Origin of the sequence: Segatella intestinalis (genome assembly GCF_029348455.1) — a bacterium.
GTDB lineage: Bacteria > Bacteroidota > Bacteroidia > Bacteroidales > Bacteroidaceae > Prevotella.
Genome location: NZ_JARJVV010000002.1, coordinates 1 through 115,343 on the forward strand (window position 1 = coordinate 1; position 115,343 = coordinate 115,343).

At 47.1% G+C, this 115,343-nt stretch carries 80 protein-coding genes, 3 tRNA genes and 2 pseudogenes (1 of these 85 running past the window's edge); 42 read left to right on the plus strand and 43 right to left on the minus strand.

All coding sequences use genetic code 11. The annotated features are described in order from the left end of the window. Positions 1-437: 437 nt before the first annotated feature. Positions 438-1,676, minus strand: coding sequence for a M16 family metallopeptidase (locus P3T48_RS01155; RefSeq protein ID WP_276505304.1), 1,239 nt, complete (start codon positions 1,674-1,676; stop codon positions 438-440). 100 nt (positions 1,677-1,776) lie between these two features. Here P3T48_RS01155 and P3T48_RS01160 point away from each other — a divergent pair, with 100 nt between their 5' ends. Continuing rightward, complete coding sequence (locus tag P3T48_RS01160) at positions 1,777-2,970, plus strand: FprA family A-type flavoprotein (RefSeq protein WP_276505305.1); 1,194 nt, start codon at positions 1,777-1,779, stop codon at positions 2,968-2,970. A gap of 179 nt (positions 2,971-3,149) precedes the next feature. Here P3T48_RS01160 and P3T48_RS01165 read toward each other — a convergent pair whose 3' ends face one another. Genes P3T48_RS01165 through dapB form a run of 4 tightly spaced genes read right to left on the minus strand, consistent with a single transcriptional unit; the run spans position 3,150 to position 6,453 of the window. Next, positions 3,150-3,761 carry a WbqC family protein gene (locus P3T48_RS01165; RefSeq protein WP_276505306.1) on the minus strand — a complete coding sequence of 204 codons (612 nt, stop codon included), beginning with the start codon at positions 3,759-3,761 and terminating at the stop codon, positions 3,150-3,152. Positions 3,762-3,768: 7 nt separating this feature from the next. Beyond that, entirely contained in the window at positions 3,769-4,197 is a 429-nt protein-coding gene (locus P3T48_RS01170; RefSeq protein WP_022253069.1) for a S26 family signal peptidase, read from the minus strand. Between the two features lie 14 nt (positions 4,198-4,211). Then, entirely contained in the window at positions 4,212-5,663 is a 1,452-nt protein-coding gene (gene lepB / locus P3T48_RS01175; RefSeq protein WP_276505307.1) for a signal peptidase I, read from the minus strand. 28 nt (positions 5,664-5,691) lie between these two features. Further along, the gene (gene dapB, locus P3T48_RS01180) at positions 5,692-6,453 is read right to left on the minus strand and encodes a 4-hydroxy-tetrahydrodipicolinate reductase (protein WP_276505308.1); all 762 of its coding nucleotides are present in this window, start codon (positions 6,451-6,453) and stop codon (positions 5,692-5,694) included. Positions 6,454-6,654: 201 nt separating this feature from the next. Between dapB and P3T48_RS01185 the strand changes: the two genes are divergently transcribed. From P3T48_RS01185 to dusB, 4 genes are all read left to right on the plus strand, one after another. After that, positions 6,655-7,059, plus strand: coding sequence for an acyl-CoA thioesterase (locus P3T48_RS01185; RefSeq protein WP_276505455.1), 405 nt, complete (start codon positions 6,655-6,657; stop codon positions 7,057-7,059). A 57-nt stretch (positions 7,060-7,116) separates the two neighbouring features. Beyond that, positions 7,117-8,409 carry a DUF2851 family protein gene (locus tag P3T48_RS01190; protein ID WP_276505309.1) on the plus strand — a complete coding sequence of 431 codons (1,293 nt, stop codon included), beginning with the start codon at positions 7,117-7,119 and terminating at the stop codon, positions 8,407-8,409. A gap of 74 nt (positions 8,410-8,483) precedes the next feature. Then, positions 8,484-9,611 (plus strand): DNA-processing protein DprA, encoded by a 1,128-nt coding sequence (gene dprA, locus P3T48_RS01195; RefSeq protein WP_276505310.1) that lies wholly within the window; start codon positions 8,484-8,486, stop codon positions 9,609-9,611. A 130-nt stretch (positions 9,612-9,741) separates the two neighbouring features. Continuing rightward, positions 9,742-10,740: a tRNA dihydrouridine synthase DusB gene (gene dusB, locus P3T48_RS01200; protein WP_276505311.1), complete on the plus strand. Its 999-nt coding sequence runs from the start codon at positions 9,742-9,744 to the stop codon at positions 10,738-10,740. Positions 10,741-11,088: 348 nt separating this feature from the next. Here dusB and P3T48_RS01205 read toward each other — a convergent pair whose 3' ends face one another. From P3T48_RS01205 to P3T48_RS01230, 6 genes are all read right to left on the minus strand, one after another. Beyond that, entirely contained in the window at positions 11,089-13,230 is a 2,142-nt protein-coding gene (locus tag P3T48_RS01205) for a S46 family peptidase (protein WP_217759014.1), read from the minus strand. 74 nt (positions 13,231-13,304) lie between these two features. After that, a complete protein-coding gene (locus P3T48_RS01210; RefSeq protein WP_276505312.1) occupies positions 13,305-13,838 on the minus strand; it encodes a HEAT-like fold family protein in 534 nt (177 codons plus the stop codon). Positions 13,839-13,849: 11 nt separating this feature from the next. Next, positions 13,850-15,181 carry an ATP-binding protein gene (locus P3T48_RS01215; RefSeq protein WP_276505313.1) on the minus strand — a complete coding sequence of 444 codons (1,332 nt, stop codon included), beginning with the start codon at positions 15,179-15,181 and terminating at the stop codon, positions 13,850-13,852. 233 nt (positions 15,182-15,414) lie between these two features. Further along, positions 15,415-16,878, minus strand: a complete 1,464-nt coding sequence (locus P3T48_RS01220) for an oligosaccharide flippase family protein (protein WP_276505314.1) — start codon at positions 16,876-16,878, stop codon at positions 15,415-15,417. Positions 16,879-16,957: 79 nt separating this feature from the next. Then, on the minus strand, positions 16,958-17,317 hold the full coding sequence (locus P3T48_RS01225) for a four helix bundle protein (protein ID WP_276505315.1): 360 nt from the start codon (positions 17,315-17,317) through the stop codon (positions 16,958-16,960). Between the two features lie 62 nt (positions 17,318-17,379). Beyond that, positions 17,380-18,606 carry a spore maturation protein gene (locus P3T48_RS01230; protein ID WP_276505316.1) on the minus strand — a complete coding sequence of 409 codons (1,227 nt, stop codon included), beginning with the start codon at positions 18,604-18,606 and terminating at the stop codon, positions 17,380-17,382. A 757-nt stretch (positions 18,607-19,363) separates the two neighbouring features. On the opposite strand from P3T48_RS01230, the gene P3T48_RS01235 reads away from it, so the two are divergent. From P3T48_RS01235 to P3T48_RS01250, 4 genes are read left to right on the plus strand one after another with little or no spacing between them, the layout of a single operon-like run. After that, positions 19,364-19,969 carry a hypothetical protein gene (locus P3T48_RS01235; protein ID WP_276505317.1) on the plus strand — a complete coding sequence of 202 codons (606 nt, stop codon included), beginning with the start codon at positions 19,364-19,366 and terminating at the stop codon, positions 19,967-19,969. 14 nt (positions 19,970-19,983) lie between these two features. Beyond that, a complete protein-coding gene (locus tag P3T48_RS01240) occupies positions 19,984-21,573 on the plus strand; it encodes a hypothetical protein (protein ID WP_276505318.1) in 1,590 nt (529 codons plus the stop codon). A 30-nt stretch (positions 21,574-21,603) separates the two neighbouring features. Next, positions 21,604-22,113: an exonuclease domain-containing protein gene (locus P3T48_RS01245; RefSeq protein ID WP_264911037.1), complete on the plus strand. Its 510-nt coding sequence runs from the start codon at positions 21,604-21,606 to the stop codon at positions 22,111-22,113. 55 nt (positions 22,114-22,168) lie between these two features. Then, positions 22,169-22,390 (plus strand): DUF6140 family protein, encoded by a 222-nt coding sequence (locus P3T48_RS01250; RefSeq protein WP_119230313.1) that lies wholly within the window; start codon positions 22,169-22,171, stop codon positions 22,388-22,390. Positions 22,391-23,388: 998 nt separating this feature from the next. Here P3T48_RS01250 and P3T48_RS01255 read toward each other — a convergent pair. Beyond that, positions 23,389-23,925: a methylated-DNA--[protein]-cysteine S-methyltransferase gene (locus tag P3T48_RS01255; RefSeq protein WP_276505319.1), complete on the minus strand. Its 537-nt coding sequence runs from the start codon at positions 23,923-23,925 to the stop codon at positions 23,389-23,391. Positions 23,926-23,992: 67 nt separating this feature from the next. After that, positions 23,993-24,066: transfer RNA gene (locus tag P3T48_RS01260), tRNA-Ile, on the minus strand. 138 nt (positions 24,067-24,204) lie between these two features. Between P3T48_RS01260 and P3T48_RS01265 the strand changes: the two genes are divergently transcribed. From P3T48_RS01265 to P3T48_RS01280, 4 genes are read left to right on the plus strand one after another with little or no spacing between them, the layout of a single operon-like run. Beyond that, positions 24,205-26,790, plus strand: a complete 2,586-nt coding sequence (locus P3T48_RS01265; RefSeq protein WP_276505320.1) for a calcium-translocating P-type ATPase, PMCA-type — start codon at positions 24,205-24,207, stop codon at positions 26,788-26,790. 15 nt (positions 26,791-26,805) lie between these two features. Next, positions 26,806-27,783, plus strand: coding sequence for a bifunctional riboflavin kinase/FAD synthetase (locus tag P3T48_RS01270; protein ID WP_276505321.1), 978 nt, complete (start codon positions 26,806-26,808; stop codon positions 27,781-27,783). A gap of 29 nt (positions 27,784-27,812) precedes the next feature. Further along, positions 27,813-28,634: a CPBP family intramembrane glutamic endopeptidase gene (locus P3T48_RS01275; protein ID WP_276505322.1), complete on the plus strand. Its 822-nt coding sequence runs from the start codon at positions 27,813-27,815 to the stop codon at positions 28,632-28,634. Between the two features lie 7 nt (positions 28,635-28,641). Then, positions 28,642-29,445: a hypothetical protein gene (locus tag P3T48_RS01280; protein ID WP_276505323.1), complete on the plus strand. Its 804-nt coding sequence runs from the start codon at positions 28,642-28,644 to the stop codon at positions 29,443-29,445. A gap of 169 nt (positions 29,446-29,614) precedes the next feature. On the opposite strand, the gene P3T48_RS01285 is transcribed toward P3T48_RS01280, so the two are convergent. The 3 genes from P3T48_RS01285 to argB form a co-directional block, all read right to left on the minus strand. Next, entirely contained in the window at positions 29,615-30,112 is a 498-nt protein-coding gene (locus tag P3T48_RS01285) for a PG0215 family putative anti-sigma factor (RefSeq protein ID WP_276505324.1), read from the minus strand. After that, a complete protein-coding gene (locus tag P3T48_RS01290; protein WP_276505325.1) occupies positions 30,102-30,614 on the minus strand; it encodes a GFO_1088 family ECF-type sigma factor in 513 nt (170 codons plus the stop codon). The genes P3T48_RS01285 and P3T48_RS01290 overlap by 11 nt, the downstream gene beginning before the upstream one ends. A gap of 122 nt (positions 30,615-30,736) precedes the next feature. Further along, the gene (gene argB, locus P3T48_RS01295) at positions 30,737-31,507 is read right to left on the minus strand and encodes an acetylglutamate kinase (RefSeq protein WP_276505326.1); all 771 of its coding nucleotides are present in this window, start codon (positions 31,505-31,507) and stop codon (positions 30,737-30,739) included. 177 nt (positions 31,508-31,684) lie between these two features. On the opposite strand from argB, the gene P3T48_RS01300 reads away from it, so the two are divergent. Both P3T48_RS01300 and P3T48_RS01305 read left to right on the plus strand, forming a co-directional pair. Continuing rightward, the gene (locus P3T48_RS01300) at positions 31,685-32,851 is read left to right on the plus strand and encodes an FAD synthase family protein (protein ID WP_276505327.1); all 1,167 of its coding nucleotides are present in this window, start codon (positions 31,685-31,687) and stop codon (positions 32,849-32,851) included. A gap of 7 nt (positions 32,852-32,858) precedes the next feature. Then, on the plus strand, positions 32,859-34,058 hold the full coding sequence (locus tag P3T48_RS01305) for a sugar MFS transporter (protein WP_276505328.1): 1,200 nt from the start codon (positions 32,859-32,861) through the stop codon (positions 34,056-34,058). A 317-nt stretch (positions 34,059-34,375) separates the two neighbouring features. Here the strand turns inward: P3T48_RS01305 and P3T48_RS01310 are convergent. The 9 genes and pseudogenes from P3T48_RS01310 to P3T48_RS01350 form a co-directional block, all read right to left on the minus strand. Then, a pseudogene (locus tag P3T48_RS01310) lies at positions 34,376-34,666 on the minus strand (heavy-metal-associated domain-containing protein); the annotation flags it as partial. A 102-nt stretch (positions 34,667-34,768) separates the two neighbouring features. Further along, the gene (locus tag P3T48_RS01315) at positions 34,769-36,823 is read right to left on the minus strand and encodes a TonB-dependent receptor plug domain-containing protein (RefSeq protein ID WP_276505329.1); all 2,055 of its coding nucleotides are present in this window, start codon (positions 36,821-36,823) and stop codon (positions 34,769-34,771) included. 124 nt (positions 36,824-36,947) lie between these two features. Then, on the minus strand, positions 36,948-37,331 hold the full coding sequence (locus P3T48_RS01320) for a hypothetical protein (RefSeq protein WP_276505330.1): 384 nt from the start codon (positions 37,329-37,331) through the stop codon (positions 36,948-36,950). Between the two features lie 737 nt (positions 37,332-38,068). Next, positions 38,069-39,961 (minus strand): biosynthetic arginine decarboxylase, encoded by a 1,893-nt coding sequence (gene speA, locus P3T48_RS01325; protein WP_022251251.1) that lies wholly within the window; start codon positions 39,959-39,961, stop codon positions 38,069-38,071. Between the two features lie 114 nt (positions 39,962-40,075). Next, positions 40,076-40,603 carry a shikimate kinase gene (locus P3T48_RS01330; protein ID WP_022251252.1) on the minus strand — a complete coding sequence of 176 codons (528 nt, stop codon included), beginning with the start codon at positions 40,601-40,603 and terminating at the stop codon, positions 40,076-40,078. A 4-nt stretch (positions 40,604-40,607) separates the two neighbouring features. Then, a complete protein-coding gene (gene topA, locus P3T48_RS01335) occupies positions 40,608-42,932 on the minus strand; it encodes a type I DNA topoisomerase (RefSeq protein ID WP_276505331.1) in 2,325 nt (774 codons plus the stop codon). A 259-nt stretch (positions 42,933-43,191) separates the two neighbouring features. Continuing rightward, a complete protein-coding gene (locus tag P3T48_RS01340; RefSeq protein WP_276505332.1) occupies positions 43,192-43,713 on the minus strand; it encodes an NUDIX domain-containing protein in 522 nt (173 codons plus the stop codon). Positions 43,714-43,744: 31 nt separating this feature from the next. After that, on the minus strand, positions 43,745-43,936 hold the full coding sequence (locus P3T48_RS01345) for a hypothetical protein (protein ID WP_276505333.1): 192 nt from the start codon (positions 43,934-43,936) through the stop codon (positions 43,745-43,747). 217 nt (positions 43,937-44,153) lie between these two features. Then, complete coding sequence (locus P3T48_RS01350) at positions 44,154-45,332, minus strand: thioredoxin-like domain-containing protein (RefSeq protein ID WP_158462287.1); 1,179 nt, start codon at positions 45,330-45,332, stop codon at positions 44,154-44,156. A gap of 195 nt (positions 45,333-45,527) precedes the next feature. Between P3T48_RS01350 and pnp the strand changes: the two genes are divergently transcribed. The 4 genes from pnp to P3T48_RS01370 all read left to right on the plus strand — a co-directional run bounded on the left by pnp (position 45,528) and on the right by P3T48_RS01370 (position 53,914). Next, positions 45,528-47,846 (plus strand): polyribonucleotide nucleotidyltransferase, encoded by a 2,319-nt coding sequence (gene pnp / locus P3T48_RS01355; protein WP_276505334.1) that lies wholly within the window; start codon positions 45,528-45,530, stop codon positions 47,844-47,846. Between the two features lie 359 nt (positions 47,847-48,205). Beyond that, entirely contained in the window at positions 48,206-51,232 is a 3,027-nt protein-coding gene (locus P3T48_RS01360; RefSeq protein ID WP_276505456.1) for a SusC/RagA family TonB-linked outer membrane protein, read from the plus strand. A 12-nt stretch (positions 51,233-51,244) separates the two neighbouring features. Continuing rightward, a complete protein-coding gene (locus P3T48_RS01365; protein ID WP_276505335.1) occupies positions 51,245-52,753 on the plus strand; it encodes a RagB/SusD family nutrient uptake outer membrane protein in 1,509 nt (502 codons plus the stop codon). Positions 52,754-52,783: 30 nt separating this feature from the next. After that, the gene (locus P3T48_RS01370) at positions 52,784-53,914 is read left to right on the plus strand and encodes a metallophosphoesterase (protein ID WP_443217152.1); all 1,131 of its coding nucleotides are present in this window, start codon (positions 52,784-52,786) and stop codon (positions 53,912-53,914) included. Positions 53,915-54,130: 216 nt separating this feature from the next. Here the strand turns inward: P3T48_RS01370 and P3T48_RS01375 are convergent. Continuing rightward, positions 54,131-54,204, minus strand: a tRNA-Asn gene (locus tag P3T48_RS01375). A 229-nt stretch (positions 54,205-54,433) separates the two neighbouring features. Between P3T48_RS01375 and P3T48_RS01380 the strand changes: the two genes are divergently transcribed. The 8 genes from P3T48_RS01380 to P3T48_RS01415 all read left to right on the plus strand — a co-directional run bounded on the left by P3T48_RS01380 (position 54,434) and on the right by P3T48_RS01415 (position 66,141). Next, on the plus strand, positions 54,434-56,101 hold the full coding sequence (locus P3T48_RS01380; protein WP_158462249.1) for a S41 family peptidase: 1,668 nt from the start codon (positions 54,434-54,436) through the stop codon (positions 56,099-56,101). A 133-nt stretch (positions 56,102-56,234) separates the two neighbouring features. Continuing rightward, positions 56,235-56,702, plus strand: coding sequence for a ribosome assembly cofactor RimP (gene rimP / locus P3T48_RS01385; protein WP_158462248.1), 468 nt, complete (start codon positions 56,235-56,237; stop codon positions 56,700-56,702). Between the two features lie 3 nt (positions 56,703-56,705). Then, entirely contained in the window at positions 56,706-57,971 is a 1,266-nt protein-coding gene (gene nusA / locus P3T48_RS01390) for a transcription termination factor NusA (protein ID WP_276505336.1), read from the plus strand. 33 nt (positions 57,972-58,004) lie between these two features. Further along, positions 58,005-60,929 carry a translation initiation factor IF-2 gene (gene infB, locus P3T48_RS01395; RefSeq protein WP_276505337.1) on the plus strand — a complete coding sequence of 975 codons (2,925 nt, stop codon included), beginning with the start codon at positions 58,005-58,007 and terminating at the stop codon, positions 60,927-60,929. A 176-nt stretch (positions 60,930-61,105) separates the two neighbouring features. Then, on the plus strand, positions 61,106-62,557 hold the full coding sequence (gene sufB, locus P3T48_RS01400; protein WP_022253184.1) for a Fe-S cluster assembly protein SufB: 1,452 nt from the start codon (positions 61,106-61,108) through the stop codon (positions 62,555-62,557). Between the two features lie 43 nt (positions 62,558-62,600). Further along, the gene (gene sufC, locus P3T48_RS01405; RefSeq protein ID WP_217757062.1) at positions 62,601-63,359 is read left to right on the plus strand and encodes a Fe-S cluster assembly ATPase SufC; all 759 of its coding nucleotides are present in this window, start codon (positions 62,601-62,603) and stop codon (positions 63,357-63,359) included. An 88-nt stretch (positions 63,360-63,447) separates the two neighbouring features. Then, positions 63,448-64,791: a Fe-S cluster assembly protein SufD gene (sufD, locus tag P3T48_RS01410; RefSeq protein ID WP_276505338.1), complete on the plus strand. Its 1,344-nt coding sequence runs from the start codon at positions 63,448-63,450 to the stop codon at positions 64,789-64,791. Positions 64,792-64,926: 135 nt separating this feature from the next. After that, on the plus strand, positions 64,927-66,141 hold the full coding sequence (locus tag P3T48_RS01415) for an aminotransferase class V-fold PLP-dependent enzyme (RefSeq protein WP_276505339.1): 1,215 nt from the start codon (positions 64,927-64,929) through the stop codon (positions 66,139-66,141). 126 nt (positions 66,142-66,267) lie between these two features. On the opposite strand, the gene P3T48_RS01420 is transcribed toward P3T48_RS01415, so the two are convergent. After that, positions 66,268-66,477: a hypothetical protein gene (locus P3T48_RS01420; protein WP_276505340.1), complete on the minus strand. Its 210-nt coding sequence runs from the start codon at positions 66,475-66,477 to the stop codon at positions 66,268-66,270. A gap of 137 nt (positions 66,478-66,614) precedes the next feature. Here P3T48_RS01420 and P3T48_RS01425 point away from each other — a divergent pair, with 137 nt between their 5' ends. The 3 genes and pseudogenes from P3T48_RS01425 to P3T48_RS01435 all read left to right on the plus strand — a co-directional run bounded on the left by P3T48_RS01425 (position 66,615) and on the right by P3T48_RS01435 (position 74,058). Then, on the plus strand, positions 66,615-68,708 hold the full coding sequence (locus P3T48_RS01425) for a hypothetical protein (RefSeq protein WP_276505341.1): 2,094 nt from the start codon (positions 66,615-66,617) through the stop codon (positions 68,706-68,708). Positions 68,709-68,833: 125 nt separating this feature from the next. Then, positions 68,834-72,037, plus strand: a pseudogene (locus tag P3T48_RS01430) (SusC/RagA family TonB-linked outer membrane protein). A 26-nt stretch (positions 72,038-72,063) separates the two neighbouring features. After that, a complete protein-coding gene (locus P3T48_RS01435) occupies positions 72,064-74,058 on the plus strand; it encodes a RagB/SusD family nutrient uptake outer membrane protein (RefSeq protein ID WP_276505342.1) in 1,995 nt (664 codons plus the stop codon). A gap of 108 nt (positions 74,059-74,166) precedes the next feature. Here the strand turns inward: P3T48_RS01435 and P3T48_RS01440 are convergent, their stop codons facing one another. Beyond that, positions 74,167-75,558 carry a hypothetical protein gene (locus tag P3T48_RS01440; RefSeq protein WP_276505343.1) on the minus strand — a complete coding sequence of 464 codons (1,392 nt, stop codon included), beginning with the start codon at positions 75,556-75,558 and terminating at the stop codon, positions 74,167-74,169. Positions 75,559-75,918: 360 nt separating this feature from the next. On the opposite strand from P3T48_RS01440, the gene P3T48_RS01445 reads away from it, so the two are divergent. Continuing rightward, positions 75,919-80,115, plus strand: coding sequence for a hybrid sensor histidine kinase/response regulator transcription factor (locus P3T48_RS01445; RefSeq protein WP_276505345.1), 4,197 nt, complete (start codon positions 75,919-75,921; stop codon positions 80,113-80,115). A gap of 210 nt (positions 80,116-80,325) precedes the next feature. On the opposite strand, the gene P3T48_RS01450 is transcribed toward P3T48_RS01445, so the two are convergent. Continuing rightward, positions 80,326-81,657 carry a glycoside hydrolase family 28 protein gene (locus P3T48_RS01450; RefSeq protein WP_022253196.1) on the minus strand — a complete coding sequence of 444 codons (1,332 nt, stop codon included), beginning with the start codon at positions 81,655-81,657 and terminating at the stop codon, positions 80,326-80,328. Between the two features lie 169 nt (positions 81,658-81,826). On the opposite strand from P3T48_RS01450, the gene rnhB reads away from it, so the two are divergent. Then, positions 81,827-82,435 carry a ribonuclease HII gene (rnhB, locus tag P3T48_RS01455; RefSeq protein ID WP_276505346.1) on the plus strand — a complete coding sequence of 203 codons (609 nt, stop codon included), beginning with the start codon at positions 81,827-81,829 and terminating at the stop codon, positions 82,433-82,435. A 21-nt stretch (positions 82,436-82,456) separates the two neighbouring features. On the opposite strand, the gene P3T48_RS01460 is transcribed toward rnhB, so the two are convergent. Next, positions 82,457-82,804 (minus strand): hypothetical protein, encoded by a 348-nt coding sequence (locus P3T48_RS01460; RefSeq protein ID WP_217757052.1) that lies wholly within the window; start codon positions 82,802-82,804, stop codon positions 82,457-82,459. 210 nt (positions 82,805-83,014) lie between these two features. Between P3T48_RS01460 and P3T48_RS01465 the strand changes: the two genes are divergently transcribed. Further along, positions 83,015-83,950, plus strand: coding sequence for a helix-turn-helix transcriptional regulator (locus P3T48_RS01465; protein WP_276505347.1), 936 nt, complete (start codon positions 83,015-83,017; stop codon positions 83,948-83,950). A gap of 312 nt (positions 83,951-84,262) precedes the next feature. Here P3T48_RS01465 and P3T48_RS01470 read toward each other — a convergent pair whose 3' ends face one another. Continuing rightward, positions 84,263-85,135 carry an AraC family transcriptional regulator gene (locus P3T48_RS01470; RefSeq protein ID WP_276505348.1) on the minus strand — a complete coding sequence of 291 codons (873 nt, stop codon included), beginning with the start codon at positions 85,133-85,135 and terminating at the stop codon, positions 84,263-84,265. Between the two features lie 156 nt (positions 85,136-85,291). Between P3T48_RS01470 and P3T48_RS01475 the strand changes: the two genes are divergently transcribed. Genes P3T48_RS01475 through P3T48_RS01485 form a run of 3 tightly spaced genes read left to right on the plus strand, consistent with a single transcriptional unit; the run spans position 85,292 to position 89,238 of the window. Further along, positions 85,292-86,626 carry a TolC family protein gene (locus P3T48_RS01475; protein WP_276505349.1) on the plus strand — a complete coding sequence of 445 codons (1,335 nt, stop codon included), beginning with the start codon at positions 85,292-85,294 and terminating at the stop codon, positions 86,624-86,626. Between the two features lie 33 nt (positions 86,627-86,659). Beyond that, positions 86,660-87,700 (plus strand): HlyD family secretion protein, encoded by a 1,041-nt coding sequence (locus tag P3T48_RS01480; RefSeq protein WP_276505350.1) that lies wholly within the window; start codon positions 86,660-86,662, stop codon positions 87,698-87,700. Then, entirely contained in the window at positions 87,700-89,238 is a 1,539-nt protein-coding gene (locus P3T48_RS01485) for an MFS transporter (RefSeq protein ID WP_276505351.1), read from the plus strand. The genes P3T48_RS01480 and P3T48_RS01485 overlap by 1 nt, the downstream gene beginning before the upstream one ends. Positions 89,239-89,522: 284 nt before the next feature. Here the strand turns inward: P3T48_RS01485 and P3T48_RS01490 are convergent, their stop codons facing one another. Next, positions 89,523-91,097: a glycoside hydrolase family 28 protein gene (locus P3T48_RS01490; RefSeq protein WP_276505352.1), complete on the minus strand. Its 1,575-nt coding sequence runs from the start codon at positions 91,095-91,097 to the stop codon at positions 89,523-89,525. A 396-nt stretch (positions 91,098-91,493) separates the two neighbouring features. On the opposite strand from P3T48_RS01490, the gene P3T48_RS01495 reads away from it, so the two are divergent. Then, a complete protein-coding gene (locus P3T48_RS01495) occupies positions 91,494-94,088 on the plus strand; it encodes a C10 family peptidase (protein WP_276505353.1) in 2,595 nt (864 codons plus the stop codon). 116 nt (positions 94,089-94,204) lie between these two features. Here P3T48_RS01495 and P3T48_RS01500 read toward each other — a convergent pair. Continuing rightward, a tRNA-Leu gene (locus tag P3T48_RS01500) sits at positions 94,205-94,286 on the minus strand. 211 nt (positions 94,287-94,497) lie between these two features. Here P3T48_RS01500 and P3T48_RS01505 point away from each other — a divergent pair. Continuing rightward, the gene (locus P3T48_RS01505; protein WP_276505354.1) at positions 94,498-95,589 is read left to right on the plus strand and encodes a mannose-1-phosphate guanylyltransferase; all 1,092 of its coding nucleotides are present in this window, start codon (positions 94,498-94,500) and stop codon (positions 95,587-95,589) included. Positions 95,590-95,694: 105 nt separating this feature from the next. Here P3T48_RS01505 and P3T48_RS01510 read toward each other — a convergent pair whose 3' ends face one another. Next, positions 95,695-96,096 (minus strand): HIT family protein, encoded by a 402-nt coding sequence (locus P3T48_RS01510; protein ID WP_217757048.1) that lies wholly within the window; start codon positions 96,094-96,096, stop codon positions 95,695-95,697. Between the two features lie 162 nt (positions 96,097-96,258). Then, positions 96,259-96,726: a transcription elongation factor GreA gene (gene greA, locus P3T48_RS01515; protein ID WP_158464125.1), complete on the minus strand. Its 468-nt coding sequence runs from the start codon at positions 96,724-96,726 to the stop codon at positions 96,259-96,261. Between the two features lie 378 nt (positions 96,727-97,104). Here greA and P3T48_RS01520 point away from each other — a divergent pair, with 378 nt between their 5' ends. Beyond that, positions 97,105-97,572, plus strand: a complete 468-nt coding sequence (locus P3T48_RS01520; protein WP_276505355.1) for a nucleoside deaminase — start codon at positions 97,105-97,107, stop codon at positions 97,570-97,572. Between the two features lie 168 nt (positions 97,573-97,740). On the opposite strand, the gene P3T48_RS01525 is transcribed toward P3T48_RS01520, so the two are convergent. The 6 genes from P3T48_RS01525 to P3T48_RS01550 all read right to left on the minus strand — a co-directional run bounded on the left by P3T48_RS01525 (position 97,741) and on the right by P3T48_RS01550 (position 107,856). Then, positions 97,741-98,583, minus strand: a complete 843-nt coding sequence (locus P3T48_RS01525; RefSeq protein ID WP_443217153.1) for a DUF4886 domain-containing protein — start codon at positions 98,581-98,583, stop codon at positions 97,741-97,743. A gap of 17 nt (positions 98,584-98,600) precedes the next feature. After that, positions 98,601-100,889, minus strand: coding sequence for a beta-glucosidase BglX (gene bglX, locus P3T48_RS01530; protein ID WP_276505357.1), 2,289 nt, complete (start codon positions 100,887-100,889; stop codon positions 98,601-98,603). Positions 100,890-100,903: 14 nt separating this feature from the next. Further along, complete coding sequence (locus tag P3T48_RS01535) at positions 100,904-102,337, minus strand: glucoamylase family protein (protein ID WP_276505358.1); 1,434 nt, start codon at positions 102,335-102,337, stop codon at positions 100,904-100,906. Beyond that, entirely contained in the window at positions 102,334-103,188 is an 855-nt protein-coding gene (locus tag P3T48_RS01540) for an endonuclease/exonuclease/phosphatase family protein (RefSeq protein ID WP_276505359.1), read from the minus strand. The genes P3T48_RS01535 and P3T48_RS01540 overlap by 4 nt, the downstream gene beginning before the upstream one ends. 150 nt (positions 103,189-103,338) lie before the next feature. After that, a complete protein-coding gene (locus tag P3T48_RS01545) occupies positions 103,339-104,805 on the minus strand; it encodes a RagB/SusD family nutrient uptake outer membrane protein (protein ID WP_276505360.1) in 1,467 nt (488 codons plus the stop codon). A gap of 30 nt (positions 104,806-104,835) precedes the next feature. Further along, positions 104,836-107,856 carry a SusC/RagA family TonB-linked outer membrane protein gene (locus P3T48_RS01550; RefSeq protein WP_276505361.1) on the minus strand — a complete coding sequence of 1,007 codons (3,021 nt, stop codon included), beginning with the start codon at positions 107,854-107,856 and terminating at the stop codon, positions 104,836-104,838. A 334-nt stretch (positions 107,857-108,190) separates the two neighbouring features. On the opposite strand from P3T48_RS01550, the gene P3T48_RS01555 reads away from it, so the two are divergent. Beyond that, positions 108,191-110,938: a helix-turn-helix and ligand-binding sensor domain-containing protein gene (locus tag P3T48_RS01555; RefSeq protein WP_276505362.1), complete on the plus strand. Its 2,748-nt coding sequence runs from the start codon at positions 108,191-108,193 to the stop codon at positions 110,936-110,938. An 11-nt stretch (positions 110,939-110,949) separates the two neighbouring features. Here the strand turns inward: P3T48_RS01555 and P3T48_RS01560 are convergent, their stop codons facing one another. Further along, positions 110,950-111,939 carry a YqiA/YcfP family alpha/beta fold hydrolase gene (locus P3T48_RS01560; protein WP_276505363.1) on the minus strand — a complete coding sequence of 330 codons (990 nt, stop codon included), beginning with the start codon at positions 111,937-111,939 and terminating at the stop codon, positions 110,950-110,952. A gap of 174 nt (positions 111,940-112,113) precedes the next feature. On the opposite strand from P3T48_RS01560, the gene P3T48_RS01565 reads away from it, so the two are divergent. Beyond that, positions 112,114-113,418 (plus strand): nucleobase:cation symporter-2 family protein, encoded by a 1,305-nt coding sequence (locus P3T48_RS01565; protein WP_276505364.1) that lies wholly within the window; start codon positions 112,114-112,116, stop codon positions 113,416-113,418. A 43-nt stretch (positions 113,419-113,461) separates the two neighbouring features. Then, complete coding sequence (gene xpt, locus P3T48_RS01570) at positions 113,462-114,028, plus strand: xanthine phosphoribosyltransferase (protein ID WP_022252325.1); 567 nt, start codon at positions 113,462-113,464, stop codon at positions 114,026-114,028. 197 nt (positions 114,029-114,225) lie between these two features. On the opposite strand, the gene P3T48_RS01575 is transcribed toward xpt, so the two are convergent. Next, a protein-coding gene (locus P3T48_RS01575; protein ID WP_276505365.1) for an SGNH/GDSL hydrolase family protein crosses the window boundary here: on the minus strand, positions 114,226-115,343 show its 3' portion. The gene runs 76 nt beyond the window's last position; the window shows 1,118 of its 1,194 coding nt (coding positions 77-1,194); the start codon falls outside the window, past its right edge; it ends in the stop codon at positions 114,226-114,228.

The window sequence follows — 115,343 nt, forward strand, 5'->3', positions numbered from 1 at the left end:
ACCCTCGTGGAAAAAGGTGAAGTCTATGACGTAAACTACATCAGGCAAGATCCAAGGCTCGTTAAACATAATTAACGTTAAAAATGCGCTCAAAGCTTGCTCAATTAGAGTAAAACAGGGCGACAGATTTGCGTCCAAAACAACCCAGGGCGTTGCCCTGGGCTAAGAGCTTCTGCCCTTTCAGGGCGTGCTGCGTAATTCCAACCGTACAGGTCAAAAAAGTTTTGTAAATTGTCTGGTACTTGAAAGCTTCTGCCCTTCAGGGCGTGTGGTGCTTACTTGCGAAAGTTCTGTAATTTAATTCTATGTTGTTTCGCCAACTGAGGAAGCAAAAACGCGCCAACTGAGGAAACAAAAACGCGCCAACTGAGGAAACAAAAATGCGCCAACTGAGGAAATAAAAATGCGCCAACTGAGGTAATCTCTACCTCACGGCATTATTGATAGATGAGGGTGAAGAGACGTTCATCGGCGAAATATTCCTGGGCGACTTCCTGTATCTGCTGCGAGGTGATTTCGTCTATCTGCTCGTAGAGATGCTGGATGTTCTTGAGCCAGCCATAATGTAGGTAGCTCTTGCCGAAGTCGAGGGCGAAGTTCTCACGGTTGTCGCAAGCCACTCCTATCTGTCCCTTAATCTGCTTTTTGGCAGCTCTTAGCTGCGAATGGCTGAGAGGACGGTCGATGAAATGTTGCAACTCGCGGTGTACGAGGCGGCGGCAACGTTCGATGTCGTGGACGTCGCAGCCGTAATAGATGCTCCAGTAGCCCAGGTCGCTATAGGTGGTCAGGTTGCTCTCTACGGTATAGACGAGGCCGTGATGCTCGCGAAGGGCGAGGTTGAGTTTGGCATTCATGCCAGGACCTCCAAGGATGTTGTTGAGAAGATAGAGAGGCATACGGCGTGCGTCATGGACATTGCAAGCCTGAGTGCCCGTCATGACGTGTGCCTGATGGGTGTGTTTGGGGATGATGACAGTACGTGGCTCCTGCAGAAAGTCGTGATGAGGCAATTCTGCTGACTGGGGGCGCTGGATAGCAGAGGCTGCGGGCAGTCCCACTTGGGCCTTTTCCAAGAGGCGTACAAGGCGGGAAAAGGAAATGTCACCATAGGCGAAGAAGATAGCATTGTCTGGACGATAATGACGATGGGCGAAGCGCTGAGCATCAGCTTGTGTGAAACTTCGTACGCCCTCTGCTGTTCCGAGGATGCTATGACCTAAAGGATGACCCTTGAAGAGGTGGTTCTCGAATTCGTCGTAGATGAGTTCGGAGGGGGTGTCGTTGTAGCTCTCTATCTCGTCGCAAATGACTTCTACCTCCTTGTCAAGCTCTGCCTGGGGATAGGTGGAGTGGAAGACGATGTCGGTAAGGAGGTCAACGGCCCGTGCTGTATGGTCGTGAAGGATGGCGGCATAGTAGACGGTAGACTCCTTGGTGGTGTAAGCCTGCAGGTCGCCTCCTACGCTTTCGAGGCTGTTGAGAATGTGCCATGCCCGGCGACGGCTGGTACCTTTGAAGGTGGTGTGCTCGCAGAAATGGGCAAGGCCTTCCTCGCCTGGCAGCTCGTCACGTGAGCCCGCCTGGATCTGATAGCCACAGTAGACGACGGGACTCGTAGAGGGCAGATGAATGATGCGAAGCCCGTTGGAGAGAGTATGTGTATTGTAATTCATGGCTGCAAAGGTAGTGAAAAATTGTTTAATAATAGCGAATTCGTTTTGCTTTCTTTGGGTTATTCTTTATCTTTGTGCTCAAAAATCAAAATTAACAGTTATGGTAACAGAAATTAAGAACGGGATTTATTACGTGGGTGTAAACGATAGAAACAAGCATCGTTTTGAGGGGCTGTGGCCTCTGCCCAATGGTGTGAGCTATAACTCGTATGTGATTGTAGACGAGAAAGTGACGCTTGTCGACACTGTGGAGGTGGATTTCTTCACTCAGTTTCTGGAGAATATCAAGGAAGTGATTGGTGAGAGGGAGATTGACTATCTGGTCATCAATCACATGGAGCCAGACCACAGCGGTTCGATAGCTCTCATCAAGAAGTATTATCCCAACATCAAGATAGTAGGCAACAAGAAGACCTTAGGTATGCTGGAGGGATTCTATGGCGTGACCGATGATGTGGTGGAAGTAAAGAATGGTGAGACGTTGAGCACAGGCAACCATGAGTTGAGTTTCGTGCTTATTCCGATGGTGCACTGGCCAGAGACAATGGTGACATTGGATGCTGCCAACAAGGTGCTCTTCTCGGGCGATGCTTTCGGCTGCTTCGGAGCGCTGAATGGCGGTGTGATAGACGAGGAGATCAACTGTGAGGGATTCTGGTTGGAGATGGTGCGCTACTACTCTAACATTGTGGGCAAGTATGGTGTGCCTGTACAGAATGCGCTGAAGAAGTTGGCAGGTGTGGAATTAGACTTTATCTGTTCGACCCATGGCCCTGTCTGGCACGAGCATATTGCGAAGGTGATGGATATGTACGACAAGATGTCGAAATACGAGACAGAGCCAGGACTGGTGATCTGCTATGGTACGATGTACGGCAACACAGAGCGTATGGCAGAGATTATCGCGCGTGCTGCGAGCCAGGCTGGTGTGAAGAACATCGTAATGTATAACATCTCTAAGACCCACCATAGCTACATCCTGCGTGATGTGTTCCGCTACAGAGGTCTGATAGTAGGTGCTCCTACTTATAATGCAGGCTTGTATCATGAGATGGAGGTTCTTCTCTCTGAGTTGGCCAACAAGGACATCAAAAAACATCTGCTCGGCTGGTATGGTTCGTATTGCTGGGCCAGCAAGGCTGTGGCGAAGATACAGGAGTGGAACGACACACGCTTGCATTTCGAGGCTGTAGGCGAGCCTGTAGATATGAAACAGGCCATTACTCCCGAGGTGAAGGCGCAATGCGAGGCATTGGGCAAGGCCATGGGTGAGCGATTGCTGAAAGGTGAGTAAGTCATCCAGTCGCCTTTTTAGATATTGAGTATAGAATAATCAGGAATGGTTGTTTTGTAAAATAGTAAATCCGTAATCTTGAGTACAACAGATTACGGATTTTTTTATGCAGAACTTTCATCGATGGAATTTTGGAGGAAATACTAATTCCTCTAACTTCCACATTTGTGTAAGTTCTATCATATAAGATGTAGAATAGACTCGTTTCCCTCGTTGAAGAGGAGGTCGAGAATACTCATGTTGGGCAGGAAACCCAGCTTGTGTTCATAGACCTGATAGTAGCGGTGCGGAACGAAGTCGGCATCAGGAAGGGGGTGTTTGGGTCGTATTGACTCACGATAGTCGCAGAAGTCCTTCAGTTCGTCGCCCTTCAGATAATGGTCTGTGAGCGAGAGATGGGGACGGATGTCGAGCAACTCGATCATCTTGTGGGTTATCTCCATGTTGAAATCAAAGAGAAACTCGTATTTCTTCTCAAAGAAAGGGCGCAAGTCGTCCTGGTAGTAAGGAAAGAATGGACTCTCGCCATAGGCTGAGGCAAGGGCGTTCCAGTGTACATGGCGCCAGTTGGCATGATCGGATATGCGAATGTCTTTGATTGACAGGCAAGTGCCATGAGTAGTAGGTATGGTGAGAGCTTGTGGACCATTGGCTGTGGCAATGATCATGCGGTTGCGGTAGGTCTGCTTGACGAAGTTCTCGTGCTGCTCTATGAGGCACGCCTCGCTGCGCTGTAGTTTCTGATACCACTGCACAGGACCGAAATAGGTGGAAGAAAGAATGGAAAGCATGTTGTTTTCACTTAAATATCAAGTGGGCTTTACCTATCATCTGGTGCTTATGAACGATTTGCGGGCCTCGCTGCGTGCGTACAAGGTAGAAGCGGCAGTCGGGACAGCCACAACGGCGACAGCAAATGGCAGGAATGACGTAGCGCACCGTGTCGAGGGTAATGGTGTCGCCAGGCAGTCGTTCTATGCGGCCAATGAAGTGGGCTTCGGTGACAGAGGCACCACGACGTGCTATCGTATCGGTGAAGACTACGAGGTCGCCACGCTTGAAGCTGTCGCAATATACCCTGTTCACTATCACTCGGGAACCAGACTTAAGGTAGGGCGGAAGCCCGCCTTGTGGAACCGAGAAGATAGTGAGGACGTAGGTGTGGACTGCCCATACAAGGAGCAGTGCCAGCACTAACGTGATGAGGTATTTGACGGCTACTTTCACTAAATGGTTAGGAGTTACTTGATGTTGTCGACAAATTTGAAGAGGCGACTCCAGCGTATGCCCGAGAAGCCAGGATGGTCAGGGCTGTGGCTCCACCATATAAAGATAGGTTTACCCACAATATGGTCTTCTGGCACGAAACCCCAGTAGCGGGAGTCGGCTGAGTTGTGACGGTTGTCGCCCATCATCCAGTAGTAGTCGAGACGGAATGTGTAGCTTTTGGCTACCTTGCCGTTGATAAGGATGCGGCCTGCATTGTCCACTTTCAGGTCGTTGCCCTCGTAAACCTTGATGCATCGTTCGTAGATGGGCAGGTTGTCGAGGGTCAGGGCGATGGTTTTGCCCTTCTGTGGAATCCAGATAGGACCATAGTTGTCGCGTGTCCAGCCTGTATTGGCATTGATAGGGTATAAGTCGCCGTAAGTGGCATCGGTATTGATGCTGATGCTTGCCACGAGGTTCTTGTTGGCCTTGAGAGCCAGGTAAGCCTTGCGGGTAAGCGGAATGACGCCACTCTGGTTGTAGGTGAGCAGGTCTTCGTTGGTGATGCCCAACTCGTCGGCCAGGTCGACGGGGAACTCGCCACGAAGTTTCATCTTATAAGTGTACTGCACGTTGTCGGGCTCCTTGTTGGGACGTCCGTTGAGATAAACGATACGGTTCTTGATCTGGAGTGTCTGTCCGGGCAGTCCGACGCAACGCTTCACGTAGTTCTCGCGACGGTCTGTAGGACGGCTGATGATGTCGCCATACTCGCCAGGCATACTCTCGATGTAGTGGCGTCCTGTGGCGTACACCTGCTCGAAGTAGCGATAACGTTGCAGAGGAGTGAGGTGAGCCACGTCCTTAGCCAGGCCGTTCTGCTCCAGAATCTGTTCTCCGAAAGGATAGACGAGATCGTGATAGTAGTCGCATGCCTGATAGCGCTCCTCGTTGACGAGGGTGTCGCCGGCAGGAAAGTTGAATACCACGATGTCGTTGAGTTTTACATTTCCCAAGCCCTTGACACGGCGATAGTCCCAGTGAGGCCACTCTACGTAGCTTTTTACGTTGACCAGCGGCATGGTGTGCTGGGTAAGGGGCATGGTGAGTGGGGTCTGTGGAATACGTGGACCATAGCTTACCTTGCTTACGAAGAGGTAGTCGCCCGTGAGAAGGCTCTTCTCCAACGATGAAGAAGGGATGACGTAGTTCTGGAAGAAGAAGAGATTGATGAAGTAGACGGCTACAAGGGCAAAGACGAGCGCGTCAACCCAGCTCATGATAAAGCGTACGGGGCCCTCGGAATCTTTCCACCACTGCCAGCGTATCTTTTTGGTGATATAGACATCGTAGATAAAGGGCACGACAACAAGGCCGAGCCAACTCTGTACCCAGAGCAGGAAGGCAAGATAGAGGACCAGCACAATAGCGAACTTGGTCCACTGCACCTTCATATTGAGTTTTTGTTTCTGTTTGTCGATCATTAACTTGATAGAATTGTTTGATGGGGAATTAGAACTTAAAGAGGTCGGAAGTAGTGAGCAGGCCACTGTGGGTGGCAGTGAACTCAGCTGCCAGGACTGCACCGAGAGCGAAGCCCTTGCGTGAGTGGGCGCTGTGCTCAATGGTGATCATGTCTGCCTCAGAGTCATACATCACGGCATGGATGCCTGGCACCTCGCCGTCGCGAACGCAGTTGATGACCAAGTCGTCAGAGGTAATGTTCTGGTCGCCCTTGTCCTGATGACCGTCGTTGGTCCAGTAGGTGACACCACGCTTCCAGTCTTTCTTGCGGTCCAGATTGTCAATAATCTCTTCGGCAAGGGTGATGGCTGTTCCGCTTGGGGCATCGAGCTTATGTACATGGTGGGTTTCCTGCATGCAGACATTGTACTGTGGGAACTGATTCATGATTTTGGCCAAGTAGCGGTTGACAGCCTGGAAGATGGCAACACCGATGCTGAAGTTGGAAGCCCAAAAGAGAGTCTGCTTGCCATCGGCACACAATGCCTCGACATCAGCCTTGTGGTCTTTCATCCATCCTGTGGAGCCGCTTACCACCTTGACATTGTGGGCGAAGGCCTTGAGATAGTTGCCATAGGCAGCTGTAGGGTTGGTAAACTCGATGGCGACATCTGCCGAGCAGAACTCGGGGCTGTCGATATCTTCAGGGTTATTCACGTCAATCTTACATACGATTTCGTGGCCACGCTGCAGGGCAATCTCTTCGATCATGTGACCCATCTTGCCGTAGCCAATCAAAGCTATTTTCATCGTTTATTTCTTGTTTTGTTTCTATCTGTTTTATGCTTTCACGCACGTTCGTGCGCGAACCTTTCGGCAAAAATAATCAAAAATATTGAAAATACGTCCTTAATAGTGACAATTAATAGAAAAATTTGGTTATTTTTGCAGTGATTTAGAGATAAAGCCCTCAAAAAGAGGATTTTTAGGACCAAAATAAGCAACATAAAGATTATGAAATACGTATTTGAGACCAAGATGGAAGTGCGCGACTATGAGTGCGACATAGAGGGAATCGTCAACAATGCCAACTACCTGCACTATATGGAGCACACCCGTCACCTCTTTCTGCAGAAATGTGGACTGAGCTTTGCCGAGATGCACCGCAAGGGAGTGGATGCAGTCGTGGCGAGGATGAATCTGCAATACAAGACACCGCTGCAGTGTGACGATGAGTTCTACTCGAGACTGTGGTTGGAGAAGCTGGGAGTGAGATATGTGTTCCATCAGGACATCTATCGTGCCTCCGACGAACGTCTGTGTCTGAAAGCTACCGTTGAGTTGGTGTGTCTCATACAGGGCAAGTTGGGCAACAGCGAAGACTACGACAGGGCTTTCGAGAAATACTTTGCCTGAGAAACATACCACTGCCCCCTGACTCCTTAACAATAAAAACTTAAAACCGATAACGATATGGAACAGCTACTGCACTATGTTTGGAAACATAAGCTCTTTCCGCTCACCGCTCTCTGCACGACATCGGGAAAGCCGGTAGAGGTGATTGACCCGGGACTGCACAATCGCAATGCAGGCCCCGACTTCTTCAATGCCAAGGTGAAGATAGACGGAACCCTATGGGTGGGAAACGTGGAAATACACGACAAGGCGAGCGACTGGTATGTGCATAGACACGACAAAGAAGAGCGGTACGACAATGTGGTTCTGCATGTGTGCGGATGTGTGGACACAGAGGCGAAAAACAGTAAGGGAGAGGCTTTGACGCAGATGGCATTGGATATTCCCGACAAGGTGATGAAGAACTACAGAGAACTGTTGTCGGTAGACCAGTATCCACCTTGCTATCAGATCATCCCCTCGCTGACGAGTCTTACCGTGCATGCATGGATGAATGCCCTGCAGACCGAACGCTTAGAGCAGAAAACCAATGCCATAGAGGATCGGGTAAGAAGATGCAATGGTGACTGGGAGAATGCTTATTTCGTGACCTTGGCACGCAACTTCGGCTTTGGTGTCAATGGCGAAGCCTTTGAGGAATGGGCTTTCCATATACCTTTGCAGGCCGTGGGACATCACCGTGACGACATTCTCCAGATAGAGGCCATCTTCATGGGGCAGGCAGGACTGCTGGAACTGAACACCATACCGGAAAGATACCAGAAAGATGCTCTGAACGACGGATACTTTGCCAAACTGAGGAATGAATACAAATACTTGGCTCATAAGTTCAACCTAACCCCGATGGACTACAGGCAGTGGAGGTTTCTACGACTCAGACCGCAAAACTTCCCGCATATCCGAATCTCGCAACTGGCACATCTGTACTATCAGCGCAAGGCAGGACTGAGCCAACTCGTAGAGGCCGCTTCGGTAGAGGATGCCAAGAAAGTGCTTGCCACGGCTGTGACGCCTTATTGGGAAACGCATTACACCTTTGGAAGCACCAGTGTGAGAAACGATAAAAACCTGTCTCCATTCTCGCTCAACCTGTTGTGTATCAACACCGTGGTTCCCATACTCTTTGCCTATGGCAGACATAGGGGCGAGGAGAAATATTGCGACAGAGCTTTCGACTTTCTGGAACAGTTACGACCCGAGAACAACTACATCATCCGACTCTGGCAACAGTGTGGACTCGTGGTGGATAATGCCGGCGACTCGCAGGCGCTCATCCAGCTCAAGAAGGAATACTGCGACAAGAAGGAATGTCTGCGCTGTCGTTTCGGATACGAATATCTGAAACTCTAAGCATCCTGCTTTGTCGCATCTCTCTCAACTCAACATTCAATTTCCAACAAACCAACGCTCAATACTCAATCTCCGTGGACCAGCAAGAAATACTCAATACTATCACCCTGACACGACTGAACTACTTCAGCCTGGCAGGAATACTCGAACTCTATAGAAGAACGGGTTCGGCGACAACCATATTCGAGAACAAAGACCATATCAGAGACATTCTGCCTGATGCCACGCCTAAACTCGTGGAAACACTGAAAAACTGTGACGAGGCAAGGCGCAGGGCTGAGGTGGAGCTGGAATATGACTTGAAATATGGCATTACTCCGCTCTGTATGAGCGACGAACGATACCCGCAAAGACTGCGCGACTGCGATGATGCACCGCTGATGCTCTTTTATAAAGGATCGGCAGACCTGAACCAGAAACGGGTCATCAATATCGTGGGAACACGCCATTGTACGATTTATGGCGAAGATGTCATCAGGCGATTTGTTTCAGACTTGAGGCAGCTATGCCCGCAAGTCCTTGTTGTGAGTGGCTTGGCTTATGGCGTCGACATTCATGCCCATCAGCAAGCTCTGAACAATGGATATGAGACAGTGGGTGTGTTGGCTCATGGTCTGGACAACCTTTATCCTTCGAGCCATCGTGCTACGGCTGTGAAAATGTTGAGTCAGGGCGGACTGCTCACGGAGTTTCTTACCCAGACCAATGCTGATAAAATCAACTTCGTAAGGCGCAACCGTATTGTGGCGGGCATGTCGGATGCCTGTATCCTCGTGGAGAGTGCCGCCAAGGGTGGAGGACTGATCACCACCGAAATATCTCAGGCTTACAACCGCGATGTCTTTGCCTTTCCTGGACGCGTAGGCGATGTGTACAGCGAGGGATGCAACAACCTGATACGCAGCAATGGCGCTACACTCATCACATCGGCAGAAGACTTTGTGAAAGACATGAGGTGGCAGGACGATGCCAAACTGATGAAAGCCAAGCGGCAAGGCATAGAGCGGACGCTCTTTCCTGACCTCTCGGCAGAGGAGCAAGCCATTGTCAATGTGTTGGAAAAGAACAACGACCTGCAGATAAACCTCATCAGCATTCAGTCGGGGATAGAGATAGGAAGGCTCACAGCCCATCTCTTCTCTTTAGAGATGAAAGGCATCGTAAAGACCTTGGCAGGAGGAATGTATCATCTGCTGAAATAGTGATTTTTCGAAAAAAAGTAGTACCTTTGCAGCCGCAAGCAGGGAATGCTCTCTTTAAAGGGTTTTTGAAAGGGGTATTTGAAAAAAGTGCTGATCCTTCTGCTGCTGGTAATACTTGAATTCAGGAAATATGAAAATAGGAAATATAGAATTTGGAAACAAACCGCTCTTCCTCGCTCCGATGGAAGACGTGACCGATATAGGCTTCCGTATGCTCTGCAAGCGATACGGAGCGGCTATGGTGTATACGGAGTTTGTATCGGCTGAGGCTCTGGTGCGCTCTATCAAGTCGACTGTCAACAAGCTGACCATCAGCGACGAGGAACGTCCTGTCGGTATTCAGATTTATGGCAGAACGACAGAAGACATGGTGGAGGCTGCCAAGATTGTGGAACAGGCGAAGCCCGATGTGATAGACATCAACTTTGGATGTCCTGTGAAGAAGGTGGCAGGAAAGGGAGCAGGAGCTGGTATGCTGAGAAACATACCGCTGTTGCTCGATATTACGCGTAACGTGGTGAAGGCTGTCAATGTGCCCGTGACGGTGAAGACCCGACTGGGATGGGACAGTGACAACCTTGTGATTACCGAATTGGCTGAACAGCTGCAGGACTGCGGCATTCAGGCGCTCACCATACACGGAAGAACAAGAAGTCAGATGTATACGGGAGTGGCCGACTGGCGACTGATAGGTGAGGTGAAGAACAATCCACGCATCCATATTCCGATTATCGGCAATGGCGACATCACGACACCCGAAGAAGCTCAACTTGCCTTCGAGCGTTATGGTGTGGATGCTGTCATGGTGGGCAGAGCTACTTTCGGAAGGCCTTGGATCTTCAAGGAGATGCGTGACTACTTAGATAACACAGGGGCTGCTCCCCTCACCGTCGATGAGAAGATTGACATCCTGGAAGAACAGCTGCGCATCAATATCGACCGTATAGATGAGTACAGAGGCATTCTGCATACTCGCCGACACTTGGCTGCATCGCCTATCTTCAAAGGTATTCCCGACTTCAAGCAGACGCGTATCGCCATGCTTAGAGCCAATACCGAGGAAGAATTGAGGAGGATTCTTGCCGAATGTAGAGACAGACTGTCTCAACTCGCTGCTTGCCATCACTAAACATAAAACATGAAGACGCATATTCAAAAGTTGAGTTTCCCTTGCACAAAAGCTGAGTTTCCCTTGCACAAAAGCTGAGTTGCCCTTTACTAAAAGTCAATGAAGCCTGCTGTCTACTACTTTGCCTAACCTGTATTTAGCAAAATAAAGATCAGGCGAAGCTAAATATAACCTATATTTAATTAAATATAAGTTAGGCGAAGCATTTTGCATCAGGCTTCTTGATGTTTCCTGTCCGTTCTGTTGAAATTAGAAAGCCGTTCAAACAACGTTTGTATGTCGTTTGAACGGCTTGGTTAGTATTGCCTAATGAAAACACCTAATACGGCAGGAATGCCTTTCGGGTTGCTACTTGGCGTTGATTTCCTTCAAGAGGCGATCGGCGTGTCCCCACTTGTCCATCAGGTAGAGCACGTAGCGGATGTCTACACCGATGCAGCGGGCCAGGCGCTTGTCGAAGTTGATGTCAGAGCTGAGGCTGTCCCAGTTGCCGTCGAAGGCAAGACCTATCAGTTCGCCCTTGCCGTTGAACATAGGGCTGCCAGAGTTACCGCCGGTAATATCGTTGTTGGTGAGGAAGCAGAGCTGCATCTTGCCAGTCTCCTTGTCCTGATACTTGCCGAAGTCTTTCTCTGAGAGCAATTCATGCATGATAGGCTCGGCATAATAGTCGATTACCTTGTCGCCCTGCTTCATTTTCTCAACGATGCTCTCGGCTGTGGTATAGTAGCCTGATGGCTTGCCACCGAGGTCAAAACCGCCTACCTGACCGTAGCTCAATCGCATGGTGAAGTTGGCATCGCTGTAGTGAGGCAGGTCTTCCTCCATGCGGAGCTTGGCAGCACAGAGATACTTCTCCTGCTCGGCGATAGAATCGGATACGGCTCCCATCTTCTCTACGAAGTCGGCATAGATGTCGTTCAGGTCCATTCCGTAGCTTACACCTGGGTCTTTCTCGAATCCCTTCTTGTTGAAGTAGAGCTTGGCGCCCTTCTTCATCAGGAGTGACTTCTCCCAGAGATAGTCTACATACTTGGTGTAGTCACCACCAAACTGAGTGTCGATGGTGGCATAGAACTTGGGCAACCACTTGGTGTCAACGTGCTCCTTATAGTTCTTCAGAAGAGTGGCGAGCACCTCTTTGTCGAGAGCCATGTCCCATTCGTCAGAGTTGTCGTCAAACTCATGATACTGCTTCTTCTTGTTCTTCTCAGGGCCCTTTACCTCCATGTTGCTCTGCAGTTTGAGAGCACGGGTAGAGAACTCTACATTGCTTCTTCTTGTAAACGACTCGGCGAAGTTGGTCCAGGCATATTTCACGTCGGCACTCTGCTTGTAGAGCTGTGCAAGCTTGTCGAAGTCTACCTTATGGGCCAGGTCGTTGGCAGCCTTGGCTGTGTCCTGCCATGTGCGAAGACGGGCTTCGTACTCGCGCTTCAGGTTGATGATGCCTATAGAGTCGATACATTTGTTCATGCCGAGGGCGTTCTTCCAGTAGTTGGAAGAGCTGGCATACTTGCTGTCGTACTTGATTCGTACAGCCTCGTCGGCACGCATGTGCTTCTGCATCACTTCCTGCTTCACGCCACGAACCTGTGCACGTGGAGCATTCTCGGCATCGCGCATGGTCTGGATGCCATAGCTGGAGAGGTAGCGCTCTGTTGTGCCAGGATAGCCCATGGTCATGGCGTAGTCGCCATCCTTATAGCCTTGCAGCGAAACCTGTGCCCAACGCTTGGGTTTGTAAGGCACGTTGTCCTTGCTGTAGGCTGCAGGACCATTGGTCTTAGGATCGGCATAAATGCGGAATACAGAGAAGTCGCAAGTTTGGCGGGGCCACATCCAGTTGTCTGTATCGCCGCCAAACTTACCCATCGACTTAGGCACGGTGAACACTAAGCGAAGGTCGGTGAAGTCGCGGTAGGTAGTGGCGTACCATTTGTTGCCCTCGTAGAAAGGCTTGATGCTGACGTGCAGGGTAGAGTCGTTCTTCTTTACCTCCTGTGTCATCGCATTCTCCAGGCTGTCAGTCAATTCGCTGCGCTTCTTGTTGTCCAGCTTCTCATAGCCCAGGCTCATGAGTTTGTCGGTAACATCTTTCTGGTCGATCATGAAACTTACGAACATGTCCTCGTTGGGCAGTTCTTCCTCGAAGCTCTTGGCAAAGAAGCCGTTGAGCATGTAGTCGTGCTCCACGGTAGAGTGGCTTCTGATAGCCTCGAAACCGCAATGGTGATTGGTGAATACCAGTCCGTCGGGTGAAACGACTACTCCAGAGCAATAGCCGGAGAAGTTGACCACAGCGTTCTTCAAGGCGTCCTCGCCATTGTAGAGCTGGTCGTAAGTCATACTGAAACCTTCACGCTGCATCATCTCGTACACTGCGTTTGGCAAGTTGTAAATTGTCCACATTCCCTCGTCAGCGTGTGCGGTGTTGATTCCGCAGAACGCCATGATAGAGGCGATAAGGACCGTTGCTTTTTTCTTCATTACTTGTTTTTCTGTTTTTATTATGATGTTATTTATTCTTTTTCTCATACCATTATAACTTTGCAAAGTTACGACTATTTTCCGAAATGTCCAAGGCTTAGTTTGATTTTCTTCATCACCTGTTTCTTGGCTGAGGTCAAGCCTGGTGAAAGTGGCTCCTGTTCCAGCATGTCTATAGCTGCTTTGAGCTCAGTGAGTAACTCGGGATAATACTTCATTTGCTCATAGGCGAGCTTCATGCAGTAGCAGCGGATGGCATAGGGCTGGGAACAGGCTGTAATCTTGGCGATGCAGAAGTCGATAAAGTCGGAACGGAGAGATTTTTCCTCGAAAGGCTGACGGAGAAGGAGTTGGAGTATCAAGCGGCGCTTGGTCTCATTCTTCTCTACGAGCACTCGGTCTATCAAGTCATCATGCTTAGCATAGAGCCACTCGTTGTTCTGCATGTCGAAATGAGTGAATACCCACAGGGCATTGGTGGCAACTCGCTCATCTTCATCAAATATTAGTTGATAAAGCTCAGCTTTCTTGCGGCTATTGCCATGGCAGAGAATGCAAATCTCATAGATGTCATCCATGCAAAGTTTCTTATTCAGTTTCTTTCTCATGTTTCTATGGCTTATTTGATGATGAAACTCTTCTCTACCTTGTGTTTAACAAATTCTCTAACTGCGAATAGTGGTACATTTTCCATCCATTCTTGGTCTTGGAAACCTCGCATGGAGAAACGGATACCTTTGAGATGATAGGAGGCAAAATCGTGAGTGATAAATGCTGCGAGTGATTTTGCCTTTACATTCTCCTCTGCCTTTACTTCTATTGGTAAGATTTCGCTGCCGGCTTGTACTATGAAATCAATTTCTTGGGTAGAGCTTGGCTTACTGTAATAATATATGGGTAAGTAAGGAAGAGATTTCAGTTGTTGAAGCACGAAATTCTCAGTAAACGCCCCCTTGTATTCGCTAAACACGTTGTTGCCAATGAGAATCTGGTCAGGTTGTGCCATTGTGAGTGCTCCCAACAAACCTACATCAAGCACATATAATTTGAAAGCATCCATGTCTGCATAGAATTTTAATGGAGATTTGGCATCTCTTGTTCTTTCTACCTTATGGACGAGTCCTGCGTCAGTGAGCCATTGTATTGCAATCTCGAAATCTTTAGCCCTAGCTCCTTTTCTTATTGCACCATAGATGAACTTCTTGTTCTCGCGAGCCAGTTGGGCTGGAATTGATTGCCATACCATTCTTACTCTTTGTGTCTGTTCTTCGGTGTGTTTGCTGATATCAGCCTCGTATGCATTCAAGATGTTTTGCTGAATTTGCCTTACTTGCATTGGGTTGTGATTTTGTGTAAATTCCAATACTGCTTCGGGCATACCTCCAACAAAGTAGTATCGTCGAAGATATTCTATGAATTTTGGAGCGAGGCTGTTGATAAGTTCCTTATCTCCGCTTTGCAATAAATCCAAAAGTTGTTTCTCTCCATTGGCAAGTAGAAATTCCTCATAAGTCATGGGGTAGAGGTGCATGATGTCAACTTTACCGACAGGGAAGGATTCTCCTTTCATGTTCATGACACCGAGCAATGATCCTGCTACGATGATATGCAATTCTGGCTTGTCTTCACAGAAATATTTCAGCGAGGACAAAACAGGTGGAATCTCTTGTATCTCATCGAGAAATACAAGGGTCTTGCCAGGAGTGATGTCTTGGTGTGCATAAGCAGCAAGGCCGATGGAAAGTCTTTCTGCATTTGCGTCACCTTGAAAAAGTTGAGCAATGCTTTTGTTTTTGTAACAGTTGATGTAAACCATATTCTCAAATTCGTTGTCTCCAAACTCTTTGATAATATAGGTCTTGCCAACTTGTCTTGCTCCATACATGATGAGTGGTTTTCTGTTGCTGGATAATTTCCAGTCTTTCAGATGGTTGTATATGAATCTTTTCATGTTTGCTACACTTTTGTGAGGGAATATTGTTTGTGTCTGTACATTTTTGTGAGGGAATAATATCTTATTCTCAACACTTTTGTGAGGGAATATCGCTGCAAAGATACTGATTTCTTTTGTAAAACCACAAAAAGTCGTCCTTAAAAGTGTGATATTTTACAACAAGTCGAACTGAAAAGTGCAAAAACAGCTGATATGCAAGTGTGCATACCAGCTGCTTTCTTATGTATCTGTTACTTTCTAAAGTACTTTCCTACCACCGGCAGACTCTTCAAAGGGAAATCCTTCTTCACGAGATAGGCAGCGAAGATGAGGATGAGCACCGTGTTGATGAGGCAGGCAATTCCACTGGAGAAGTATCTGTTAGCCTCGGTCATTCCCACGAAGAGGACGAGGGCGAGAACCACATAGATTATCATCTCCTTTACCGGATAGTTGATAGGATACTTCTTCTGACCCACAAAATAGGAGAGAAGCATCGCCGTTCCATATCCTGCAAAACCAGCCCAGGCACAGGCGATGTAACCATAGATAGGCACGAAGATAACGTTGATGGCAATCAATACCAGGCAGCCGATGCCTGAGAAGTAAGCTCCCCAGATGGTCTTGTCGATGAGCTTGTACCAGAAACTGAGGTTGAAATATACTCCCATCATGATCTCTGCTGCCATGACGATAGGCACTACCTTCAGTCCGTCCCAGTAGTCGCGGCCGATGATGTGGCGCAATACATCCAGATAGCCTACCACCACCAGGAAAGCCAAGAGGGTGAAGATGACGAAATACTTCATCGCCGAAGCATAAGTCTGTCGGTTGTCCTTGTCCTTTGCCTTGCCGAATACGAATGGCTCGTAAGCATAGCGGAAAGCTTGGGTAATCATTGCCATGATCATCGCAATCTTGCTGGCAGCTCCATAGATTCCGAGCTGCGCATGAGCATCGCCCTTCTCATAGATGTAAGGGAAGAGAATCTTGTCCGCTGTCTGGTTCAGAATACCGGCAATACCGAGCACGAGGATAGGCCAGCTATAGCCCAGCATCTTCTTGACGAGCACCTTACATTCGCTCCAGGAGCATTTCTCTCCCATGAATCCTTCCTTCAGTTCCTGGTAGAAACAGAAGGTGATGGATGCGGTACAAACCAGGTTGATGTAGAAAGCATAACCCACATCGTGACCATCCATGATGACGTAGTAAACCAGGTTGAGTGCAATGTTCAGTCCGATGAAGAGCAACTTGAAGGCTGCAAACTTCAACGGGCGCTTCTTGTATCTGAGATAAGCGAATGGGATGCACTGGAAAGCATCAATGGCCACGGTAACGAACATCGTCCAGACGTAAGCAGGATGGTCGGCATAGCCCATCGCATCGCTCAAAGGCGTGATGAAGATGAATACTAAGGCGATGAAGAGTAGGGAGGTGAAGCCCACCATGCTCAATACCGTGTGGTAAACTTTCTCAGAATTTTCTCCCTCCTTATTGACGAAACGGAAGAAGGTGGTCTCCATTCCGTAGGTCAGGATGACGAGGAGTAACGCCGTATAGGCGTACATGTTGGTGATGACACCATAACCACCACTGGCGGCGCTGATCTTAGCCGTATAGAGTGGTACAAGCAGATAGTTCAGAAATCTGCCGATGATACTGCTCAAACCATAGATGGCGGTATCCTTTGCTAAACTTTTGAGGTTTGCCATATGTTTAAAAGTAAAAGGGTAAAAAGGTAAAAAGGTAAAAGGAAGCAGGATCCTCTGCCTTTTCACTTTTTACTTTTGTTTATTGATTATTTTTTTGTTTCAATTTATTGATGATATTTACGAGAGTTCCTATGATAGTCTTAACATCATTGGATATTGATTCGTATTGTTCTGTTGTTATATTATTGCTTTCTTGAAGTAAGTCCAGCCAATATAAAGTTTCACTTGCTTCTTTTAGGGAGATGCTAAGTTTGCTTATATAGTCTGGTGTGCTTTGAGCATAGGTACTTTCTGCAATGTTTGCTCCTATGCTTGTACCACATCTGTATATTTGTTTAGACATAACGAATTCATGTTTCTCTTCTTTGAGGAAAACATAGAGTTTGATGATTCGTATAGCAAATTTCTTACTTAATTCATAAATGACATTATTGCCCATATTCCCTTTTTATTATATGACTATATAATCTAAGTCTTTTTTACCTTTTTACTTTTTTACCTTTAAAAGAATATATATGCTATAGCTATTGCTGCGATGACTCCTGCCAAATCGGCGAGCAAGCCGCAAGCCACGGCGTGACGGGTATTCCTGATGCTTACGCTTCCGAAATATACAGCCAATATATAGAAGGTAGTATCGGTGGAACCCTGGAAGATGCAGCTCAGTCGGCCCACAAACGAATCAGGACCATAGTTCTTCATCGCCTCCAGCATCATGCCTCGTGCGCCACTTCCCGATAGCGGTTTCATGATGGCGGTAGGCAGGGCACCTACGAAATCTGCATTCAATCCGCATTGTTCTACCGACCAGGAAATGCCTTGAATCACCATATCCATCGCTCCCGAAGCACGGAACACGCCGATGCCCACGAGGATAGCTACGAGATAAGGGATAATCTTCACCGCAGTAGTAAAACCTTCCTTCGCTCCTTCGATAAAGGCATCATAAACATTCACTTTCTTCCAGAAACCCGCCAGAATAAAGCAGAGGATGATGCCTAAGAGAATCATATTCGAAGCCAGGGTGGTAACCGTGTTCATCGTATCCTTATCCATCTGTCCGAATCCCCAGATGATGATGCCTACGAAGGCGCACATTCCCAGCAGGGTAGCGAGCAATACCGGCTGCAGGATGTTGATGCGCTGCCAGAGCGAGGTGATGATGATGCCGGCAAGTGTAGCCACGAGCGTAGCCATCAGGATAGGGATGAAGACATCCGTAGGCTGGGCTGCACCATAGGAGGCACGGAAGGCGAGGATAGTGGTAGGGATGATGGTGAGTCCAGAGGTGTTCAGAACCAGGAACATGATCATCGGGTTCGTCGCCGTATCCTTCTTCGTGTTGAGCTCCTGCATCTGCTGCATCGCCTTCAATCCTGTAGGTGTTGCCGCATTATCGAGTCCCAGCATATTCGAAGCGATGTTCATGAAGATGCTTCCCATTACCGGATGGTTCTTCGGAATATCAGGGAAGAGTCGGGTGAAGACTGGACTGAGCGCTCTCGCCAACACATTCACTACTCCCGCCTTCTCTCCTATCTTCATGATGCCAAGCCAGAGGGCGAGCACGCCCGTCAGTCCGAGTGAAATCTTGAAGGCATTCTTGGATGAGTCGAAGGTGGAATCTACAATCTTCTGGAAGATAGTCGTATCTCCCATTGCCAATCCGATGAGTGCGAAGATGAACGCAATCACGAAAAATGCTATCCAAATGTAATTTAAAACCATTTATTTTGTATAATTCTTCAATTTACTATAGCTTCTAATTTTCTACCAGCTTGGTAGAAAGTTAGAGAGCCTGTTTGTTGTTTTTTCAAGCACGGCTGCAAAATTACAACAAAAAACTTGTATAGGGTTCGTTTTATATAGAAAATCCCTCATTGAGGGAGGATTTTGATGAATTTTATCCCTCATTGAGGGATTTTTGCCATTTTTTCTTTGTCCTTTCAAGCATTATTTGTATATTTGTCAGCGATTCTGAAAAGGATCGCGACATAATGGAAAAGGCGCATACTTAGCGCTTTGTTCTTGACTTTCTGAAACTTCGCAAACTTCATGCACTGTCAATGAACATAGCAACGGTAGGTGCTCTCGGGATGTGTTAATTCACATCCCTTTACTGGTATGGCTTATTGCGTCAAGGCGATAGGTCTTATATCCGTATAGGGAAAAGTGTATACATATCGGCGTGGGCTTCGACGTTGCTCGTTCAACAGTGCAGGGCAATGCGAAGGCCTCAGAGAGTGGGACGAGTGACGGGTAAGTTCCCACGCTTTTTTATTTTGCCGAAACCGAAATCTTAACCCGCCAAGTCTCGGGAACACCTGGCAAAATGATAATATACCAATGAAACAGAACGATTTTTACTACTTTTGTTAAGCCGAAATCAAGAAATTTCGCTTATGAACCATTATGGACTTGATAGTTTCCAATAGAAGAACTATCTTTGTCCCCGAATTTAATAACTTTAAAATAGAATAAGTGTATGAAACATGTAAATGCTTATCCTTTTGTTGGTAAGGATTACGAGAAAGGATTCTTGAATAGTGGTAAGAAAGTCTTGATATTAGGGCATAGCCACTATGATGCAGATAGTACAGGTTGTCCTTGCCATCATAGTTTTACTATAGATATGATGGACGGATTCTTGAGTGGAGAAGATGGAGCTTATTATAAAGGCTTCACAAGCCAAACCAAAGCTTTGTTGAATCGAGAGATTTCAGTTGATGATAGAGAATATGTATGGAATCAAGTAGCATTCTATAATTTCATTCAGTTCAATCTTGAGGCTCCTGGTGTGAAAGAGACCGATGAACAATTTAACGATTCTATTCCTGCCTTCAAGGAGGTTCTTGAAGAGTTGAAGCCTGATGTTATCATTGTTTGGGGCTATGGTCTTTTTGATAGACTTTATGGTCTTGGGGAAACGGATGGAGAAGAAATGTCTCTTACCAATGGAGAAAAGGTTTATACTCGCTGGTTTAGTATAGGTGGTGATGATAAGGCTCTTATGATTCGTCAGCATCATCCATCTCGATCTTATTCTTGGGGAGAATGGGGTAAGGTATATCAAGATTTGTTTAATAAATAGAATATGAAGTAAAAATGGAAAACAAGAAGTTTTTTACTTATACATTGAATGCCGCATGCTTAATTTGCCTTGTTGCAGTATATTTCCGTGTGTTCACAGATATGGAACTGCCAGGAAGAATCATGGCTGCAATTCTGGGTGTTGTAATTACGGCTTCAATAACGCAACTACTACTGGAGGGACAAACTGAGAAGGAACTCCGACTAAAGGAAGGGCAGGCGAATAATCAAAGGGAATCGGATGAAAAGCAGAAAGAATGGCAGGAAAATCAGACTCGCAAGGCCCAAGAATGGCAAGATGAACAAGCTCGTAAGGCTGAAGAATGGCGATTAAAGCATGACAGAAGTAATGTTGTCTTTGGTGAGAAGTTGAAAATTTATCAGAAATTCCTCGACACATTGTATAATGCTGTGAAGGATGGGGAACTTACTGAATCTGAAAAGTTAGAGCTACAGTATCAGACATCACTTGTGGCAATGCATTGTGAGCCTGAGAATATCCAAAAACTTAGTGGAGCAGTCAATCAGGTGATAACTGTAGTTTGCGAACCAAGTAAGAAGAGAAGTCCTAACGAGAATGCTTTGTTAAAAACATTGTTTGACGTTGTTGAGGCTTTGCGCAAAGATTTGTATGCTAAGGATTTTAAGCCGTTCCCTAATGATGTAAAGGAACAAACGATTGGAAATTTCAATGCGGCTTATAGTAAGGCAAAAAAAGGAGATGAAGACGAAGGAAAGAAAGCAAAGCAACATCTGTTGGTAGATTTGAATGTCCTTTCTGATGTTAATCATGCAATGTTGAATTCAAGTAAAATCGAAGGAAATTCTGTTTCTTCGGAGAATAAAGCGGCTACTGTCGTTGACCAACGAAAATACAATACTTCGCTTTGGGAACAAGCTGTTGAGAGATGGACAAAGGCTCGCTGGACTGTAGCATCGCTTGAAAGCGAGGACTGTCCTTTGCTGATTACTCGTAATGATGGTAATCCAGGAATGATAGACATGGGATTCTATGATAATCATTATTTTATTCAGGCTCGTTATGAAGGTGATTGGAACTTCTCGAAATGCTTGAAATGGGATAATGGTGGAAGAAGACAGCGTGAGATGTGGTGGGAGTATCCAACTCTGTCAATGGATGTACCAAAAGGTGGCTTTATTGATAAGTTCAAGTCTTCGCCTGAACTCCAGCAACAAATCATTAAGCGAGTGGAATATTTGCAAGACATAATTTTGAAGACTCATAGAACCCATCTTTGGATGCAGGAAGTGGGCGAACCTAAAAATTGGAATTTGTTCACTTGGTATTGGACAACGCTTGCTTGTGAAAGCCAGAGTGAGGAAAAAGGTAAGATTTATATGGATACTTTGCCTGTTGATGGCAAAGATGCTGTTGCTATCCAATTGGGTAATCGTGCAAATAGTATTGAGCAACTAAAGGATATCTTGACACATATAGGTCTTTCTGATAGACTTGGAGAGATTCAAGAAGATGGTTGTTTCATAACTCTGGAAGAGGTGGCTTCGTTAAGACCTGAAGATGTTGGAAAGCGTCTTAGACATTGGGCTTGCCTTATTTCTCAGAAAGTCTTGAATGAAAAATGACTGAATAAAGTGGTAAAGAATCATGTTAAGATGAAAAGTTTCGCTGCAATAGATTTCGAAACCGCCAATCAGCACCGTTCCAGCGTGTGTAGTGTCGGGGTGGTAGTTGTGTGTGATGGTAAGGTGGTGGATAAATTGTATCGGCTGATAAAGCCTAATCCCAACTACTATACTTATATATGTACCCAAGTGCATGGATTAACGGAGGCGGATACTGATACTGCATTGTCTTTCCCCAAAGTGTGGGCGGAGATTGCTCCTCATGTACAAGGATTGCCATTGGTGGCGCATAATAGTCCATTTGATGAGAGTTGCTTGAAGGCGGCATTTGCGGCTTATGGTATGAAATATCCTAACTATCGCTTCTATTGCACTTGCCGTGCTTCAAGAAAATTGTTGGGAGACAAACTGCCAAATCATCAACTTCAAACAGTGGCTGCTTATTGTGGCTATGATTTGACAGCGCATCACCATGCTTTGGCGGATGCAGAGGCTTGTGCTGCTATTGGTATTAAACTTATCGATTTTGAGAAAGAGTAAAAAAGATAGGAGAACTATCTAAAAAATAAGTCAAACAATTTAAAAAGTTAAGATTATGGGAAGAGTTTTTGCTGTACGCCCTAAGCGTATCAAGAGAACGAATGGGCAAGTGTTGACTCCTGAGATGGAGATTACTGTTACAACTAAATCATATACTTTCGATCCATTTTATAATGGAGCGAAAGAGATACAAGAGCAGTACATGCGTATGTACCAGTTCGACTATAAGAAGAGTTGTTGCAGCAAAGCAGATTTTGAGTTTAAGCAATTAGACTGATATTTAAATAAGAGGGTGTATCAGGATTTCTGACACACCCTTTTATTTAAGTTTTCATATAGAATCTTTATCCTGCAAGAAATCAAATACGTCCATAAATACGATGCCGTCATCGTTTTGGTATTTATTGATGTTTCGTTCGGTGATTTGTAGAATTCCATATTTTTCTGTTTTTTAGTTTGCTCTCCATGTTTATTTCATGTTTTACTCAGGTCTGTAACCGACTGGATATCTTGCTCGAAAAGTGAATCAAAGATTTTTTTAAAATAGAATTAGCATAAACCCCTTCACCCTTCATCTATCCCTTGGAATCCCCTGTGTTTATCGGGGCTTCAGGGAGAGAATGGCTCAAATCCACCCTTCATCACCCTTCATCTCCCTTCATCCTAATTGGTAAGTGGCTGTAAGCGGCTCCACGTTTATACTTTCCATCGTTCAATCAAGAGCTCTTATAAAGGGCGAAACACAAGCATCTCTTGAAGTTGAAAGTCAACTTGTCTGATAAAGATTTAAGCCTTAATGCAAGCATCATAAATGCCTTAACCAGGGCTTAATAGACTGCTATGCTTGGTCTTAATAGACGACCAGACTTGGTCATAATAGACGCCCTGGACAGGTCTTAATAGACGCATGAGCCAAGCTCTGTCAGTCTGTCGAAATCTGAAAATGGCAAAAAGATGAAAGGTGATGAAGGGTTAAAATTTGCATTTCAGTCTCAGATCCCCTGTGTTTATCGGCATTTCACGCGTACAGATGAAGGGTGAAGGGTTTTTGCGTGATCCATTTTTATAATTACTGATGCTATTTTTATAAATACTGATGCAATAAAAGTGCCTACTTATGGCACAATAGTGCCCTGCGAGGGGCACAATAGTGCCTTTCAAGAAGCAATTGTACGGCAATGGGAAGTAATATGTCCAACTTGGCTTTCTCAAATGGGGAAATGGAGTTAATAAGTTTACTCAACTTTCGCTGGGTTCAGAAGTTAAGTTGTAGGTTCAGCCATAAGGCGTATTTTGACATTCGATATTCAGCAGTAATCTTTTTGCCTCGATGCCTCCTGCGTATCCTGTCAGTGAGCGGTTGGTGCCAATGACGCGATGGCAAGGGATGAGAATGCTGATGCCATTGGCACCGATGGCTTGTGCCACAGCCCTTATACCTTTCAGCTTGTTTGTCTTTTGTGCAATCTCTTTGTAAGTTCTTGTTTCTCCATACGGAATTTCAAGTAAGGCTTGCCATACTTGTTTTTGGAAGACGGTACCAACGGGATGTAAGGGAATTTCGAATGTATGGCGCTTGCCTGCGAAATACTCATCAAGTTCTTTCTTTGTTTCTTCCAGGACGGCAGAGGGGGCAATGATGCATTCTGCATTCAGCCGTCGCATGAGCCGGTGCTTGTTGCGTTCGGCACATGGCATTTTGTTCCAATCGCACAGGCATAGACAGTCGCCTGCCGATGCCAAGATGATTTCGCCACAAGGTGAGTTGTAGTATTGGATGGATATTACTTGTTTTCTGCGTAAATCTTTCATGATCATATTTCTCATCAAACAAAAAACAGCGGCCTACGCCGAAGCATAAGTCGCTGTAATAGAAGCGTGGACCAGCCAGGGCTTGAACCTGGGACCTCCAGATTATGAGTCTGTTGCTCTAACCAACTGAGCTACAAGTCCGTGAATTTTGCAATTCGACTGCAAAGGTAATAGCTTTTTGCTAAATAACCAAATATTTTGGGCATTTTTTTCGATTAATCAGAAAAATGCCGTATCTTTGCACCATCATCTTATAGCACTCGAAGTGCTTCATGACAAATGGCAAAAGAAATAAATAGTAATTCAGGTCTTTCCGACGAGCAAGTTGGACAAAGTAGAAAGAGGTGTGGACTCAATGTTCTCACACCTCCTCGTCGTATATCCTTATGGAAACTCTATTTGGATAAGTATCGCGATCCCATTATCCAAATCCTTCTTGTAGCAGCCTTGATCTCTCTGGTCCTGGCTTTCATAGAGCACAACTTTATGGAGACGACAGGCATCTTTGTGGCTGTATTCTTGGCCACAACGGTGGGCTTCTATTTCGAGCGGGATGCTGCCAAGAAGTTTCATATCCTTACAGCCTTGAGCGAGGAACAGCCTGTAAAGGTGCGCCGAAACGGGAGGGTGATAGAGATTCCCCGCCGCGATGTAGTGGTAGACGATATTGTGTTGATAGAGGTGGGCGACGAGGTGCCAGCCGATGGCGTCCTGCTCTCTTGTACCGATTTGCAAATCAACGAGTCATCGCTTACCGGTGAGCCTATGACAGAGAAATCGCTCGAGGGAGGTGGCGACGGAGCTTATGCCCGCAATGTGGTTTTGCGTTCTACCATGGTGATGAATGGACGTGGAGAATTCAGGGTGACGGCAGTAGGCGATGCTACTGAAATAGGCAAGGTGGCGGCCAAGTCGACCGAGCAGACGGCAGTGAAGACTCCTCTCTATGTACAGTTGGACAAGTTGGCTACTATGATTTCCAAGGTGGGCTCAATAGTTTCGGTAGCCGCTTTTGTACTGTTTCTCGGTCATGACATCCTGACCAATCCTGTATGGGGAGGCAAGGATTATCTTTATATGGCCGACCTTGTGTTGGAGTATTTCATGATGGCCGTCACACTGATAGTGATGGCTGTGCCCGAAGGTTTGCCTATGGCCGTCACACTCTCCTTGGCTCTCAATATGCGAAGAATGCTCAAGTCGAACAATCTTGTGCGCAAGCTTCATGCCTGTGAGACGATGGGAGCTGTCACCGTGATTTGTACCGACAAAACAGGTACGCTGACGCAGAACCAGATGCAGGTGGACACCCTCTTGCTGAAACAGGGAAGCGAACATTTGCTCCACTTGGCGATAGCCGTCAACACCACTGCCGAACTGGACAACGACCGAGGTATAGGCAATCCTACCGAATCGGCATTGCTGCTATGGCTCAAAGCTAAGGGGCACGACTATGCCGAGTTGCGCAAACAGTGCACCATGGTGAGCCAGCAACCATTCTCGACCGAGCGAAAGTATATGTCCACCCGTGTTCTTGCAGAAGGCACACAGTATCTCTTTGTGAAGGGAGCTCCCGAGATCGTGCTGGCAAAGTGCGACTTGGACGATAAGGAAAAGCAAAAAGCACAGGAAGAGCTTGCTGACTTCCAGCGCAAGGCGATGCGTACATTAGCCTTTGCCTATCAGAAGGCAGAAGACGGTAAGATGACCTTGCAGGCTATCGTTGCCATTACCGATCCTCTGCGCAAGGAGGTTCCCGCAGCAGTGCAGGAGTGCAGAAAGGCTGGTATAGAAGTCAAGATGGTGACGGGCGACACGGCAGCTACGGCTTTCGAGATAGGCAAGCAGATAGGCATCTTCGAGGAAGACAATACAAGCATAGGGGCCGATGGCGAGATGACTCCGCTTGAGGTACAGATGATAACGGGCGAACAGTGGGAGGCTCTCTCGGATGAGGAAGCCTATAAACGCGCACGGAATATCCGTGTGATGAGCCGTGCCCGTCCTACAGACAAACAGCGATTGGTGGCCATGCTTCAGAAACATGGCGAGGTGGTGGCGGTAACAGGCGATGGAACCAATGATGCCCCGGCGCTCCACTATGCTCATGTCGGGCTTTCGTTAGGCTCGGGCACATCGGTAGCCAAGGAAGCTTCGGATATGACCTTGCTCGACGATTCGTTCAAGTCGATAGCCAATGCCGTGATGTGGGGACGCTCGCTTTACCGCAACCTTCAGCGTTTCCTCTTTTTCCAGTTGGTGGTCAATGTGGCAGCCTTGCTCCTGGTGCTTGGCGGTTCGATTATAGGCACCGAAATGCCCCTTACCGTTACCCAGATATTGTGGGTCAACCTGATAATGGACACCTTTGCAGCCTTGGCTTTAGCCTCTTTGCCTCCTTCGCACGAGGTGATGAAGGAAAAGCCCCGCAAGGCTTCCGACTTTATCATTTCCCGCAGCATGGGTGCAGGAATCCTTTTCTGTGGCATCAGTTTCTTTGTCGTGATGTTTGCTTTCCTGGTATATTGTGAGCGTCGCGGCAGGGGAGGAGTCGATACGCACGAACTGACATGGTTCTTCACCACGTTTGTGATGCTGCAGTTCTGGAATCTCTTCAATGCAAAGACTTTGGGCAGCAACAGGTCTGCATTCCGTCACTTCCTCCAGGATAAGGGCATGCAGTTGGTGCTTCTGTTGGTCTTGGCAGGTCAGTGGCTCATCGTTACTTTCGGTGGTGAAATGTTCCGCACCCAGCCTCTCTCGCTTAAAGAGTGGGCAATCATTATTGGCTCAACCTCGCTCGTTCTTTGGGCAGGCGAACTGTATCGTGCTGTGAGGCGAGCAATGTGTCATCAGGAGGAATAAAGACAGGAAAACAAGATGAAAACAGTATATTATACTATTCAGGACGGATGTAGGCTGAAAGACGGTACTGCCATCAAGTCTTTGAAGCCCTGTGTGGCCACTATCGGCTTTTTCGACGGAGTGCACAGAGGACACCAGTATCTCATACGTCAGCTGGTGGAGAAAGCCCACAGCCAGGGACTTGAGGCAACGGTCATCACCTTCGACGAGCATCCGCGCAAGGTGTTGCAGAGCGACTATCAGCCAGAGTCGTTGAGTACACTCGACTCTAAGTTGCTTCTCCTCTCCCGCACCGATATAGACAATGTGGTGGTGCTGCATTTCGATAAAGAGATGGCATCGCTTTCTGCCAAGGAGTTTATGAGCAAGGTGCTGTGCAATCAGTTGAGCGTGAAATCACTCTTTATCGGTTACGACCATCGCTTCGGTCGCAACCGTGAGGAAACCTTCGATGATTATGTGCGCTATGGACGTGAGATGAACATGGAGGTAGTTCGCAATGACGCATTCCAGCTCGACGGCATCAATGTGTCCTCTTCGGTCATCCGTTCCTTTCTGCGCGAAGGCGAGGTGGAGCTTGCCAATATGTGCTTGGGCTATCCTTATACCATCGTAGGCAAGGTGGTGAATGGCTTTCATGAGGGTCGCAAATTAGGTTTCCCTACTGCCAACATAGACATCTCCCATTTGTGTCAAATGATTCCTGCCGCCGGTGTCTATGCCGTCAAGGTAAGGCTGGAACAGGGGATGGAAATGAAGTGGGGCATGATGAATATAGGCACGCGTCCTACCTTCGGCGGAAAGCGCACAACGATCGAGACACATATCTTCCATTTTGATGGCGACATTTATGGTCAGTTGCTGTTGGTGAGCTTTGTGCACCGCATCAGGGGCGAGCGTAAGTTCGAGTCGCCAGAGGAACTTGCAGAGCAACTCCGTGAAGACGAGGAAACCGTTGTGGCGCTGTTGCAGAAAGATAAAGAGAACGAATAGAAACAAATTTAAATAAACAGATACAAACGATGAAAGAGGTAAAGAAAGGTGTTATGGATATTCTGCTGTATGGCATTGTGTTTGTCGTAGTACAGCTTATAGTTTCATTCTTGGGAATGCTTGTCTGGTCATTTGTTCAGCACGAGGAACTGGCAGATGTGCGAACAGCCATGCTTTCGGGGCACAATCCCGTGCTGCTTGCCCTTACCTCGGTGTTCAGCAGTGTGATTACCCTGGTCATTTTTCTGAAGACCAAGTGGACTCCCATCTCTCGCAACTATCTGTTGTCCAAACCTTGGCTCACTCTTCTTTGGGTAGCTTTGTTTGCTTTGGGTGCCATGATTCCACTTGAGTTTGTGTATGAGCAAATCGGACTGGAAATGGATGAGACCACAGGCCGCATATTCGAAGGGCTGCTCAAAGAGCCCTGGGGGTATGTGGCTGTAGGCATCCTGGCACCATTGACCGAGGAGGTTGTCTTCCGTGGCGCCATCCTCCGTACCTTGCTGGGTATGATGAGCAAGCGCAACCATTGGGTTGCCATCATGATTTCGGCTGCCGTTTTTGGTGCTGTGCATGGCAATGCAGCCCAGTTTGTCAATGCCCTGCTCATGGGTCTTCTCTTAGGATGGATGTACTATCGCACCCGTAGCCTTGTGCCAGGCATCCTGCTGCATTGGGTCAACAACACGATGGCTTATATCCTGACCAACCTTCTTCCTCAGAGCGACGGCAAACTTATCGACCTCTTCCATGGTGATGAGAAGACGGTATATTATGCCGTAGGCTTCTCCTTGTGCATTCTCATACCGAGTTTCCTGCAGTTGGTTGCAAGATTTAGAAAACCGTAATAATAAGATGATTATCATAGAACAAAGCATTATTGGCAAGAAGTGCCAGGAGGCCTGTGAGGATGGACTGGTCGTGACCGATGATTTCATCGCCGTGATAGACGGCAGTACGAGCAAGACCCCAAAGCATCTCAATCCGGAGATGAAGAATGGTCGTTATGCCATGATGCTCATCTCTGAATATATCAGACAAGAATTGAAGGCGGATGCCTTGGCAGATGATTTCTGCCAAGGTATCACGCATTATATATGCGATAAAGTGTATAAGCCTTTGGGCGTGGCTGAGCGATTGTTGCAGCATCCCGAGGAACGCCTTACGGCTTCTGCCGTTATTTACAGCAGGGCAAGGCAAGAGGTGTGGATGGTGGGCGATTGTCAGGCTCTCATCGGCGGAAAACTCTATGAGAATGGTAAACCCTACGAGCAAGAGATTGCAGAGAAGCGAGTTGACTTGATAAAGGAAGGAAAGCTTCCTGTTGAGGCTCGCAGGCAAATAGAGCCTTTGCTCGTTGAGGCGATGCTTTCGGGACAAAACAAGACTTATACTGTTATTGATGGATTCCCCATCTATCGGGAGGGGGTAAAGGTAGTGTCTGTATCTTCTTCCGAGACAGTTTCTGCCTCTTCCGAGATTGTATTGGCGAGCGATGGCTATCCTTTTCTCAAGCCTACTCTGGCAGAGAGTGAGGAAGCCTTGGCTAATCAAATTGCCAACGATCCTCAAAATATCAGCTGTTTCATAGCTACCAAAGGCCTTGCAGAAGGCAACAAGAGTTTTGACGACAGAACCTATATCCGCTTCCTGCCATAGGCTGTTGGGGCGATAAGGCCAGATAAACGTATATAAATAACATGGGCTGCCAGGATTACTGGCAGCCCTATTACGTTAGTATGTTATGAAAAATTTGAGAGAAATGAAACTTCACAGTTTCAGAGTTGTTTTACTAAACATGATTTTATAGAGAAAGCATAGAAATTTATCATTTCAGTATGTTGGAAGCCGGATCGGCAGCCACTTGGTTGATATTGGATTGCTGCATGGAGTCGACCGATACCGAGTCGGCAATGGCAGCTACTGATACACCGTGAACCGATTGTCCGTTTCCTGTATTTCCTACGTATTCGGCATCTTTCTGGAAAGGTACTTGGGCGGCATTGCCCAAAGTAAGGAAAATAGCCACCATAGCCGCAGCCTTGAACAGAGGTTTCAGGCGCTCTGTCAGCGATATTACCTTTGCCTTTTCTGGCTTCTGGCTTTCCTCGCTTTCTATGATGTCCATCATCTTTTGGTCAAAGTCATCGCCCAGAGCCTCGTTCTTGCTTTCGCCAAGCTCGTAGGTAAAGAGAGCCTTATAGGACTCCAGCTCGGAAGGAATATCTTCCTGGCTGAAGAATGTGCGGAGGATGTCTTCCTCTTCGAGGGAGGTCTCGCAATTCCAGTAGCGCTCTAAAAGCTGTTTGATGTACTTATAGTCCATATTTGTCGAATTGTTGAAATCGTTGTTTTATTGTTTGACGAGCCCTAAAGATATTAATCTTTACCTGTTCTTCGGTGATGCCGAGAATCAGGGCAATGTCTTTATAGGCTTTTCCCTCAATATCGCGTAGCTGTATGCAGCTGCGTTGTTTTTCGGGAAGTTCGTCTATCATCCTCTTTACGATGTCCAGCTTGTCTTTCTGAATCATTCGTTCTGAAGGATTCGAGGTGGCGTCTGGCCTTTCTGTCTTCTCATCTTCGAGCGATCCGTTCTGATTCTCCATCTTCTTGATGCGGTCGAGCGAGAGATTTCTTGCGATAGTGAGGCTGTAGGCTTCGATGGAGTCTAACTGTTGCCATTTGTCGCGCGAGTTCCAAACTTTTATCAGTGTGTCTTGCACGATGTCTTCGGCTTCCTCTCTGTTGAGAGTAATGCGCAGAGCCAGTCTGAAGAGTTTGTCCTTCAGTGGCAAAACATCGTTTCGGAAACTGATTTCTTTCATTCCTCTGTTATTAATGACGACTATGTTATAAGAAAGTTACAACCAATCTTAAATTATTTCTATTTTTAACTCTTATTAAGAATCAAAGGCAAAAGAATTCTTCGCTCTTCACTCTTCGTTCTTTACTTAATGACGGTTCCCTGTTTGCCGTCTATGGCTGTTGCCAGAGTGATAATCACCTCCTTCACGCCCGCGTCTACGGCAGCAAGGGCGTTCTCTATCTTTGGAATCATACCTCCGCTGATGATTCCGTCAGCCTGGTATTTCTCGAAGTCGGATCGTGTGATGACAGGAATCACGCTGTTGTCGTCATCGGGATTGGAAAGCACGCCCTTCTTCTCGAAACTGTATATCAGCGTCACATCGTAGTAGGGAGCCAAAGCCTTGGCTGTTTCGCTGGCTATGGTGTCGGCGTTAGTATTCAGAATATTGCCATTTCCGTCGTGAGTCAACGGAGCCATAACGGGTGTAATGCCTTCTTGGATAAGGGTTTGCAGCATCTTGCCATTGGCGCGTTCCACATCGCCTACATATCCGAAGTCTACTCCGTCCTTGACGGGGCGCTTGTGGCTGTGTATCACATCCATGTCGGCTCCTGTCAGTCCGAGTGCGTTTACGCCCTTGGCTTGCAACTTGGCTACAAGGTTCTTGTTGACCAAGCCTCCATAGACCATGGTTACCACCTCCAGCATCTGTGCGTCGGTGATGCGTCTGCCATTCACCATTTTGCTCTCTATACCCAAGGCTGCTGCTACTTTAGTAGCGCGTCTGCCTCCGCCGTGTACCAGTACTTTCTTTCCTGGTATGGCGGCAAAATCTGTAAGGAGCTGTGCCAGTTGCTCGTTGTCCTCAACGATGGCGCCGCCCACCTTTACGATTGTTACTTTCTCCATATCTGTCTATATTTTGATAATGACAGTACAAAGTTACAACTATTTTGCTAAAAACCTATACTTATAGTCGGCTCTTTTGTTTCTTTAACTCTACAATGTGCCTTTATTTCTGCGAAAAATTGTAAATTTGCACGATTGCTAAAGCAAGTGAATAGTAATAGATTATAAATAACAGATATGAAAAAAGTATTTGTAAGCGGATGTTATGACCTTCTTCACAGCGGACATGTGGAGTTCTTCCGTCAGGCTTCGCAGTATGGTGAGTTGTATGTCGGCATAGGTTCCGATTCCACTATCTTGGAGTATAAGCATCATAAAACCTTCTATCCGGAGCAGGAACGCCTGTTCATGGTAAAGTCTATCCGATACGTGAAAGATGCATTCATCAATGCCGGTTCGGGCATCATGGACTTTGTGCCGACGGTGGAGTTCCTGCATCCCGATGTGTTTGTCGTGAATGAAGATGGAAGCAGCGACACCAAGCGAAAGTTCTGCGAGGAGCATGGTATCGAGTATGTAGTGCTGGAGCGTACTCCAGCCGAGGGATTGACAGCCCGTTCGAGTACTGATATCAAGAATGGAACCTGCGCCTTGCCAACTCGTCTTGATCTGGCTGGTACATGGATTGATCAGCCTTACGTGAGTTGTTATGCTCCAGGCTGGGCCATCACCATGTCGTTGATTCCCACCTTTGAGGTGCGCGAGCGCTGTGGACTTTCCACTTCCACCCGAAACATGATCAAGAAAATATGGCCAGTGAAGTTGCCCGATATGGATCCTGAAATCTTGTCGAAGTTGGTCTTCTGTTTCGAGAACGACCCTGAGCGCAATGATGGCATCGTGAGTGGAGCACAGGATGCCATTGGAATCTGTATTCCTGGTTTGTGCCGTCATTACTACAACAACCGTTTCTGGCCCGAGAAGTTTGAGCGTTGCGATGATGAGTCGATACTTTCCTGGCTGGAGGAACATCTCTGCATGATAGCGATGGAGCCCCGTCGACCAGGCTGCTCTGTGGTCGAGGGTAAGGACATCACCGAGGTGAAGGTAAAGGCTTTGGCTCAGGCTGCCGATGACTGCTGGCAAGCCATTATGGCTAAGGATTATGAGGCTTTCGCCCGTGCCTACAAGGCTTCGTTTGATGCTCAGGTAAGTATGTTCCCTGCCATGATTCAGGGTTGTGTCCAAGGTTATATTGACAAGTATTCAGCTCTACCTGATGTGAAGGCATGGAAGATGCCTGGAGCAGGTGGCGGTGGATATCTGGCCTTAGTGGTAGACGATGTGAAGAAATTTGCCGAGGCTCATCCTGAGACCATCACACTGACGATAAGAAGAAAGTAACGTGACGATGAAGAAGATTGTTCCCGGGCAGTATCTGCTGCCCTTCGTGCTCATAGCATCGCTGTTTTTCTTTTGGGGCTTTGCTCATAGCATCCTCGATATTCTGAACAAGCATTATCAGGATGCCCTTGTCATATCCAAGACTCGTTCAGCCCTGGTGCAGGCGATGGTGTATGGAGGCTATTTCATCATGGCCATACCTGCCGGAATCATTATCCGCAAGTGGGGCTATAAGGCTGGAGTGCTTACAGGACTGGTGCTTTATGGCATTGGTGCCTTGCTCTTCATTCCGGGCGAGATGATTATGTCGTTCAACTTTTTCCTGGTCTGCTTGTTTGTGATAGGCTGCGGACTTACCTGTCTGGAAACAGCATCCAATCCTTATATTGCCGTCCTTGGCGATGAGGAGACCTCTGCCTCAAGGCTCAACCTGGCTCAGTCGCTCAATGGATTGGGCTGGATAGTCGGTCCTTTGGTAGGAGGACTTCTTGTCTTCCGTGGAGCTGATGGCAACAGTGGATCGGTGGCTTTGCCTTACACCATTATAGGCATTGCTGTGCTGCTTATTGCTATTGTGATAGGTCGTGTGAAGCTGCCTGAGATAAAAGAGGAGAAACAGATTGCCGAGGCTGCTTCGGGTGTATCGTTGTGGCATTCCCGCACCTTTGTCTTCGGTCTGACAGCCATCTTCTTCTATGTGGCTGCCCAGACGGGTATCAACAGTTTCTTTATCAATTATGTCACCGAGAGTATTCCTTCTGTTTCGGCTCGAGATGCTGCCTTGATGCTGTCGTTTGGCGGTATGGGCTTCTTCTTTGTTGGTCGATTGTTGGGCAGTTGGGGCATGAACTATGTCAAGGCAGGCATCTTGCTGTTGATCTGTGCCTTGGGCGCCTCAGTCTGTATGCTGGTGGTTATCTTAGGTGCTGGTATGCTGGCTGTAGTGGCTTTGGTGTTGACCTATCTTTGCGAGTCCATCATGTTTCCCACTATCTTTGCCTTAGCATTGCGAGGGCTTGACGCCGGCAGTACGAAGCGTGGCTCTTCTTATCTCATCATGGGAATCGTGGGTGGAGCTATTGCTCCTGTACTGATGGGTGCTCTTGGCGAAACCGACATGGCTGTTGGCTTCATTGTACCTTTGGTTTGCTTTGTCGTTATTGCTGCCTTTGCCCTTCGTGTGTCAAAGGCAAAGAAACTGGGGTAATGTAAGTAAGTCAGTTTACTGAAATAAAAAAGAACCGTACTTCGTGTCCTTTTAACACTAAGTACGGTTCTTTCTATAATAAAGGTATTACTCCTATCTTGTCGTTACTTCGTGCTGCAGTTGCCTTTGACTGCCTCAGCTTTCTTGCTACAGCCTCCACAGCCCTCTTTCTTTACTTCAGCTTTCTTGCAGCAGTTGCCTTCTTTCTTTTCGCCGTTCTTCTCGCTGCAACTGCCTTCTTTCTTTTCACCGTTCTTCTTGCAGCAGTTGCCTTTAGTAGCATCAGCTTTCTTGCTGCAGCCACTACAGCCTTTTTTCTTGGCTTCGCCAGTTACAACAGTTGCCTCGTAGCCAATCTTGGCAAAGCCCTTGGCGATGTTCTCTGGAGTAGTCTTGTCGGCATCATATTCGATAGTTACTTTCTGGTCGGGTACGCTGGTGGTAATCTGTTTGATTCCCTTCTCAAAGCGCAGGTTGCCCTTGATCTTGTTCTCGCAGTTCTCACAGTGCATCTGTGGAAGTGTGGTGAACACTACAGTCTTAATGTCTTTTGCAAACATGCTGATGGCAAATACCAGCATGGCGGTTACTGTCATAATCTTTTTCATAATTTTTCCTTTCTTTTATGATTAAAATCTTTAATTAATAATGAATATTTCTTGTTTTTACTTATCCCGAAGCGAGAATTCTGTCGGTAAAGCACCTTTTGATTAGAGTCTTCCGAAGTTTACACGGATACCGATATAGCCCATAGCTCCATTGATAGGACCCCATACCATATTGGTGTCAAACTGGCTGCCCCAAGGATTCATGGCATCTACTACAGGGTGCTTTTGCTTGAAACCTGTCAGGTTTTCGCCTCCTATATAGATAGAGAAGTGGCGGAACCAACGAGTGATTTGTGCACTTAGCAAGGTGTAAGCCTTGAAGTTCTGATCCCATGAAGGCTCACCGTTGGCAAGGGTATAGGCTTGTGGCATTCTTCCTCCGCCATTGAACTGCAAGGTGGCATCAAACTGCCAAAGACCGAGCGGAGTCTTGTAGGAGGCAGAAACCAGACCTTTGTACTTGCTGAGCAAAGGCTTGTCCATACGTATGCCGTCATAGGTTTCCTTGACATAGTTGCGGCGATAGGCTGCTGTAAGGGTCATGCCTTTGAAGATGGGGTAGGTGGCGTCTATCTGGAACACGTGCGAATAACTCTTGCCATCCAGATTGGAGATGCGTACTTCGTGTACATTGCTGTCGAAGTTGATGACAGCTTGGTTCTGGAATTTGGTGTAATAATACTCAGCATTGAGCTTGAGTGTCTGTCCAAACAGTGGTATGTTCATCTGACTGCTGATGCCATAGTTCCAAGCTTCCTCCTGTTGCAGGTTGTCGTCGATGACGAGTCTTCTGCTGCTTGCCAGGAGATAGTTGTTTTCGGCAAGAGCATGTACTGAGCGATAGCCTTTGCCGGCTGAAAGGCGGAAGCTTATGATGTCGTTGGCCTGCCATTTCACATGGAAACGTGGTGTGACGAAGTTGCCGTACAGATTGCTGTGGTCGGCACGGATTCCTGCCATCATGATGAGCTTGTTGTTGAGATTATAGGTGTATTGGGCATAGATGCCCGGAACGGTTTCCTTCTCATTGTCGCGTGTCTTGGCTTGAGTCTGGTCATCGGTGAGACGATATTGCTGTCCTAAGTAATCGTGGTTGAGGCTCACACCTGTTGAGAGGTTGTGCTGCTTGTTGAAGTTGTGCTCAAACATGAGTGATGCATACAGGTTTTTCTCGTTCACGTAGTAGGTCTTATGTCCATAGAGGGCATCTTCCTGGTGCATGGATCCTGTAGTCATGAGGGCAATATTGGTGCCGTGCTCCTTATTGAGAATGAACGCGTGTTTCATGTAAGCCTCATACCGGTTGGTCTTGATGTCTATGCCATAGAGTTCGTTGCCCTCCATGGCTTTTTTCATGTCATCGTCCATCTCCTTAAGGGTCTGTCCTCCGCGACGATGTTCGCTGATGAGCGAGATGCCGGCACGCAGCATGTAGTGTTCCGACTTGAATATCCATCGGTTCTGCAAGTTGTATTGCAGAATGTTGGGCATATCCTTGAAGCCATCCATGTTCATATCGTTGGCTCCCCATCTGTTCTCATAGTGTGTAAGCAACTCGGTAGTGAGCTTGCTGTTGAGATGTACGTTGGCAGCGGCGTTGGCTTCCAGCTTTCCGTCGGTATCGCCATAGAGGTTGGCCTCCACGCCAGGCTCGGCATCTGCCTTGAGATATTCCACGTTGATTTGGCCTGTGATGCTTTCGTATCCGGCTTTTACCGATGAGGCTCCCTTGCTTACCTGTATGCTCTGCATCCATGGACCTGGCACGTAGCCCAAAGAGAATGGGGCTGCTGCGCCACGGAAGTTGGGCAGGTTTTCTGTCATCATCTGCACGTATGTTCCTGCAAGTCCGAGCAGCTTGATTTGTCTTGCTCCTGTTGCCGCATCGCTATAGTTGACATCTACTGAAGGATTGGTGGTGAAGCTCTCGCCCAGGTTGCAGCAGGCAGCCTTGAAGAGTTCGTCTTTGTTGATGATAGAACCATTGATGGCTCCAGCCAGTCGACTTACGCCAGCTTTGCGGCTCACCACGGTTACTTCCTTAATCTCCTGGTCGGCTATTGTGTCTTTCTTTTCGTTGGGTTGCACTTCGCTCTGGGCAAAGCTTGCCAGTGGCATTATGAGGGCGATGCCAAGTAAAGTATGCTTTGTGTTCATTGTTATCTTATTTTTCGTTGTCCTTTTTCATCTTTTTATCTTATTTCTGATGAGGTTTATGCGCATAGTGGGACTAACCTTCATCATGTTGGCAAGATGGAGGTTCAATTGGCAAGATGGAGGTTCAAATGGTCAGGACTTCAATAAGATAGAGATACAGTTTTGGTGGCGGACTGTATCCGGTTTTGGGAATGATGTTGCTCAGTGTTCTCTTTGCCATGAAAGACAAATGAGGCATTTTCCACTCATGAATAATCGCCATCAAAGGCTGGAAGGCATGAAAGTCGAAAACGGTTGGCTGCATTTGCGTCGTAGGCGATAGCTGTACGCTTGTTACCTTCATGCATCCTTTGGTGGTGTCGGAATTACCGCCGTTCTGTGCTGTATGCGACAGTATCACGGTTGTCTTGCCGGAACATGAGCAATGAAGAAATGTTACCCCGCTTCCCATGATAACGAGTACCACGGCAAGAAAGAATGTAAACGATATGTGTAACAGTTTCTTCATTTTCGGTTGCAAAAATAACACGGTTTTTATTAAATATGCAAGTTTTTGCTTACTTTTTAATGTTATTTAAATAGAAACATTATCTTTAGTAACTATTCGGCACCCCTATAGCCATGAGTAGTTATTTTAGCACTACGCATTTGTTTTCTGTTTCTTATGAATTTGTTCTGTCTCTTGTTGAAAAATCTCCGTTCATGCTTTTGAAATGTCTGTTCAAAGGCTCTGAACGCGCATTCAAAGGCTCTGAACGGACATTCAAAGGCTTTGAACGGACATTCAAAGGCTCTGAACGGAAATCCAAAGGCTTTGAATAGAACTTTTATTTGTGGTTTAATGATTTTAGTTGCCCACTCTAAGTGTTATTGATAATATGAGTTGACTCAGTTATTACTTATTTATAATTCACGTTGACTTACTTATTTTTAGTCATACTTATAGTTGACTACTTATGTATATAGCCACAAATGAAGTTGCCCTTCATATCTCTGCAAAGAAACATGTTGGTGGCTTAAACCATCACGTTATAATAGTCAGCGATGATAGTCTGTTATGCCTATTATGGGTCGTCTATTATGACCAACGTTTGTCGTCTATTATGACCAGCTTGAGGCTTCTATTGTGACCAATGTTGGTTGTCTATATGGTTTCTGTTCACTTTCTAAGAAAAGAAAGAGGGCATATCAATAGCCTATTAAGACTTTGATATGCCCTCTGTATGAGGAATCTTGATTATCTGTTTACTGCAGGTAAGTATATCCGAAGAGTCCGTTGCGATAGGTTGCAAGGAATTCCTTACCCTCTTCGAGTGAAATCTTACCTTCTTTCACACTTTTGGTAACCCACTGCTCCAATTGGCGAACGAGTTTCTTGGGGTTGTACTGCACGTAGTCGAGAACCTCTTCCACAGTCTCACCGTCGAAGATCTGATCGATGTTGTACTTGCCGTCCTTTACTGATATATGCGCCGCATTGGTGTCACCGAACAGGTTGTGCATGTCGCCCAATATTTCCTGGTAGGCTCCTACGAGGAAGACACCGAGGTAATAAGGCTCGTTATTCTTGAGTGCGTGCAGCGGAAGTACATTACCAATATGGCCATCGGTCACAAAGTTGGCTACTTTTCCATCGCTGTCGCAGGTGATGTCCTGTAAGGTGGCTTTTCTTACAGGGCGCTCGTTGAGTCGCTGTATAGGCATGATAGGGAAGAGTTGGTCGATGGCCCAACTGTCTGGCAGACTTTGGAAGAGCGAGAAGTTGCAGAAATACTTGTCGGCAAGCAGTTTGTCGAGTCCTCGCAGTTCTTCAGGGATGTGTTTCATGTGCTTTGCCAGATTGTTAATCTCATGGCATACACTCCAGTACATGGCTTCTATCTCGGCTCTTGTCTTGAGGTCGACGATGCCATGCGAGAAGAGTTCCAAAGCCTCGTCGCGTATTTGCTCAGCGTCGTGCCAGTCTTCGAGCATATTGCGTGGGTTCAGGTTGTCCCAGATATCATACAGGTCTTTTACCAACTGGTGGTCTTCTTCCTTGGCCTCAAACTCCTCGGGCATCTCTGGCAGCGAGGCTGTCTCGAGTACATCGATGACGAGTACTGAATGATGTGCCGAAAGGGAACGGCCACTTTCGGTGATAAGATTAGGGTGTGCGATATTGTTCTTGTTGGCAGCGTCGACAAACGTATATACGCAGTCGTTCACATACTCCTGGATGGAATAGTTGACGGAGCTTTCGCTGCTTGAAGAACGTGTTCCGTCGTAGTCGACTCCCAATCCGCCTCCGCAGTCAACAAAGTCGACATTATACCCCATCTTGTGCAGGTTGATATAGAACTGTGCAGCCTCGCGCAAGGCTGTTTGTATGCGTCGTATTTTGGTAATCTGGCTTCCGATGTGGAAGTGTATGAGCCGCAGGCAGTCGTGCAGCCCCATCTCGTCGATCTTGTTGAGTGCTGTGAGCAACTCTGCGCTTGTCAGACCAAACTTGGATGCATCGCCGCCACTGTCAGCCCACTTGCCAGAGCCTGATGAGGCCAACTTGATACGTATTCCGATATTGGGTCTTACGTTGAGTTTTTTGGCAGTCTTGGCAATGATATCGAGCTCGTTGAGTTTTTCTACTACGATGAAGATACGCTTGCCCATCTTCTGTGCGAGGAGAGCCAGTTCGATATAGCTTTCGTCCTTGTATCCGTTGCAGATGATGAGCGAGTCGCTCTGGCACTGTACGGCAATGACAGCGTGGAGTTCTGGCTTAGAGCCAGCCTCAAGACCGAGATTGAACTTTTTGCCATGCGATATGATTTCCTCTACGACCGGCTGCATCTGGTTGACCTTGATAGGATAGATGACAAAGTTTTCGCCTTTGTATCCATATTCCTCCTTGGCTTTTTGGAAGCAACTGGCAGTCTTTTCGATACGATTGTCGAGAATGTCGGGGAATCGGAGCAGCACGGGAGCCGTGATGTCTCGCAGGGCTAACTCGTCCATGACGTCGCGCAGGTCTATCTGCGTATTGTCTTTGCATGGAGTTACATAGACATCTCCTTTTTCGTTGATGCCAAAGTAAGAAGTGCCCCAACCTTTGATGTTGTAGAGTTCATTCGAGTCTTCAATAGTCCATTTCTTCATTTCTTTTCTTCTGGAATGAATGTAGTTTTGTTGTGATGTGTTATATTTTAATTGGGTTGTTTCAGTTTGTAGCCTCGTTGTAGCCTTCGGCTTGAAGCCTGATTCCGAGGTTTTTTATATACCCAACTGCAGGCGCAGTTTTTTCACCGTATTCTGTATCTTGTCGTAATCGTCGATTACATCGATGTCGAAGATGTGCTGTGCCTTCAGATAGAAGGGTTCTCGCTGTTTGAGTTGTTCCTTGATGAAGGTTTCCACCTCCTCGGGGGTCTTGTTTAGCAGCAGTGGTCGCACGCCCTTGCCCATCTGCAGATGGGCGTGGAGAGTCTCGGGAGTAGCCTTCAGATAGACGGTGGTTCCCAACTGGTTCATATAGTCCATGTTGTCAAAAAAGCAGGGTGTCCCGCCCCCGCAACTTACAACAACGTTCTCGAACTCGGCTACTTCGTGCAGCATGTTGTGCTCAATGATACGGAATCCCTCTTCGCCTTTCTCGTCGAAGATTTCCTTGACGGTCTTGTGCATGCGAGTTTCGATATACCAGTCGAGGTCGTAGAACATGACGCCCAACTCCTTGGCAAGGGCTTTGCCGACTGTTGTCTTTCCGGCGCCCATATATCCGATGATGATAATCGACTTCATAGGCTTACTTACGACGGCTTGCTTTAGGCTCTGGAGCCTCTTTGATGATGTTCATACACTCTTCATATGAGAGTTCCTCTACATGAGTCTGCTTGTTCTTGGGAATGCGGTAGTTCTTTCCATCATAGGCAATGTAGGGACCGTAGCGGCCGTTCAGCAGCTCGAGCTTGGTATCTTCATCGAATACTTTGATGTGGCGTTTCTGCTCACTCTCTCGTTTCTCTCTTATCAACTCAATGGCTCTTTCGAGTGTAAGGTTCATTGGGTCTTCGTCCTTCGGGATGGAAACATACTTCTTATTGTGGAGAACGTAAGGACCAAAGCGACCTGCACCGATGGTAACAGGTGTTCCCTCATATTCGCCTACTTCGCGGGGAAGCTTGAAGAGCTCGATAGCCTCGTTGAGTGTGATGGTCTCAATACTCTTGTCGGCAGGCAACTGTGCGAAGAGAGGCTTTTCCTTATCTTCGGCAGATCCAATCTGTGCCACTGGTCCGAAACGTCCTATCTTGACGAATACAGGGCGTCCGCTCTTTGGGTCGACTCCCAGTGAACGCTCGCCGGCTTTATGCTCACTGCGTGCATTTATCACCTTGTCCACTTCGGGTTCAAAGCTTTGGTCGAATTTCTTCATCCATTTATTCCACTCGGTATTGCCCTCTGCGATATCATCAAACTTTTTCTCCACATTGGCAGTAAAGTTGTAGTCCATGATGTCGGGGAAGTTCTTCATCAGGAAGTCGTTGACCACGATGCCGATATCTGTAGGCAGCAGTTTGCCTTTCTCTGAGCCGGCCATTTCCTTCTTGAACTTCTGTGTCACCTTGATGCCCTTCAGTGTGCTGACTGTATATGAACGCTCTGTGCCACTCTTGTCACCTTTCTGCACATACTCACGTTGCTGAATGGTGCTGATGGTTGGTGCATAGGTAGAAGGACGGCCAATGCCGAGATCCTCGAGTTTCTTTACAAGACTCGCCTCCGTATATCTTGCAGGAGCCATAGAGAATCGCTCGGTGGCTGTTATCTCACGGCGCTGCAGCTTGTCGCCATGACGCATGGCTGGCAGGATGTGTGAAGACTCCTCGCCGTTTTCCTCCTCATCGGTTGATTCGCGGTAAACTTTCAAGAAACCATCAAAGACAACTACCTCGCCGTTGGCGACAAACTTCTCTGTAGTGTTGTCTATATCGATATTGATGGTTGTCTTCTCTATCTGTGCGTCTGCCATCTGTGAGGCGACGGTGCGTTTCCATACAAGTTCGTAGAGTCGCTTCTCCTGATTGGTTCCGTCTATGGTAAGTGCGGTCATGTCTGTAGGGCGGATAGCCTCGTGTGCTTCCTGTGCGCCCTTCGAACTGGTGTGATAGTTGCGGGTCTGGCTGTATTTGTCACCATATACCTTCTTGATCTCGGCTGCACTGGCATCCTTACAGAAAGTAGACAGGTTGACGCTGTCGGTACGCATGTATGTGATACGTCCGCTTTCGTAGAGTCGCTGTGCTATCATCATGGTCTGGCTTACGGTGAAGCCCAGCTTGCGGGCAGCCTCTTGCTGCAGTGTAGAAGTAGTGAAAGGAGGCGCAGGAGTGCGCTTCAATGGCTTCTTGCTCACTGCTTCGACGGTAAATTGTGCGTCCATGCACTTCTCGAGGAAGGCATCAACTTCTTCTTGGGTTTTGAAGTGCTTGTCGAGCTCAGCCTTTACTTCGGTTGCGTTGCCGCTCTCATTGATGAGGGCAAAGATGGCATTCACACGGAAGTATGGCTCACTCTTGAATTTCTGTACCTCTCGCTCACGTTCTACGATGAGGCGTACTGCAACACTCTGCACACGACCGGCAGAAAGGGCAGGTTTCACCTTGCGCCAAAGCACGGGTGAGAGTTTGAAACCTACGATACGGTCGAGTACACGACGTGCCTGCTGGGCATTGACTAAGTTCATGTCCAGATGGCGTGGGTGCTCTATGGCATCCAGTATGGCTGGTTTGGTAATCTCGTGGAAAACGATACGGTTTGTCTTCTCCTCATCCAGTCCGAGTACTTCGCAAAGGTGCCAGCTGATGGCTTCTCCCTCGCGGTCCTCATCGGAAGCCAGCCAAATCTTCTTGGCTTTCTTGGCTGCCGATTTCAATTCGGTAACGAGCTTTTTCTTCTCTTCTGGAATCTCGTAATCTGGTTCCATGGTCTGCTCGTTTATACTCAATTCCCTCTTTTTCAAGTCGCGTATATGACCGTAAGAGGACATAACCTTATAGTCTTTTCCTAAGTACTCTTCGATTTTCTTGGCCTTTGCAGGGCTCTCGACGATAACTAAATTTTCTTGCATAAGCTTATATACAATTTTTCTTTCGATTGGCAAAAGTAAGTAAACTTTTTGCTTATACCTTATTATATGGGGATTTTTTTTGCTTTTTTAATGTTTAAGGCTCTAAAATCGGTCTTATGAGGGTAAAAGGCAGGTTTTTCTGCTTTTTGTCTTGTTGTAATAGTCAAGTCTTGTTTTGGAATAAAGGTATCAACAAAAAAGCCAGACATGTGGTGAAACATGAATGGCAGTTTGTACTTTCAATTTTAGCTTTTTCTCTTCAGGACTTTTTTAGAAACCGGCTGAGCCCCTGACGGATGGAACGCAGACCAAACTCCTCTATCCGTATTTCGTTCAGAGGAATCCACAGGTATTCTGCAGCGTCGTCTTTTGCCTCGACATGTGAGAGGTCTTTCACTTCTACTATATAAAACATATCGAGTGTGTGGATGGTGAGCCCTGAATAGAGATAAAGGTTGGGAATACTGAACTGGTAGGCTATGGATGTAGCCTCCAGTCCTGTCTCTTCCATTACTTCGCGCATAACCCCTTCTTCGCCTGTCTCCTCCATATCTACGAATCCTCCAGGTAAGTCGAGAGTGCCCTTGGCTGGCTCGTTCTTGCGCCTTACCACCAATAGCTCGTCTTTCTCATTCATGATAAAGGCTACGGTGGCGCTGCTTGGATTGGCATAGTATGTGAATCCGCAACTTCCGCACTTCTTGCTTTTGAAGTTGTTGATTTCGAAGTGTGTTGAACCGCAGATAGGGCAGAATTTGAATTTGCTTAGAGGATGCTCCATGATGGGTTGTGTTTTATTCTTGTTTGATAGTTTACCAGTTGTCTGTGCGGAATGGGAATAGAGGCAGTCCACCTGCATTTGCCATGTTGCCGAGCTGGAAGTTCTTGAAACAATAGCGCAGGGCAACAGGTTTCTTTACCTCAGGGCTTACCACGGTGATACATTCATTCCACGTGTCGTTGCCTGGCTGCCAGAAATGGCGGGCTGTAGCAGGATGGAACACTTTGTCCTCGCCTGCAATCTCGAATCCCTCGATGTTGTCGAAGCGGTTGTAGGCACCAAAAGAGTCGTGTCATGAAAAGTCTCATCTTTTGACTTTTTAGGTTTATGTTTATTTTAGGTTCAGTGTTTTCCTCTATATGGATATAAACATCTGTCTTATAGGAGAATAAAAAGGGGTGTGCGGTGAAGGGGTGTTGTGAAAGAATGGGGGAGACCCCTTACAGCAATGCTTTGATTGCTGCATCGAGGTCTTTGATCTGTACATCGCGAGAGCGCAATGTGTTACTTCTGTCGATAAGGAAGAAAGTAGGGATGCTCTGTACGTTGTACTTAGCCACACTTGCTCCCTGAATGCCGTCTTCATCGCGTACGCTTATCCATGGCAGGGCGGCTGTGGATGTCTTCCAGAAATGCTCGTCGGGATCGACTGATACCTGATAGATCTCAAATCCTGCAGCATGGTACTTGTTGTATAGCTCGCGAAGCATCATGATTCGCTTGGTGCTCTGTTCGCCGGCAAAAAGATGGAAATCGAGCAGAACCACCTTACCTTTCAGGTCGGTGAGTTTGCGTGTCACACCCTTGTTGTCTTGCAGGGCGAGTTCGATGACTCCGTTCACCTGTACCTTGCTGGCATCGAGTTGCTGTGCTGCCATCTGGTTCTCAATGATGCGTATGTCTTTCATGCCCTGTATGGCAATGTTGTGCAGGTTCTTTCCGCGTTCGGCATTGGGATAGTAAGTGTCCCAGCTTGTAGCTACTGCCGCGAATACCTTGACGTCGTCCTTGTTGTTGCGTGGGTTGAAGATAAGAGTGTTCACACGTCCTACCTGCAGAGTCTGGAACAGAGCATAGTAAGATGATGCCATCATAGGAGCCTTGAAGATATAGTTGGTCTTGATATCCTGCTTGTAGGCATTGATGGCACGGTCGATGATGACATCGGCAGAGTCGACACCTACATTAGGATTTTGGGCTATCTCGTTGACGAGAGCCTGCAGTTTCATCTGCTTGAGTGACAGCTCCTTGATGGTGCTGCAGTTTTCTGAACCTTCCACTGTATACTGGTAGCTCATGCTTGGGTACGCAGCCTTCACGCTGATGGTTTCTGTGGAGTCGATGGAGAGGTTGATGGTCTGTCCGGCAATGCGCAGGCGATAGAAGTCAGGACATACTGAGTCTTTGGCTGTTTCCTCGAAGGCAAAAGAACCGTCTTCACCGAGCTTTACAGAGTCGATAGCTACAGGTCCGTCGAGGCTGATGTTCTCCAGATAGAGCATGGAGTCTTTCGCCTCGGTAATGTTTCCGTTGATGTGGAACTTCTTGTTGTTGCAAGAAGCAAAAGTCAGTGCAGCCATTACTACGACCGCAGCTGAATAGAGTTTGGTTATCTTCATGTGTCTTGTTATTTTGCAAAATTATCGGTTGCAAAGGTAGCAATAAAATCGGAATAAACCATCAGCAAAGAATAAAATATTCAAAAAACTTGAAAATAAATGCGGTTTTCTTTGCTTATTAATAATAAAAGAGGTATCTTTGCGCCGTTTTATATATTAGATGTTAGACAAAACAATAAGTTTTTAAATTTTTAGATGAACGTAATTACAAAAAGTGTTCAGTTGCCTGATGGAAGAACCATCACAATTGAGACCGGAAAAGTTGCAAAACAGGCTGATGGTGCTGCGGTTCTCCGCATGGGTAACACAGTGCTTCTCGCAACTGTTTGTGCAGCAAAGGATGCAGTTCCGGGTACAGATTTTATGCCTTTGCAAGTAGATTATCGTGAGCAGTACAGTGCTGCAGGTCGTTTCCCTGGTGGTTTCACCAAGCGCGAAGGCAAAGCCAGCGATGAGGAAATCCTTACCTCTCGCCTTGTGGACCGCGCCTTGCGTCCACTTTTCCCTTCTAACTACCATGCAGAAGTCTATGTACAGGTAATGTTGCTTTCAGCCGATGGTGTTGACCAGCCAGATGCTCTTGCTGGTTTTGCTGCTTCAGCTGCCATGGCTTGTTCAGATATTCCTTTCGAGTACTATATCTCAGAGGTTCGCGTGGCTCGTATCAATGGCGAGTATGTTGTTAACCCTACCTTCCAGCAGATGGAAGAGGCCGACATGGACATCATGGTTGGTGCCACTAAGGACAACATCATGATGGTGGAAGGCGAGATGAAGGAAGTTTCAGAACAGGATCTTATTGGTGCTCTCAAGGTGGCTGCCGAGGCTATCAAGCCTATGTGCGAGCTCCAGTATGAGTTGGCTAAGGAGAAGGGTACTGACGTGAAGCGTGAGTATGACCACGAGGTTAACGACGAGGAACTCCGTGAGCAGATCAAGACTGAGCTTTACAAGCCAGCTTATGATATCAATCATCAGGCTTTGGAGAAGCATGCACGTCAGGATGCTTTCGACAAGGTTTTGGCTGACTTCCTCGAGAAGTATGACGCAGCACATGCCGATCTTTCTGAGGATGAACTCGAAGAGAAGCATGCTGAGGCTACTCGCTACTATGATGACGTTTTGCGCGATGCTATGCGTCGTTGCATCCTCGATGAGGGCTTGCGTCTTGATGGTCGTGCTACTACTGATATCCGTCCTATCTGGTGCGAGGTTTCTCCTCTGCCAATGCCTCACGGAAGCGCTATCTTCCAGCGTGGTGAGACAATGTCTCTTTCTACATGTACTCTCGGTACCAAGATGGATGAGAAGCTTATCGACGGTGTGCTCGAGAAGAGCTACCAGCGCTTCCTCCTCCACTATAACTTCCCTCCATTCTCAACAGGTGAGGCTAAGGCTCAGCGTGGCGTAGGTCGTCGTGAGATTGGTCATGGTCATTTGGCATGGCGTGGTTTGAAGGGTCAGATTCCTGCCGACTTCCCTTACACAGTACGTTTGGTAAGCCAGATTTTGGAGTCTAACGGTTCTTCTTCTATGGCTACAGTGTGTGCAGGTACACTCGCCCTGATGGATGCAGGTGTTCCTATGAAGAAGCCAGTTTCTGGTATTGCCATGGGTCTTATCAAGAACCCAGGTGAGGACAAGTATGCTATCCTCAGCGATATCCTCGGTGATGAGGACCACTTGGGTGATATGGACTTTAAGACCACAGGTACCCGTGATGGTTTGACCGCTACACAGATGGATATCAAGTGCGATGGCTTGAGCTTTGAAATCCTCGAGGAGGCTTTGATGCAGGCTAAGGCTGGTCGTGAGCATATCCTCAACTGCATGATGGAGACTATCTCTGAGCCACGTGCTGAGATGAAGCCACAGGTTCCACGTATTGTAGCTCTCGATATTCCTAAGGAGTTCATCGGTGCTGTCATCGGTCCTGGTGGTAAGATCATCCAGCAGATGCAGGAGGATACTGGTGCAACTATCACTATCGAGGAGACTGAAGGTAAGGGTCACGTACAGGTATCTGCTCCTAACAAGGATTCTATCGATGCAGCTTTGGCTAAGATCAAGGCTATCGTAGCTGTTCCTGAGGTTGGTGAGGTGTACGAGGGTACAGTTCGTTCAATCATGCCTTACGGTTGCTTCGTAGAGATTCTCCCTGGTAAGGATGGTTTGCTCCATATCTCTGAGATCGACTGGAAGCGTCTTGAGACAGTTGAAGAGGCTGGTATCAAGGAAGGCGACAAGATCAAGGTGAAGTTGATGGAGATAGATCCTAAGACTGGTAAGTACAAGCTCTCTCATCGTGTATTGATGGAGAAGCCAGAGGGTTATGTAGAGCGTGAGCGTCGTCCACGTCCTGAGCGTGGTGAGCGTCGTCCACGTCGCGACGACCGTCATGAGGCTCGTGGTGAGCGTCCAGCTCGTCAGCCTCGTCGTTATGAGCATCGCGGTGAGGAGCAGGCTCCAAGAGACTTCAACGATTCTCTCGACCACAACAATGATGTAGAATAATCCGTATTATACATTATTATATATAGGGCACGTTTCCAAAAGAAGCGTGCCCTTTTTCTGTCTATTGTGTAAACAGCGCTATGATAGAAGATAGTATAGTATTACAAGCGTGGCTTTTTATCATGTTATTGGTATTCTTGCTTATAAAATGAAAGGTTTTTGCTGTTGTTTATTAAAAAGTTCAATAAATATTGTTATATTTATAACATTTTTTGTACTTTTGCACTTGATAAAGCGTATTAGAGTTTAATTTTTATTACTATTTTATGAAGAAGCAGTATCTACATTCTGCTGGAAGCATCAGGTTTAGTGCTTCCTTCATTAACAGAATGCTGTTGCTTTGTTTGTTGGGCATTGTAATGCCCCAGGCTATTTATTCAGCAACAAGCTATTCAGTTCAACAGAGAGAGACAGTTAGTGGAGTAATTATCGATGCAAACACACAGGAAACGATTGTTGGTGCAAGCATTATGTTAAAAGGTAGTTCTCAAGGTACAGTAACAGACATCGACGGTAAGTTCTCGCTGTCGGTAAGCAAACTTCCTGTAACATTGGTGGTTTCATACGTGGGTTATCAGAAGAAGGAAGTAAAGGTTTCCTCTCTGGATGGTGCCCTTACTATCAGTCTTACTGAAGACACTCAGATGATGGACGAAGTGATTGTGACAGGTTATGGTACTTTTAAGAAATCAGCTTATGCCGGTTCTGCGGCAAATGTGAAGGCCGACAAGATAGCCGATGTTCCTTCGGTATCTTTCCAGGATATGCTCCAGGGTAATGCCACTGGTGTGCAGTTTACATCAGCCTCTGGTCAGCCAGGTGCCTCTTCAAGTATCAATATCCGAGGTATGGGCTCTATCAATGCCGCCAACACACCGCTTTATGTAATTGATGGTGTGCCTATGATCAGTGGCAATATCAGTTCGCTAGATTCTGATTCTGGTCTCGACATTATGTCGACCATCAATACCAATGATATCCAGAGTATTACCGTCATCAAAGATGCTGCCGCTGCATCACTTTATGGTTCGCGTGCAGCCAATGGTGTCATCATTATTACTACCAAGCAGGGACAGCAGGGCAAGCCTAAGGTTTCTCTGCAGGCAGACTGGGGATTCTCTGACTTCGCCATGGAGTATCGCCCGGTAATGAGTGGCCAGCAGCGCCGCGACTATATCTATAATGGTCTCTATGCGGGTGCGCTTCGTGACGGTGAGAGTGAAGAGGATGCCAAGGCCTATGCCGACGAGAACATCGATACTTATGCACCCGTGCCATGGTGTGGATTTGTAGATTGGGACGATGTGCTTTTCAAGAAAGGTAGTCATCAGCAGTATGAGGCATCTCTGTCTGGCGGAACAGACAAGTTCAAATATTATTCTTCACTGAGTTATCTCAAGCAGGAGGGTATCACACAACGTTCTGGTCTGGAGCGTCTTTCTGGCAGACTGAATGTGGACTACAAGGCCACCAATAAGTTGACTCTTGGTGCCAATATCCTCTTCTCAAGTGTCAACCAGGATGTTTACAGCGAGGGATTCACCTATACTTCTCCTTTCTATTCTTCGAGAAGTGCAGTGACACCATCTGATCCTGTATATAACGAGGATGGTACATGGAACCGCGCACTGATTCGTATCGGCGACCGCAACCCGGCACTTGCCAATGAATATGATTCTCAGCGTGAGTATGTCACCCGTACTTTCAATACCATTTATGGTCAGTATAAGTTTATCAAGGACTTGAAGTTCAAGACCACCTTCAGTTATGACTATATCACGACAAAGGGAAAAGATTGGGCTGACCCACGTACCTCAAATGGTGATGATATCAACGGTGGTATGTCAAAGAAGTTCTATGAGCGTCGCAAAATGATGTGGGGCAACCAGCTTACCTATAAGCATACTATTGCAAACGTACATCATCTCGATGAGCTTTTAGGTTATGAGATTGACGATCAGTATCGCGACTATTTGTCTGGGTATGCTACCAACTTCGCCACTCCTGATAAGAACGATATCTCTAATGGTAAGAAGACGGAGTCGGTAGGCGGTTCCAATAACCGTACCCGTATGGTTTCCTATATTGGACGTGTGAACTATGATTACGACAACAAGTACTTCCTCGGACTCAGCTATCGTGTAGACGGCAGCTCTCGTTTGCAGCGTTCTCATCGTTGGGGTAACTTCTGGTCGGTATCTGGTGCATGGCGTATCATCGACGAGGACTTCATGAAACCAGTATCTGACTGGCTTACCGATCTGAAGCTTCGTGCATCTTATGGTGTGAATGGTACTTTGCCTTCCGACTATTATGGTTATATGGCATTGAGCAGTCTGAGCGACGGCTACAATGAGCAGCCTGCCATCATCATCTCGCAGCTTGCCAATGACAACCTGAAGTGGGAAACCAACTATAACCTGAATTTAGGTCTCGACTTCTCGCTCTTCAATCGTGTGAACGTTACCTTGGAGTATTATCTGCGTAACACCAAGAACCTTCTCATGGACAGTCCGGTGTCTATGACCACAGGTTTCAGCTCTTACTTGATGAACGTAGGACAGTTGAGAAATCAGGGTGTGGAATTGGAAATCAACTCTACCAATTTCAAGACCAAGGACTTTGAGTGGAAGACCACATTCAATCTTTCGCACAACACCAATAAGGTTGTCAACCTCGATGGCGATCAGACAGAGATAGTGAGTGGTACACAGATTCACAAGATAGGTCATTCTTATCGTACCTTCTATATGATAGAATTTGCCGGCATCAACCCCGAGAATGGTAATCCACAGTTCTATAAGAACGACTTGCTGGAGGATGGATCCTATAACAAGGAAATCACCGAGAATGCAAGCGAGGCAAAGTCGATTATGCTCGACAAGCATGCAGAGCCTAATGTTACTGGTGGTCTCTATAATAGCTTCCGCTATAAGTGGTTCGACTTGAGCTTCCTCTTCAACTATCAGTTTGGTGGTTGGTCGTACGACACCTGGGCTCAGAAGACCGAGCATGGTGGCTATGATATGGAGGCCAACATCCCAACATATTATGCTGACAGTTGGAAGAAGCCTGGCGATGTCACCAAGTATGAGCAGTTCTATGAGAAGAGTTCCCGTGTGGCAATGCACAAGATTACCAACAGCCGTCGTCTGCACAGCACCGACTTCCTGCGTCTGAAGACCTTTACCCTTGGCTTCACCTTGCCAAAGCAGTGGCTCTCTTCTGTAGGCTTGAGCAATGCCCGTATCTATATGTCTGCCAATAACCTGTGGACATGGGCAGCCTGGGATTATTATGATCCGGAGTCTGTGGTTAACGGCAGTGCCACACAGGCCACCCCACCACTCAAGACAGTTACTTTCGGTTTGAATGTTAATTTCTAAAAATGAATGATTATGAACAAGATATATAAATATGTAATGATGGGAATCGTTGCTATAAGCATGTCTTCGTGTGGCAATGACTGGCTCGATCTTGATCCATCAACATCTGTGCCTACTAAGGTTACCTCAAAGTCTGAGGTTGACGCCACTCTGAACGGTATATATAGTACCATGCAGTCTCCTTATGCCTATTCTGGTCGATTGGTGTATTATGGCGATATGACTGGCGACGACATGCAGGCTGTCAGCTCTACCAAGCGTACTGCATCCGCTTACCTTTATGGCTTTACCAAGAGTAATGCGCCTTCTTCTTATTGGGCTTATCCATATAGTATTATTCAGAACTGTAATGTGATTTTGACCAATATTGATAAAATTGAGGTTGCGGATGCCGACAAGCAGACCATGAACGACTATAAGGGTCAGACACTTGCCCTCCGTGGTATGTCGCTTTTCGACTTGACCAAACTTTATGGTTATCCCTATACCTATGACAATGGTGCCTCTCTGGGTGCCAGCATCGTAACAGATGTGGTGGATAAGGACTATATGCCTCAGCGCAGTACGGTGGCTCAATGTTACGAACAGATTATTAATGACTTGGAGGCAAGTATCAATTTGCTTGGCGAGAAGTTCAATAAGGGTAAGATCAACAAGTGGGCTGCCCTGACTCTCCTGAGTCGTGTGTATCTCTATCATGGTGACAACGAGAAGGCTCTTAATGCAGCCAAAGCTGCCATAGAGGGTGCTGAAAGTCATCAATATCAGCTGTGGACCAACGCAGAGTATCCCACAGCATGGTCGAACGATGTGAGTGAAGCTTCTACCAATAAGGGCGAGGTGCTCTTCGAGATAGTCAACCTTACTACCGATTCTCCAGGAAAGGAAAGTTTAGGTTATCTCTATTCTCCCAATGGATATTATGACGGTTGTGTCACAAAATCGTTCTACAATTTCCTCAAGAAAGACAACGATGATGTTCGTCTGAAGATTATCAATGTGGCTACCAAGGCTCAAGGTTATTCTTCATCTGTTTATGGACGTGGATATGTCAACAAGTATCAGCCACAGCAAGGTGAGGGCGTTGAGGATGCCAACATTCCTTTGATTCGTCTCTCTGAAGCCTATCTCAATGCAGCTGAGGCTGCAGCCAAGTTGACAGCAGCAGGCAGCGACCATAATGCTGAGGCTGTACACTATCTTGGTGCTATCGTCAGCAGAGCCAATCCGGCCAAATCGGTCGATGCATCTTCTACGGTTACTGTCGACCAGGTGCTTGATGAGCGTCGCAAGGAGTTGGTGGGTGAAGGACATCGTATGTTCGACCTGCTGAGAAATGGCAAGAAGGTGGTGCGTGTGGAAGAGAGCAACAGCACTTTGAGCAAGACCAAGCATACTTGTGGCAAGGATTTTATGACCATAGGCGAGGGAGAAGACAATTTCTACAAGATAGTACTTCCTCTGCCATTGGCAGAACGCAATGTTAGTCACTTGCAGAATAATCCTGGTTACGGAGAATAATCCTTGAACAGGTAAAAGTAAATAAAGGAAATGAACAAAAGCAATAAGTTTTTATTGGTAATGATGATGGTGATGCTGACGATGTTCAGCATCACCATTTCGGCTAAGGAACATGCCGACGACAAGAAATTGTCGTGCGATGGTCCCTATGTGGTCTATCAGACTGACGGTAGTGTAAGAGTTATCTCGGTAACTGAGAATGGCGAGGTGAAAGATACTGTCTATGCAGTCTTGCCAAAGGATTTTACTCTGCATGTGGCTGACCATGAGGGGAAATACCCTTTCTCTGTACGTCTGCATCCTATAGCTCGTCAGCCATGGAAGCAGAGTCAGGCAAGGAAAACCTTTGTGATGTCCGATCCTCATGGCAGACTCAACTTGGTTGTCAGCTTGCTGAAGGCCAATGGTATTATTGACAGCCAGTTACGCTGGGCTTATGGCGACAATCAGCTGGTGGTTATTGGCGACATCTTCGACCGAGGTTATGATGTGCCTCAGATTTTCTGGCTCTTCTACAAACTTGAGGCCGAGGCTGCCGAGTGTGGCGGTCGTGTTTCTGTGTTGTTGGGCAATCACGAGCCTATGGAGTTGGCTGGCGATATGCGTTACGCCAAGCCTAAATATAAGATGCTTGCCGACACCCTGGGAATTTCTTATCGCCATCTCTTCGGTTCGAATACTGAGCTGGGCAGATGGCTTGCCACACGTAATGCGATGCAGGTGATTGGCCGCAACCTGTTTGTCCATGCAGGAATCAGTAAAGAGTTCTATGATCGTAACTTGAGTATCCCTGTGGTCAACGACACTATCAGCAGTGTGCTCTTTATGAAGAGCAAACAGCGCAAGGCTCATTCTGAGTTCTGTAAGTTCCTTTATGGCAACCGTGGCCCCATTTGGTATCGTGGCTTGGTGCTGAAGACCAAGAAATGGTCGCCTTTGTCAAGCGATTCTCTCAATATGGTGCTTCAGCGTTACGATGTGGACAGAATCTATGTCGGTCATACGATATTCAAGGACATCAAGCGTTTCTATAAGGGAAAAGTCATTGCCGTGAATGTCGACAATCTGGATAACTACAACCATCAGCGTGGCAGGGCTGTCCTGATAGATGAGGATAAGGTATATGTTGTCGGTGACAAGGGAATTAAGCGCAAGCTGTAGATAGTGTTTAGTATAGACTATCGTTATTGTTTTAGCATACTTTCGTTTGTGAGAGATTGGGATGTAAACTCCTGTTTCCACAAACGAAAGTTTTTTCTTTTTAGGGGGAATCGATTCTTATTTGATAAGGCTTCAAGTCAAAGTAGGGCGCAACTTAGAAATGTATAAAAACAATAAAGCCTCGCAAGTTTATGACTTGCAAGGCTTTGCTTGATGCGCTTCAAGATGGGCTTGAACCAACGACCCCCTGATTAACAGTCAGGTGCTCTAACCAACTGAGCTATTGAAGCATTAGAGGTAAATGATTTCTCATTTGCGGTTGCAAAGGTAGTGACTTTTTTTTATTCCACCAAATTTTTTTCAGAAAAAAATGAATTTTCAGTAAAAAAACATCATTTTTTTGTGATTTAGGCTTCTTTTTAGGATATAAATGAGTATTTTTGTAGGCGAAAGGCGTACTTCAACGCATAGTGTAGTTTTTAGAAATAAATAAACGAGATGATAAATAAATTATATGTAATGGTGCTCGCCATGGTGCTCGCCATGCCTGCATGGGCACAAAAGGAGAAAAATCACGACTTTGTGGTAGCTAAGAATATGGATGTCTTTACGTCTATCTATAAGAATTTGGATATGATGTATGTGGATACACTCGATGCTGATGAGGTGATAGGCAACGGCATCAATGCCATGTTGCGAAGCCTTGATCCGTACACGGAGTATTATCCAGAGTCGGAAGTGAAGGAACTCAAGAATATGCTTACGGGCAAGTATGCTGGTATAGGTTCGGTAGTGAGATACAACTATCAGTTGGGTTATACGGTTATCAACGAGCCTTACGAGGGAATGCCAGCCCAGGAGGCAGGACTTAAGAAGGGTGACATCATTCTGAGTATTAACGACTCTACGATGAAGGGCAAGGAGGTGAGCTATGTGAGCGATCGCCTTCGCGGAGAGCCCGGCACGTCGTTTATTCTTAAGGTGAAGCGTCCAAGTACGGGCAAGGTGATGAAGGTGAAGCTCACCCGACGCACCATACAGATGCCATTTCTTCCTTATTATGGGTTGTTGGACGGTGGAATAGGTTATATTAATTTCAACTCCTTTACCGACCAGTGTGCCAAGGATGTGCGCCGTGCTTTTATCGACTTGAAGAAGCAGGGAGCCAAGAAACTTGTCTTCGACTTGCGTAACAATGGCGGAGGCTCTGTAAGCGAGGCGGTGAGCATTGTGAATATGTTCTTGCCCAAGGATAAGGTCGTGCTAACGATGAAGGGTAAGCTGCAGCGTGCCAACAATGAATACAAAACCACGGTGGAGCCTATTGATACGCTGATGCCTATCGTGGTGCTTGTGAGCGGAAATACTGCCAGCGCAGCCGAGATATTGAGTGGAAGCTTGCAGGATTATGATCGTGCTATTATATTAGGTACGCGCACGTATGGAAAGGGACTTGTTCAGGCTACGATGGATTTGCCTTACAATGGACAGATGAAACTTACCACGAGCAAGTATTACATTCCCAGCGGGCGATGTGTGCAGGCTCTCAACTACAAGCATGCCAAGGGTGGATATGTGGAGCATGTGCCCGATTCGCTTACCAAGGTGTTCTATACAGCAGGAGGACGTGAGGTACGTGATGGTGGTGGCGTGAAGCCGGATGTAGAGGTGAAGCCCGACTCGCTGCCCAATATCGCTTACTATCTGGCAGGAGCACGCGACAGTAACGAGCTGATGCTCAACTACGAGGTGGATTATATTGCCAAGCATCCTACGATAGCTCCGGCCAAGGATTTTGCTCTTACCGATGCTGATTACGAGGAGTTTAAGGCTCGTGTACTGAAAGCCGACTTCAAGTATGACAGAGAGACGGAGAAGTATCTGAAAGATCTGATGAAACTGGCCCGTTTTGAAGGTTATTATGATGATGCGAAGCCAGAATTCGATGCCCTTGCCAAGAAACTGAGTCACAATGTGGCCAAGGATCTCGACTATAACAAGCAGTACATCAAGCGCTTGCTCGAAAATGATATTGTGGCAGCCTACTATTATCAGGGTGGAGCTATCAGAAATTCCTTACGTTATGACAAGCAGGTGAAGGAAGCTGTCAGATTACTCAATACACCCGAAGAATATAAAAAACTCCTGAGGCCCAGCGAAAAAGAGGGCGAAAAGGTACACAAATGATTAAAAATGTGCATGTTGTAGAATAAAATATTCAAAAAACTTTGGTCAGAACCAAAAAAAATCGTAATTTTGCAACGTTCAGTGGAATGAGGGGCTCACAAAGAGTTCCTCATTTTATTTTAATAAGAAATATATGATAGATAAAAACGTCGTAAAAAAATTAGTTGACGAATGGCTCCAAGACAAGGAATATTTCTTGGTAAGCATTGAAATCAGTCCTGACGACAAGATTGTCGTTGAAATAGATCATGCCGATGGTGTGTGGATAGAGGACTGTGTGGCCCTGAGCAGATTTATAGAGGACCACTTGAATCGTGATGAGGAGGACTATGAGCTGGAAGTTGGTTCAGCAGGACTTGGACAGCCTTTCAAGGTACCACAGCAGTACGTCAACTTCATCGGTAAGGAGGTGGAGGTGCTCGATGCTGATGGCAAGAAGGTGAAGGGCATTCTGAATTCTGTAGATGGCAACGACTTCAGTGTGAGTGTTGAGGAGAAAGTAAAGGTAGAAGGCAAGAAGCGCCCTGTGAAGCAGGACGTGCTGCATACCTATCAGATGGATAAGGTAAAATATACAAAATACGTAATAAGTTTCAAATAAGCTATGGCAGTAAAGAAAATGCAAGAAGAAACTGCGAGTATGATTGATACATTCCGCGAGTTTAAAGAAACCAAGAATATCGACCGTACTACATTGGTGAGCGTGTTGGAGGAAAGCTTCCGCAATGTGCTTGCCAAGATTTTCGGTAGTGATGAAAACTTCGACGTCATCGTAAACCCAGACAAGGGTGACTTCGAAATCTACCGCAACCGTGTGGTTGTAGCAGATGGCGAGGTGGAGGATGAGAACAAAGAGATCCCATTGGCTGAGGCACGCAAGATCCAGGCTGACTACGAGGTTGGCGAGGATGTGAGCGAGAAGGTTGATTTCAATAAGTTTGGCCGTCGTGCCATCCTGAACCTTCGTCAGACATTGGCATCCAAGATTCTCGAGCTGGAGCATGACTCATTGTACAACAAGTACAAGGACCGTGTGGGTCAGGTTATCTCTGGTGAGGTATATCAGGTATGGAAGCGCGAAGTGCTCATTGTAGACGATGAGAACAATGAGTTGATCCTGCCTAAGTCAGAGCAGATTCCTGCCGACGTATATCGTAAAGGTGAGACCGTGCGTGCCGTCATCCTGAGAGTGGACAACGAGAACAACAATCCAAAGATAATCCTCAGCCGTACAGCTCCCATCTTCTTGCAGCGACTCCTCGAGGCCGAAGTGCCTGAGATTAATGATGGTCTTATTGCCATCCGTCGCATAGCACGTATGCCTGGCGAGCGTGCCAAGATAGCAGTAGAGTCTTTTGATGAGCGCATAGACCCAGTGGGAGCCTGTGTCGGTGTAAAGGGAAGCCGTGTACATGGTATCGTGCGCGAGCTTTGCAACGAGAACCTCGACGTTATCAATTACTCAAGCAACATCAAGCTCTTCATCCAGCGTGCGTTGGCTCCTGCCCAGATTACCTCTGTCAATATCGACGAGGAAAATCACAAGGCAGAGGTGTATTTGCAGCCAGAGGAGGTTAGTTTGGCTATTGGTCGTGGTGGTATGAACATCAAGTTGGCTTCCATGCTCACCGAGTACACCATCGATGTGTTCCGTGAAATCAATGAGGCAGATGCTGATGAGGATATCTATCTGGACGAGTTCTCTGACGAAATTGACCAGTGGGTGATTGATGCCATCAAGGGTATTGGTCTTGATACTGCCAAGCAGGTGCTGAAGGCTCCACACAACATGCTGATTGAGAAGGCAGACCTCGAAGAGGAAACTGTTGACAGTGTCTTGAAAGTATTGCGTGCCGAGTTCGAAAATTAATAAATAAAAAAGAAGGAGATATAAAGTATAAATATGAGCATCAGATTAAACAAAGCACTACGTGAATTGAACATAGGACTTCAGACGGCAGTTGAATTCCTGGAAAAAAGAAACGAATTAGGGGAGGTGAAAGCCGAACTGAACTTCAAGTTGAGCGACGAACAATATAAGGCGCTCAATGATGCCTTCAGTCAGGATAAGGAAGTTCGTAATCAGGCAGAAAAGCTCTTCACTAAGAAGACCAAAGAGAAGAAGCGTGCACCAGAGCCTAAGGACAACCGCGCCGAAAGCATCCTCGAGTCAAGCCGCCAGCAGCAGTTTAAGCCGCTGGGCAAGATTGACCTGGACCAAATCGGCAAGGCAAATGCTGCTCAGTCTGCTGCTCCTAAAAAGACAGAGGCGAAGGAAACAGAGACTGCTGCCGTCAGTCCTGCGCCAGTAAACAATGCTCCTAAGAAGGAGGAAAAGCCTGTTGAGACAGCTCCTGTAGTAGAAAAAACTCAGAAGTCTGATGTAGAGTCTGTTGCCAAGCAGCCAGAAGTTAAGGCGGAAAATAAGTCTGAAAAGGTGGAAGTCAAGCCTGTCAACAAGCCAGAAGCTAAGGAAAGTAAGCCTGAGGTGAAGGAAAGCAAGCCTGAAGCTAAGGAAGAAAAGGCTGCCAGTCAGCCTGTAGCAGCTCAGTCAGCTGCAACCAATACGGTCTTCACACTGAAGAGCGAGCAGAAGTTTGCTGCCAATGAGCCTAAGGTGCTCGGCAAGATAGACCTTTCTACCCTTAATCAGAGCACTCGTCCTAAGAAGAAGACCAAGGAGGAGCGCCGTAAGGAGCGTGAGGACAAGTTTGCCCAGCAGCATAGCGAGCGTAAGAAGCGTGTGCGCATCAATAAGGAGCGCGTAGACATCAATGCCGAGTCTTCGCAGGGCAATAACGGCAAGAACAACAATAACAATGGCGGCAACCAGAACAATAACAACAATGGTGGCGGCAAGAAAAAGAATAAAAACAAGAATAAGAACAATAACAACAAGGGCAATAACCAGCGTCAGATAGAGGTCGATGACGAGGCTGTAGCACGCCAGGTAAAGGAAACCCTTGCCCGTCTTACAAGCAAGAGCCAGAACAAGAAGGGTGCTAAGTACCGTAAGGAAAAGCGCGAGGCTGTGCAGGAGAAACTTCAGGACCAGGTTCGTCAGGAGCAGAAGGAGAGTAAGATACTGAAACTTACAGAGTTCGTGACCGTAAGCGAATTGGCTACGATGATGGATATCAGCGTTACTCAGGTTATCTCTACCTTGATGGGTGTTGGAATCATGGTATCTATCAACCAGCGTCTGGATGCAGAGACCATCAATATGGTGGCTGAGGAGTTCGGCTTCAAGACCGAATATGTCAGCGCTGAGGTTCAGGAAGCTGTCAGCGAGGAAGTGGATGATGAGAACGATTTGGTTCCACGTGCTCCAATCGTAACTGTGATGGGTCACGTAGACCATGGTAAGACTTCTTTGCTCGACTACATCCGCAATACCAATGTGATTGCCGGTGAGGCGGGTGGTATTACCCAGCATATCGGTGCTTACAGTGTGACCCTGAAAAGTGGTCGCAAGGTGACATTCCTTGATACTCCAGGTCACGAGGCGTTCACCGCCATGCGTGCCCGTGGTGCTCAGGCCACCGATATCGCCATCATCATCATCGCAGCCGACGACTCTGTGATGCCTACTACCAAGGAGGCTATCGCCCATGCTCAGGCTGCAGGTGTGCCAATGGTATTTGCTATCAACAAGATTGATAAGCCAGGTGCCAACCCAGACCGTATTCGTGAGGACTTGGCTAACATGAACCTGCTCGTTGAGGAGTGGGGTGGTAAGTACCAGTGTCAGGAAATCAGTGCCAAGAAGGGTATCGGTGTTCACGATTTGCTCGACAAGGTACTCCTCGAGGCTGATATGCTCGACTTGAAGGCTAACCCTAACCGTCGTGCCACAGGTACCATCATCGAGTCTTCTCTCGACAAGGGACGTGGATATGTATCTACCGTATTGGTTGCCAATGGTACCTTGAAGGTTGGTGATATTGTTCTTGCCGGTACTTCTTGGGGTCGTGTGAAGGCGATGTTCAATGAGCGTAATGCCAACATCAAGTCGGCTGCTCCTGCAGAGCCAGCTATCATCCTCGGTTTGAATGGTGCTCCTACTGCCGGTGATCAGTTCCATGTTATCGAGACTGAACAGGAGGCTCGCGAGATAGCCAATAAGCGTGAGCAGTTGCAGCGTGAGCAGGGCTTGCGTACTCAGAAGCGCTTGACTCTTGGTGATATCTCTCACCGTATCGCACGTGGTGAATTCCATGAGTTGAATGTCATTGTGAAGGGTGATACCGACGGTTCTGTTGAGGCTTTGAGCGACTCATTCATCAAACTTTCTACCGAGAAGGTTCAGGTGAACGTTGTCAACAAGGCTGTGGGTCAGATTTCTGAGAACGACGTCATGCTGGCTTCTGCTTCAGATGCTGTCATCGTTGGTTTCCAGGTTCGTCCTTCTGCTGATGCACGCAAGGCTGCCGACCGTGAGGGTGTGGAAATCAACACTTACTCCATCATCTATGATGCTATCGACGATATCAAGAGCGCGATGGTTGGTATGCTCGACAAGGTGAAGAAGGAAATCGTTACCGGTCAGGTTGAGGTTAAGCAGACCTTCAAGATTTCTAAGGTGGGTACTATTGCTGGTGGTCTCGTTACCGAGGGTAAGGTACATGCCAAGGATAAAGCCCGTGTTATCCGTGACGGTATCGTGATTCGTACAGCAGATATCGGAGCCTTGAAGCGTTATAAGGATGATGTGAAGGAGGTGGTTACCGGTATGGAGTGCGGTTTGAGCCTTGTCAACTACAACGATATTCAGGAAGGTGACGTGATCGAGACCTTCACAGAGATCGAGGTAGAACAGAAGCTTTAATCAGGTGAAGAGTGAATGAGGAGCGAAGAATTGGAAATGAGGAGTAAGAAACGTAGTTTCGGTCAAATCACCTTTCCTTTCGCTCTATCATATATATAATATAAAAGGTAGGGATGAGCCTCAAGAGGTTTATCCCTATTTATGGTTAAAATAACGAAAGGTTATTCTGAATAACAATGGCAGAGAAAGAGAAAGAACAAAATCAGGTTGTCAAGGACGTGATAGACCAGAAATATGAGTATGGCTTTACCACCGACGTGCATACTGAAATCATAGAGAAAGGACTCAACGAGGATGTTGTGCGCCTTATCTCTCAGAAGAAAGGAGAGCCCGAATGGATGCTCGAATTTCGTCTGAAAGCCTACCATTACTGGAAGACACTTAGGGAACCAAAGTGGGGACATGTACATGTGCCACCTGTCAACTATCAGGAGATATCTTACTATGCCGACCCATTGGCTAAGAAGCCTAAGAACAAGGAGATAGACCCTGAGTTGGAGAAGACATTCGACAAGCTTGGCATTCCTCTGGAGGAGCGCTTGGCTCTGAGTGGAACCGCAGTAGACGCCATCATGGACTCCGTGTCGGTGAAGACAACATTCAAGGAGAAGCTTCGAGAGAAGGGCGTTATTTTCTGCAGTATTGGTGAGGCCATCAAGGAACATCCCGATTTGGTGAAAGAGTATTTGGGAACAGTAGTGCCATATCGAGACAACTTCTATGCAGCCTTGAACAGCTGTGTGTTCAGTGACGGTTCCTTTGTCTATATTCCAAAGGGTGTTCGCTGTCCTATGGAGTTGAGCAGCTATTTCCGCATTAATGCCCGCAATACAGGTCAGTTTGAGCGTACATTGATTATTGCCGACGACGATGCCTACGTTTCTTACTTAGAGGGATGTACAGCACCTATGCGTGATGAGAACCAGCTCCATGCAGCTATTGTCGAGATTATCGTTAAGGACAATGCCGAGGTGAAGTATTCTACCGTTCAGAACTGGTATCCTGGTGATGAACATGGAAAGGGTGGAGTCTTGAATCTCGTGACCAAGCGAGGCGACTTGCGTGGTGTCAACTCAAAGTTGAGTTGGACTCAGGTAGAGACGGGCTCCGCCATTACCTGGAAGTATCCTTCCTGTGTCCTGCGTGGCGACAACTCTGTTGCTGAGTTTTACAGTGTGGCTGTTACCAACAATTATCAGGAGGCCGATACAGGTACCAAGATGATTCATATGGGTAAGAATACCAAGAGTACCATTATATCGAAAGGTATCTCGGCAGGACATAGCCAGAACTCTTATCGTGGTCTGGTACGTGCCACAGCTAATGCCGACAATGCCCGTAACTACAGTTCTTGCGACTCATTGTTGTTGGGCAGTGATTGTGGAGCACATACTTTCCCATATATGGATGCGCAAAACGATACCGCTGTGTTCGAGCATGAGGCAACCACCTCGAAGATTTCGGAAGACCAGCTCTTCTATTGCAATCAGCGCGGCATTCCAACTGAGGAGGCAGTCGGCCTGATCGTAAATGGTTATGCCAAGGATGTGCTCAACAAGTTGCCTATGGAGTTTGCCGTTGAGGCACAGAAACTCCTGAGTGTTTCACTCGAAGGAACCGTAGGATAATCATCATAATTCTCGATGAAATCAATAAAAATTGACTAAAATTATGTTAGAGGTAAAGAATCTGCATGCAACTATTGCAGGCAAAGAAATATTGAAAGGTATCAACCTGACTATTAATGACGGCGAGATACATGCGATTATGGGACCTAACGGTTCTGGTAAGTCAACCTTGAGTGCTGTGCTCACAGGCAACCCTCTTTATACAGTAACTGAGGGTGAGGCTATCTTCAACGGCAAGAACCTGCTGGATATGAAGCCAGAGGACCGTGCCCGCGAAGGTTTGTTCCTTTCTTTCCAATATCCAGTAGAGATTCCTGGCGTATCTATGACCAACTTCATGCGTGCTGCCATCAATGCCAAGCGCGAGTATCAGGGTTTGGAGCCTTTGAATACAAGTGAGTTTATGAAACTGATGCGCGAGAAGCGTGAGTTGGTAGAACTTGACAGCAAGTTGGCTCGCCGTTCTGTAAACGAAGGTTTCTCTGGTGGAGAGAAGAAGCGCAATGAGATTTTCCAGATGGCAATGTTGGAGCCAAAGCTCTCTATCCTTGATGAGACAGACTCTGGTCTCGATGTAGATGCGATGCGTATTGTGGCTGATGGCGTGAACAAGATGCATACCGACAAGACTTCTGCCATCGTCATCACTCACTACGAGCGTCTGCTCGATATGATTAAGCCAAGTGTGGTTCACGTACTCTATAAAGGTAGAATCGTGAAGACTGCCGGTCCTGAACTTGCCAAGGAGATTGAGGCTCGTGGCTACGACTGGATCAAGGCTGAGGTAGATGAAAAAGAATAAATGATAATGTCTCAATCATAACAGGCTTTGCCATGAAAGGCAAGCCTCTGTTTATTCATTGTTGTTTATTAATTATAAATTGAATATTATGCATTCAGAAAAACAATATTTAGACTTGTATCAGTCTTCGTCGAGAATGATCAAGAAGAACAGTGCCGAGGTGCTCAATGCTGTGCGCGATGCAGCTTTTGAGGACTTCCGTCGTCTGGGCTTTCCTTCTCGCAAGGTGGAGAGATACAAGTACACAGATATGAGTGCCATCTTCGAGCCCGACTATGGCTTGAACCTGAATCGACTGGAGATTCCTGTAGACCCTTATCAGGCTTTCCGTTGTGATGTGCCCAATCTCAGTACTTCGCTATACTTCGTGGTTAATGATGCTTTCTATAACAAAGCTCTTCCAAAGGTAGAACTTCCAGAGGGCGTTATCGTGGATTCTTTGAGCAAGATTGCTGCAGAAAACCCTGAATTCATCGGGAAATACTATGCTAAGATTGCCAAAACAGACGAGGATGGCATTACTGCCCTGAATACAGTCTTGGCTCAGGATGGCTTGTTCATCTATGTGCCCAAGAATGTAAAGGTGGAGCGTACTGTGCAGGTCATCAATATTCTTCGCTCGGATGTCGACCTGATGGTGAATCGTCGTGTTCTCATCGTCTTGGAGCAGGGTGCTGAGGCAAAGTTCCTTTTCTGCGACCATGCAGCTGACGACAAGAATTTCCTTGCCACACAGGTTATTGAGGCTTTTGTAGGCGAGAATGCGAGTCTTGATCTTTATTGTCTTGAGGAGACTCATTACAAGAACCGTCGTGTCAGCAATGTTTATATAGAGCAGCAGGCCAACAGCCGTGTGAACCATAATGTGATAACCCTTCATAATGGTATCACCCGCAACCGTCTCGACTTGGTGTTCAAGGGCGAGGGAGCAGAATGTTTCTGCAATGGTTGTGTCATTGCCGATAAGAATCAGGTGGTGGATAACAATACACTCATTGATCATCAGGTGGGACATTGTACCAGCAATGAACTTTATAAATATGTGCTTGATGGTGAGGCCCGAGGAGCCTTTGCTGGTCGTGTGTTGGTACGTCATGGTGCCCAGAAGACAATATCTCAGGAAACTAATCAGAATCTTTGTGCCACCAAGACTGCCCGTATGTTCACCCAGCCTATGTTGGAGATATATGCCGATGATGTGAAGTGTGCACACGGTAGTACTGTTGGTCAGCTCAACGATGCTGCCTTGTTCTATATGCAGCAGCGCGGTGTAAGCCGTGAGGAGGCTAAGTTGCTCCTTCAGTTTGCATTTATCAACGAAGTCATCGACAAGATGGAGCTGGAGCCATTGCGCGACCGTCTGCATCATCTCGTAGAGAAGCGATTCCGTGGTGAACTCAATAAGTGCGAGGGATGCAAGCTTTGCAAGTAGATAATTATGTAGTTAAAGGAGTTAAGAAGTTAAAGGAGTTAAGACAATTGTTATATTGTTTGAGATTCCTTTTGAAAACAGATTTACCGATGTCTTAACTTCTTTAACTCCTTAACTTCTTAACTCCTTAAAAATATGTATGATATTAACAAAGTAAGAGCCGATTTCCCGATACTTTCGAGAACGGTGTACGACAAGCCTTTGGTTTATCTCGATAATGCTGCTACTACACAGAAGCCTTTATGTGTGCTTGATGCTATGCGTGACGAATATCTTAACGTCAATGCCAATGTGCATAGAGGTGTGCATTACCTTTCTCAGCAGGCTACAGATCTTCATGAGGCTGCCCGCGAGACAGTACGCAAGTTTATCAATGCTCCCAAAGTAGAGGAAATCATCTTTACCCGTGGTACTACCGAGAGTCTGAATCTCGTTGTCTCCTCTTTCTGTGATGAGTTTATGAGCGAGGGCGACGAGGTCATCATCTCTACTATGGAGCACCATTCCAATATTGTGCCTTGGCAGTTGCAGGCAGCCAAGAAAGGCATTGCCATCCGTGTTATCCCTATTAACGAAAAAGGAGAGATAAACATCGATGAATTCGCCAGTTTGTTCAACGAACGTACCAAGATTGTCAGTATTACCCAGGTAAGCAATGTGCTCGGTACGGTGAATCCTGTGAAAGAGATGATCAAGATAGCTCATGAGCATGATGTGCCCGTGATGGTGGATGGAGCTCAGAGCACACCTCATTTCAAGGTCGATGTACAGGATTTGGATTGCGAGTTCTTTGCTTTCAGTGGTCATAAGATATATGGACCTACAGGTATCGGCGTGCTCTACGGCAAGGAAGAATGGCTTGACCGTATGCCTCCTTACCAGGGAGGTGGCGAGATGATAGAGAGTGTGAGCTTCGAAAAGACCACATTCGAGAAGTTGCCCTTCAAGTTTGAGGCAGGAACTCCCGATTATGTGGCTACTCATGGTTTGGCCAAAGCCATCGATTATGTGTCGGCTCTTGGTATGGACAATATTGCCCAGCACGAGAAAGAACTTACACGCTACTGTATGGAACAGATGCGAACCATCGATGGAATCAGACTTTTTGGAGAGCAAGAAGGCAAGGATGCTGTGGTAAGTTTCCTTGTAGACGATATTCATCACATGGATATGGGCACACTTCTCGACCGTCTTGGCATTGCAGTTCGTACAGGTCATCATTGTGCTCAGCCTCTGATGGACCGTTATGGCATCTTAGGAACCGTTCGAGCCAGCTTTGCGCTCTATAATACCAAGGAAGAGGTTGACGCCTTGGTAGCAGGAGTGAAGCGTGTGGCACAGATGTTTTAGTACAGAATCTCAAAACGCTTTTGATCTGTACGGTTGGCACGCCCTGAAAGGGCAGAAGCTCTTAGCCCAGGGCAGCGCCCTGGGTTGTTTTGGACGCAAATCTGTCGCCCTGTAAGGGCAAAAGCTTTAAAATACCGGACAATATACAAAGCTTTTGCCCTTACAGGGCGCCTTGCTGATTGCTATTATACCCAGGGCGTTGCCCTGGGCTAAGAGCTGCTGCCCCTTCAGGGCGTGCTGCTTCTGGAACTTTTGGGCCATCAGCCCGTACTTAAACCACTTGCGAAACTTGAATACCTTATTATATATACTGATACAGAAAGCATGACTGTTCATTTAATAAACAGAACTTTATTCTTCAAAGAATATAAAAATACATCTGATAGAATAGAAATATATGATAGTGTACAATTTTGTATAGCTATAATATGTGAAAAGCACTAATTTTGCCATCGAAAAATAGCTAAAAACAAATGAAAAAATTAATCTTAAGTATTTGCCTGTTGTTTGCATTGAGCTCTATGGCTCAGCAACCCATCGACAGAAAGAAGGTGGTAGAGCGTAACAATCCACATGTTACAACAATGGATTCGCTCAACTCGCTCTCTGTAGGTAATGGTGGTTTTGCCATGACAGTAGATGGTACAGGTCTTCAGTCTTTCCCTAAGTCCTATTCTCACGGTGTTCCATTGGGAACCATGAGCGACTGGGGCTGGCATTCTTTTGCCAATCCTGAGAATTATCAACCAGAGGAAAGCTGGCGTTATTATGATTTTGGAAGAGGCCGTAAGGAACCTTATGCCACACAGGTAAAGGACAACAAACGAGCCAAGGCTGCTGGCGACTGGTATCGCGTAAACCCTCATCGTCTGCATTTGGGTACATTGGGATTGTCTCTGGGTGCAGATCCTAAGCAGATCAAGCAGATAGACCAGACACTGAATATGTGGGAAGGTATGATCAAGAGCAGTTTTATATATAAAGGTAAGGCATACCAAGTGGAAACAACCTGCGACCCTGTTCTCGATATGATAGCTACCCATATTCAGTCTAAGGGAACCATCGCTGTGGATGTACGCTTCGCTTATCCTACTGGTGGACATTGCGATGATGCCTGCGACTGGACTAAAGATAAGTCGCATTCCACGACACTTGTTGCTCAAACATCCAACTCTGCAGTTTTAAAGAGAATAATCGATGAAACCGTATATTTTGTGATGTTAAGATGGCAAGGCGCTGCTAAATTAAAGCAGAAAGGCAAGAACTTCTATCAGTTGCAAGCCAAGTCTTCTGACCTGAAACTTACCTGCGAATATGCTGAGCAGACATCCACAGCTAACAAGACCTTTGCCGAAGTAGCTGACGCTGCCAAGGCATACTGGATGGGTTATTGGAAAAAAGGTGGTATGGCAGACTTCTCCAACTGCAAGGATCCCCGTGCCAAGGAGATGGAGCGTCGTGTAGTATTGAGCCAGTATCTGCTCGCCATTCAGGATGCAGGCGATACACCTCCACAGGAGACAGGACTCACCTATAATTCATGGTTTGGCAAATTTCATTTGGAGATGATTCTCTGGCATCAGGCACAGTTTGCCTTGTGGGGACACCCTGAGATGTTGGAACGTTCACTTTCCTGGTACATCAAGGCAGAAGCCAATGCCCGCAAGATAGCCGAGCGACAGGGCTTCAAGGGAGTGCGCTGGATGAAGATGACCGATCCTTGGGTAGGCGAGGCACCTTCAGGAGTGGGAAGTTTCCTGATCTGGCAACAGCCTCACCTTATTTATTTGGCAGAGTTGCTCTATCGTGCCAACCCAACACCTGCACTCTTGCAGAAATATGCACGCTTGGTCGATGAAACCGCCGAGTTTATGGGCGACTTTGCTGATTATGACAAGCAGAACGACCGCTATATCCTTCGTGGTTGTATAGCAGCTCAGGAAACTCTGCCAGCAGCAACAACCATCAATCCTCCTTTCGAGTTGAGTCAGTGGTGTTGTGCCCTTCAGATTGCACAGACCTGGCGTGAGCGATTGGGCAAGGAGCGAAATGCACATTGGGATGATGTCATTCAGAAGATATCTCCATTGGCATCCAAGGACAGTCTGTATCTCGCAGCAGAGACCGAGCCTGATACTTATAAGAATGAAAAGATGTACAGCGATCACCCAGCAGTGATGGGAGCGATAGGTCTGTTCCCATATAACAGCCATCAAATCGACTTTGCCAAGATGAAGAAGACAGAACAGTGGATTTGGAAGAACTGGAAGTGGGAGACATCCTGGGGATGGGATTATCCGATGATGGCTATGGGAGCCGCCCGCATGGGAGAGCCCGAGAATGCGGTAGGAGCCTTGCTGATGAAACAGCAGAAGAATACCTATTTGGTAAGTGGTCATAACTATCAAGATGGTCGTCTTCGCATCTATCTTCCTGGCAATGGAGGTTACCTGATGGCTGTAGCTATGATGTGTGCAGGCTGGGACGGAAGTGTTCATCCCAATCCTGGTTTCCCACAAGATGGCAACTGGGATGTGAAATGGGAAGGTCTGAAACCCCTCTTTTAGTCTGGTAGGAGAAAAAGCCACACTGCTAAATACGTTCGTAAATACAACAATAAACTAATATAAACTTAAAAAATCATTTTATGCAAAACAAATCACTTATGTTCCAAGTATGCATGGTATTGTTCATGCTACTGGTGGTTCCTGTGAAAGGCCTCGCTCAAGGGGTGACTATTTCAGGACAAGTGACGGATGACATGGATGTAGTTATCGGTGCGACGGTAAAGGTTGTGCCAGGTAATACAGGCACCGTTACCGACGTGGATGGTAACTTTAAGCTGACAGTTCCTTCATCTGCCAAGTCTTTGGTTATTTCTTATGTAGGTTATAAGACAAAGACAGTAGACATCAAGGGCCGTACACAGATTAATGTACAGCTCGAGCCCGAGGCTCAGATGCTCGACGAGGTTGTTTCTATTGGTTATGCTAAGGTAAAGAAAAGAGACCTGACTGCCGCTACAGCTTCAGTCAGCGGTAAGGATCTTGCCAATATACCTGCTACTTCTGCCGCTCAGGCTTTGACAGGTAAGGCTGCCGGTGTGAACATCATTACCCAGAGTGGTGCGCCAGGTGCCGATATCAACATTACTGTACGTGGTGGTACGTCTATCACACAGAGTACCAAGCCTCTTTATATCGTGGATGGTTTCCAGATGGAAGATGGTTAGAGAAATGTGGATATCAACGATATCGAGACCATCGACGTGATGAAGGATGCTTCTGCTACAGCTATTTATGGTGCTGCTGGTGCCAATGGTGTAATCCTTATTACTACCAAGAGCGGTAAGGCAGGTAAGACCGAGGTTTCTTACAATGGTTATGTTAGTTTCCAGCGTCTTGGCAAGAAGCTCGATCTTCTTGGCGTGGAGGATTATGTGAAGTATCAGTATGAGTTCCAAACTCTTCGTGGCAACGAGGATGCTTTCGCAAGCCTTTTTGGTGGCAGCGTAAGTGATGCCGACTTCTATACAGGCGCTTATGACCGTATAGCAAGCGAATATGGCAACCGTGCCGGTATCGACTGGCAGGACGAGGTGTTCGGATCTACTGGTGTGGCTCAGACACATAATATCAATATCTCTGGTGGTAGCGAGAAGACAAAGTATATGCTCAGCTACAACTATACTGGCGAGGATGGTATCATGGCAAAGCATGGTTACTATAAGAACAGTGTCCGCGCCAAGATCAATCACGAACTTTGGAAGGGCGTACGCTTCGACTTCTCTTCTGCTTTGCAGATGACTAAGCTCGAAGGTGGTGGCTCTCTTGGTGGTACATTGAAGCAGACGATTCTTCAGCCTGTTACAGGTGGTATTCGTTTTACCAACGAGCAGATGCTTGGCGAAGACCTCACAGATGCTTTCGATGCCATCCCTGGTAGTAACAACTACGACTCAAACAACCCTATTCTTACCAATAACGCTATCACAAACGAGAAGTTTACTCGTCTTGCTACAGTGAATGCTGGTATTGAGTTCGACATTATCAAGAATCTGACATGGCGTACAGCTGGTAGCTATCAGTGGAAGCAGACTCGTACCGACTATTGGGACGATGGTTCTACCAAGACTGCAGCAGCCAACAAGAGCCCTTATGGTTATGGCAAGCGCAACAATGCAGAGGCTTACCAGTGGCAGATTACCAATACATTGAACTATTCGTTCGACCTCAACAAGGATCATCACTTCTCTGCATTGCTCGGTCAGGAGACTACTTATTGGGAGACCATGAAGCTCGAAAACGAGTATCGTGAGTTTTCTGATGGAAACTTCGGTTTGAATGATGTCAGCATGGGTATTCCTGCTGTATGGAAATCAGGTAAGAGCCGTCGTGGTCGTGTGTCTTGGTTTACCCGTGTATCTTACAACTATCTGGACCGTTATCTCGTGAATGCCACACTTCGTGGTGACGGCTCTTCTAAGTTTGCCAAGGGCAACCAGTGGGGTTACTTCCCATCTGCATCTGCTGCATGGCGTATTTCAGAGGAACCATTCATGGAAGGTTTGAAGGATATCTTCGACAACTTGAAGCTCCGTGTAGGTTATGGTACGGCCGGTAACGATAATATCGACGACAATATGTATGCTACTTCTTATGGTTCTGGCCATTATGGCATTGGCGGTAAGGATTATATCACTTATGTACCAGGTAAGACTCTTGGAAATAAGGACCTCAAGTGGGAGAAGACAGAGACTGTCAACGTAGGTCTTGACGTTTCGGTATTTGGCAGCCGCCTCAATGTAGGTATCGACTGGTACAACAATACCTCTAAGAACCTGCTTATCAAGAACCAGATTCCTTCTTCTACAGGTTATACAACACAGTATCAGAATGTAGGTTCTATCCGTAACCGTGGTGTGGAAATTGTTATCAACGCAACACCTGTTCGTACCAAGGACTTCACATGGTCAACAGACTTCAATGTGGCTTTCAACCGCTCTAAGGTGCTCGATATCTATGGTGGTAGCAGTGAGTCAGACTACTTTATCCAGGATTACGAGTCTCGTATGGGCTTCAAGATCGAGAAGGGCAAACCTCTTGGACAGTTCTATGGTTTGGTATATGATGGTCTTTACACCACAGCCGACTTTATCCAGAACGAGGATGGAACTTACAAGTTGAAGGATGGAATTGCCAGCCTGAAAGGTTTCGACCGCAAGGCTGTGAAACCAGGTGATGTGAAGTATAAGACATTTGCAGGTGAAACAGATAAGGATGGTAACCCTGTATGGAGTGTTAACGACCGTACCGTTATTGGTAATGCAGCTCCTGACTTTACAGGAGGTTGGAACAATACCTTTACCTATAAGGGCTTTGACCTGACCGTCTTCATGAACTTCTCGGTAGGCAACGATGTGTTCAACATGAGTACTCAGCGTTTTGTTGGTCCTTACTTGGCCAACCAGAACACCATCTCAGACATGGCTAACCGATACACCCTCATCGACCCACTCACAGGTAAGGAGTCTACCAACCTTGCTCGTTTGGCAGAGTTGAACCCAGGTGAGGACAATGGCAGCCGTATGTGGAATATTTCTTCCAATAACAAGTATGCCATTTCCGATCATAGCAGCTATTATATCGAGAATGGTTCATTCCTTCGTCTGAACACCATCACTTTGGGTTATACATTCCCTAAGGCATGGTTGAAGAAAATCTACTTGCAGAAGGCTCGTGTCTATGCAACCATGAATAATATCTGCACTATCACAGGTTATTCAGGCTATGATCCAGAGGTTTCTGCTTCAGGAAGCGCCCTGACTCCTGGTGTGGACAATTCTTCTTACCCACGTGCTAAGAGCTGGGTAGTAGGTGTAAACTTAACATTCTAATCAATTCATTCTAACAAGAGTAATATATGAATAAGATATTAAATATATTAGGTGTTACGGCCATAGCTTTGACCATGACATCTTGCCAGGACTGGTTGGATATGCCATCTGAGTCATCTGCCGACAGTGGTTCTGTCTTTGAGACAGTATCCCGTGCAGAACTTGCCACAGTGGGTGCTTATGCCAGTCTCCATACTCAGGAGCTGGGCTATCAGCTGCTTGAGGGTACAGACGAGTGTGCCTCAACAGAGAGCAACTCTAAGTATGACGTTTCCAACTACAACTTCACCAACGTCACAGGTATGCTCAGCAATACATATACTTCTATGTATGCAGCCATCGAGTATGCCAACGTTTGTATTCAGAAGTTGCCCGGTATGAGCGTTTCTGAGAGCGAGAAGGGTAAGGTGAATGCGCTTCTTGGTGAGGCGTTGGCCATCCGTGCCTATGCTTACTGGAATCTGATTCGCTTCTATGGCGACGTTCCTTTCACAACAGTTCCAACATCTGAGTTGACAACCTTCACTTCTTCACGTACCGACCGTGATGTGATCTACGATCAGTGCATTGCCGATTTGCAGAAGGCTGTAGAGCTCCTGCCATGGCAGGGTGAGGCCAATGCTCCTTCTACACCTGAGCGTTTCTGCAAGAACTCAGCTTATGGCATCTTGGCCCGTGTGGCTCTCTATGCTGCTGGCTACTCTCTGCGTTGGGACCTCAACACCTACGATGCTTCTACCTTGCACATCGCACGCCGTGACGATGCTGCACGTGTGAAGGAACTTTATCAGATTGCTGCTGATGCCTGCAAGGCTGTTATCGAGAAGCGTCAGAATGGCTTGCTCGACAACTATGACCAGTTGTTCAGAGATTTGGGCAACCAGACTTACAACAAGGAAACCATGTTGGAGTATGGTTGGTATGGCGAGAATGCTACCGATGTAAGAACAGGTTATGTCAATGGTATCCCAACTTCAGGAAACGACAACTCTGAAGGCGGTATGGGTAAGGGTGGCTCACAGATGATGGCTTATCCTACTCTCTTCTTCGACTATGACAAGGATGACCAGCGTCGCGATGTGTCTGTCTGCAACTACGGCATCGTGCTTAGTGCCAAGGGCAATAAGTATCAGATGAATACTTACAACGGTATGGGTGTGGGCAAGTACCGCATCAACTGGAAGAAAGAGATGGGCGCAACCAACAGTAAGCGTAACATCAATTTCCCATTGCTTCGCTATGCCGACGTATTGTTGATGTATGCTGAAGCTCTGAACGAGGTGAACAATGGTCCTACTCAGGAGGCCATCAATGCAGTGAAGGAAGTACGCAAGCGTGCCTTCCGTGGCAATGAGGCCAAGGCTGCTGCAGGTATTCCTACCAACCATGACGACTTCCTCACCTTCATCCAGAAGGAGCGTAAGCTCGAGCTTTCCAACGAGGGTCTGCGTCGTACCGACCTTACTCGCTGGGGTAAGCAGTATGAGATGCTGATGGCAGAGAAGCAGCGCTTGGTAAACTTGGCAAAGCGTGATGGTGAATTTGCCAACGTACCAGTTTATCGTGCTTACTATCTCTCTACCACACCTAAGTTTGAGGATCCTACCATCGCATTGAGCTATATCGACCTTTCACAGGCTGATGTTGAGGCTTTGGGTCTTTCTGCCGACCAGATCAAGACTCTGAAGATTTTGAACTCAAGTAGCAAGGGTTCACTTAAGGATGTGAAGCTCTATGAAAAGGATGGCAAGCTTTATAGTGCTGTTAACAAGCCCGAAGGTGCTGTAGAGCATTCTTACACCATCCTTAATATGTTCAGTATCGTTTCTATTAAGCAGAAGGGTAACCTGTGTGTAGAGGACGTAACTGGAGTGTCAAGCAACAATGCCTGGATTACAGGTAATTCTGGTGTATTCTATGGCTTGCAAAAGAACATGACAGAGCTGATGCCGTTCAATACCACTAAGATTCTTGATGTAAACGCAGGTCTTGAAGGTCAGCAGCATCCAGCTTACAAGTAAAGATTGTTTTTAGTACAGTACATACATTTCGGTAAATAAGAATTATTTTTAGTAAAAAAGGGACGAACTCGCGATGAGCTCGTCCCTTTTCGTATGGTATGAATGGGGTTATTTCAGCAGGTTGAAAAGACCTTTGCCCTTGTTGAGCAGGTTCTTCATCTTTTCTTTTGAGTTTTTCTTTTCCGTCTTGTCCGATGAGTCGCTGTCGTCTGTTTCCTTCTTCTTTACCTTCTTTTCCTTGGGCGACGAAGCTCTTTTGCCTGTCAGTGCCGGCAGTTTACCTACTTTGGCCTTGTCGCCTCTGAAGGCATCGCCTCCCCATACGGCACGTATGGGATAGCCGTCGCTTGGGATATCAGCGCCGTCGGGATCTTCGTTGCATTCGTAGGTGTACTGCATGAACAGCCATTCTTTGGTCTGGGTGTTGCAGCTGTAGCTGCTGCCCCAGGTGATGTTGAACATGTGGGTTATTCGGGTTGAGTTGGCTGTCATGTAGTCAGCGAAAATGCCCTTGTTGGCATTTACTGTGCCGTTTATATGTCCTGCATAGGGCAAGAAGATTGACTTGCCGTTCTTCAGACTGGTATAGAGTGTGCCCTTTACACCGTTTATCTTCACATACTTTGCGTAGCAGTTCTCGCGCAGTTCCTTGCACTGCAGTCGGGTAGGGATTTGCCATTCGCCTCCCATGTTCTGGCGTGCTGCGTCGTATTCTGGCTTTAGGCGTTGTCTCATGGCTGTCGATATGGCATACTTGTTGTCCTCCTCCTCGAACGATTGTATATTGTATGGGTTGGTGTAGGTGTAGGCACCATAACCGATGAACGACTCACGGTCATATTTGGGCTTTGTCTTGGTCTCACCGTAGGCATAGTAGTTGCCGTATGCCTCGGGCTTGGCTGCGCCCACGTTGCACGTAGCCCACTTGGTTCCGCTTGGCAGTGCCAGATCTACGTATCCATATCCGGCATGCTTGTCGTCGGCTGCACTCAACTTGGTGTTTGCTTCTATCGGGTTGCGCTCGCCCGGCAGTGTGATCAACATCTCGCAAATCAATGGGCGTCCAGAGCCAAGGGTTATCTTTGCCTTCTTTCCGTTGATGGTTGCCTTCACCATGCTGTCATCTACGGTAAACTCCTTGTTGTTCTTGTAATTGAACAGTATGTTGGTATAGTTGGTCAGGTGGATGCGCAGCACGTATTTCCTGCCCGACTCGAACACGAAGCCGGCATTGGGAGTCTCACGGTTGCCGTCGGTGTCGAACTGCAAGTAGCGTCCGCCGCCATTGCATTCTATCTTTCCCTCGCCCAGCATATTCTCGGAGCCGAAGGCGTCGGTGGTGATGGATGTGACCTTGGTGCCGTCTCCGATGTCGGCTCCTACCTGTGGCAACTCTACATTGATGTTGATGGCCTTGATACGTTTCTGGGCCTGTGTTCCTAATGGCGCCAACAGCATGATGGCGACAATCATAGACAGTTTGGTTCTCATATTCTTCATGTTTATATGGTTAGTGATTGCAAATATACGCTAAAGCTGACAAACAGGCAAGAATATTGCGATAATTTTTTATCGCCCTGCCATAAAAATCTTTTCTTATAGAGACAAACTTCCGAGAAGTCTGCTTCCAACTGCTTCGCCTAACCTTTATTTAGTTAAATATAAGTCACAACTAATGAAATATAGCTTATATTTGACTAAATATAGATAGTGTCTCATGTTTAGGAGCAGTCTTCCATGGACTTTGTGATAGGCTTTCCATGGTTTTGTGGTAGGGTGAAGTGATTTTTGTGGTAGGGAGATGTGGTTTTTCCAAGTATTTGGCGTATCTTTGCACCGTGTTAAGAACTAATCAGAATAATGAGATACAGTAATTTCTTTATGGCGGCGGCTTTTGCCTTGCTCGCCAGTTCCTGCCATGATGGCGGACAGCGTGGCGTTGGCACGGAGCCTATGGCACAGATAGCGGCGGAGAAGCATGCCGAGATTCTTTCCCTTCCCATAGAGGTGAAGGCGAAGAGGGTAACCATTCAGGAAGGATTGCCCTCTAATGTCGTTAGCGATATGCAACAGGACCAGAAGGGCTTTCTGTGGTTTTCCACGTATAATGGACTTGCCCGCTACGACGGTAACGTGGTAACAACCTATTTTGACAGCGACAGTACTGGTGTCTCTGCTTTAATCGGTCGTACGAAGAAGGCTTTGGAGGATGTTACCTATAAGAAGTTGTGGGTGTATTCTTCTTCTGAGAGATTAACTTGCCTGAATATGGTGGACGGCAAGGAGGAGAAGTACTGTCAGGAAGTAGAGAAGCTTCATTTCACTAAGTGGAAGCTGGTCTGTGACGGAATGTTCTGGCTTTGGGGAGCCAAAGATGGAGCTATGTTGGTAGACTATCGCAGTGGTTCTTTCTTGACACGTAGGTTTGCCCAGGCAGAAATAGGTTCTTCCCAAGTCCCTCTGATAGACAGTCTGGACAAAGACAATGTGGTGCTTTGTACTACGGACAAGGTTTTCCTTTATTCTGAAGGTCGCCTGTCCTGCATGGCCAAGGGCATGAGAATGTCGCGTACGCGCCCCTTCCATCATAAGATGCTGATGGTTTCGGAGAAGGGCGATGTCTATGTCCTTCGACAAGGCAAGCTGCAGCGATTTTCCCATGTAGCCTATGTTGACGGTGAGGTAGCCACCGGCGATTTGCTCTTGGGCAACAGATGGATACTTTTTACCAACCGCCGCTCTTTCTCTATCGATGTGCGTACGGGAGAGGTTGCGGAATGTGAGGGCGAATGGCTTATCCCCAATGGCAGGGTGTTGACTGACAACAAAGGCAGAAAGTGGATATACAACAAGACGGGCGTGCTGCGCTTGGTAAGACAGGACAAGCTCGTACCCCTGATTCTCTTTCCACAGCAAACCACCAATTATATCGACCATGAGCGATTTCATATCGTAGAGGACAATCATGGACTCATCTGGATTTCCACCTATGGCAAGGGACTTTTTGTGTTCAATCAGGACCTGACCCAAAGCCAGCATTTCGTGGCAGACAAGTTGGGAGAGTCGCCTATAGCCTCCAACTATCTTCTCGGCATTATTGCCGACCGTCACGATGGAGTGTGGGTAAGCTCAGAATACGGAGGCGTGTCGCACATCCAGGTGATGGACAAGGGAGTGGAACGCATTTATCCTAATGGAGAGGGCAATATGGACTTTTCGAATGTCGTTCGAATGGTGAAGAAAATGAATGACGGCACAGTCATGGTGGGCACCCGTGCGGGAAGTCTTTACCACTATAGTGCCGACATGAGCCAGGTGTTGGGCAAGAGCCACTTCGACTCGAATGTTTATGGTATAGTCCAGATGCCTAATGGTGAAACCTGGATAGGCACCCGTGGCAAGGGAATCTATGGAGCAAAAGGACTCGACTTTAAGGACAGGAACGTGTTCTGTATGGCTTCCGATGCCAAGCATCGCATGTGGATAGGAACCTTTGGCAAGGGATTGAGCCTTGTCTATCCACGTAAGGATGGCTATGGTGTGAAGACATTCTTTGCCGACAGCGTGGGGCTCAACGAGGTGAGATGCATGGTGATAGACAAGCATGGCGTGCTTTGGTGCGGAACATCGGGAGGTCTTATCCGTATTCCTGTCGATGAGTTTGTGAAGGATGCCAGCCGATATAAGACCTATGTGCGTGATTATGAAATACGCGATCTACTTGTTGACAGACAGGGACGACTGTGGCTCTCAGCATCGGGTGATGGACTGGTACAGGTAGAGCCGGGTGATGGTGAGACAGAGCCTAAGTTCCACGTCTTCAATACCTCTAATGGACTGGTCAACAATTTGGTTCAGTCGGTGGTGGACACACCTGATGGCAATCTTTGGATTTCTACCCAGCAGGGAGTGACAGCCTGGAATGCCCGCAAGAAGTCGTTTGAAAACTATATGTTCTCACGCAACCCTATGGGCAATGTATATAATGAGAACTCGGCAGTATGTCTTGATGACGGCAGAGTGGTGCTGGGTGGCAACTATGGTCTTACCATCATTCAGCCTTCACGTTTGAGCCATGTCAGCGGGCTCACCGATGTCGTCTTCACCTCTTATCCTTATTCGGATGAGATAACGCTGACCTATGAGCAGCGTTCGCCCAACATACATTTCTCTACGCTCGACTATTCCGATGTGCGCAATGTGAAGTACACCTACCGTCTGGAAGGCTTCGACCAGGCATGGAGCCAACCTTCGTCCACGCCCTGGGCGGCTTATCAGAAACTGCCAGCTGGCAAGTATCTTCTGCATGTCAAGGCATGTACATCGGATGGCACCTGGGGTAAGGAGAGTACATTGGTTATTCGCATCAAGCCTCCTTTCTATCTTACGTCCTGGGCGATAATGATTTATGTGCTGCTTGTCCTGGGTGTCATCATCTTGGTGGTGAAGTTTGTGCACGACAAGAATGTGCTTCGCAACCGAATCCGTCTTGAGCAGGAACTCACTCGCTACAAGTTGGTTTTCTTCACCAATATAGCTCACGAGTTCCGTACTCCTCTCACCCTGATGCAAGGCTCGCTCGAGAAAGAAAAACGCATCATGAAAGCCAACCGCTGGCAGACAGAGTTGGAGAAGACGATACGGGTGATGGACAAGAGCGTGCAGCGCATGTTGCGACTCATCGACCAACTCTTGGAGTTCCGTAAGATGCAGGCAGGCAAGCTGAAGTTGTCCTTGCAGGAGACTGATGCCGTGATGTTTGTCAAGGGCATCTGCCGTATGTTCGACGATGCAGCCGAGTCGAAGGAGATAGCTTACAGTTTCGAGTCGTCGGAGCCGGCACATGCGATGTTCCTCGACCAGCAGATGATAGACAAGGTGGTGTTCAATCTTTTGTCCAACGCCTTCAAGTACACCCCTGCCAAGGGAACCATCTCTGTAAGCCTCTCTTTCACGGATGTGATGACCATCCGTGTGGCTGACACGGGAGTGGGCATTCCGCAGGAGAAGCGAGCGCAGCTCTTCAGCCGATTCATGCAGAGCAGTTATACGGGTGAGAGCTTTGGCATCGGACTCCATCTTACCCATGAACTTGTGAGGACGCATCATGGCGAGATAACTTATCAGGAGAACGAGGGCGGAGGTTCGGTCTTTGTGGTCACGATACCTCTGCAGAAAGACTGCTACGAGGCTTCCGACTTCTTGGTAAAGGACAGCCCTATCCTGAAGGCCGATTTGGCAAAGGAACGGGACGGACAGGAAGAAAAAACAACTGATGCTGTGCCTTCTGCACCATCTGCTCCGCTCAACCGTCGTACCATTCTTCTGATAGAAGACGACAACGATGTACGTGAGTTCCTGCTCTCTGAACTGGAGAGCTGTTTCGACCTGAAGGTGGCTTCGGATGGCAAGACGGGTATTGCCATGGCAAAGGAGTTGGATGTCGACTTGATAGTAAGCGACGTGATGATGCCTGGAATGAATGGCTTCGAGCTTACTAAACGTCTAAAGAACAGTTTTGAGACGAGTCATATCCCCATCATTCTCCTCACTGCCCTCAGTACTGACGAGAATGTGCTCGAAGGAACAGAGTCGGGAGCCGATGCTTACATTACCAAGCCGTTCAGCCCGCAGTTGCTCATGGCTCGCATTCTGCAGTTGCTCAACCAGCGTGAGATACTTCGTCAGAAGTTTGGCAAGGAGCCACAGGAGATTCGTTCTGCCATGCTCAGCAACGAGCAGGACAGCTTGTTTGTCAAGCGTCTTGACAGTATTGTCTATTCTCGCCTTGGCGAACAAGATCTTTCTGTCGACAAGGTGGCAGGACTGTTGCACTTGGGACGCACCATCTTCTATAAAAAGGTAAGGGGAACTACGGGTTATACACCTAATGAGTATATCCGTGTCATCCGACTGAGAAAAGCCGCCGAACTGTTGAAGGAGGGCGAGAAGAATGTGTCGGAGGTGGCTTATGCTGTAGGTTTCGACAATCCGTACTACTTCAGCAAGTGCTTCAAGGAGCAGTTTGGTATGCCGCCATCGCAGTACAGAAGTTAAGGGGGCTTCTTTGAGAATGTTTCTTTAGGAGATTTTCTTTAGGAGATTTTCTTCAGGAGTTAAAGGAGTTAAGGAGTTAAAGGAGTTAAGACAATAGCCTATTTGGATAAGACGCAGGACATTAGTCCCTTACCTCCAGAAATATACGTTACCCACTAAGCATTTGTCTTAACTCCTTAACTCCTTTAACTTCTTCTTTTTAAAAAAGAACTACTTGATGGCTTTACCATTAAGTTTTACTTTGTTGAGCTTGCAACTGCCCAATACCGATGTGTCCATAATTCCTACAGGGTCGGTGACATCGATGTTTTCGAATGAGAAACTACCCAAGTCGTAGTTTTCTGAAGGTATCATTGTGTAGAATTGTTTGGTGCTCTTCACCTTGATATTCTTCATCTTCACGTTGTTGATGACTGAACGGGGCATGTCGTCTCTGTCTTTCTTGTCGTAGAACTGGGTCCAAATACGGGTTCTGATGCCGAAGGTAACTACTCCTGTGCAGTTTTCTGCCAGTACATCCTCGTATCTCTGTGGTGTGTCTGGGCGCATCTTGAAGAGCAGAATGTTGCTGGTTCCGTTGAACTGGCAGTCTCTTATAATCACATTCTTAGCATCATAGCACTCGCTTCCGAAGGTGACACCTCCACCGGCTTTCTTGAAATAGCAGTTCTCTACGATGACGTTGCGGCAGGGAGCATTGGTGCTGTCCTTGTCTACGAAGGTTCCCTTGCCGCCTTTCAGACACACACCGTCATCGTTCACGTTTACCCAACAGCCTCTTATCAGCATATCCTCGCATCCATCGATGTCTATGGCGTCGGTGCTTGGACCTTTGGGGTAGCCACTTGTGGGTGCGTAGATATACAGGTTGAGGTATTTCACGCGCTTGCACTTGTACAGATGGTTGGTCCAGAAACCAGAGTTCACCATTCTGATGCCGCTTACCTTCACGTCGTTGGAGTTGGAGATGTAGACCAGTCTTGGGCGGAGAGCCTCCAAGTTGGTACACTTCTTGATGACTTTTCGGCGCAGCCAGAACTCATCGTAGAATTTATGTCCGTTGCCGTTGAGGGTTCCCTTGCCTGCAATGGTGAAACCATCGTGATGATCGGCATTGATGAGTGCTGCAAAATAGTCTAAGGTCTGACCTTCCAGTCGAGTCTTCACTATCTGATAATGGGTGATGGCATCGCTTCCTTTCAGTGTGGCGTTCTCTTCCAAATACAGGTTGCAGCCTGGTTTGAAGAATAGTGAGCCTGTAAGATAAGTGCCTGCAGGTACCACGATGACTCCGCCACCATTGGCATGACAGCGGTCTATGACTTCCTGAATCTTCTGGGTCTGAATGATGGTTGAGTCATTTACCACTCCATAATCGGTAATGATGTAGGGCTTGCCCATGTCCTTCAGTTCCACACCAGTGGTGTCGGCAAACCATGAAGAGATAGGTGTGCCGTCGGGGAAAGTGCTCGTCTGCTTCTTGGCTGAGCAACCAAGCGAGATAGCGATAGCTGATAAAAGAATGCAAATCGTTTGTTTCATAATGGGTTTTGATTAGTTTTGATGCAAAGTTACTGATCCCATCGCTTTATTATCCTATAGTTTCATACGTAATCCTTAAAAATCATCCATCAAGATTTGCATGAGTCGGATATTTGTACTACTTTTGCATCAAATAGTTTTTATTATTCAGTAAAACACCATTTAGAAGATGTTGGAAAGTCATTATTATAAGGACCTTATAGAGGCCGGCTGCGATGAGGCTGGTCGTGGTTGTCTGGCTGGCAGTGTCTATGCGGCAGCTGTCATTCTGCCTCCTGGTTATCAGAATGAAGCACTCAACGACAGCAAGCAGCTTACAGACAAGAGGCGCAAGGCTCTTCGCGTGCAGATAGAGCGTGATGCCGTGGCATGGGCTGTAGGAATCGTTACTCCCGAGGAGATAGATAAGATCAATATCCTCAATGCCAGTATCTTGGCGATGCACAGGGCACTCGATCAGCTCAAGGTTCGTCCAGAGACTATTATTGTGGATGGCAATCGTTTCAAGCCATACCATGATCTGCCTCATACCACGATAGTGAAAGGCGATGGCAAGTATATGGCGATAGCTGCAGCAAGCATTCTGGCCAAGACCTATCGTGACGACTATATGGATGCCCTTGCCGAGGAATATCCTCAGTACGACTGGAAGAGCAACAAGGGTTATCCCACCAAGAAGCACCGGGCAGCCATCAGGGAGTATGGGGTTACGCCTTATCACCGCATGAGCTACAATCTCTTGGGTTCGGGCGAACTTTCACTTGAGTTCAAGGATTAAGTGACGGTTAATGAAATCAATTTATATTTCCTCTTGAAAACTCTTCTTGCACAGATGCAGGCAGAAGGCGAAACTGCCCAAGAAAGCGGCTCTTAATGCCAGATTGATGTCGGCAGGCAGGATGCCCAGTACGAATGTAAACTGGGTGGCGATGAGGAGGAGGGTCTGCTTCATGCTCACTTCCTTTTCCATGATGATGGAATAGTAGCTTTGCAGCCATTCTATGGGTTGTTTGCCGCTTTGCAGCAAACTCTTGATACTGCTTATCAGGTTCTTACTGCCGTCCACAACGCTCTTGCTTCCGTTGCTGATGCTGTTTACTACGAAGTTGATGTCGGCTGAAGTGCCCAATGTGATATTCTTTTCCATAATTCTTTATAGTTTTATAGTTTCCTTACTGTATGAAAGCCCTTTTACTGGTCTTTCTTTGTTTCTGAGGGCAAAATTAGGAGGCTTTTGTGCAATATATGTTCACTTTCTGAGTTCTTATGTTAAAAGTGAGTGGCTGTTAAGCTCTATTAACATAAAAAGCAGTCTTCAGCCTCTTGCCGACTCATCAACTTATCACATTCAGGCTTTATGCGACACGACAAACTGGAAAAAGAAATGAACCTGATGCTTCTCCTTACCGAGAACCATCGTTATGACGTGGATACTCTTTGCGAGCGTGCGGGCATTTCGCGACGTATGCTGTATTATTATTTGGAGAGTTTCCGCGACTGGGGCTTCAAGGTGGAGAAGAATGGCAGGATATACAGTCTTGACAGGGAGTCGCCATTCTTCAAGCATCTCTTCGAAACCATCAATTTCACCGAGGAGGAAGCCCTCACCATGCTCTCTATATTAAATAAGGTGGAAGACAATAATGCCATCGTGGAGCGACTGCGCCGCAAGTTGGATCGTTTCTATGACCTCAACATCCTTGCCAATCCTCAGTTGCGCGAGCAGGCTGCCCATCATGTCGGCGTGCTCTACGATGCCATCAAGCGTCATCGGCTTGTCAAGATAGAAGGTTATTCCTCGCCTCACAGCAAGAGTTGTACCGACCGGGTGGTGGAGCCTTTCCTTATGATGAACAACAATAATGATGTGCGCTGCTATGAACTTAGTTCCAAGATGAACAAGACGTTCAAGGTGTCGCGTATGGGCAATGTTATCCTGCTCGATCTGGAGTGGGGCAACGAGGCCAAGCATCGCCAGATGTTTACCGATCTCTTTATGTTTAGTGGTGATGAGCGGTTGCCTGTCAGGTTGAAACTCGACCGTCTGGCATATAGTCTGATGATTGAGGAATATCCCAAATCAGCCGAATTCATCGTTGAATTGCCCGATGAAACCGATAATAATGAAGGAAAAGCTCCCAAGTACTGGCTGTTGTCTATGGATGTGGCAAGCTACTTGGGTATTGCCCGTTTTGTCTTGGGACTGTACAGCCATATCGAGATTATCGACAGTCCTGATTTTCAAGATTTCATAAACGAAGAAATCAGGAAGATGTACCACCGCAGTCTTTAATGAAACAGGCCGATGGCTGGTTGCTGTCGGCTTTTTCCTGCAGTCAGGCTTTTATATTAGAAGTAGAAGTTTCGCAAGTTTTGCCCCACACGCCCTGAAGGGGCAGAAGCTCTTAGCCCAGGGCAGCGCCCTGGGTTATTACGGATGATAGCCTATCGCCCTGTAAGGGCAAAAGCTTTAAAACTCCTAACAATTTATAAGGCTTTTGCCCTTACAGGGCGCCTTGCCGATAGCCATTATACCCAGGGCGATGCCCTGGGCTAAGAGCTTTTGGGCCTTCAGCCCGTACATAAACCACTTGCGAAACTTGAGTTAGAAGTCTGTTCTGTCTTCCTGCTGGTTGGTTTTGTCGGCTGTCTGTTCTCTGATCTGTTGTGGTGTCTTTCCTGTATGTTTTTTAAAATAGCGGCAGAAGAAACTTGAGTCAGAGAAATGATATTCCCATGCTATTTCCTTGATGCTTTGCTGACTGCGATGCAACTGCATCTTGATTTGCAGTATGACATACTGGTCGATGATGGTCTTTGGGGTGTGTCCCGTCACCTGTCGCACGATGTTGGTGAGATATTTGGGCGTAATGTTCATCAGGTCGGCATAATAATTGACATCCCTTGATGCCTTGTAGTCTCTTTCCATCAGGTGCATGAAGTGGTTGAAGAGTTCTCTTACACGATAAGACTTGATTTCATCGGGGCGATATTGTGGATTTCGTAGCAGGTATTCGTTGAATCCTATGAAGAAAGCTTTCAGCTGACATAGCACCAACTGCGTAAGACAGGTGCATGCTGCTTGGTCGAAGTACACCCTGAGCAGGGCAAACATGTGGCTGATGATATTGGTGACGACAGGAGAGTCCTGTCTGCAGCGGTCCTCGCGCAAGGCAGAATAGACAGTTTGCTCTAACTGCAGACTTGCCTCACGCAGCAAGGAGGCGTTGTATTTCAGCATTTCCACCTCGAAGTCGTTCCCGTTATCCTTGGTCAGCAACACCACATCATTTGGGAAAATCGTTATCACAGCTCCTTCGTGCATTTCCCATTCCTTGAAGTTTACTTTCAGTCTTGCCTTTCCTTTTCTGCAAATCAGTATGCCGCCATAGGTGATTACCTGTGGTTCAAAGGTCCATTCGTCAAGTGTGGTAACGAAAAGTCGGGCTTCCTGTCGGCTGTCTAATTCATTAATCATTGGTTTTGTTCTCTTTTTGTTTGCAAAGATACGTATTTTATGAGAGATATAAGAAGAATTGTTCCCTAAAAGTCCATCCGTAGGGTAATATTTAAAACAGTCGTTAGCAGAAAACTCTGTACCTTTGCACCCAGATTTATAAAAGGTAAAATTCTGATGACAAGACAATTTATGTTTGTAGGCCTCCTTTTGCTGGGAGGTTGTCTGTGGGCGCATGCCCAGACAGGCGGTTCGGGACGTATTGGTCAAAGTGTTCCCATGACTGTAGGTCAGCTTTTCGAAAAGGTAGAGGATAACAGCAAGAGTCTGCGTGCCCAGAAGACGGGTGTAGCTGCAGCCAGTTTGGGTGTAGCTGCAGCCCGGAGCAAGCGTCTTCCTGATATTGATGCTTCGCTGTCGTTCAGTTATTTGGGTAACGTACTGATGACCGATCGTGATTTCTCCGATGTTCATGGACTTCATTCTCCACATTATGGCAACAGCTTTGCCATTGATGCCCAGCAAGTGGTTTATGCCGGTGGAGCCATCCATGCTGGCATTCGTCTTGCCGAATTGGGCAAGCAGCAGGCAGAAGTGGGCGTAAAACTTACCCGGCAGCAAGAACGTTTCATGGCGTTGGGGCAGTATTTAGACCTTTGCAAGATAGACAACCGTATCAAGGTGTACGAGAAAAATATCGAACTCACCGAACAGCTCATCGCTGATATCAAGGCTAAACAGAAGGAGGGAATGGCGCTGAAGAACGACATTACCCGCTATGAGTTGCAGATGCAGTCGCTCAGGCTGGGTCTTACGTCGCTTCGTAACAATCGCAGTATTCTGAACTATCAGCTTTGCAACACTTTGGGCTTGCCAGTATCGCAGACCATTGTTCCCGATGCAACCATAGCCGACAAAACCTATGCCCAGGATGGAGAAGGCTATTGGCAGGCAGAAAGTGCGATGAATTCGCCTGTTTTGGAGCAGAGCGTGCTGAATATACAGACAGCCAAGGCCAAGGAGAAACTTGCCAAGAGCGAACTCTTGCCCAAGGTGGCTTTTGTGGCAGCCAATCATTTTGACGGGCCTATCACCTTCGAACTTCCTCCCGTCGACAAGAATCTCAATGTATGGTACGTGGGCGTAGGGGTGAAGTATAGCCTTAGTTCGTTGTTCAAGAGCAATAAGCGCGTGAAGCAGGCTGCTGTGGAGACTCGTCAGATGCAGCAAACTCGTGACGTGCAGGCGGAACAGCTCAACAACAGGGTGCAGGCTGCCTATGTGCAGTATCAGCAAACCTATGTTGAGTTGGCAACGCAACAGAAGAGCGTGGAGCTGGCTTCGCAGAACTACGATGTGATGAATGCACGTTATCTCAGCCAGTTGGCGCTTGTTACCGATATGGTGGATGCTTCCAATCTCAAGCTCAATGCCGAGTTGCAAGAGGTAGATGCCCGTATCAATATCGTATATGCCTACTATCGTCTGCAATATGTTGCAGGTAAAATCTAACTTTTCATACAACACTTAATATTTTTAATAGTAATGAACAAGAAAATAATCAAGAGAATATATAATGTAGTGGTTGTGCTCTTCCTGTTAGGAGCTGTGGCCTGGTGTTTCAGTCATTTCGTGCATGGAGTCGATGTGGAGTATACCGATGATGCCCAGGTGTGTCGTCATATAACCCCCATCAATACCCGTGTGCCAGGATTTATCAAGGAGATCCGTTTTACCGATTTCCAGCATGTGCACAAGGGAGATACGCTTGTCATCATCGAGGATGCAGAATTTCGTTTGCAGGTGGCACAGGCTGAGGCAGGTCTTCGCGGTTCAAAGTCGGGCTCATCGGTGGTTACGGCAAGCATGGGTACTACGGTCAGCAATGTGCAGACTGCATCGGCAGGTATTGAGGAGGCACGTGTGGACATGCTGAATGCCAAAAAGGATTTCGACCGCTTTGCGGCTTTGATGAAGAAAGATGCTGTTACGCGTCAGCAATACGACAATGCCTATGCCCGATACTTGGGAGCCAAGGCACGCTATGAACAGGCCAACAGCCGTCGGCAGAGTGCTGCCTCGGTACGTAATGTGCAGACCCATCAGTTGGGTAGCTCGCGTGCTGGTGAGAGTGTGGCTGAAGCCCAGCTCAATCTTGCCCGTCTCAATCTTTCCTATACTGTCATTGTGGCTACCTGTGATGGTGTGATGGGCAGAAAAGACATTCATGTAGGGCAGTTGGTACAGCCCGGACAGATGTTGGCACGTATCGTGGATGATCACGATGTATGGGTAGTTGCCAACTATCGTGAGACCCAAATGGATGGCATCGAAGTAGACAAAACCGTCGAATTCACCGCCGATGCCATACCGGGAGTCGTCTTTCATGGCAAGGTGGAGGCTTTGTCGGCAGCGGCAGGTTCGGCTTATTCTATGATTCCTGTCGATAATGCCACGGGCAACTTTGTAAAGGTGGAGCAGCGTGTGCCCGTACGTATCGCTCTCGACAAGGATAACGACCCCAAGCAGGTGGCTTTGCTCCGTGCGGGATTAAATGTAGAAACTAAAGTGAAGAAATCATTATAATGCCAGGACCTCCAATGCTTCAGGGACCTTTCAGGGTTCCTTCTTTCAATGGCTACGTGCCTCGCAGGCTGCAGCCATGGATATATTTGCTCTTTGCCTTTGTCTTCCTCATGTCGGGAGGCATTTATGGTGGTGCCATGTCGCAGGTGATGGGAGAGTACAGTCTGATGCGTGAGGATGTGCTCATGATTGTCATGTTCAATGTGGTGGGCGTGGCTATGCCCTTTCCTTTCCTCTTTAGGTTGAAGTTCCGCTTTACCAATCGCAGGCTTCTGCTGAATGCAGCTTTGATGGTGGCAGCGTGCAACTTCCTCATCATGTTTACCGACTCGGTGCCGGTGATGTGTGTCCTGGCCTATATCGCGGGGTTCTTCAAACTGTGTGGATGCTTTGAGTGTATGTCTACCATTCAGTTGTGGATGACCTCGAAGCGCGACTTTACTATTTTCTTCCCCTTGCTTTACTGTCTGGTGCTGGGAAATATGTCGCTTTCACCGTGGATAACTGAGCATCTTATCTGTATTTATCAGGACTGGCGCATCATCAACTGGACGATGACCGGTGCCTTGCTATGTGTGGCACTTGTGGTGTATGTCACCACTCACGACTTTCGTTTCATGAAGCCTCTGCCCTTCATCAGCGTCGATTACTTGGGTTGTCTGTTGTGGTCGGCATGGATGTTGGAGTTTATCTTCTTTTTCAATTATGGAGAATATTACAACTGGCTCGACAGTGACGTTCTGCGCAAGGATGTGCTACTCTTTGTCGTGACGGGCTACTTCTGTATTCAGCGCATGCGCCACATCCGTCATCCCTATATAGCTCCCGCGGCTTGGAAGTACAAGCGGCTTGTGCCCCTGCTTATCCTCTTTGCCTTTGTCGAGTGGATGGGCAGTACTCCCAAGGTGCTGCAGACGGCTTTTACGGGTGGTGTCTTGCACTTTGGTACATTCACCACCAATGTGCTCAACTTGGTGGAGTGGATGGGAGCCATCGCAGGCTGCCTTTTCTGCCTGTTCTGGTGCAAGGTGCTTCGACAGAAGTATACACGTCTTCTCACTTTGGGAGTTATGGCTATGGTGTGCTATCCTGTCATGATGTATTTTCTCATCGACCCGGGATTGCCCCTGCAGGCACTTTATCTGCCAACTTTCCTGCGTTCGTTTGGTAATGCCATCTTCTTCTGTATGCTCACCATTTATCTTGAGGAGCTGATGCCCTTCCAGCATTTCTTTATGGGACTTACCATGGCAGGAATCATACGCAATGGTCCTGTGTCGGCCATGTGCTCGGGCCTGTACAGTTTCGGTATTCGGCATCAGATGGCTGACAATATGGCTCGTGGCTTACCTTACGATGCCTCCAACCTGTTGATGATCAGCATACGCCAGCTGTACGGCATTACTTGTCTCATTGGCATAGCTGTGTTGCTCGTGTTTCTGCTATGGGATATCCAGCCAGTACGCAGTACACTCAAGAAGATGCCTGCATGGAATTTCGTGGGCAAGCTGGTGAGAAAGAGTTTGAAGGAAGGATAGATTTCTTCTTAGAGAACTTAAAAAGATGTTGCCAATAGACTTAAAATGTTTTTGTCTACTGATAAAAAAGTTTTTTGTCTATTGATAAATCTCCGTTCAAAGCCTTTGAACGGAGATTTTGTTGTGGTTTAACGATTTTTTTTCAATAGTGATATACGAAATTTGCGGTAAAAACGCAGCAAAATATCAGAATGTTTGCTGTGCTTTTACCGCAAAATGTTTTTGGGAGTTATTAAGTCTTTCCATATAGGCTTTTTGTCCTATATGGCAAGTCTTCGCAGTCTTTAGAAATCGAGGGTAACGCCCTTTTCGTCGATCTTCTTGTAGGTTTTGCTGTTTACACTCACGTTCTTCGAGTTCTTGGCATCGAAGGTATGAGTCTTTGCGGTTACCTTGATATTCTCGAGCTTCACGTTCTCAGTACGGTTGATTACGATGCCCTGTTCGGCATTGTTCACCTCCAAGTCCTTGATGCTGATGTTCTGAACAGGCATCTCGGGCAAACCGTTGAAGTATGCAGCACGGCGGGCTGTACGGCAGATGACATGGTCGATGTTGATGTTGCGGAAGCAAGGAGTAGTCTCGTCTACCTTGAACTTCTCCACCTTCTGCTGCTTAGCCTCGTCGCCATCGTTGAGAACCTCAACAGCCGACTTGCCTCCATAATAAAGGTCGAAGGTGATTACGTCGGTCTGAATGTCGAACATAGACATATTCTTGATGAAGATGTTCTCTACTACGCCGCCACGACCACGTGTGCTCTTGAAACGCAGACCTACATCGGTACCGAGGAACTGGCAGTTGGTAACCATCACGTTCTTCACACCACCGCTCATCTCACTACCTACAACGAATCCGCCATGACCCTTGAAGACTGTACATCCGTCTACGATGACGTTCTCGCAAGGAATGCCACGCTTTCTTCCGTCGGCATCTTTACCACTCTTGATGCAGATACCATCGTCGCCTACATCGAAAGTAGAATTGACGATGAGTGCGTTCTTGCATGACTCCAGGTCAAGACCGTCACCATTCTGTGCATACGCAGGGTTGCGTACCAGTACATCTTCAATGAGCACGTTCTCGCACATCAATGGATGGATGTTCCAGGCAGGAGAGTTCTGGAAGATAACGCCATTGAGCCAAACATTCTTGCAGTTTACCAAGCTTACCATGACAGGGCGGAGGAATCGCTTGATTTCGTTCCATCCCTCTTCTGATGTAGGTTCTGCAGGCACGTTCATGTTGGCGCTGTTGTCAGCCTTGAGAGCGCCTTCTGACGGGAACCAATAGTCCTTGCGCTTGTAGGCACCACCTCGTGAAGTGATGGCTTTCCACTGAGCGTCGGTTACCTTCTGCTTTTTCAGAGGGCGCCAGTACTCGCCATTACCGTCGATGGCTCCCTGACCAGTAATAGCCACGTTGGTAAGTCCGTTGCCCGAGATAGGAGACTGGCAACGGCGTGTGTCGAGACCCTCGAAAGATGTCTTGACGAAAGGATAGAGGGCATCATCGGGTGAGAAAAGGATAATGCCGCCCTTCTCGATGTGCAGGTTGATGTTGCTCTTCAATGTGATGGGGCCTGTAAACCATACGCCCTGTGGCACGATAAGCTTTCCTCCGCCTTTCTGGCTCAGGGCTTCGATAGCCTTGCTGAAAGCTTCGGTGCAAAGGGTAGAACCATCACCTACGGCTCCGAAATCCTTCAGGTTTACCTCGTTGGCAGGGAACTGAGGACGTGTCACCTTCTCCATCTGGAAAGGAAGGTTCTCATAGAGCGCGTCATACTTGTCGGTTTCGGCTGCCTGCATGCTCATTGCCAGCAAACAGGTGCAAACCAAGCTAAAAAGTTTCTTCATGAATAAATGGGGTTTTTAATAGAGTTATTAAATAGTTTTGTCTAATTGCTGCAAAAATACGGATAAAATCTCATATTTCCAAATCTATACTCATTTTTTTATATGTATTTCATGTTTTGCATGAGGGGAGTTAAAGGAGCTGTCACTCCGTTCAGTTTAACTTCCACGTAACTTCTCTAAACATTCCCATTTGCGAAAGTTGAGTCAAGAAGCTACGGTACAGCAGCTTTGAGAAAGGTGTCAAAACGTAAAAAAAGGAGCAAATGGTATGATTTTCTTGTCTTGAACATTTTTTAAGGCTCTAATACTTGTTTGTTTGTGAAAAATAAGCTATATTTGTGGCACAAATAAAAGATGAAATTTAAAACTATTCACTAACTAAATCATTGAATTTTTATGAAGAAGGACTTATTACTTTTATTGTCATTGATGCTGTTGTTGTCGGTTTCGGCAATAGCCGGTCCGCGTAGCTATCAGCAGGCTAAGGCGATAGCTCAACGTCAGGCAGCCATGCTTGGCATAGAGATGGATGCCGAGGTGGCGGCTTCAGCAAAGGCGGCTCCCCGCATGTCGGTTTCTTCTGCAGTGTCTCCTTCTGCCACATGCTATTATGTCTTTGCCAATGGCGAGGATAAAGGATTTACCATTGTGTCGGGTGACGACAGAATGCCGGAAGTGGTGGGCTACTCAGCTCAGGGCACTTACGACCCCGACCATTTGCCAGCCAACTATGTGGGCTTTATGAAGGCTTATCAGGAAACGGTAGAGGCATTGCTCAAGGGTGATGCTCAGGTGTCAGGAGGATTGGCTGAGGCTCGCCAATGGCGTGCCGAACGTGCCGGTACAGCTGCTGTTGCTCCTCTCTTGGGTGGTATCAAGTGGAACCAGATGGCACCTTATAATAATATGTGTCCCTCTTACAATGGTACCAATCGTGCCGTTACGGGCTGTGTGGCTACAGCCATGGCGCAGGTGATGATGTATTATCAGTATCCTAAGGAGTTGAAAGCTACTATTAAGGCTTATACTGCTAAAAGTTATGGAATTCAAATACCAGAAATATCTTCTGGTGCGACCTACGACTGGGACAATATGTTGCCTGATTATTCAAAGTCGGATTACAACTCTGCGCAAGCTGATGCTGTTGCCAAATTGATGTACCATTGTGGTGCTGCGGTGAAGATGAACTATGGTCCTTCGTCGGGAGCCAACGTCACACCAATCATCTTGGCGACTTATTTCGGCTATGACGCCGACTTGATGCAAGACCTTACCCGTACAGTCTTTACCTTGCAGCAATGGATGACGCTGATCGATAATGAGCTGAAGGCAAAGCGCCCCATTCTTTATAGCGGTCAGGCTTCGGATGGTGGTCATGAGTTTGTATGCGATGGAAGCGATGGCAACGGTCTTTATCACATCAACTGGGGATGGGGAGGCTATCAGGATGGTTACTTTGACCTGACGATACTTCAACCCATGAAGGGTGGTGCCGGCTCAGGCTCTGCTGTGGATGGCTACAATCGAGACTGCTCTATGATTATCGGTATAGCTCCCGATAATGGCAAGGTGGATGAGCCTCTTGCTTCATATCCGCAGATCATGTCGCTCAACTATAGTGGCAATTGTGGTATTACCTGGACTAAGACAACCCGTGCACATGTCTCAGAGAATTTCCAGGCAGAAGCCACAACCTGCTTTTCTAACCAGAGTACTTCTGCTTTTTCCGGTTATTTTGCCTATGGCATAAAGATGGCAAACGGAACCATAGCCCGTGTGTCTGACTATAATGGTCTGTGGAAATTGCCTGCAGTTAAGCCTGATGGAGGTACTTATGGTACTTATGGTCATAATCCAAAACTTACCATCAACTATCCTTTCCCTATGGGTATCAATGTGATTTATCCTATCTATAGTTCAGATACGAAGAATTGGCATATTTGTTCATTCTCTAACAACCAGCCTTTCATCATCAATGTTGATGCCACAACGCTGTCTCCTGTTACTACTCCTCTGGCAGCAACGGTAACAGCCGAAGATGGTCTTTACACCGGTATGACCAATCCGCTGACAGTTACCTTTACCAACAGTATGGATATGGAGTTCAATGGTTTGGTGAACATTTACACTAACACGAAGGACAATACCAAGCCCAGTTCGTCAGATTTCGACCTGTATATTACCATACCAGCTCGCGGTTCGGTGACGCGACAGATAGAGTTACCGGAAACATCTTCGTCTCAACAGTATCTGTGGATAACGGATGTAGCCAACAAGGATGAAGTCATCGTGAACGGTCAGCAGTTTACGTTGACGACGGCAGCGGCTCCTAATTTCACAGTCGTTTCTTCAGAGAGTAATGCTACTCCAGGTAAGTTTGGTGAAGGAATATGTTATAATGCAAAATGTAAATTGCCATTGGTTGAAGACGATAAACTCGTGGTAAGGTTTGGTGTAAGGAATACAGGTGGACCTGGCTATCTGGATTATTGCTTCGTGCCATATAATGCCGAAACCAATAAAGGTTGGATAGAGCCTAATAGGGCAAGGGCTGCAGGTAATGGAGCGATTACCTATGTGGAATATACTGTCACTCCAGATGAGGTGGGCAGTCATTCTATTCTTGTATATTTCAATTCATATGATTTTACAACAAAACAATATTCGGAATTTGCTAATTGTACCATAGGTAGACACTATTATGATATAGTTACAGGTAGTGGTCAGAAATGGATCAAGGGCAATGCTCTGATAGCCTATGTTACTGGCGTACCATCTTCCATATCTTCAGTGAAGACAGATGCCGGAACTTATGTACGAGGCGAAAAGGGAGCTGTGGTTATCAAGACAGATGCCAACAAGCGAGTGGGCATCTACCATATTGGAGGACAGAAAACAGTAGAAGTTCGCCTGACGGCAGGTCAGGAGCAGACTGTCGCCCTTCGTCCTGGCCTCTATATCGTAGATGGCATTAAGATAATGGTGAGATAATATTCTCTCTCAATTTATCGTACTGGCAGTAAGAATAAGTACACTTTTAGTACACCTTAAAAAGCAAAAAACGCTTGCAAGCGATTGGCTTACAAGCGTTTAATAATTTAATTCAGTACCCAGACCCGGGATCGAACCGGGATGGATTGCTCCACTGGTGTTTGAGACCAGCGCGTCTACCGATTCCGCCATCTGGGCTTTTGCGGTTGCAAAGGTACTAATAATTTTTGAACTGACAAACTTTTTTGCAGAAAAGTTTCTGAAAAGATGATTTTTCTTATACGAAAGGCTAAATAATTGTTTTATTTTGCCACTTCTGTCTTAAATTGTGGAAAAAAACTTGGTAGGTTCATAGATATTTCCTAATTTTACACGTGAATTAAAACAATATCATTATATAGTCTGCCAAATGACAAAAAACGATCATAACAATTATTGTATCATACTCGCCGGAGGAAAGGGTAGAAGACTGTGGCCCAGCAGCCGCAATGCTTATCCCAAACAGTTTCTTGATTTCTTCGGTGTGGGACGTACTCAGTTGCAGCAAACTTATGACAGGATGGCAAGGATTGTGCCAGCCGACCATATCTATATCAATACCAACGAGGAGTATGTGGAATTTGTAAGGCAGCAGCTGCCCGATGTTTCCTCCGAGCACATCTTGTCGGAACCCATTCATCGCAATACAGCTCCGAGTGTAGCATGGGCTGCGCATCGCATAGCCATGCAGAATCCTGAGGCTTGCATCGTGGCTACGCCATCCGATCAGGCTGTGTTCAACGAGGAGGCGTTCTGCAAGGATATGTTGGAGGGACTGCACTTTGTTGCCGACAACAGTTGCTTCCTCTCCATGGGTGTGAAACCTACCCGTCCTGAGCCTGGCTATGGATACATTCAGTTGGGCGATTCTGTGGGCGAAGGACTCTATAAGGTACAGTCGTTTACCGAGAAGCCTGAGCGCGACTTTGCCAAGATTTTCGTAGACAGTGGCGAGTTCTATTGGAACACCAGCCTGTTCCTCTTCAATGTGAAACATCTCTACAACAACTTTGGCCATCTTTTGCCATCTGTGCTTCGAGGTTACGACGAGAAGTATCCCGTCTTTAGTGTGGAGACCGAGAATGCCTATATGAAGGAGAACTTCCCTTCTTATCCCAATATCTCAATTGACTACGCCATCTTGGAGAAGTCGAATGACGTCTATGTGATGAAGTGCGACTTTGGCTGGGCTGACTTAGGCACGTGGCACAGCATCTACGAGGCAATGAAGAAAGGGGAGAACGACAATGTGGTGATAGACAGCGACGTGCTGATGGAGGACTGTCACAACAATATTGTCAAACTGCCGAAGGGTAAGTTAGCTGTATTGAATGGCCTTGATGGCTTCATCGTTGCCGAAAAAGACAACGTGCTCCTCGTCTGCCGCAAGGAAGACTCCTCTGCGTTGGTGCGCAAGTATGTCAACGAGGTACAAATTAAGAAAGGAGATGAGTTTATATAACTCTCATCCATTCGATAACATGATAACAGAAAGGGAAGTGAAGACGCATCTTCACTTCCCTTTTCCTTTGAGTAGCCACTCTTCCTAAGTTATCGAAGAGAAGAATTATAGTTTTTTGAATGCTTCGTATATCTTATTTGCGATTTCCTTGAACTCCTCTTCTGATAGCTTGAGATGTTCCTTGCGGAAGTTCACATCAGCCTCGCTGTTCATAGGGATGAGGTGGATATGGGCGTGAGGCACCTCGAGACCGAGAACCACCTGTGCCACTTTCTTGCAGGGGAAGGCAGCCTTGATGGCCTTAGCCACTTTCTTGGCGAAGACTTCAAATTCGGCCAGGTCCTGGTCTTCCATGTCGAAGATATAGTCAACTTCCTTTCTTGGAATCACCAATGTGTGACCTTTACCGATAGGGCTGATATCGAGGAACGCATAAAACTTGTCGCTTTCTGCACACTTGTAGCTGGGGATTTCACCGGCAGCAATCTTTGAGAAAATACTTGCCATAGTCTGTTTCGTTTTTATTGTTAATCAAAATCTGTCGTTGCAAAGCATGTGTCGTGCCACACACCGACATCTCTCATTCTCTGTATATATTTGTTTGGCTTACATATCATAAAAAAGGAACTGCCATAGGGGTTTGTCTGCCCTTATGATAGTTCCTTATTTTTACTCGAATGAAATTTTGTCGATGCGCAGTTTGATAGTGCCGCGTGGAATCTTGATTTCCACGATCTCGCCCACCTTCTTGTTGAGCAAGCCCTGTGCGATAGGAGTCTTGATAGAAATCTTGCCCTCCTTCAGGTTGGCCTCGCTCTCGCTCACGATGGTATAATTCATCTTTGCCTTGTTGGCCATATTGGTCATCTCCACCTTCGACATGATCTGCACACAGTCGGTGCTGAGCTGCTTGGTGTCGATGATCTTAGCCTCGGCAATGGTGAGCTTGATGCGGTTGATCTTGTCTTCCAAATGAGCCTGTGCCTCCTTGGCGGCATCATACTCTGAGTTCTCGCTCAGGTCACCCTTGTCTCTTGCCTCAGCAATTGCGGCTGATGCCTTAGGGCGCTCCACAGAAACGAGCTGTTTTAGTTCAGCTACGAGATTGTCGTAACCTTCTTGTGACATGTAAGCCATAATTTTTCTTATTGTTTATTATTATTAATAATGTGTTCTTAGAGATGGGGTAAAAAATAAAGAATCCCGGTGCCTGTATAGCATCGGAATCCCCAATCTTATATTCTCTATTTTTTATTTTCGTACCTATATCTGTTTGCAAAGATAGGACTTTATTTCTGAATCGCCAAATATTTTCGATGAAATTTCATAAAAGTGCGGACTTTTGTCTCTTTTACGCATTTGCCTAAGCATCAAACAGGTATAAAACTTGTGAAAAAGTCAGAAGTCCCTTATATTTATACTCCTAAGATGTGGTTTATTCGTTAAAAAGTTGTATATTTGTAACCCCGATTAAAAAAAATGGGATGAGAATGTATAACTAATAACTCGAACAACATGACAAAAGAACAACTGATGCAAAGAGCTATCCTCCTGTCAGAGAACAGCGTGCGCCATGGTGGTGGTCCTTTCGGAGCCGTCATTGCCAAGGATGGTGTTATCGTGGCTGAGGCCTCCAATAGTGTTACCATAGACCAAGACCCTACGGCTCATGCCGAAGTGAATGCCATCCGTATGGCTACCCGTGCCTTGCACACTTTCGATTTGAAGGGTTGTGAGATTTATACCTCTTGCGAGCCTTGCCCCATGTGTCTTGGCGCTATCTACTGGGCGCATCTCGACCGTATCTATTATGCCAACAATCGTCAGGATGCAGCGAAGATTGGTTTCGATGATGAGTTTATCTATGAGGAGATCGACCGCAAGATAGCAGATCGCCATAAGCCGATGATTGCCTTGATGCGCGATGAGGCTTTGGGTGCCTTCCGTATGTGGGAAGATAGTACCGAGAAGACAGAGTATTAAGAGCGCTATCTCCCTTTTATAAACGCTTTTATCCTTACGAGGTGCGAAGTCTGAAATATAAACAAAACGTCCCGATGCAGGATTTCCTTGCGTCGGGACGTTTTTTTGTTACGATGGATATCTTGTTAAAAACCTACAAACTTAGTTTGTTGTTCGCCTTTTCCTCTCTTACTTGATCTGCGTAATCACGAAAGGATGTTTTACGGCAGCATGGGCAGCTTTCTGTGCGATGCTCTTCTGTTGCAGTGTTATTCCTTCGGGTGCATAGCTGTTTCCTACAACCGACTTCTTGAAGATAGCCTCAAACCAAGTACAGGCAGCAGTGTATCTTCCGTACACCAACTGCAGATGGTAGCCGTCACGGTTCAGGTTGTCGCCCAAGCTCGATGTGCGGGCATTCTGTATAGCTGTTCCTGCCGGCACCAAGATGTCGATAGGTGCATCCTTGAGAGCCTGTTTGGCTGCGCCTAAGATGGAAGAGAACATGGTGGCCTGACTGTTGCCATACTTGCGGAAGCCGTCATGGTTGGAAGTCTGAGCGTAAGCCCATGTCTGATGGAAGATAATCTTAGCCTTGGGTGCTTTTTGTTTCACATAGGCAATCAGTTCGTTGAGATAGGGCTGGTATGTGTAGTAGACTCCAGAGAAATGGCTTGCCTGCTGTACGCTCACATAGTCCCAGTCTTCCTCGCTCAAGGCTTCGCTCACCTGCTTGTTGGGTGTCTCCACCATCTTGCCGTCTATTCCTGTCTTTCTGTATCTATATGCCTTCAGGTCGCCTTTTACGCATTGCATGTGTCTTTCGAGCGAGCATCCGGGGATATATAGATTGGCCACTATGGTCTGTATGCCTTCGGCATCAGCCAACTCGTGCAGGTTCTGCTCAATGGCATCTTCAGAGAAGCTGTTGCCTATGGCGAGAATCTTTACCGTATTCTCGGCATGGACCTTTGGAAAAGCCCATGCCAAGAGGAATGTCAATATAAGCCAGATATTTTTCATATTTTTCATATTCCGTGTATAAGTCGTTATTTCAATGTGAAGGTGAGGGTCTGTACATCCTTGCTGTTAGGACCTACCATTACCTCGAACTCACCAGGCTCGTTCTTGTATTCCAACTCCTGGTTGTAGAACTTCAGGTCTTCAGGGGTGATGGTGAAGGTGACGGTCTTGGTCTCTCCCTTCTTGATAGAGATGCGTTCGAAGCCTTTCAGTTCCTTCACTGGGCGAGAAACGCTGGCAGCTAAGTCGCGTATGTACATCTGAGCTATTTCGTCAGCATCGTAATTTCCCGTATTGGTGATGTCTACGCTTACACTGATCGTCTCGTTGTTGGTCATTGTGTTGCTTGAGAGCGTAGGCTTGCCATATTTGAAGGTGGTGTACGACAGACCATAACCGAATGGGTACAGTGGGTCGTTGTCTATATCGAGGTAGTTGCTGGTAAACTTAGTGAACCATTTACCCTCTTTCAGTGGCCGTCCCGTATTCAGATGGTTGTAGTAGAGAGGTATCTGACCTACACTCTTAGGCATGGTGGCAGTCAGTTTTCCGCTTGGCACCTTGTCACCGAAGAGAACGTCACAGATGGCATCGCCCGATTCGCAACCACCAAACCAAACGTTGAGGATGGCTGGGAAATTCTCCTGTTCCCATGTCATGACTGTGGCACGGCCCGAGAAGTTGACGAGTACGATAGGCTTGCCCGTCTTCTTCAGGGCTATGAGCAAGTCTTTCTGTGCGTCGGGCATCTCGAGATTGGTGCGGCTGCTGCATTCGCCACTCATCTCTGACGACTCGCCCACAGCAGCAACGATGATGTCGGCTTGCTGAGCCACGTCGAGTGCTTCCTTCAGCATTTCCTCGTTGCTTCGGCTGTCGCGCATCTCTCTGCCAAACATGGTGGCATCAGCTTCGCGCTTGGCATCATACATCAGGTTGGAGCCCTTGGCATAGAGAACCTCTGCCTTTCCTTCCAGTGCCTTCTTCATAGAACCGAGGATGGTCTTGTTGTCATCGAGACGAGCCACAACGCTCCATGTACCCGACATGTTCTTGGAATTGTCTGCCAACGGACCTATAAGGGCAATCTTACCCTTGCGCTGCAAAGGCAACAGATTGCCTTCGTTCTTGAGCAGCACGAAAGTCTTGGCAGCTATCTCGCGTGAGAAGGCTCTGTTCTGTGGAGTGTAGATTTCCTTCTTGGCGCGTTTCACGTTGCAGTATTTGTATGGGTCGTCGAAGAGTCCCAACTTGTATTTGGCTTCCAGGATGCGGCGGCATGCTGTATTGACGGTTTCCATCGTAACCTTGCCCTCATTGATAGACTTCTCTATAGTGCCTAAGAATCCGTCAGCCACCATGTCCATATCGGTACCTGCATTGAGTGCCATGGCTGAAACCTGCTGCAGGTCGCCCAGTCCGTGGGCTGTCATTTCCAGGATGGCAGTATAGTCGGTTACCACCATACCCTTGAAGCCCCACATCTTGCGCAGCACATCGGTAAGCAACCATTTGTTGCCTGTTGCGGGAACGCCGTCCACCACATTGAATGAGGTCATCACGCTCAGAGCGCCGGCGTCAACAGCAGCCTTGTAGGGAGGCATATAGTAATTGAACATGCGCCAGTGGCTCATGTCCACTGTGTTGTAGTCGCGTCCTGCTTCTGCACCGCCATAGAGTGCAAAGTGCTTCACGCAAGCCATCACGGTGTTGGGAGCTGCCAGATTCTGTCCCTGATAACCCTCTACCATGGCTTTGGCGATGCAAGAACCGAGGTATGGGTCCTCACCGCTTCCTTCTGCCATACGTCCCCATCGTGGGTCGCGGCAGATATCGAGCATAGGACTGAAAGTCCAGTTGATACCATCTGCCGAACATTCTTGTGCGGCTATCTTGGCTGTACGCTTGATGGCTTCCATATCCCATGAGCATGAGAGCGAGAAGGGGATAGGGAATACGGTCTCGTAACCATGTATCACGTCCATACCGAAGAGCAGTGGGATGTGCAGGCGGCTCTGTTCTACGGCAATCTTCTGTACTTCTTTGATTTTCTCAACACCTTTCAGGTTGAAGAGTCCGCCTACTTCGCCACGCTTGATTTTGCTTGCCACGTCGCTGCTTTTTGCCTGGCCGGTAACGATATCTCCTGTAACAGGAAGGTTCAACTGACCGAGTTTTTCTTTCAGCGTCATTTTATTCATCAGGTTATCGATGAAGGTGTTCATCTTAGCCTCATCGCTTTGGGCCTGTGCCATGGTGGGGCAGAGGCTTGCTGCCAGCAGGGTAAATGCTGCAAGAATGTTTTTTGTCTTCATATGTCTAAGTCTGTTTAATTGTTCTTGAATCCGAGTTTCTCGAGTCCCTGTTGTATCTCAGGGCAGCTCATGAAGAGTCGCCAGAGCAGTCCCGAGCGATGATTCTCTATCATAGGGGTGATGGTCAGCTGGTCTATGGCAAGATAGCGGGGTACTGTCCAGTGGGCAGTTTCCGAGAAGGCATCATAGAAACCATATTTGCCCCAAATCCAGTTGCCCTTGTTCCAGAAATACTTCAGGGCTGCCATCGACTCTGTTGGTGTGTAAGGGAATGATGATAGGGCTGCGGTAGGTGTGATGACTCCCAGATCGTTGTTGGGTGCATGGGCAGAATATCCGTTTACCGAATAGCTTGCTGTCAGTCCCCAACAGTCTTTGCCGTAGCCTTTGTATCCCTTCGGGTTTCGCACGCAGTATTCGTAGTCGCTGAGGGCATGGTTTCTTACCACATTCCAGTAGTTGGCATACGTGTCGCTCAGGTTCTTGGGGTTGAGGCAGATATAGGAATACTGTGCCCAGAACAGCGGACCGCCGGTCTGTTCGGCGCCATTGTGCTTCAGTTCGAGCGGATAGCCGTAAGGCTTGGCATTGCTCTTGATGCCTCCGCTCCTTGCCCATCCCTTGTGATAGCACTCTGCAGGGATAGAATGGGTGGGTGAGGAAGCTCCCAAGATATAGGTGATGAGGCATTCGTTGTAGCCTTCGAGTGGGAAGTTCATATCCCATCCATAGTTGGGCGACCAGTGCCAGTACAGCACGTCCTGTCCGCCACGGCGGTACCAGTCGAACTCCATCTCTTTCCACAGCTTGTCAATATTGCTTGCCAAGAGTTTCTCCTGTTCGTTGCCATTCTCGAAATACTGGCGTACGCACAGCAGACTTGCCATGAGGAACGAACTTTCTACGAGGTCGCCACCATCATCTTTCTGTCCGAAAGGAACGGTCTTTCCTGTATTGCCGTCTATCCAGTGCGACCAAACACCATGGAATCGGTCGGCTTTTCCTAAGAAATCTACTATCTTCGTAAGGCGCTGCACACCCTCGGTACGGCTGATGTAACCTCTGTCTATACCTGCCAGCAGGCCGGCTATGCCAAATCCGCTTCCTCCGGTAGTCACCACATGCTTGTCGTTCTGTGGATAGATACCATCGAGGTGAATGCGCTCGGGTGCCAGCCCGGAGTTGGGGTTGGCTCCATCCCACATATAATTAAGGTGGGTCTTCTCAATGTAGTCGAGCATTTCCTCATCGTTGGCAAATGAGGTGGGCCTCTCTAAGGGCTGGTCATGCTCGTCGGTAACTATACCAGTTAGCTCATATTCGTTAACCACAGGGATGTAATAGTCGCTCACCTGTCCCTTGACAACCTTGACGGAGTCCTGGCTGGCGAAACATGGAGCGGCTATTACCAGCATCCATGTGGCGAATGATAGCTTGGTAAAATTCATTTTGTATATTCTAAGTTGACGAATACTGCATTGTGGTCGGACAGATAAACCTTGTCGGGCTTATCACCGATAACTCTGTAGCGAGTAGCTTTCAGCTGGTTGCTGATAAAGATATGGTCGATAATGCTTCGCTCGTTGAGTGGCAGTCTGCCGTAGTCGTGCCATGTCCAGTCTGGACCATAAACGATGGCAGCCTTGTTGCGGGCATTTTCCATTTTGTTGGCTCTCAGTATGGCCGAAGGTTCTTCCTCATCGGTACAGTTAAAGTCGCCGGTGATGATGGCAGGCATGTTCTTAGCTACTTTCTTCATCATGGAAAGGATGAGCTTGATGCCTTCCTTGCGTGCTATCTTACCGTCGTTGTCGAGGTGGGTGTTGAAGTATACCACCTGCTTGCCAGTTTTTTTGTCTTTCAGTATCGCCCAGGTACAAACACGGTTGTAAGAAGCGTCCCAGCCCTTCTTTCCGAACTGTTCTGGTGTCTCGCTCAAGGCAAAGTCGCCATGCTTTACCATACTGAATTTGTGCTTGTTATAGAAGATTGGGCTGTGTTCGCCCTGATGTTTTCCGTCATCTCGTCCTACACCGATGCCCTCGTACATGCCATTGAGAGCAGCCTTGAGGTCTGCCATCTGGTTGGGGCATACTTCCTGCATGCCCAAGAGGTCGGGCTGATAATAGGTGAGCATCTTTGCCACCTCGCCTTTACGGTTGTCCCAACGGTTTTCATTGTCTACCGAGGCGTCCAAACGTATGTTGAACGACATGACGCTGATTTGTGCTTTGGCTTGCGATGTAAAGCCTGCAACGAAGAGAGAAAGTAAGAAGAGAGTTTTTCTGAAGATATGCATAGTTGTGTGTATAGAGTATATGAAAAGTGAGTAGTGAATAGTGATAAAGAGTTGTCGGAAGATTCATGAACCAGCCTTCTGTAACGAAGGACTGGCTCATGAAATCGAAATAGAGCTTATGAATTATTCAATATGAATGACGTTTTCTCGTTATTCGTCGATAGGATCCTTCAGAAGGTCAGGAGTTGCTGTTACCTGATTGAAAGGTAGTGGGATAAGAGCCTTCTCCTTAGACCAACCTACAAGTTCAGTGGCAGCCTTGCCTGTGCGTACGAGGTCGTTGTAACGCTCACCCCATTCGCAGCAGAGCTCCATGCGGCGCTCGTCAATAATCTGGTCGAAGGTAACATTAGTAAGCTCAGGCATGTGAGCACGACGGCGAACTTCATTGAAAGGACCATCTCCATTCTTACCAAGTTTAACCTTTGCTTCTGCATTCATCAGCAGGACATCTGCATAGCGAAGTACTCGGATGTTGTTGTTTGTGCCATACTTTGTACGTCCAGGAGTGAGCTGAGTGGTTGGTGTATAAGCCTTGCCGTTCCAGCAATCGGTCTTTGTAGGATTGTCCTGAGGCTTGATGTAGTCACCATCGGGGGTGGTTGAGCCAGCCAATAAGAACGATGTGGTTGCACGAATGGTCTCGCCACGGCCATAAGCCCAGTCACGGAACGATTTCAAGATACCGCAGTCGCCCCATCCTGAGATGTTGCTGCCTGAGTTGTTTGGACCTTGACAACCAAACCATTGGTCGGGGTCTATCAACTCGCCTGAGCCGTTGCCGAAGTCTGTACACTGGCTTTCGAAAATAGATTCGTCACATAGTTTTCCAGGAATTTTCCACAACTGATAGTAGTCTGGATAGAGATGGAAGTTACCATGTGCGATGATGTCATCGGTCAGCTCCTCCACCTTCTGGTAGTTGCCCTGATTGAGATAAATCTTAGCAGCTAATGTGGCAGCAGTGAATGCAGTTACAGCACCCTTGTGCTCGCTTTGGTTAGGACGGATGCGAGGCATGTTGTCCATGCCATATTGCAAATCCTCCAAAGCATACTTATAAACAGCCTCTGTGGTAGAACGTCTCAGATCGCTTTGGTTGTTATCACGCAGAATAGTGCAAGTTCCGAATGCCTGAATGAGGCGGAAGTAAGCGTAAGCACGCATGAACTTTACCTCACCAATGTAGGCACGGTTGGCCTTTTGTTGAGCTTCTGTGGTGCAGTGCTGAGCATAGCCCTCAAGAGCCTCAATGGCTGAGTTGGCGCTCTTGATGATGTTATAATACTGCATCCATATTTCGTTGAAGCCCCAGAAAGAGTCGTTATACTTATACTCTGATAAGTTGTAATAGTCGCTACCATTCCACTGACCGCTGAACACATCCTGATCACGAATGGTTGTAATCTCCCATATTACCCAGTGCAGAGCACTATTACGGAAGCGGGCATACATACCAGATGCGGGCTGATACATATTGTCTAAGTTGGCATAGTCGACCTGTGTGTCAGGAACCTTGCCTTCCGGCGTCTTGTCAAGATAGTCGCTGCATGACGAAACTGCGCCCATCATGAGGGCAGCTGCCGCTAATATGATTGTATTTTTGATAATTTTCATAATGTAGCAAATTTTAATTGAGGTTGATCTTTAGAAATTGATTTTCACGTTGAACGTGTAGGTAGAAGTCAGAGGATATACTTCGGTATCCCATCCCTCTGGATCGGTCAATTCTGGTGAGAAGGTGTTTGCCTTGAATGTAGTGAATGGACGATCGGCCGTCATGCTGAGACGGACAGATGGCAATGTGTATGTTCCGAACTTCAAGTTCTTGAAGGTGTAACCCAATGTAATGTTCTGGATGCGGAAGTAGTCAGCGCTCTCAACAAAGTAAGAACTGTACTTCTGGTCGCTCACGTTCCATGTGCGAAGCAGTGCCGCAGCAGATGGAGCAGAGTTGGTAGAGCCTGGACCTGTCCAACGCTTCTCATACTGATCCTTATCAAAGTTGTAGTTCTGTGAAGCATAACGTAGAGCACGCTTGCGGTTGAACATCTGTGCGCCAGTCTGTCCGTAAGTTGTCAATTCGAAATCAAAGTTCTTCCACTCTAATCCAAGGTTGATACCATAAGTGAAGTTTGGAATATATGAACCCAATGTGGTTCGGTCATTACCATCGAGCACACCATCATGGTTCAGGTCTGCATACTTTAAATCACCAGGTTGGCAACCATTGGCTTTGCCTATAGGGTCAGCATCAACCTCTTCCTGTGTCTGGTAAACGCCAATCATCTTGAATCCGTAGAATGAATTCATCTCCTTGCCTACGATATTCACGGTCTTTCCGCCTCTGATGATACTATGACCACTAAGCTCCTTTACGCGGTTGCGAAGAGTTGACATATTGACACCAACACGATATTTGAGGTCCTTGCCGATTCTGTCGTTCCAGTTGAGAGTGATATCAAAGCCTTGGTTCAAAATCTTACCATAGTTGCCAGCCAATGTCTGTGTGCTGAAAGGCAACAATGGAGAAATCACAGCATTGTTGGTCATACGGTGGAAATAGTCGATATCAACGTTCAAACGATTGTCGAGAGCAATGAGGTTGAAACCAGCATTCCACTCCTCTACAACCTCCCACTTCAGCCAACTGAAGTAGTTTGAGTTCTCATAACCAGGAATAGTGGTGTTACCAAATACACCAGAGAATTTGTTACCTGTGCTTATAGAGTTGAAACCATCAGAAGCTGCGATGTGGTCGTTACCAAGCTTACCCCAGCTTGCACGAAGTTTCAGCATGTCGAGCCATTTCTGGTCTTTCAGGAAGTTTTCCTGTGAGATAACCCAGGCTCCACCGATTGATGGGAAGTAACCCCATTTCTCCTGATATTTTGAAGAACCGTCAGCACGCATGGTGAAGACGAGCATATACTTGTCATCGTAGTTGTAGTTGAGACGTGTGAAGTAAGACAGACCGCGGTAGCAATAGCCGTCGTCGCCTACTGTGGCTCCAGTAGCGTCACCGTTCTTAATGTACCAGTATTCATCCTCGCCATCGGGTACGTTGCTGGCAGAACCATTGAGATTACGCCATTGTTCCTCACGCATGGACATACCAACCATGGCACCTACCTTGTGCTTGCCAAACTGATCGTTGTAAGTCAATGTATTATCCCAGATGCGGTTGTAATATTTGTTCTCGCTCTTACTCAATTTGGTTGTTGTTGACTGCTGCCAGCTGCTCACATAGTAAGCAGGTGTAAACTCGCGACCTTGTGTTGAGAGGAAACTGTAAGAATAGTTACTGCGCAGGTTCAACTTGTTAGGAATAAAGTCTATCTGTGCATAGAAATTGGTCAGTGCCTGATAGCTTTCGTTCTTAGAGTCGTAATACTCAGCAAAAGCAATTGGGTTGTAGAAGTTGGAAGAGTAGCCTAATACGTCGGGTGAACCATACTTGTTCGGGAAGGCCTTGTCATTGTTTTTATCATACAGAGCCACAATAGGAGGACAGTTAAATGCCTTCTGCCAAGCGGCATTGTTTGGCACTTGCTGCTCTGACTGACTGAATACACCATTGAAGCCCACCTTCAACCAGTTGGTTGCGTTATAGTCTACAGCAGCACGGAAGTTGAGGCGCTTATAGTTGTTGTCAACATCCATGATACCATCTTGGTAGAGGTAACTGCCACCCAAAGAATAAGTGGTTTTGTCTGAACCGCCGGCAATGCTTAGGCTGTGGTTGGTGATGAGGGCTGTGCGAAGCATCTGATCATACCAATCGTTGTCGGTGTTGTAAGTCCAGTTGTGGAAATCTGGATCTGAATAGCTACCACCATAGTTGTCGATACTCTTCTTGAAATGAGAAACATAAGCATCGTAGTTACCTTCAAGCATCATAGTAGCATATTCCTTAGCGTTACACAGTTCCAATACGTTGGAGGCTTTCTGGAAACCTACATAGCCGTCGTATGTAATCTGTGCTTTCTGATTCTTAGCACCCTTCTTTGTAGTGATAAGCACCACGCCATTTGCTGCACGCACACCATAGATGGCAGCAGCCGAAGCGTCCTTAAGAATGGTGAAGTCCTGAATGTCGTCGTTGTTAAGGAACGTGATGTCGTCATAGAACATTCCGTCAACAACATAAAGAGGTGAAGAGTTCTTGAAAGAACCAGCACCACGAATGCGAACGGTAGGTGCGCTACCAGGTGCACCTGAACTTACAACGTTCACACCAGCCACCTTACCCTGAAGGGCTGTCATAGGCGATGCTGAAGGAACAGACTGGATGTCGGCTGCCTTAACCACGGTGATAGGTGAGGTGAGGTCCTTGGCCTTTGCAGAACCGTAACCGATGACAACTACGTCGTTGAGGTTCTGGAAATCATCCTTCAATGTGACATTGAGGTTGCCTGAAGCCTTGAGGGTAACAGGCTGCATACCCACATAAGAAATGTTGATAGATGCGTTAGGATTAACTTCCTGGATGGTGAAGTTACCGTCTATGTCCGTAACGGTAGCTTGCTTTGTACCGAGTACTTTGACAGTGGCGCCAATGACTGGTTCGCCAGAACTATCCAAGACAGTACCTTTGACAGCCTGAGCTTGGGCAAATGCCAGCTGGGCTACAAAAGCGCAAATGAATAATAATAGGTTCTTTTTCATGTTTTTTTGTTTTAAGATAATTGTTAATTCAAAACTGCAGTGCAAAGTAAATACTTTTTAAAGGTTTGGGCAAATTTGTTGCCACGATATAACTACGATGCGCTTTCTTGGCACTACGATTTTACTACGATGCCAATTTCTAAATGTTTGGAAAAGAGAAAGATAGGGAAACAACAAAATTTTGCCTTTTTTCTTTGGTAGATGGTATAAATTTATTAATTTTGCAAATACATAACCACAAACCCGTCTAAATCAAAGAATGAAAAAGCAGTTTTTATGGCTTGTCATGTTAATCTTTTGTCTATGTCCAATGATGACAAAGGCACAGATTTTTATGCCTATTATCTCATACTATAACTCGTTCACTTATCATTATGGCATGCAGAACTGGTGCTGTACGCAGGATGATAGGGGCATTATGTACTTTGCCAACAATAATGGTGTGCTCAGTTTTGATGGCTATTCGTGGCGCACCATAGCCTTGCCCAGCAAGGGATTGGTGCGATCAATTCTTGCTGATGGCGACCGTATCTATGTCGGCTCTTATACCGACTTCGGTTATTTTGTGCGTGATGAATGGGGTAAGATGGTGTATCATTCTCTTTGGCCCAAAAAATATCAGTCGCATAATGACGAGATATGGAATATCGTGAAGGGTGCTGATGGACATATTTACTTCCAGTCATTCTGCTCTTATTTCGTTTACGATGGCAAGAAAGTTACACCTTATTATATAAAGGAGCATCTGCCGCTCTGGTTTTTCCAAACAGGCGGTCAGCTCTATGCTCAATTGATTTCCGACGGATTGTGCCGGGTCAGCAAGACGTATTACCCCCCCATTCTACATCGTAGAGACTATGGCAACGATCATGTGATGGGCTTGCACCAGTTGGGCAAGAGTCTTTTCTTGTTGGCCACCAACCAGAATGGACTCTTCCTATACGACGGACAGCAGGTGAAGCCTGTTCGTACTGATGTCGATGCTTTGCTCCGACAAGCCTTGATCAACCGTACTGTCATGCTCAATAAGCATACCTTGGTGGTGGGAACCATCAAGAGTGGAATCTTTGCCATCGACCTCAATACCAATAAGGTGTTGTGGCACTACAGCAAGGCTAACGGACTGGGAAACAATACCGTGCTCAACCTCCTGGTGGACAGAACGGGCAACTTATGGGCAGCCTTGGACAATGGCATCGCCCTTATCCATACGGGTTTGCCCCTCTCGGTGATGAGACTCGAGGGCATCGGTATGGTCTACGATATAGCCACATTGGGAAGCGATATGTATATTGCCACCAACCAGTCGGTGTGGCGATATGACATGAAGGAACACAATATAGTTCCAGTGAATGGCTGCGAAGGACAAAACTGGTATGTATCTCAGTTTGACAACCAGGTGTTTGCCGGCAACAATTTAGGCACAAAGGCCCTTGTGGGCAATCAGTCTTTCGACCTTTTAAACGATAATCAGGGCAGTACTATGATGCGTGAGTATCAGCATTATGGTCAGCATGCATTGATAGAGTCTTCCTACAACAGTTTCCGCATTTATTTACGCGATGGCGACAAATGGCGCTATGGTTGGACGGTGAAAGGCTTCGGTGCTCCTATCAGAGAGATAGAAATAGACAACCAGGGTGTCATCTGGGCAGCCCACATGAGCAAAGGTCTCTATCGACTGGAACTTTCCAGGGATATGAGGCGATTCGAAAGGGTGAACTTCTATTCTTCGCTGCCCAATAGCAAGGGTGATGCATTCCATGTGATGACCATCATGGGACGTGTGGTCTTCTCGTATGGTGGCCGTCTCTTTACTTACGATGATATACGCAAGCAGATATTGCCCTATTATGGTTGCGGCAGGTTGAGCGACATGGGCATCGTGTCGTCTGCCTTCTTTGATAAGAAAACCTTCTGGTTGCTCAATAGCGATGGCTATTGGCTCATGCATTCGGGCAGTAAGGAGAACCTGCCTGTGTTCTTTATCTCCAACTCTTCGTTTGGGCAGGAGTGCAACATCTATGGACATTCGATGTATGCTTCGGGTCGTGCCACCTATTTCTTCCTCAACGATGGTATAGGCAGATATTTGGGCACAGGTGCTGAAATGGGAAAGAAGCCCGCCTGCTATCAGGCTTCATTCAGCGAGGTGACGACAAAGGACCGTGATAATGTGGCGCATCAGCTGCCTGTGGTCAGCGATGGCAAGGTGAAGGCATGGGGTAACATTCGGCTTAGGGTGTCGTTCCCCAACTACGATAACGACAAGCTGCTGTTCTGCTATACGCTGAAGGGTGGAGGCAATACGCTTACCGAGTCTTCCTATTCGCCAGAGATCGTGTACAGCAACTTCGGCTTTGGAGATTATGAACTGACGGTGGTGGTCAAAAACCTCAAGGGCGACATCATAGGCAAGCCTCTTGTCTATTGTTTCTCTTTCCCCGCACCTTTCCTGCTCTCATGGTGGGCGTGGCTGATGTATCTGTTGCTGCTTTCAGCTTTGGTGTATGGCTATACCCGCTGGCGCACCAACAAGATTATTCGTCGCAATAAGAAGATTGCCGAAAAAGAGTTGATGGAGCAGAAGATGAAATCGTTGGAACAGGAACGCATCATTGCCGAACAGCAGAAGCAACTCTTGGAGAACGAACTCGCCCTTAAGGGAAAGGACGTGGCAAGCATGGCTTTCGATATGGTGGCGATGAACAACTCCATCAGTGAGGCGAAGGAAACTTTGCTTGAAGGCATGCGCAAGGGAACCATCACCACCAAGAATGCCAGCAAACTGTTGTTGCAGATGAAGAGTGGCGACAACGACTTGTTCTGGAATACGTTCCAAAACAACTTCGACCTGATACACAAGAAGTTCTTCCGCAGTCTGCGTGAGAAATATCCCGACCTCACGTCGAACGACCTGAAAGTGTGTGCCCTCTTGCGCCTGAACCTGAATACGAAGGATATTGCCAACTTCACTCACCTTACCATCCGTGGTGTGGAAGGTGCAAGATACCGACTCAGAAAGAAGTTGGGCATTCCTACCGACAAGTCGCTCACCGATTTCCTCATCGAGTTCGAATAAGGAGAGGATCTTTATTGTCCTCCCAAGCGCTCGAAGAAGGTGATGATTTCCTCAAAAGTCTTGAATTCATCGCTGCCATACTCGATGGCTGTGCCCATGAAGCCCTTGTCGGGACAGGGGTCGATGAAGTAGTCGCCATAGAGCAATGCCTTCTGGTTGCAGAAAATGACGTGGTTGTAGGCTGGGGCAGATAGGTACTCCTCTACCCAGGTTATGACACGAGCCATATAGTCATGGTCGTTGGTGGGTGCCTGTGCCACAATGTACACATTATAATATTCTATCAGCATCTCATAGGCCTTGTGCATTGAGCTGGTGGCTTTCCAGTAACTGTCGTGCAGGGCATCGAAGTCGATATACACGATGGGGCGTTCCTTTCCGTTCTGTTTGTCGTCTATCCATCGGATGACGGGTGCGAGATAATGGAATGCCACCTTGTCTATCAGCCGATGCTCACCATGGAAGCGGATGGCTTGTGGATAATGCTCGTGGAAGAGGTCGAAGGTATGAACCACAGGGTCTTTGTCGCCAAAGAGTCCGTAGACACGGTTTCGTTCCTCGGGTGTTACATTCTGAAAGCACAGGGCGGTAATGTCCTTGTACTCCTTGATGAGTCCCTTGTTCACCATCAGCTCCTGCACTCCGTCCTTGCGCGGGTTCTGAAACTCCTGTTTTCCCGTCATACTGCTCATGGTGTTGCCCATCTCGAAAGCAGGGTTTACCAAGATGCGGTCGGTGCCATGGAGCATCTCAGTGAACATACCACCCATGGAGGTGCCTACAATCAGGTCGGGTTTCTCCCTCTGCTGCATATCCCGCAGCATCTCTATGGCTTCTTCGGCATGCACGGGAATGTCCTCAGCCACGAGTGTGGCATTAGGCATCAACTCCTGCAACATCTTTACCGTGCCGCTCTGTCCCGAGGAGAGGAAGCCGTGCACATACATGATTTTCTTGCCCTGCATCAGGTCAGGGAACTGCTTGATGTATTGATTTTCCATTGCTTGTTGTTTTATCCGGAATGATGATGCAAAAGTACAGTTATTTGCAGTGAAAACAAAATTATTGATGCATATTTTTTCTCCTGTTGTTCAAATAATGCGATGAAAGGGGTGTATTTCTCGGATTTTATTTGTACTTTTGCCGCATCTTTCTGAAATTATATATATGTGACAATGGAACAGTCAATAGAAAATCTCTACAAGCTCGACGGCAGAGTGCCCGTCGCCAAAGCACTTCCTTTCGGTCTTCAGCATGTGCTGGCCATGTTTGTGAGCAACATTGCTCCTATTATGATTCTTGCCGGAGCCGTAGGCTTGGACAGTTCAGTGAGCGCCGTGCTTATCCAAAACTGTATGGTCATAGCCGGTATCGGTACGTTGGTACAGCTTTATCCCGTTTGGTGTATTGGCTCGCGCCTGCCTATCGTGATGGGTATTTCCTTCACCTTCCTTTCTCTGGCCATTGCCATTGCCGGTTCTCAGGGCATGGGAACCCTCATTGGTGCGGTTATCATTGGTGGATTGATAGAGGGAACGCTTGGACTCTTTGCCAAGTATTGGATTAAACTCATTCCGCCCGTTGTGGCTGCTACGGTGGTTACCGCCATTGGTTTCTCCCTACTTCCTGTAGGTGCCAACTCGTTTGCTGGAGGACAGGGTGCTGCAGATTTCGGCAGTGTGAACAACTGGATTGTTGGAAGTGTCACCTTATTGGCCTGTCTGCTCTGCCAGATTTTTGCCAAGGGTTTCCTCCGTTCGCTGTCTGTTCTTATGGGTCTGATCGTAGGCTACATTCTTGCCTGCTTCATGGGTATGGTCAATTTCAGCGGACTCACCGGTCTCTCGCTCGTTGCCTTGCCCCAGCTTCTGCCTTTCACTCCCGAGTTTCATATCGGTGCCATCCTCTCGGTGGTAGCCGTCTATCTTGTGTCAGCCACAGAGACGATAGGTGATACTTCTGCCCTTTGCAACAGTGCGCTGAAGCGCAATCCTCAGACCAAGGAGATGGGCTCTGCCGTTTGCTGCGATGGTTTCGTCAGCACGGTGTCTGGTCTCTTCGGTTGTACTCCTATCACCTCGTTCAGTCAGAATGTGGGATTGGCAGCCATGTCGGGTGTGGTCAACCGTTTCACCATTGCCATGGGAGCCTTGATAATGATTATCGGTGGCGTGTTCCCTGCCATAGGCTATGTGCTCACCACCATTCCTCAGGCTGTTTTGGGCGGTTGCACCATTATGATGTTTGGTAGCATCCTCTTTGCCGGTTTCGGTATGATGGCGCGTACGGGTTTCTCACAGCGCAACATGGTGATCGTGAGCCTTTCGCTTAGTGTAGGCCTTGGCTTCACCCAGGCTACAGGCATGTTCAACATCTTCCCTGAGATTGTCCGCACGGTGTTTGCCGACAACTGCGTGGCTGTGGTCTTCCTGCTTGCTGTGGTTCTCAACCTCGTGTTGCCAAAGGATCTGGAACAATAAAAAGAGAATTATTTGCTAATATTACTATAAAATTCTATTCATAATGGATTTGCTGAAAGAAAGAATTATGCAGGAAGGCAGATGTTTTCCTGGTGGAATCTTAAAAGTAGACAGTTTCGTAAATCACCAGATGGATCCTATCTTGATGATGGATTTGGCGAAGGAGTTTGTTCGTCTGTTCCAGGACATTAAGTACAACAAGATCATTACCATTGAGGCATCGGGTATCGCTCCTGCCATCATGGTAGGTTATCTGACCCATCTTCCTGTGGTCTTCGTCAAGAAGAAACAGCCCAAGACGATGGAGGGTATGATTACTTCTGTGGTTCACTCTTTCACCAAGGACCGCGACTATACGGTTTGTGTGAGCGACAGCTATCTTACTCCCGACGACCATGTCATCTTTATCGACGACTTCCTCGCCAATGGCAATGCTTCCAAGGGCGTGATGGAACTCTGCGAAAAGGCTGGCGCCAAGATAGAGGCGATGGGCTTCATCATTGAGAAAGCCTTCCAGCATGGTGGCGACTTCCTGCGCCGTGAGGGAATGCGCTATGAGGCGCTCGCTACGGTTGAGAGCCTGGAAGACTGCAAGATTGTATTGAAGTAAGGGGTTATTTTTTGGAGTTATTTCATGGAGTTAAGGAGTTAAGGAGTTAAAGGAGTTAAGACAAATGCCTTATTGTTTGAAGGCTAAGCAAAAAAGCTGTTGTCTTAACTCCTCAGCGACCGCAGGGAGCGATAACTCCTTTAACTCCTTAACTCCTCCAAACCTCAAGTGCCTTAACTCCTTTAACTCCTCCAAATCTATTTGACTATTTCTGCCGCATAGATTCCCATTACCTTATATCCTGCGGCGTTGGGATGCAGCCAGTCGCTGCATACATATTCCTTCTTCATTCTGTGCTCATCGGCAGAATCTTGCATCAGTTTGGCAAAGTCGAGCACGCCATCCACCTTTTTCTCCTTGCCCTGACTGCGTATCCAGTCGTTCACGTATTGTCGGCAAGCCTCGTGGAAATAAGTGTAATAGCTTGCACCCTTGAAAGGCGTGATGGTGGCAAGATACACCTTCATGCGCTTGGCCTTTGCCTTCTTGATCATGTTCTGATAACTCTCTATCAGCAGTCGCGCTGTTGTCTCGCTGTTTCCGCTCTTAGTGTTTCCTATATCGTTGACACCTTCGAAGATAATCACCTTCTTCACACCGCATTGTCCCAGGATGTCGCGGTCGTATCGGTCTTTGGCCAATGTCCCTATTCCTCCGGGCACTACCACCTGATTGGATCCGATACCTAAGTTGAGTACGCCCTGATTGGTAATCTTATGTTTCAGGTGCAGCATCTCGCTCATGATGTCGGGCCATCGGTTCTGTGCATTGTCGGTTGTTCCGCGACCATCGGTTATTGAGTTTCCTATGATGGCAATGGCGCTCAGGTTGTTTTTCATCGTGTACACATCAATGCCAGCGATAGTGTACCAGTGGTTCACGCGTTGTGCTTTTTTGAAATTGGAGTGAGCATTGGTGACACCTTTCATGATATAGGAGGTGGTGCGGGAGCCAGGGTGCATGGTAGGCTTGGCTGGCGATGAGGTGTAGTTGATGGTAATGGCAACGCGCTCCAAAGGTCTGAGGTTGAACTTCAGTGGGTCGCTCTCTATCGCCTTGCCAGCAGGAATTACAGTCTTGTACTTGCCGTGAAACTTCAGGTACTCAGCGCTCTTGGCGTCTACGCCAAATGAGTCTTTGGCATGGGCGATATAGACCGAACGTATCATCACGGGTTCAGAACTGTAGATGTTGCTCAGTTTCAGTCGTATCACCTCGCCGCCCAATGATACCTTCACCACTTGTCTGATGGAGTGGGGCGTATTGCTGTATAACACTTTGCTCTTCACGGCAGCTTGTGGAGCTGTAGCCCAGG

Coding starts and splice junctions, on each gene's coding strand:
- P3T48_RS01155 (WP_276505304.1), bottom strand. CDS start 1,676: ATGAATTACAATACACATACTCTCTCCAACGGGCTTCGCATCATTCAT.
- P3T48_RS01160 (WP_276505305.1), top strand. CDS start 1,777: ATGGTAACAGAAATTAAGAACGGGATTTATTACGTGGGTGTAAACGAT.
- P3T48_RS01165 (WP_276505306.1), bottom strand. CDS start 3,761: ATGCTTTCCATTCTTTCTTCCACCTATTTCGGTCCTGTGCAGTGGTAT.
- lepB (WP_276505307.1), bottom strand. CDS start 5,663: ATGATCGACAAACAGAAACAAAAACTCAATATGAAGGTGCAGTGGACC.
- dapB (WP_276505308.1), bottom strand. CDS start 6,453: ATGAAAATAGCTTTGATTGGCTACGGCAAGATGGGTCACATGATCGAA.
- P3T48_RS01190 (WP_276505309.1), top strand. CDS start 7,117: ATGGAACAGCTACTGCACTATGTTTGGAAACATAAGCTCTTTCCGCTC.
- dusB (WP_276505311.1), top strand. CDS start 9,742: ATGAAAATAGGAAATATAGAATTTGGAAACAAACCGCTCTTCCTCGCT.
- P3T48_RS01205 (WP_217759014.1), bottom strand. CDS start 13,230: ATGAAGAAAAAAGCAACGGTCCTTATCGCCTCTATCATGGCGTTCTGC.
- P3T48_RS01210 (WP_276505312.1), bottom strand. CDS start 13,838: ATGAGAAAGAAACTGAATAAGAAACTTTGCATGGATGACATCTATGAG.
- P3T48_RS01215 (WP_276505313.1), bottom strand. CDS start 15,181: ATGAAAAGATTCATATACAACCATCTGAAAGACTGGAAATTATCCAGC.
- P3T48_RS01220 (WP_276505314.1), bottom strand. CDS start 16,878: ATGGCAAACCTCAAAAGTTTAGCAAAGGATACCGCCATCTATGGTTTG.
- P3T48_RS01225 (WP_276505315.1), bottom strand. CDS start 17,317: ATGGGCAATAATGTCATTTATGAATTAAGTAAGAAATTTGCTATACGA.
- P3T48_RS01230 (WP_276505316.1), bottom strand. CDS start 18,606: ATGGTTTTAAATTACATTTGGATAGCATTTTTCGTGATTGCGTTCATC.
- P3T48_RS01235 (WP_276505317.1), top strand. CDS start 19,364: ATGAAACATGTAAATGCTTATCCTTTTGTTGGTAAGGATTACGAGAAA.
- P3T48_RS01240 (WP_276505318.1), top strand. CDS start 19,984: ATGGAAAACAAGAAGTTTTTTACTTATACATTGAATGCCGCATGCTTA.
- P3T48_RS01245 (WP_264911037.1), top strand. CDS start 21,604: ATGAAAAGTTTCGCTGCAATAGATTTCGAAACCGCCAATCAGCACCGT.
- P3T48_RS01250 (WP_119230313.1), top strand. CDS start 22,169: ATGGGAAGAGTTTTTGCTGTACGCCCTAAGCGTATCAAGAGAACGAAT.
- P3T48_RS01255 (WP_276505319.1), bottom strand. CDS start 23,925: ATGAAAGATTTACGCAGAAAACAAGTAATATCCATCCAATACTACAAC.
- P3T48_RS01265 (WP_276505320.1), top strand. CDS start 24,205: ATGGCAAAAGAAATAAATAGTAATTCAGGTCTTTCCGACGAGCAAGTT.
- P3T48_RS01270 (WP_276505321.1), top strand. CDS start 26,806: ATGAAAACAGTATATTATACTATTCAGGACGGATGTAGGCTGAAAGAC.
- P3T48_RS01275 (WP_276505322.1), top strand. CDS start 27,813: ATGAAAGAGGTAAAGAAAGGTGTTATGGATATTCTGCTGTATGGCATT.
- P3T48_RS01280 (WP_276505323.1), top strand. CDS start 28,642: ATGATTATCATAGAACAAAGCATTATTGGCAAGAAGTGCCAGGAGGCC.
- P3T48_RS01285 (WP_276505324.1), bottom strand. CDS start 30,112: ATGGACTATAAGTACATCAAACAGCTTTTAGAGCGCTACTGGAATTGC.
- P3T48_RS01290 (WP_276505325.1), bottom strand. CDS start 30,614: ATGAAAGAAATCAGTTTCCGAAACGATGTTTTGCCACTGAAGGACAAA.
- argB (WP_276505326.1), bottom strand. CDS start 31,507: ATGGAGAAAGTAACAATCGTAAAGGTGGGCGGCGCCATCGTTGAGGAC.
- P3T48_RS01300 (WP_276505327.1), top strand. CDS start 31,685: ATGAAAAAAGTATTTGTAAGCGGATGTTATGACCTTCTTCACAGCGGA.
- P3T48_RS01305 (WP_276505328.1), top strand. CDS start 32,859: ATGAAGAAGATTGTTCCCGGGCAGTATCTGCTGCCCTTCGTGCTCATA.
- P3T48_RS01315 (WP_276505329.1), bottom strand. CDS start 36,823: ATGAACACAAAGCATACTTTACTTGGCATCGCCCTCATAATGCCACTG.
- P3T48_RS01320 (WP_276505330.1), bottom strand. CDS start 37,331: ATGAAGAAACTGTTACACATATCGTTTACATTCTTTCTTGCCGTGGTA.
- speA (WP_022251251.1), bottom strand. CDS start 39,961: ATGAAGAAATGGACTATTGAAGACTCGAATGAACTCTACAACATCAAA.
- P3T48_RS01330 (WP_022251252.1), bottom strand. CDS start 40,603: ATGAAGTCGATTATCATCATCGGATATATGGGCGCCGGAAAGACAACA.
- topA (WP_276505331.1), bottom strand. CDS start 42,932: ATGCAAGAAAATTTAGTTATCGTCGAGAGCCCTGCAAAGGCCAAGAAA.
- P3T48_RS01340 (WP_276505332.1), bottom strand. CDS start 43,713: ATGGAGCATCCTCTAAGCAAATTCAAATTCTGCCCTATCTGCGGTTCA.
- P3T48_RS01350 (WP_158462287.1), bottom strand. CDS start 45,332: ATGAAGATAACCAAACTCTATTCAGCTGCGGTCGTAGTAATGGCTGCA.
- pnp (WP_276505334.1), top strand. CDS start 45,528: ATGAACGTAATTACAAAAAGTGTTCAGTTGCCTGATGGAAGAACCATC.
- P3T48_RS01360 (WP_276505456.1), top strand. CDS start 48,206: ATGCCCCAGGCTATTTATTCAGCAACAAGCTATTCAGTTCAACAGAGA.
- P3T48_RS01365 (WP_276505335.1), top strand. CDS start 51,245: ATGAACAAGATATATAAATATGTAATGATGGGAATCGTTGCTATAAGC.
- P3T48_RS01370 (WP_443217152.1), top strand. CDS start 52,784: ATGAACAAAAGCAATAAGTTTTTATTGGTAATGATGATGGTGATGCTG.
- P3T48_RS01380 (WP_158462249.1), top strand. CDS start 54,434: ATGGTGCTCGCCATGGTGCTCGCCATGCCTGCATGGGCACAAAAGGAG.
- rimP (WP_158462248.1), top strand. CDS start 56,235: ATGATAGATAAAAACGTCGTAAAAAAATTAGTTGACGAATGGCTCCAA.
- nusA (WP_276505336.1), top strand. CDS start 56,706: ATGGCAGTAAAGAAAATGCAAGAAGAAACTGCGAGTATGATTGATACA.
- infB (WP_276505337.1), top strand. CDS start 58,005: ATGAGCATCAGATTAAACAAAGCACTACGTGAATTGAACATAGGACTT.
- sufB (WP_022253184.1), top strand. CDS start 61,106: ATGGCAGAGAAAGAGAAAGAACAAAATCAGGTTGTCAAGGACGTGATA.
- sufC (WP_217757062.1), top strand. CDS start 62,601: ATGTTAGAGGTAAAGAATCTGCATGCAACTATTGCAGGCAAAGAAATA.
- sufD (WP_276505338.1), top strand. CDS start 63,448: ATGCATTCAGAAAAACAATATTTAGACTTGTATCAGTCTTCGTCGAGA.
- P3T48_RS01415 (WP_276505339.1), top strand. CDS start 64,927: ATGTATGATATTAACAAAGTAAGAGCCGATTTCCCGATACTTTCGAGA.
- P3T48_RS01420 (WP_276505340.1), bottom strand. CDS start 66,477: ATGAACAGTCATGCTTTCTGTATCAGTATATATAATAAGGTATTCAAG.
- P3T48_RS01425 (WP_276505341.1), top strand. CDS start 66,615: ATGAAAAAATTAATCTTAAGTATTTGCCTGTTGTTTGCATTGAGCTCT.
- P3T48_RS01435 (WP_276505342.1), top strand. CDS start 72,064: ATGAATAAGATATTAAATATATTAGGTGTTACGGCCATAGCTTTGACC.
- P3T48_RS01440 (WP_276505343.1), bottom strand. CDS start 75,558: ATGAAGAATATGAGAACCAAACTGTCTATGATTGTCGCCATCATGCTG.
- P3T48_RS01445 (WP_276505345.1), top strand. CDS start 75,919: ATGAGATACAGTAATTTCTTTATGGCGGCGGCTTTTGCCTTGCTCGCC.
- P3T48_RS01450 (WP_022253196.1), bottom strand. CDS start 81,657: ATGAAACAAACGATTTGCATTCTTTTATCAGCTATCGCTATCTCGCTT.
- rnhB (WP_276505346.1), top strand. CDS start 81,827: ATGTTGGAAAGTCATTATTATAAGGACCTTATAGAGGCCGGCTGCGAT.
- P3T48_RS01460 (WP_217757052.1), bottom strand. CDS start 82,804: ATGGAAAAGAATATCACATTGGGCACTTCAGCCGACATCAACTTCGTA.
- P3T48_RS01465 (WP_276505347.1), top strand. CDS start 83,015: ATGCGACACGACAAACTGGAAAAAGAAATGAACCTGATGCTTCTCCTT.
- P3T48_RS01470 (WP_276505348.1), bottom strand. CDS start 85,135: ATGATTAATGAATTAGACAGCCGACAGGAAGCCCGACTTTTCGTTACC.
- P3T48_RS01475 (WP_276505349.1), top strand. CDS start 85,292: ATGACAAGACAATTTATGTTTGTAGGCCTCCTTTTGCTGGGAGGTTGT.
- P3T48_RS01480 (WP_276505350.1), top strand. CDS start 86,660: ATGAACAAGAAAATAATCAAGAGAATATATAATGTAGTGGTTGTGCTC.
- P3T48_RS01485 (WP_276505351.1), top strand. CDS start 87,700: ATGCCAGGACCTCCAATGCTTCAGGGACCTTTCAGGGTTCCTTCTTTC.
- P3T48_RS01490 (WP_276505352.1), bottom strand. CDS start 91,097: ATGAAGAAACTTTTTAGCTTGGTTTGCACCTGTTTGCTGGCAATGAGC.
- P3T48_RS01495 (WP_276505353.1), top strand. CDS start 91,494: ATGAAGAAGGACTTATTACTTTTATTGTCATTGATGCTGTTGTTGTCG.
- P3T48_RS01505 (WP_276505354.1), top strand. CDS start 94,498: ATGACAAAAAACGATCATAACAATTATTGTATCATACTCGCCGGAGGA.
- P3T48_RS01510 (WP_217757048.1), bottom strand. CDS start 96,096: ATGGCAAGTATTTTCTCAAAGATTGCTGCCGGTGAAATCCCCAGCTAC.
- greA (WP_158464125.1), bottom strand. CDS start 96,726: ATGGCTTACATGTCACAAGAAGGTTACGACAATCTCGTAGCTGAACTA.
- P3T48_RS01520 (WP_276505355.1), top strand. CDS start 97,105: ATGACAAAAGAACAACTGATGCAAAGAGCTATCCTCCTGTCAGAGAAC.
- P3T48_RS01525 (WP_443217153.1), bottom strand. CDS start 98,583: ATGAAAAATATGAAAAATATCTGGCTTATATTGACATTCCTCTTGGCA.
- bglX (WP_276505357.1), bottom strand. CDS start 100,889: ATGAAGACAAAAAACATTCTTGCAGCATTTACCCTGCTGGCAGCAAGC.
- P3T48_RS01535 (WP_276505358.1), bottom strand. CDS start 102,337: ATGAATTTTACCAAGCTATCATTCGCCACATGGATGCTGGTAATAGCC.
- P3T48_RS01540 (WP_276505359.1), bottom strand. CDS start 103,188: ATGCATATCTTCAGAAAAACTCTCTTCTTACTTTCTCTCTTCGTTGCA.
- P3T48_RS01545 (WP_276505360.1), bottom strand. CDS start 104,805: ATGAAAATTATCAAAAATACAATCATATTAGCGGCAGCTGCCCTCATG.
- P3T48_RS01550 (WP_276505361.1), bottom strand. CDS start 107,856: ATGAAAAAGAACCTATTATTATTCATTTGCGCTTTTGTAGCCCAGCTG.
- P3T48_RS01555 (WP_276505362.1), top strand. CDS start 108,191: ATGCCTATTATCTCATACTATAACTCGTTCACTTATCATTATGGCATG.
- P3T48_RS01560 (WP_276505363.1), bottom strand. CDS start 111,939: ATGGAAAATCAATACATCAAGCAGTTCCCTGACCTGATGCAGGGCAAG.
- P3T48_RS01565 (WP_276505364.1), top strand. CDS start 112,114: ATGGAACAGTCAATAGAAAATCTCTACAAGCTCGACGGCAGAGTGCCC.
- xpt (WP_022252325.1), top strand. CDS start 113,462: ATGGATTTGCTGAAAGAAAGAATTATGCAGGAAGGCAGATGTTTTCCT.